General features: G+C 60.8%; 91 protein-coding genes and 1 pseudogene (2 of these 92 cut by a window edge). 56 read left to right on the plus strand and 36 right to left on the minus strand.

Annotated elements, in window-relative coordinates:
• The 3 genes from IPJ76_11485 to IPJ76_11495 form a co-directional block, all read left to right on the plus strand.
• Nucleotides 1-3174: the final stretch of a gliding motility-associated C-terminal domain-containing protein gene (locus tag IPJ76_11485; GenBank protein ID QQR85236.1), read on the plus strand. Its footprint begins 8121 nt before the window's first position; only the last 3174 of its 11295 coding nucleotides appear in the window; its start codon lies off the left edge, out of view; it ends in the stop codon at nt 3172-3174.
• A 10-nt stretch (nt 3175-3184) separates the two neighbouring features.
• Nucleotides 3185-4105 (plus strand): hypothetical protein, encoded by a 921-nt coding sequence (locus IPJ76_11490; protein ID QQR85237.1) that lies wholly within the window; start codon nt 3185-3187, stop codon nt 4103-4105.
• 96 nt (nt 4106-4201) lie between these two features.
• Nucleotides 4202-4915, plus strand: a complete 714-nt coding sequence (locus IPJ76_11495; GenBank protein ID QQR85238.1) for a polyprenol monophosphomannose synthase — start codon at nt 4202-4204, stop codon at nt 4913-4915.
• Between the two features lie 43 nt (nt 4916-4958).
• Here IPJ76_11495 and IPJ76_11500 read toward each other — a convergent pair whose 3' ends face one another.
• From IPJ76_11500 to IPJ76_11510, 3 genes are read right to left on the minus strand one after another with little or no spacing between them, the layout of a single operon-like run.
• The gene (locus tag IPJ76_11500) at nt 4959-5966 is read right to left on the minus strand and encodes a hypothetical protein (protein QQR85239.1); all 1008 of its coding nucleotides are present in this window, start codon (nt 5964-5966) and stop codon (nt 4959-4961) included.
• 59 nt (nt 5967-6025) lie between these two features.
• The gene (locus tag IPJ76_11505; GenBank protein QQR85240.1) at nt 6026-7294 is read right to left on the minus strand and encodes a 3-deoxy-D-manno-octulosonic acid transferase; all 1269 of its coding nucleotides are present in this window, start codon (nt 7292-7294) and stop codon (nt 6026-6028) included.
• Between the two features lie 8 nt (nt 7295-7302).
• Entirely contained in the window at nt 7303-8016 is a 714-nt protein-coding gene (locus IPJ76_11510; GenBank protein QQR85241.1) for a hypothetical protein, read from the minus strand.
• 202 nt (nt 8017-8218) lie between these two features.
• Here IPJ76_11510 and IPJ76_11515 point away from each other — a divergent pair, with 202 nt between their 5' ends.
• The 3 genes from IPJ76_11515 to IPJ76_11525 are packed head-to-tail and all read left to right on the plus strand — an operon-like array spanning nt 8219 to nt 11688.
• Nucleotides 8219-9349: a DegT/DnrJ/EryC1/StrS family aminotransferase gene (locus tag IPJ76_11515; protein ID QQR85242.1), complete on the plus strand. Its 1131-nt coding sequence runs from the start codon at nt 8219-8221 to the stop codon at nt 9347-9349.
• Nucleotides 9350-9385: 36 nt separating this feature from the next.
• Entirely contained in the window at nt 9386-10699 is a 1314-nt protein-coding gene (locus IPJ76_11520; GenBank protein QQR85243.1) for a UDP-glucose/GDP-mannose dehydrogenase family protein, read from the plus strand.
• Complete coding sequence (locus IPJ76_11525) at nt 10696-11688, plus strand: SDR family oxidoreductase (protein QQR85244.1); 993 nt, start codon at nt 10696-10698, stop codon at nt 11686-11688. Before IPJ76_11520 ends, IPJ76_11525 begins: the two co-directional genes overlap by 4 nt.
• 3 nt (nt 11689-11691) lie before the next feature.
• Here the strand turns inward: IPJ76_11525 and IPJ76_11530 are convergent, their stop codons facing one another.
• Together IPJ76_11530 and IPJ76_11535 are read right to left on the minus strand one after the other, a co-directional pair.
• A complete protein-coding gene (locus tag IPJ76_11530; GenBank protein ID QQR85245.1) occupies nt 11692-12030 on the minus strand; it encodes a DUF5615 family PIN-like protein in 339 nt (112 codons plus the stop codon).
• On the minus strand, nt 12031-12261 hold the full coding sequence (locus IPJ76_11535; protein QQR85246.1) for a DUF433 domain-containing protein: 231 nt from the start codon (nt 12259-12261) through the stop codon (nt 12031-12033).
• A 74-nt stretch (nt 12262-12335) separates the two neighbouring features.
• On the opposite strand from IPJ76_11535, the gene IPJ76_11540 reads away from it, so the two are divergent.
• The gene (locus IPJ76_11540) at nt 12336-13253 is read left to right on the plus strand and encodes an ABC transporter substrate-binding protein (protein QQR85247.1); all 918 of its coding nucleotides are present in this window, start codon (nt 12336-12338) and stop codon (nt 13251-13253) included.
• Here the strand turns inward: IPJ76_11540 and IPJ76_11545 are convergent.
• Nucleotides 13220-13864: a hypothetical protein gene (locus tag IPJ76_11545; protein ID QQR85248.1), complete on the minus strand. Its 645-nt coding sequence runs from the start codon at nt 13862-13864 to the stop codon at nt 13220-13222. The two genes, IPJ76_11540 and IPJ76_11545, sit on opposite strands and share 34 nt — an antisense overlap.
• Before the next feature lie 169 nt (nt 13865-14033).
• Between IPJ76_11545 and IPJ76_11550 the strand changes: the two genes are divergently transcribed.
• The 10 genes from IPJ76_11550 (at nt 14034) to murI (ending at nt 28103) form a co-directional block, all read left to right on the plus strand.
• Nucleotides 14034-14882 (plus strand): hypothetical protein, encoded by an 849-nt coding sequence (locus IPJ76_11550; protein QQR85249.1) that lies wholly within the window; start codon nt 14034-14036, stop codon nt 14880-14882.
• 244 nt (nt 14883-15126) lie between these two features.
• A complete protein-coding gene (locus IPJ76_11555) occupies nt 15127-19107 on the plus strand; it encodes a T9SS type A sorting domain-containing protein (GenBank protein QQR85250.1) in 3981 nt (1326 codons plus the stop codon).
• Nucleotides 19104-20621, plus strand: a complete 1518-nt coding sequence (locus IPJ76_11560) for a T9SS type A sorting domain-containing protein (protein QQR85251.1) — start codon at nt 19104-19106, stop codon at nt 20619-20621. Before IPJ76_11555 ends, IPJ76_11560 begins: the two co-directional genes overlap by 4 nt.
• Nucleotides 20622-20689: 68 nt before the next feature.
• On the plus strand, nt 20690-21154 hold the full coding sequence (locus IPJ76_11565) for a T9SS type A sorting domain-containing protein (GenBank protein ID QQR85252.1): 465 nt from the start codon (nt 20690-20692) through the stop codon (nt 21152-21154).
• Complete coding sequence (locus IPJ76_11570) at nt 21154-22659, plus strand: T9SS type A sorting domain-containing protein (protein QQR85253.1); 1506 nt, start codon at nt 21154-21156, stop codon at nt 22657-22659. The genes IPJ76_11565 and IPJ76_11570 overlap by 1 nt, the downstream gene beginning before the upstream one ends.
• 104 nt (nt 22660-22763) lie before the next feature.
• The gene (locus IPJ76_11575) at nt 22764-23510 is read left to right on the plus strand and encodes an isoprenyl transferase (protein ID QQR88449.1); all 747 of its coding nucleotides are present in this window, start codon (nt 22764-22766) and stop codon (nt 23508-23510) included.
• Nucleotides 23507-26038: an outer membrane protein assembly factor BamA gene (gene bamA, locus IPJ76_11580; GenBank protein ID QQR85254.1), complete on the plus strand. Its 2532-nt coding sequence runs from the start codon at nt 23507-23509 to the stop codon at nt 26036-26038. The genes IPJ76_11575 and bamA overlap by 4 nt, the downstream gene beginning before the upstream one ends.
• Before the next feature lie 30 nt (nt 26039-26068).
• Nucleotides 26069-26731 (plus strand): OmpH family outer membrane protein, encoded by a 663-nt coding sequence (locus IPJ76_11585; protein QQR85255.1) that lies wholly within the window; start codon nt 26069-26071, stop codon nt 26729-26731.
• 46 nt (nt 26732-26777) lie between these two features.
• On the plus strand, nt 26778-27278 hold the full coding sequence (locus tag IPJ76_11590; protein QQR85256.1) for an OmpH family outer membrane protein: 501 nt from the start codon (nt 26778-26780) through the stop codon (nt 27276-27278).
• 3 nt (nt 27279-27281) lie between these two features.
• Nucleotides 27282-28103 carry a glutamate racemase gene (gene murI, locus IPJ76_11595; protein ID QQR85257.1) on the plus strand — a complete coding sequence of 274 codons (822 nt, stop codon included), beginning with the start codon at nt 27282-27284 and terminating at the stop codon, nt 28101-28103.
• A 15-nt stretch (nt 28104-28118) separates the two neighbouring features.
• Here murI and IPJ76_11600 read toward each other — a convergent pair whose 3' ends face one another.
• The 4 genes from IPJ76_11600 to IPJ76_11615 form a co-directional block, all read right to left on the minus strand.
• Complete coding sequence (locus IPJ76_11600) at nt 28119-28634, minus strand: gamma carbonic anhydrase family protein (GenBank protein QQR85258.1); 516 nt, start codon at nt 28632-28634, stop codon at nt 28119-28121.
• A 1-nt stretch (nt 28635) separates the two neighbouring features.
• The gene (locus IPJ76_11605) at nt 28636-28986 is read right to left on the minus strand and encodes a heavy-metal-associated domain-containing protein (GenBank protein ID QQR85259.1); all 351 of its coding nucleotides are present in this window, start codon (nt 28984-28986) and stop codon (nt 28636-28638) included.
• A 14-nt stretch (nt 28987-29000) separates the two neighbouring features.
• Nucleotides 29001-31229 (minus strand): TonB-dependent receptor, encoded by a 2229-nt coding sequence (locus IPJ76_11610; GenBank protein QQR85260.1) that lies wholly within the window; start codon nt 31227-31229, stop codon nt 29001-29003.
• A gap of 75 nt (nt 31230-31304) precedes the next feature.
• On the minus strand, nt 31305-31703 hold the full coding sequence (locus IPJ76_11615; protein QQR85261.1) for a hypothetical protein: 399 nt from the start codon (nt 31701-31703) through the stop codon (nt 31305-31307).
• Between the two features lie 99 nt (nt 31704-31802).
• Here IPJ76_11615 and IPJ76_11620 point away from each other — a divergent pair, with 99 nt between their 5' ends.
• From IPJ76_11620 to IPJ76_11645, 6 genes are all read left to right on the plus strand, one after another.
• Nucleotides 31803-32414: a NifU family protein gene (locus tag IPJ76_11620; protein QQR85262.1), complete on the plus strand. Its 612-nt coding sequence runs from the start codon at nt 31803-31805 to the stop codon at nt 32412-32414.
• 116 nt (nt 32415-32530) lie between these two features.
• Entirely contained in the window at nt 32531-33337 is an 807-nt protein-coding gene (locus tag IPJ76_11625) for a carboxypeptidase regulatory-like domain-containing protein (GenBank protein ID QQR85263.1), read from the plus strand.
• Nucleotides 33338-33922 (plus strand): sigma-70 family RNA polymerase sigma factor, encoded by a 585-nt coding sequence (locus tag IPJ76_11630; GenBank protein ID QQR85264.1) that lies wholly within the window; start codon nt 33338-33340, stop codon nt 33920-33922.
• Nucleotides 33922-34983, plus strand: coding sequence for a hypothetical protein (locus IPJ76_11635; protein ID QQR85265.1), 1062 nt, complete (start codon nt 33922-33924; stop codon nt 34981-34983). The genes IPJ76_11630 and IPJ76_11635 overlap by 1 nt, the downstream gene beginning before the upstream one ends.
• A gap of 45 nt (nt 34984-35028) precedes the next feature.
• Complete coding sequence (locus IPJ76_11640) at nt 35029-35790, plus strand: alpha/beta hydrolase (protein ID QQR85266.1); 762 nt, start codon at nt 35029-35031, stop codon at nt 35788-35790.
• 100 nt (nt 35791-35890) lie between these two features.
• Complete coding sequence (locus IPJ76_11645; GenBank protein ID QQR85267.1) at nt 35891-36529, plus strand: YihA family ribosome biogenesis GTP-binding protein; 639 nt, start codon at nt 35891-35893, stop codon at nt 36527-36529.
• Nucleotides 36530-36547: 18 nt separating this feature from the next.
• On the opposite strand, the gene IPJ76_11650 is transcribed toward IPJ76_11645, so the two are convergent.
• The 3 genes from IPJ76_11650 to IPJ76_11660 all read right to left on the minus strand — a co-directional run bounded on the left by IPJ76_11650 (nt 36548) and on the right by IPJ76_11660 (nt 39148).
• Nucleotides 36548-37714 carry a hypothetical protein gene (locus tag IPJ76_11650; protein QQR85268.1) on the minus strand — a complete coding sequence of 389 codons (1167 nt, stop codon included), beginning with the start codon at nt 37712-37714 and terminating at the stop codon, nt 36548-36550.
• Between the two features lie 26 nt (nt 37715-37740).
• Nucleotides 37741-38076 carry a gliding motility protein GldC gene (gene gldC, locus IPJ76_11655; protein ID QQR85269.1) on the minus strand — a complete coding sequence of 112 codons (336 nt, stop codon included), beginning with the start codon at nt 38074-38076 and terminating at the stop codon, nt 37741-37743.
• Between the two features lie 100 nt (nt 38077-38176).
• Nucleotides 38177-39148: a hypothetical protein gene (locus IPJ76_11660; protein QQR85270.1), complete on the minus strand. Its 972-nt coding sequence runs from the start codon at nt 39146-39148 to the stop codon at nt 38177-38179.
• A gap of 67 nt (nt 39149-39215) precedes the next feature.
• Here IPJ76_11660 and IPJ76_11665 point away from each other — a divergent pair, with 67 nt between their 5' ends.
• The 8 genes and pseudogenes from IPJ76_11665 to IPJ76_11700 all read left to right on the plus strand — a co-directional run bounded on the left by IPJ76_11665 (nt 39216) and on the right by IPJ76_11700 (nt 49187).
• Nucleotides 39216-39923 (plus strand): PorT family protein, encoded by a 708-nt coding sequence (locus IPJ76_11665; GenBank protein ID QQR85271.1) that lies wholly within the window; start codon nt 39216-39218, stop codon nt 39921-39923.
• Between the two features lie 65 nt (nt 39924-39988).
• Entirely contained in the window at nt 39989-40786 is a 798-nt protein-coding gene (nadE, locus tag IPJ76_11670; protein QQR85272.1) for an NAD(+) synthase, read from the plus strand.
• A gap of 24 nt (nt 40787-40810) precedes the next feature.
• Entirely contained in the window at nt 40811-42691 is a 1881-nt protein-coding gene (locus tag IPJ76_11675) for a metallophosphoesterase (GenBank protein QQR85273.1), read from the plus strand.
• A gap of 61 nt (nt 42692-42752) precedes the next feature.
• Nucleotides 42753-43325 (plus strand): sigma-70 family RNA polymerase sigma factor, encoded by a 573-nt coding sequence (locus IPJ76_11680; GenBank protein QQR85274.1) that lies wholly within the window; start codon nt 42753-42755, stop codon nt 43323-43325.
• A gap of 3 nt (nt 43326-43328) precedes the next feature.
• Nucleotides 43329-44300 carry a TonB family protein gene (locus IPJ76_11685; protein ID QQR85275.1) on the plus strand — a complete coding sequence of 324 codons (972 nt, stop codon included), beginning with the start codon at nt 43329-43331 and terminating at the stop codon, nt 44298-44300.
• Nucleotides 44301-44466: 166 nt separating this feature from the next.
• A pseudogene (locus IPJ76_11690) lies at nt 44467-45929 on the plus strand (ATP-binding protein).
• 230 nt (nt 45930-46159) lie between these two features.
• Nucleotides 46160-46753 carry a sigma-70 family RNA polymerase sigma factor gene (locus IPJ76_11695; GenBank protein ID QQR85276.1) on the plus strand — a complete coding sequence of 198 codons (594 nt, stop codon included), beginning with the start codon at nt 46160-46162 and terminating at the stop codon, nt 46751-46753.
• Complete coding sequence (locus IPJ76_11700; GenBank protein ID QQR85277.1) at nt 46746-49187, plus strand: TonB family protein; 2442 nt, start codon at nt 46746-46748, stop codon at nt 49185-49187. The genes IPJ76_11695 and IPJ76_11700 overlap by 8 nt, the downstream gene beginning before the upstream one ends.
• Nucleotides 49188-49190: 3 nt before the next feature.
• Here IPJ76_11700 and IPJ76_11705 read toward each other — a convergent pair whose 3' ends face one another.
• The 7 genes from IPJ76_11705 to IPJ76_11735 form a co-directional block, all read right to left on the minus strand.
• Nucleotides 49191-50225, minus strand: coding sequence for a 2-oxoacid:ferredoxin oxidoreductase subunit beta (locus IPJ76_11705; GenBank protein ID QQR85278.1), 1035 nt, complete (start codon nt 50223-50225; stop codon nt 49191-49193).
• Nucleotides 50222-52093: a 2-oxoacid:acceptor oxidoreductase subunit alpha gene (locus tag IPJ76_11710; GenBank protein ID QQR85279.1), complete on the minus strand. Its 1872-nt coding sequence runs from the start codon at nt 52091-52093 to the stop codon at nt 50222-50224. The genes IPJ76_11705 and IPJ76_11710 overlap by 4 nt, the downstream gene beginning before the upstream one ends.
• 57 nt (nt 52094-52150) lie before the next feature.
• Nucleotides 52151-52609 (minus strand): DUF3368 domain-containing protein, encoded by a 459-nt coding sequence (locus IPJ76_11715; protein QQR85280.1) that lies wholly within the window; start codon nt 52607-52609, stop codon nt 52151-52153.
• Nucleotides 52602-52829: a UPF0175 family protein gene (locus tag IPJ76_11720; protein ID QQR85281.1), complete on the minus strand. Its 228-nt coding sequence runs from the start codon at nt 52827-52829 to the stop codon at nt 52602-52604. The genes IPJ76_11715 and IPJ76_11720 overlap by 8 nt, the downstream gene beginning before the upstream one ends.
• 21 nt (nt 52830-52850) lie before the next feature.
• Entirely contained in the window at nt 52851-53141 is a 291-nt protein-coding gene (locus tag IPJ76_11725; protein ID QQR85282.1) for a NifU family protein, read from the minus strand.
• Nucleotides 53138-54241, minus strand: a complete 1104-nt coding sequence (locus IPJ76_11730; protein ID QQR85283.1) for an Mrp/NBP35 family ATP-binding protein — start codon at nt 54239-54241, stop codon at nt 53138-53140. The genes IPJ76_11725 and IPJ76_11730 overlap by 4 nt, the downstream gene beginning before the upstream one ends.
• Nucleotides 54242-55015: 774 nt before the next feature.
• The gene (locus tag IPJ76_11735) at nt 55016-55381 is read right to left on the minus strand and encodes an MGMT family protein (protein QQR85284.1); all 366 of its coding nucleotides are present in this window, start codon (nt 55379-55381) and stop codon (nt 55016-55018) included.
• A 401-nt stretch (nt 55382-55782) separates the two neighbouring features.
• Here IPJ76_11735 and mraZ point away from each other — a divergent pair, with 401 nt between their 5' ends.
• The 19 genes from mraZ (at nt 55783) to IPJ76_11830 (ending at nt 79925) form a co-directional block, all read left to right on the plus strand.
• Nucleotides 55783-56247, plus strand: coding sequence for a division/cell wall cluster transcriptional repressor MraZ (mraZ, locus tag IPJ76_11740; protein QQR85285.1), 465 nt, complete (start codon nt 55783-55785; stop codon nt 56245-56247).
• Nucleotides 56237-57169, plus strand: coding sequence for a 16S rRNA (cytosine(1402)-N(4))-methyltransferase RsmH (rsmH, locus tag IPJ76_11745; GenBank protein QQR85286.1), 933 nt, complete (start codon nt 56237-56239; stop codon nt 57167-57169). The genes mraZ and rsmH overlap by 11 nt, the downstream gene beginning before the upstream one ends.
• Nucleotides 57166-57576 carry a hypothetical protein gene (locus IPJ76_11750; GenBank protein ID QQR85287.1) on the plus strand — a complete coding sequence of 137 codons (411 nt, stop codon included), beginning with the start codon at nt 57166-57168 and terminating at the stop codon, nt 57574-57576. The genes rsmH and IPJ76_11750 overlap by 4 nt, the downstream gene beginning before the upstream one ends.
• A complete protein-coding gene (locus IPJ76_11755) occupies nt 57573-59693 on the plus strand; it encodes a transpeptidase family protein (GenBank protein QQR85288.1) in 2121 nt (706 codons plus the stop codon). Before IPJ76_11750 ends, IPJ76_11755 begins: the two co-directional genes overlap by 4 nt.
• Nucleotides 59693-61156: a UDP-N-acetylmuramoyl-L-alanyl-D-glutamate--2,6-diaminopimelate ligase gene (locus IPJ76_11760; protein ID QQR85289.1), complete on the plus strand. Its 1464-nt coding sequence runs from the start codon at nt 59693-59695 to the stop codon at nt 61154-61156. The genes IPJ76_11755 and IPJ76_11760 overlap by 1 nt, the downstream gene beginning before the upstream one ends.
• Nucleotides 61156-62406: a phospho-N-acetylmuramoyl-pentapeptide-transferase gene (locus IPJ76_11765; protein QQR85290.1), complete on the plus strand. Its 1251-nt coding sequence runs from the start codon at nt 61156-61158 to the stop codon at nt 62404-62406. The genes IPJ76_11760 and IPJ76_11765 overlap by 1 nt, the downstream gene beginning before the upstream one ends.
• Nucleotides 62406-63740, plus strand: coding sequence for a UDP-N-acetylmuramoyl-L-alanine--D-glutamate ligase (gene murD, locus IPJ76_11770; GenBank protein ID QQR85291.1), 1335 nt, complete (start codon nt 62406-62408; stop codon nt 63738-63740). Before IPJ76_11765 ends, murD begins: the two co-directional genes overlap by 1 nt.
• A 2-nt stretch (nt 63741-63742) precedes the next feature.
• Nucleotides 63743-64264 (plus strand): hypothetical protein, encoded by a 522-nt coding sequence (locus IPJ76_11775; GenBank protein ID QQR85292.1) that lies wholly within the window; start codon nt 63743-63745, stop codon nt 64262-64264.
• A 184-nt stretch (nt 64265-64448) separates the two neighbouring features.
• Nucleotides 64449-65657 carry an FtsW/RodA/SpoVE family cell cycle protein gene (locus IPJ76_11780; protein ID QQR85293.1) on the plus strand — a complete coding sequence of 403 codons (1209 nt, stop codon included), beginning with the start codon at nt 64449-64451 and terminating at the stop codon, nt 65655-65657.
• A 4-nt stretch (nt 65658-65661) separates the two neighbouring features.
• Nucleotides 65662-66756, plus strand: coding sequence for an undecaprenyldiphospho-muramoylpentapeptide beta-N-acetylglucosaminyltransferase (gene murG, locus IPJ76_11785; GenBank protein ID QQR88450.1), 1095 nt, complete (start codon nt 65662-65664; stop codon nt 66754-66756).
• Nucleotides 66756-68129: a UDP-N-acetylmuramate--L-alanine ligase gene (locus IPJ76_11790; GenBank protein ID QQR85294.1), complete on the plus strand. Its 1374-nt coding sequence runs from the start codon at nt 66756-66758 to the stop codon at nt 68127-68129. The genes murG and IPJ76_11790 overlap by 1 nt, the downstream gene beginning before the upstream one ends.
• On the plus strand, nt 68126-68953 hold the full coding sequence (locus IPJ76_11795; GenBank protein ID QQR85295.1) for a hypothetical protein: 828 nt from the start codon (nt 68126-68128) through the stop codon (nt 68951-68953). Before IPJ76_11790 ends, IPJ76_11795 begins: the two co-directional genes overlap by 4 nt.
• Before the next feature lie 5 nt (nt 68954-68958).
• Complete coding sequence (ftsA, locus tag IPJ76_11800) at nt 68959-70251, plus strand: cell division protein FtsA (protein ID QQR85296.1); 1293 nt, start codon at nt 68959-68961, stop codon at nt 70249-70251.
• Nucleotides 70252-70350: 99 nt separating this feature from the next.
• Entirely contained in the window at nt 70351-72072 is a 1722-nt protein-coding gene (ftsZ, locus tag IPJ76_11805) for a cell division protein FtsZ (GenBank protein ID QQR85297.1), read from the plus strand.
• Between the two features lie 89 nt (nt 72073-72161).
• On the plus strand, nt 72162-72617 hold the full coding sequence (locus IPJ76_11810; protein ID QQR88451.1) for a GatB/YqeY domain-containing protein: 456 nt from the start codon (nt 72162-72164) through the stop codon (nt 72615-72617).
• A gap of 208 nt (nt 72618-72825) precedes the next feature.
• A complete protein-coding gene (locus IPJ76_11815; protein ID QQR85298.1) occupies nt 72826-75387 on the plus strand; it encodes a hypothetical protein in 2562 nt (853 codons plus the stop codon).
• A 47-nt stretch (nt 75388-75434) separates the two neighbouring features.
• A complete protein-coding gene (locus tag IPJ76_11820; protein ID QQR85299.1) occupies nt 75435-76811 on the plus strand; it encodes a hypothetical protein in 1377 nt (458 codons plus the stop codon).
• Between the two features lie 19 nt (nt 76812-76830).
• The gene (locus IPJ76_11825) at nt 76831-77415 is read left to right on the plus strand and encodes a Crp/Fnr family transcriptional regulator (GenBank protein QQR85300.1); all 585 of its coding nucleotides are present in this window, start codon (nt 76831-76833) and stop codon (nt 77413-77415) included.
• A 104-nt stretch (nt 77416-77519) separates the two neighbouring features.
• Nucleotides 77520-79925 (plus strand): TonB-dependent receptor, encoded by a 2406-nt coding sequence (locus IPJ76_11830; GenBank protein QQR85301.1) that lies wholly within the window; start codon nt 77520-77522, stop codon nt 79923-79925.
• 2 nt (nt 79926-79927) lie between these two features.
• On the opposite strand, the gene IPJ76_11835 is transcribed toward IPJ76_11830, so the two are convergent.
• The 8 genes from IPJ76_11835 to IPJ76_11870 all read right to left on the minus strand — a co-directional run bounded on the left by IPJ76_11835 (nt 79928) and on the right by IPJ76_11870 (nt 97940).
• Nucleotides 79928-80626, minus strand: a complete 699-nt coding sequence (locus IPJ76_11835; GenBank protein ID QQR85302.1) for a response regulator transcription factor — start codon at nt 80624-80626, stop codon at nt 79928-79930.
• Nucleotides 80623-81948, minus strand: a complete 1326-nt coding sequence (locus tag IPJ76_11840) for a HAMP domain-containing histidine kinase (protein QQR85303.1) — start codon at nt 81946-81948, stop codon at nt 80623-80625. Before IPJ76_11840 ends, IPJ76_11835 begins: the two co-directional genes overlap by 4 nt.
• Nucleotides 81949-82022: 74 nt before the next feature.
• The gene (locus IPJ76_11845; GenBank protein ID QQR85304.1) at nt 82023-84518 is read right to left on the minus strand and encodes an outer membrane beta-barrel protein; all 2496 of its coding nucleotides are present in this window, start codon (nt 84516-84518) and stop codon (nt 82023-82025) included.
• Between the two features lie 154 nt (nt 84519-84672).
• Nucleotides 84673-85131: an RNA-binding protein gene (locus IPJ76_11850; GenBank protein QQR85305.1), complete on the minus strand. Its 459-nt coding sequence runs from the start codon at nt 85129-85131 to the stop codon at nt 84673-84675.
• A gap of 212 nt (nt 85132-85343) precedes the next feature.
• On the minus strand, nt 85344-89216 hold the full coding sequence (locus IPJ76_11855) for a T9SS type A sorting domain-containing protein (GenBank protein QQR85306.1): 3873 nt from the start codon (nt 89214-89216) through the stop codon (nt 85344-85346).
• A 160-nt stretch (nt 89217-89376) separates the two neighbouring features.
• Complete coding sequence (locus tag IPJ76_11860) at nt 89377-90018, minus strand: response regulator transcription factor (GenBank protein QQR85307.1); 642 nt, start codon at nt 90016-90018, stop codon at nt 89377-89379.
• A gap of 38 nt (nt 90019-90056) precedes the next feature.
• Nucleotides 90057-93116: a hypothetical protein gene (locus tag IPJ76_11865; GenBank protein QQR85308.1), complete on the minus strand. Its 3060-nt coding sequence runs from the start codon at nt 93114-93116 to the stop codon at nt 90057-90059.
• A gap of 108 nt (nt 93117-93224) precedes the next feature.
• On the minus strand, nt 93225-97940 hold the full coding sequence (locus IPJ76_11870) for a T9SS type A sorting domain-containing protein (protein ID QQR85309.1): 4716 nt from the start codon (nt 97938-97940) through the stop codon (nt 93225-93227).
• A 257-nt stretch (nt 97941-98197) separates the two neighbouring features.
• Here IPJ76_11870 and IPJ76_11875 point away from each other — a divergent pair, with 257 nt between their 5' ends.
• From IPJ76_11875 to IPJ76_11885, 3 genes are read left to right on the plus strand one after another with little or no spacing between them, the layout of a single operon-like run.
• Nucleotides 98198-98797 (plus strand): sigma-70 family RNA polymerase sigma factor, encoded by a 600-nt coding sequence (locus IPJ76_11875; GenBank protein QQR85310.1) that lies wholly within the window; start codon nt 98198-98200, stop codon nt 98795-98797.
• Entirely contained in the window at nt 98794-99522 is a 729-nt protein-coding gene (locus tag IPJ76_11880) for a hypothetical protein (protein ID QQR85311.1), read from the plus strand. Before IPJ76_11875 ends, IPJ76_11880 begins: the two co-directional genes overlap by 4 nt.
• Nucleotides 99523-99524: 2 nt before the next feature.
• Nucleotides 99525-102743 carry a CHAT domain-containing protein gene (locus IPJ76_11885; GenBank protein ID QQR85312.1) on the plus strand — a complete coding sequence of 1073 codons (3219 nt, stop codon included), beginning with the start codon at nt 99525-99527 and terminating at the stop codon, nt 102741-102743.
• A 3-nt stretch (nt 102744-102746) separates the two neighbouring features.
• On the opposite strand, the gene IPJ76_11890 is transcribed toward IPJ76_11885, so the two are convergent.
• The 3 genes from IPJ76_11890 to IPJ76_11900 form a co-directional block, all read right to left on the minus strand.
• Nucleotides 102747-104390 carry a DUF4139 domain-containing protein gene (locus IPJ76_11890; protein ID QQR85313.1) on the minus strand — a complete coding sequence of 548 codons (1644 nt, stop codon included), beginning with the start codon at nt 104388-104390 and terminating at the stop codon, nt 102747-102749.
• 82 nt (nt 104391-104472) lie between these two features.
• Nucleotides 104473-106362: a gliding motility-associated C-terminal domain-containing protein gene (locus tag IPJ76_11895; protein ID QQR85314.1), complete on the minus strand. Its 1890-nt coding sequence runs from the start codon at nt 106360-106362 to the stop codon at nt 104473-104475.
• Between the two features lie 54 nt (nt 106363-106416).
• Complete coding sequence (locus IPJ76_11900; protein ID QQR85315.1) at nt 106417-108489, minus strand: CotH kinase family protein; 2073 nt, start codon at nt 108487-108489, stop codon at nt 106417-106419.
• A 67-nt stretch (nt 108490-108556) separates the two neighbouring features.
• Here IPJ76_11900 and IPJ76_11905 point away from each other — a divergent pair, with 67 nt between their 5' ends.
• The gene (locus IPJ76_11905) at nt 108557-108940 is read left to right on the plus strand and encodes a rhodanese-like domain-containing protein (GenBank protein QQR85316.1); all 384 of its coding nucleotides are present in this window, start codon (nt 108557-108559) and stop codon (nt 108938-108940) included.
• On the opposite strand, the gene IPJ76_11910 is transcribed toward IPJ76_11905, so the two are convergent.
• The 5 genes from IPJ76_11910 to IPJ76_11930 all read right to left on the minus strand — a co-directional run bounded on the left by IPJ76_11910 (nt 108941) and on the right by IPJ76_11930 (nt 113397).
• Nucleotides 108941-109240: a DUF3817 domain-containing protein gene (locus IPJ76_11910; protein QQR85317.1), complete on the minus strand. Its 300-nt coding sequence runs from the start codon at nt 109238-109240 to the stop codon at nt 108941-108943.
• Nucleotides 109241-109505: 265 nt separating this feature from the next.
• Nucleotides 109506-110984 carry a hypothetical protein gene (locus tag IPJ76_11915; protein ID QQR85318.1) on the minus strand — a complete coding sequence of 493 codons (1479 nt, stop codon included), beginning with the start codon at nt 110982-110984 and terminating at the stop codon, nt 109506-109508.
• Nucleotides 110981-111496, minus strand: a complete 516-nt coding sequence (locus IPJ76_11920) for a trypsin-like peptidase domain-containing protein (GenBank protein QQR85319.1) — start codon at nt 111494-111496, stop codon at nt 110981-110983. Before IPJ76_11920 ends, IPJ76_11915 begins: the two co-directional genes overlap by 4 nt.
• Nucleotides 111497-111621: 125 nt before the next feature.
• On the minus strand, nt 111622-112782 hold the full coding sequence (locus IPJ76_11925) for a hypothetical protein (GenBank protein QQR85320.1): 1161 nt from the start codon (nt 112780-112782) through the stop codon (nt 111622-111624).
• A gap of 9 nt (nt 112783-112791) precedes the next feature.
• Nucleotides 112792-113397, minus strand: coding sequence for a hypothetical protein (locus IPJ76_11930; protein ID QQR85321.1), 606 nt, complete (start codon nt 113395-113397; stop codon nt 112792-112794).
• A gap of 707 nt (nt 113398-114104) precedes the next feature.
• On the opposite strand from IPJ76_11930, the gene IPJ76_11935 reads away from it, so the two are divergent.
• Both IPJ76_11935 and IPJ76_11940 read left to right on the plus strand, forming a co-directional pair.
• Entirely contained in the window at nt 114105-114767 is a 663-nt protein-coding gene (locus IPJ76_11935) for a response regulator transcription factor (protein ID QQR85322.1), read from the plus strand.
• Nucleotides 114768-115141: 374 nt separating this feature from the next.
• Nucleotides 115142-115343, plus strand: the 5' portion of a protein-coding gene (locus IPJ76_11940) for an IS4 family transposase (protein ID QQR85323.1). It continues 1115 nt past the right edge of the window; the window shows 202 of its 1317 coding nt (coding positions 1-202); its start codon is at nt 115142-115144; its stop codon lies off the right edge, out of view.

Here is a 115343-nt window from a genome sequence, read left to right on the forward strand (position 1 = left end):
GCTGGAACAGATGGCGCATGGACCTTGTGCGAAGACATGGCACCAACGTCGCTCTTCGCAGCGCTCGGCGGCGGCCCTGATGCCGGGGGAACATGGACCGATCCCAACGGCAATGCGCACGGTCCAACGGTCGACCCGACCGTTGACCCCAGCGGTGTTTACACCTACACCATCGCTGGTGTACCCCCCTGCCCAGGTGATGTGAGTACAGTGACCGTCACCATCAACCCATCGCCGGATGCGGGTCTGGATGGAGCGTTGACGGTGTGCGATCAGGGAGCATCACAATTGCTCTTCCCCGCGCTCGGTGGAAGTCCGGATGCCGGTGGCACATGGACCGACCCGAACGGCAACGCACACAGCGGCAGCATCGACCCGAGCATTGATCCGGCAGGCAACTACACCTACACGGTGAACGGCATCGTGCCATGCGGCAGTGCTAGTGCGATCGTGGCCGTAACGATCACGGGATCGCCGAACGCGGGCATCATGGGTGTGCTCACCGTTTGTGAGAACGCTGCGATCACCGATCTTTTCTTGTCGCTAGGTGGCACTCCTGATGCGGGTGGTGCATGGACCGATCCCAATGGGAACATGCACAGCGGGCAGTTCGATCCGGCAAATGATCCGCAGGGCGGTTACATCTACACCATTTCCGCTGTTCCACCCTGTCTCGGCGCATCCGCTGGTGTGAATGTCTCTGTTGAGGCGCTTCCGGACGCAGGGACCGACGCAAGCAACACGTTCTGCGAGAGTTGGGGCGCTGTCAACTTGTTCAACGAACTGGGCGGCGCGCCCACCGGCGGCGGTACTTGGGCCGACCCCAATGGCGACCCGTTCGTTGGCCTTTTCAACACCGGATCATCGTTGGTGGGTGCCTATACCTACACGGTCGTGGGCGTTGTTTGCCCAGGCGATCAATCGACCGTGACGATCAACGTGGTGCCCGATCCCGACGCCGGAGTGAACAACATGATCACGGTGTGCGCCACCGCTCCCGGGTTCACGATGCTCGATTCGTTGCTGGGCACCCCCGACAATACGGGCACATGGTTCGATGCGAACAGCGTAGCGGTGGCGCCGATGTTCGATCCTGCCTTCGACCCAGCAGGTGTTTATACCTACGTAGTTCCGGCACCTGCGACCTGTCCTGGTGCACCACCAACATCAACGCTCACCGTCGCTGTGGATCCCGTACCCGATGCCGGCCTCGATGCAGCCATCACCGTGTGCACCGGCGATGCGCCTTTCGCCCTCCTTGCACAGTTGGGCGGAAGCCCCGATGCCGGTGGAACGTGGACCGATCCCAACGGCGTTGCGTTCGGTCCAGTTTTCGACCCTGGAACGGATGCGCCAGGCAATTACACGTACACGGTCGGTGGCGGTGCATGTCCCCCGGACCAGAGCGTGGTCGCTATCACCGTGAACCCCGGTCCGGATGCGGGCCTCGACAACGCCATCGCCCTTTGCAGCAACGGCGCGCCCATCCAACTTACCGGCGCGCTGCTCGGAACGCCGGACCTCAACGGTTCATGGACCGATCCCAACGGTGTTGCGTTCGGTGGAACGTTCGACCCCAGTGCTTCGCAACCGGGCGTGTACGCCTACACCGTGCCCGGCAACGCGGGCTGCCCCGATGATGTCGCTGAACTGACCATGGCCGTGAGCCCGGAAGCCGATGCGGGCACCAACGGTGTTGCGCAATTGTGCAGCAACGACGCGCCGGTGGACCTCTTCACCTTGCTAGTTGGTACACCGGATGCAGGTGGGGCATGGGTTGATCCCAACGGCATTGCCACCACCGCGGTCATGGACCCGAGCAATGCACTGAGCGGAGCCTACACGTACACGGTGACAGGCCTTCCGCCGTGCGCCAACGCCACCGCGAGCGTCTCTGTTACCATCACACCTGCGCCCGATGCGGGTGCTGATGCGATTGCGACCTACTGCAACACCTCGCCGCCAGTTCAGCTCTTCGGGTTGCTGGGTGGTGCACCGCAAACAGGGGGCGCCTGGACCGATCCGAACGGGAACCCGAGCGGTGGTGCTTTCGATCCAGCGAATGATACGCCCGGCGCCTATACCTATCGTGTGGTCGGACAGGGCAATTGTGTCGATGACGCATCAGTGGTGACGGTGAACGTGAGCATCGCCGCCGATGCTGGAAGCGACGGCAGCATCACCGTGTGCAGCAACGATGCCGCCTTCACGCTCTTCCCGCTGCTCGGTGGAAGTCCGGATGCAGGCGGCACTTGGACGGACCCGAACGGGACAGCGATGAACGGTACCGTGGATCCCTTCACTGCTGTCGGTGGCGACTACACCTATACCGTGAATTCACCAGTGCCGTGTGCGGCGCAGAGCGCGGTGGTGACCGTCACCATCATCCCCAACAACGCACCTGGGATCACCATCGACATCGGGAATGGATGCGCGCCTGTGCTGGCCAGCATCACCAGCAGCTATACCGGGCCGGGCACGTGCGTGTGGGACCTCGGCAACGGCACCAGCGTCAACGAATGCGAGCCTGATTCCATCGAATACCTAGCGGGCACCTACGACCTTTCCGTGACGATCGATCCCGGGAACGGGTGCAACGGCACCTTCACGTACACGGATGCAGTGGTGGTGGTTGATCCGCCCACCGCATCCTTCTACGCACTGCCCGATACGCAGGTGAGCATTGCCAACACCGAGGTCTTCTTCGCCAATACCAGCTCCGGCGCCAACGCATGGCTGTGGCAGTTCGACAGTCTGGACGAAAGCACCACGGAGAACCCACTGTACGTGTTCCCCAACGAAGAGCCCGGCGAGTACGAGGTCTGTCTGGTCGCATACGCATCAGCAACATGCGCCGACACAGCCTGCCATACCATCATCGTTGTGGGCAGCGGCGTGTGGGTGCCGAACAGCTTCACACCCGATGGTGACGGCCACAACGACTTCTTTTTCCCGGTCCTGGGAAACCCATCACCGGAAGAATACCGCTTCGCGATCTTTGATCGTTGGGGCCAGCCGCTCTTCGACACCACCGACCCTGCGCAAGGCTGGGACGGCAGTTTCGTTGATGGCCAGCAGACACCGCTCGGTGTCTACATCTGGAAACTCTGGATGCGCGAACCCTTCACCAGTGATAGGGTGGAGCGCACTGGGCATGTGACGTTGGTGAGGTGATGGGCTTCCCATGGACCTGACGCGGTTCATAACAACAGTGGCTCTTGTCGGCGGGGTACTTGTCGCGCATTCGCAACCCTGCAGTGCTGGCGACCTGAAGAAGTTGGAGCGTCGGATGGACAAGAGCGATGTGGCATGTGGCGCGCATATAGCGTACGCCATAGCGCAGTGCTACAGGGACGTGAACGATTCGCTCTGGAAGCACTGGTTGGGCGAGGCCATTCGTCTGCGCAAGGCTTGTATGCAGTGCTTGAACATGGCCGACCGCATTGATCAGATCAGCAGCATCGCGAAGTGGTACCTGGAATTGGGGGACGAGACGAACTCCGAACTATGGGCGGAGAAGTGGACCAAGGTGGAATGCGAAAGCAACGAGCCGCATTACCATTTGGCCAAAGTGTACCTCCATCAAAACAAGCGGAAGGAAGCCCTTGCGGGATTCCGGGTTGCCCAGAAGAAGGGCGGAAAGCAGGAAGACTTGTCCAGGCACATCGCTCACCTCGATTCGTTGTTCAACTACCCCGTTACCGTACGGCTCCTACAAGATGTTGAGTTGACCGGGCGAGTGGTGGATCTCGACTCCACGCAGCATTCCATCCAGCGTTGCAGATCTGAGCACGGTTGGGATTTCATCTGCACCATCGATGGGCGGCCCTTCTTCGGCATGGACACTGGGAATGAGCCTCCGCGGAACGAGTTCGTATTCCTCTACCTGACCCTTGCTGGCCAGCGCATCGACCTCGACGTGTCCGGCATGTTCAACCCGTGTTGGGATGGCGTTATCGATCAGGGTATGTTCGATTGGCAATTTATCGAGAGCGGCTATCTGCTCCGTGGTTACTTCAGCGACGGTGCCGGTTCCTACATCGCGGAGTGGACCATTATCGGTGGGTCGTCCATGCGTACGCGGATCGAGCGGTTCAGTCCATAACACGGAACAATGGGTGTGTGAACTCATGTGAACCGGACGCACTTACAAGCAGCGCGCCCCGGCCCCCCTCTATCTTCGGCCGCCTTCCCGCAGCCCGTGCCCGAACGCCTCGTCATCATCCCCACCTACGATGAGAAAGAGAACATCGAGGACGTGCTCACGCGCGTTTTCGGGCTGCAACCGGAGTTCCAGGTGCTGGTGGTGGACGACGGAAGTCCGGACGGTACTGCGGACATCGTGAAAGACCTTATGGCCCGCTGGCCTGGGCGCCTGCACCTGATGGAGCGCAAGGGCAAGCTCGGGTTGGGCACCGCCTACATCGCAGGTTTCAAGTGGGCACTGGAGCGCAACTATGCGTTCATCTTCGAGATGGACGCGGATATGAGCCACAACCCCGACGACCTAATCCGACTGTACAACGCTTGCGCTCAGGAGGGCGTGGGTATGAGCGTTGGCAGTCGTTATGTGCGCGGCGGCAGCGTGCGCGACTGGGCGTGGCACCGCGTGGCCATCAGCTGGTGCGCGTCGCTGTACGTGCGTACGGTTTTGTGGCTGGGCGTCATGGACACCACCGCCGGTTTCGTTTGCTACCGGCACGGCACCTTGGCCCAGCTCGATCTCGATGCCATCAAGTTCATCGGCTACGCGTTCCAGATCGAGATGAAGTACCGCGTGAAGCGCAAGGGACTGCGTATCGTGGAGGTGCCCATCACTTTCGTGGATCGTGTTAAGGGCCGCAGCAAGATGAGCCTCAACATCTTCAACGAAGCCTTCATCGGCGTGCTGAAGATGCGTGCGACGGTGAAGTAGGGAGGGTGCTCGAACGAGGCCCAGGCGGTTCCCGGTCCATGGATTACCGGACCAGGGCGACGCTCTGGGTCCTGGTCGAGGGTCCATTGGCCAAGACCACAGTGTAAGCGCCACCGGGCAGTGCGCTCAGGTCAAGGGTGCCTTGCGGCCGCACCAGTTCGTTCACCACTACACGGCCAGCGGCATCCATTACACTGCACACGGCAGGGCCGGATGCGAGCAGGCCAAAATGCCCCGGAGTGCTGATGGGAACAAGTGCAAGCTGCTCCGGTGCAGGCGGCACATCCGCCGAGGTCGTGCCGTTCAAACAGAACTTCATATCGCGTTGAACACGGCCCACCAAGGTGCCGTTCCTGTATTCGTTCACGTTGATCAGGATGACATAGGCGCCGATGATGAACGGGTCCTGGAACTGGAACAGTCCGGAGCTCAGGTCCACCCAGCTCGTGTCGCCGGGCGGGCTCAGTTCATGGGGCATGTCGTAGCCGAGCATCACGTTGCAGAAGTTCCCTGACGGGGTCCCCAATGTGATGGCCAAGCTGTCACCATCGGCGTCAACAGGCGTGGTCTCATGGATCAGTGTGTTGCCGTTGAAGTACACATAGGTCTGCGGTGAGGTGAGCCGCACGGAACTATTGTAAGTGAAGGGGCTGCTGGCGTTGATGATGCCACGGACGCAGATGCTCTGGTTGGTGGGGAAGGGGATGTTGATCACGTCGGCGCTCCGCACGGAAAGCTCAATGCCGATGGGGTATTGCCCTGCAGCGGCATAGGTGTGCTGCCCGGTATAGATCAAGCGGTAAGAACAACAGAACGACGGTAGCGTGTCGATCTGTGCAAGCGTCATCGGCGCAGTGTTGCCATCGCCCATTTCCAGGTTGTAGGTCGAGGGATTGATCGTACTACTGGCGTAGATGTGCAGCTCGAGGTTGTACATCAAGGCAGTCATATGGTCATGGTAGATCTCGGCGCCGCACAAATGGGAGGCTGATGCGGACGCACTGAAAAGGGACGATGTGGCCAGCGCGGCAACGACAGGAAGAGTGCGCATGGAGGGTTGGTGTTGGGGCCCACGGTTGACGTTCCTGCGCATCCAAGCGTTGCACAGGCTTACAAACGATCGCCGATGGTCGCGGCGATGGTGCGCGTGGCGCCGGCCTTTTCTTGCACGTAGTTGCGTGCCGCTTGCGAGGCGTTTGCGAGTGCTGCCGCATCGCCGAAGAGCGTTTCGAGCGGCGCCGCCAAAGTGCCCGCGTCGCGTACCTCGTGCGCTGCGCCTGCCGCTATCAAGCCTGCTGCTTCCGTGAACTTCACGTGCTTCGGCCCGAAGAGCACCGGCTTGCCCCACGCGGCGGCCTCGAGCACGCTGTGGATCCCATCGCCGAAGCCGCCGCCGACGTACGCCACATCGGCGTACTTGTACAACCGGGCGAGCAGTCCCATGCGGTCCACCAGCAACGTGCCCTGTGCTTCGTGGCCCAAGGTGGCAGCAATGTTCTCCGGCGAGGATCCTTCAAGCTCGCTCCAACGCACCAGCGGTTTCGGGAAGCGCGCCTCGATGCGTTGCAGTTGTTCGGGCTTCAATTCGTGCGGCACCACCATCAGTTTGTACTGGCTGGCGCTCGGCTCTTTGCCGAGTGCTTCCAGCAACAGATCCTCATCGGCAGGCCATGTGCTTCCGCAGACCAGCACGCGGTGTGAGCCCCGGAATGCCGCAGCGATGGGCAGTGCTTCATCCGATTCCACGATGCGCAGCACGCGGTCGGGCCTTGTGTCGCCAACGGTCTCAGCGTTCGTGATGCCGATCTCAGCGAGCAAGCGGCGCGAGGCCTCGTCCTGGGTGAAGATGCGGGTGTAGCATCGGAGCATGCTGCGCCATGCAGCGCCGTACCAGCGGAAGAACAGCTGTCCGGGGCGGAACAAGGCGCTGATCAGGAACACCGGTGTGCCCGCCGCCTTCAATGCGTGCAGGTGGTGGTACCAGAATTCGTACTTCACGAACACCGTCACGCGTGGATGCACCAACTCCACCAACCGCGATGCATTGGCAGCGCTGTCCGGTGGCAGGTATTCGACGTGCGTGGCGAGCGGGTGCTCTTTTCGCGCTTCATAGCCGCTGGGCGAGAAGAACGTAATGAGCACCGGCAGTCCGGGCTGCTTGCGCTTCAGTTCCTCCACTACTGGGAGTCCTTGCTCGAACTCGCCTACGCTGGCGCAGTGCATCCACACGCATCCCTGCAGCACATCCGCCTTTGACTGTAGCCGCTGCCAAGTGCCGCGCCGCCCTTCCACCCACGCCTTGGCCTTCGGGTTGAACGGTGCCGCCGCCCGGATGCCCCAATGGTAGAGGCCCGTGGCGATGGTGTACAGCAACGGCATGGGCCGGCCTAGTAGATGTAGAAATCGTCCGCCATCCGCTTGAAGATGGGCAGCGTCCAGCCCGCACGGATCCCGTAGAGCATGTCCTTGCGCGTGCCGGTTTCCGTGGTGCGCGTGTCGAAGTTGAAGGCCCGCAACGGCTCGGTGAACCCCAAGATCGTCTCGAACGTGATCTGGAAGTTGATGAGCCGCTTGTTGCCGATGTGCTGGTAGCCTGCCGCGAGCGATACGTATGGTCCGGCCGCCAAGCGGTCATAGCCTTCCAGGTAGTCATACTCCAGCTGAGGTACCACGTGGTTCTGGGTTTCGATGCGGATCTTATGGCGCAGGTAGCCGCCGCCGAACTTCAGCAGCAGCCCGCTGTTGGGATTGGGCCCGGCCACCGGGATGATCTTCCCGAGGATGCCGCCCACATGGTAGCCGCGTTCATACACCAGCACGCTCGCCTCCTTGCCATCGGCATCACGGATGATCCCTTCGCTGTCGATGACGTTGCGCAACAGACCGTACTCCTCGACGTTACTTCCGAAGATGAACCCGCCTTGGGCGCCGATGAGATAGTTGCTCTTGAACTTCACGTAGGCCTCCAGACCGATGTTGCTGTTGGCACCGAACCGCAGGTCCATGTCGCCCCCCGGCATCTGGTAGGCGTAGGATGCGGTGATGGGGACCATCACCACGGACGTATCCCTGTGGCTCTTCTGCCCGTAGCAGGGGGCCATTGCTCCGAGAAGCAGGAGGAGGAGATATGCGCGAAGCTGAAACAAAACGGGGCGAAAGTAGCCGCGAAGGTCGCTGTGGAAGTCCCGTTGATAACGCGGGGAACACCGCTGCCCGTTGGGCCAAGTCCATGTTGGGGCGGGGATATCTTCGCCCGCTTGTAAGCTGAAGACAAGCCTACGGAACATGGAAACGACCGCGCGCATGAAGCCCATCCAGATGGTGGACCTGCAAGGGCAGTACGAGAAGATCAAAGGCGAGGTGGATGCCGCGTTGATGGACGTGATCAAGAGCACCGTCTTCATCAACGGACCCGAGGTGAAGGAGTTCGAAAAGGAACTGGCGGCGTACTTGGGCGCGAAGAGCGTCATCGCCTGCGCCAACGGCACGGACGCCCTGCAAATTGCCATGATGGCCCTGGGCCTGCAGCCCGGGGACGAGATCATCACGTGCTCGTTCACCTTCGTGGCCACGGTGGAGGTCGTAGCGCTGCTCGGCATCACACCGGTGTTCGCCGATGTGCTGCCCGGGACCTACAACATCGACCCGGCCGACATCCGTCGGAAGATCACACCGAAGACGAAGGCCATCGTGCCGGTGCACCTGTTCGGCCAGACCGCCGACATGGAAGCCATCATGGACATCGCCAAAGAGCACAACCTGTTCGTCATCGAGGACAATTGCCAGGCCATCGGCAGCGACTATGCCTTCAGCAACGGCCGCAAGCAGAAGAGCGGTACCATCGGCCACATCGGCACCACCAGCTTCTTCCCCAGCAAGAACCTGGGCTGTTACGGCGACGGCGGCGCGCTCTTCACCAACGATGAGGAATTGGCGAAGAAGATCCGCCGCGTGTGCAACCACGGCAGCGATGTGCGCTACTACCACGAGGTGATCGGCGTGAACAGCCGCCTCGACTCCATGCAGGCCGCGGTCCTGCGGATCAAGCTGCGGCAGTTGGACCAGTACGCCGCAGCGCGCAACAAGGCCGCAGCGCATTATGACGGTGCATTCAAAGGCATGGAGCACATCACCACACCGGCGCGCAGCAACAGCAGCTCGCACGTGTTCCACCAGTACACCATGCGCATCGGTGGCGGTCACCGCGATGCGCTGAAGAAGCACCTGGAGGCGAACGGCGTGCCCGCCATGATCTATTACCCCGTGCCCTGCCATTTGCAGAACGCGTACAAAAGCGTCCGCTTCCCGCAAGGCTCGCTGCCGGTGACCGAACAGCTCACCCATGAGGTGCTGAGCCTGCCCATGAGCACGGAGCTCGACGAACAACAACTTGCGCACATCACCACCACGGTGAAAAGCTATTTCAACCAGTAAGACGGGCGCAACCAGCGCTACAACCACCAAGAGCAGATGAACATTGCAGTCGTAGGAACAGGCTATGTAGGACTTGTCACGGGCACGTGCTTCGCCGAAACGGGCAACCACGTGATCTGCGTGGACATCGACAAGGAAAAGGTGCAGAAGATGAAGGACGGCAAGGTGCCGATCTACGAACCGCACCTTGACGTGCTCTTCGAGCGCAACATCCGCCAGGGCCGCCTGCACTTCACCACCGACCTGAAGACGGCGGTGGACAAGGCGCAGATCATCTTCCTCGCTCTGCCCACGCCGCCCGGCGAGGACGGCAGCGCCGACCTGAAGTACGTGTTGGGCGTGGCCGATGATCTGGGCAAGATCATGACCGACTACAAAGTGCTCGTTGACAAGAGCACCGTGCCCGTGGGCACCGCCGAGAAAGTGCACGCCGCCGTGGCCAAGCATGCCACGGTGCCTTTCGATGTGGTGAGCAACCCCGAGTTCCTGCGCGAAGGATTCGCGGTGGATGACTTCCTGAAGCCCGACCGTGTGGTGGTAGGCACCAGCAGCGACCGTGCAAAGAAGCTGATGGAAGACCTCTACAAACCCTTCGTGCGCCAGGGTAACCCCATCATCTTCATGGACGAGCGCAGCGCCGAACTGACCAAGTACGCCGCCAATGCTTTCCTCGCCACCAAGATCACCTTCATGAACGAGATCGCGAACTTCTGCGAGGCCGTTGGGGCCGACGTGGACAAGGTGCGCATCGGCATGGGCACGGACAGCCGCATCGGCAAGCGTTTCCTCTTCCCGGGTATCGGCTACGGGGGCAGCTGCTTCCCCAAGGACGTGCAGGCACTGGCCAAAAGCGGTGCCGATGCGGGTTACGACTTCCGCATCATCAACAGTGTGATGGACGTGAACGAATGGCAGAAGACCGCGCTCATGCCCAAGATCAAGAAACACTTCCGTGGTTCGTTGAAGGGCAAACGCTTCGCGTTGTGGGGCCTCGCGTTCAAGCCGGACACTGACGACATCCGGGAGGCACCGGCGTTGTACATGATCGACGCGCTGCTGGCCGAAGGCGCCACCGTGAACGCCTTCGACCCCGAGGCCATGGGCAATGTGAAGCGCTTGAAAGGCGATTCCATCGATTTCGCTACCGACGAATACGATGCGCTCAAGGGCGCCGATGCGCTGATCATCGCCACGGAGTGGAGCGCCTTCCGCAACCCGGACTTCGCACGCATGGCCGAATTGCTGAAGAACAAAGTGGTGTTCGACGGCCGCAACCTCTTCGAACTGGACCAGATGAAGGCCCAGGGCTTCACCTACGTTAGCATCGGCCGCACAGCCATCACCGCATGAGCAAAGAACGCGTCCTCATTACCGGCGCTGCCGGTTTCCTCGGTTCACACTTGTGCGACCGCTTCATGGCCGAAGGCTACGAGGTGGTGGCCATGGACAACCTCATCACGGGCCGCCTGAAGAACATCGAGCACCTCTTCGGCAAAAAGGGCTTCGAGTTCTACCACCACGACGTAAGCAAATACGTCCACGTGCCCGGCGAGTTGAAGTACATCCTGCATTTCGCTTCACCGGCTTCGCCCATCGACTACCTGAAGATCCCCATTCAGACCCTGAAAGTGAGCTCGCTCGGCACACACAACCTGCTGGGACTGGCCAAGGCGAAGGGCGCGCGCATCCTGGTGGCCAGCACCAGCGAGGTATACGGCGATCCGCAGGTGCACCCGCAGACGGAGGATTACTGGGGCCACGTGAACACCGTGGGCCCGCGCGGCGTGTACGACGAAGCCAAACGTTTCCAAGAGGCCATCACCATGGCCTATCACACGTACCACGGCTTGGAGACGCGCATGGTGCGCATCTTCAACACCTATGGTCCACGGATGCGATTGAACGACGGCCGGGTGTTGCCCGCCTTCATCGGCCAAGCACTGCGCGGCGAAGACCTCACCGTGTTCGGGAAGGGGAACCAGACGCGCAGCTTCTGTTACGTGGACGACCTCATTGAAGGCATCTTCCGTCTACTGATGAGCGACTACGCCGGCCCGGTGAACATCGGCAACCCGGCGGAGATCACCATCGGCCAGTTCGCCGAGGAGATCATCAAGCTCACGGGCACCAGCCAGAAGGTGATCTACAAGCCTTTGCCACAGGATGACCCGATGCAACGCCAACCGGACATCACGCTGGCCAAAAAGCTCCTGGGCTGGGAGCCGAAAGTCTCGCGTGCCGAAGGCCTGAAGATCACCTACGAGTACTTCAAGAGCCTTACCCCGGAAGAACTCCACGAGAAGGACCACAACACCTTCGAGGGGTACGTAAGGAAGTGAGGGCTAGCCGATCCTCAGCACGCTCACGGAGCGCATTTCCTGATCGTGGAGGAAGTGCTTGATGCTCGCCTCGTGCTTTCGCAGCAGGTGGGCCAATTCAAGAGTGCCCGTGTTTCCCGTGCAGAGCAGGACGACCTTCGGAGGCGGGCCTTTGAGCGCGGCGAGGTCCTCGAAGTCCCGGTCGAATGTGACAATGCAAGAGCCTGTTGTTTCGGCGAACTTCCAGATGGATCGGTCCGGAGCGCCTTTCAACTTCCTGTCGCTCACATGGGCGCAACCCGGAAAGGAAGTCCGGAGCAACTTCACGATCCGGAACGAGATGTTCTGGTCGAAGAGCAGCATTCAGGCTAGCGACCGGATATACCGCTCCCTGCGAGCGGCGTAATGCAGGCAAGCAAGAATGTCCTCCTCGTGCAGCTCGGGAAAGTCCTTGATAATGGCCTTGTGGGACATCCCTGAGGCAAGCCAACTCAACACATCTTCCACGGCAATGCGGGTCCCTCGCACGCACGGGCGGCCGAACCGCACACGTGCGTCCATGGATATGCGCGGAGCGGAGCGGCTGTTCTTCATCGTGGAGCGAATGTAGGCCATCGCATAGGTCAATGGGACTTCCTTTGCGCGCTGCACCCTGAAGCTTCGCCTCCTTGGACGACCAACCTGAAAAGCCTCTTCTCCCGCTCCGCATCGCCGGGGTTCCCGAGCCCTACAATACGCCGTGGCGGCTGGGCATTGACAGGCGTGCGTTCCTGCGCGCCGGCATCGATCTGCAATGGACCGACGTTGGTGAAGGCACCGGCCGCATGTGCCGCATGCTGGCCGCGGGCGAAACGGATCTCGCGGTGCTCGTGACGGAGGGTGCCGTCCGCGACATCGCCAACGGGGGAGAGGAGCGCATCATCGGCGCATGGGTGGAAAGCCCGCTCACGTGGGGCGTTCACGTTCCCGGCAACAGCTCCGTCCGGACGGTCGATGACCTGCGCGACGCGCCGTACTTGGTGAGCCGTATGAACAGCGGAAGCCATGTGATGGGCATGTTGCATGCACAACGCCTTGGCCGCGCAACTACGTCTGCCGACTTCGAAGTGGTGAACGACCTGAGCGGTGCCTTGGCCCGCATGGCCGACGATCGTCCTTGTGCGTTCCTGTGGGACACGTTCGTGACAGCCAAGCATGTGACCAGTGGAACCATGCGGGTGGTGGACGAGTACCGCCCGGAGTGGCCCGCGTTCGTGGTGGTGGCGCGGCCTGAAGTAGTGGAACAGCATCCGAAGACCATCGCCACGGTGATGAAGATCGCACGCGACCAAGCGAGCGGTTTCGCCATCGGCAAGAACGCCGCGCAGGTGTTGGCCGATCGATATGGTGCCGATCCTTTGCACGCAGCCATGTGGTTGCAGCACACGAAGTGGTCGCACGATGGGGCGTTGCCGGAAAGTGCGGTTGCAACTGTGGCCAAAGCGCTGCACGGGGTTGCGCTGGTGCCGGGCACCGTGGATGAAGCGGTTGCGCGGGTGATGGCCAGCGTGGCCTATCCCGTTGCCCCCAAACGGGCCTCGCGCTGATCCTGTACGGCTACGAAGAGCTCGGCGCCCTTGTCGGGCTTCACCAAGAGTGCGCCCATGCGTGGTGGTCCGAACAGGAACTCCTCGCCACGGTCGGTGGGTTGCAGCGCATAGACCATGCTTTCACCATCGAGCAAACGGTATTCGCAGAAGCGGGAGGCAATGAGCTCGTTGACATCCACTTGGTACGAACGCCAGAACGCCGCCAACGTGCTGTAGCCTGCGTTCACCAGGTCCTCCATGGCCTTGCGGTGCTTCAGGCCGGGGTCGTAAACAGGATGGTCCGTCCAATCGCGCGTTCCATCGAAGGTCATACGGTCCCAGCCCGGCACTTCCTGCATCAGCAAGGCATAGAGGTCAACCACATGTGCTGATCGTACCATGATCAACTGCCTGCGGTGGTCATAGGTCAAATACACTCCACCGGCGGCCGTTGGCGCACATCCTTGGTAGCGCTCGAAGGGGTGCGGCTCGTGGGTCTTCTCCAGCAGCCCCAGGTCGATCAGGGGCAGCACATCGTACGACCCGAAGAAGTCGCTCAGCTCCACCAACCCCTGCTTGCGGCCGTGCTCAATGGCCGCCCACCGCTCCTCGAACGCCCCTTTCGACATGGTGCGAAATTGGGACCGCCCGATCCGCTTGGAACCGCCATTTGACGCGGGTTTTACAACGTTCGTGTTGATCGACGGGCTAACATGGGAGTGTTGATCGGCTGTGGATATCACAGCCCATCTTTGCCCCCGGATACCTTTCCGCCGACCACCCACGTTGAAGCCCCGCATGCGTCCCGGCCGCCTCTTTGCCATCCTATCCCTGCTGTTCTCCTCCCTGGCTACCAAGGCGCAGGTGAGCGAGCTGGGCATCACGGGAGGGCTCACCTACTACATCGGCGACCTGAACACCCGGCATTACTACAACGCCAAGCCGGGTTTCGGGCTGGTTTACCGGTACAACTTCAACGAGCGCTATGCCTTCCGGCTGCAAGGGCTGTACAGCCGGTTGGAGGCCTTCGATAGCGACAGCCCGGACCCCAACGCGCAATACCGGGGCTTGAGCTTCACCACCAGCCTCATCGAGGTGGCCGGCCTGTTGGAGATCAACTTCTTCCCTTACCGGGCAGGAAAGGAGAAGAAGAGCTGGACCCCGTTCATCTTCCTGGGCGCCGCCTACTTCCGGGTGAACCCGCAAGCGGACCTTAACGGCGTGCGCTTCGACCTGGCCCCATTGGGTACCGAAGGACAGGGCACCAGTGCCGGGACCAATGAGCCCTATGCCTTGGACAATCTGGCCTATCCTTTCGGGACGGGCCTGAAGTTCAACCTGAAGCGGGTGGATATCCAACTGGAGTGGGGGCTGCGGAAGACCAAGACCGACTACATCGACGACGTGAGCGGTCTGTATGTGGACAATGCCGTGCTGGAGTTCGAGAACGGTGACCTCAGCGCGGCACTGGCCGACAGAACAGGGGCCGATCGCACCAATGGGGACCCCAACGCCGGGCGGGCCCGCGGCGACGGCAAGACCACCGACTGGTACCAGTACACCGGCCTCAGCATCACCATCCTCCTCGGCCCCAAGTTCACCGAGTGCGACGAGCTCTACAAGAGCATGCGGGAGAGGAGGCGGTAGTGTTGTTGCTCTTCTGCCATTTTTCTTCTTACCGGTTAACCCCGGTTGAAAACTCGCTTTGGCATTGGCTGGCCAAGTGAGCACCTTGGCAGCACCAACACGAAACAACCGAAGGCCATGAGAACAGACTTGGACAAGGTGCGCCGCGCTACGGCAGCGGCAGGAAAACGAACCCGTTTTGAACAGGTGTTGATAATGGGGGGGGGGATTTTTGATCGGACTGCTATCGTCAAGTCGTGAAGCCATGGCCCAAGATGCCATTGTTGCGAACGGACCGCAGCAAATGTTGATCGGACAAGCTTTGGGTTCGGTTCCGTTAAGCGCCTTCCAAGTCCATCCAGGCAATGATCCACGGCTCTATCATGGCGAGGCACCGGTTCATTCCCAGAACGCGCTTTATGATGACGAGGGTGACCTGTTGTTCTTCGTGATCGATGGGAAGGTTTTCGATGCCGAAGGCTATCTGATCGCGGACAACAGTTTGGCGGCCAACTGCCAAGAGTGCTTGTTCACAGGCATCGGGCAAGTAGCCGTAACGCTGATCCCAGGCTCGTGTACGCGGTACTACCTCGTTGCCGGATACGATGTTCCCGGTGCGGATTTCCATGCTCTGGGTTATTCGATCCTTGATCTGGAGGAACCCAGCGCCCATTGGCCCGGCAGAAATGGTCGTGTTTTGGACCAGGACTACGTGTGGAACGACCCATTGCTTGATGCTCAGCTAGGGGACCAATATTCCAACATGCCTTCATGGCAAGCCAATGGGAATGCCGTTGCAGGCTTCGTCAGCGTGTGCATGATCAATCTCGATGAAGAGAACGGACTGAGCTTCGGATACGAATGGGGCTTGCAGCTGGCATTGTACGACACGGATGATCTGGTGAATGAAGACAAGTTGCTTTTTGTGATCGACGAGGTCGGGCTGTGTTACTACACGATCACATCCACGGGTATCGTGAAAACGGATTGCTTCACTGAAGGAGAACCGATCAATAGCTCCACTTCCGAGTTCGGCTACGACCCGCGCCGACCCTACGGTGGCACATGTGTGTTCGGCAAGAACCCCAACACGGGCGATGTCTATTTCGCCATGACCAAGGCTGGCCGGTACACTGGCAACACAGGGCCTTCCGTCTTCTTGTTCAAGGTTTACTTCAACGGCACCATTGAGTGGTTGCAGGACATCACAACCATCAACGCCAACAACGTGGTCACCAACGTGACGGGTCTTGTCTTCAGTCCTTCAGGACAGCACCTGTACGTACTCCAGCATCCCGGACCGACGCTTTGCAGCATCAACTTGTCGAACTATGCGGTCACTGACCTGACCAGCGCACTTAGCATCACGGATCCGCAGGAGCTGTCCCATGGAACCTTGGCCATCGATAAGGCACCTTCGGGCAATGCACCTGCGTTGTATGTCCTGAGCGCTGGTCGTGCAGCATGCAAGCTATCGCCCGACCTACCAGCACTGGCCGGCTCATGGGTTGACCCCCTTCCTGTGACGGGCGTCCTTGGGCCGCGCCCCGAATACATCTATGCCTCCAACAACTTTCCGAGCCTGTTGCCGGATATGCACAACTATGCCGAGCAGCAGGTCTTGGCGCTGTCGCCGCAAGGCGCTTGCTGCGAGTATTCCGAGAGCCTCGACGCTGAACCTGGCCACACCTTCCCCAACTCGTTCGGCACTACTGTAGTGTGGCAGCCCGGTGGCAACTTCTTCGGAGGGTCGAACAATGTCACCTTCACGCAGGATGTCATCGTAGAGACCGGTTGCCGGTTGACCGTGAACAACATGGTGGTGCGCTTTGCGCCGAATGCGCGGCTCATCGTTAGGCGTGGTGGCTATGCGAAGTTCGACAACTGCCTGCTCACCAGTTTGCCATGCGCCAATCTCCGTTGGCCCGGTGTGCGTGTGGAGGGCACACCCGGTGTGGATCAACTGCCCGTGATCGGTGGCGACCAAGGCTTCGCGTTCTTCACCAACAACACCATTGTGGACCGTGCCGAAGTGGGCGCTTGGTGTGCCCGCGAGCTGAACGGCCAAGCAGTTGGCGGGTTCTATGGCGGCATTGTGCGGGCCTCTAGCACCACGTTCCGGAACTGCCGCTATGGTGCTCGTGTCGAGAACTACACCTTCACTCCCAACCAGATGTCGTGGTTCTACAACACCTCATTCACGGTGGACCAGAATTGGCCCGATGCGCCCATCCTACCGATTGCTCAGGCATGGATCAGCAACACGCGTGGTGTGGCCTTCACCAACTGCCGCTTCGGGAATGATGGTGCGTACCCTGCCGAAGATGCCGGTGTTGGTCTGGTCGCTTTCAGTGCCCTGGTGTTCGTGAACGGCGATGCCAACCCGGCCAACACCTACTTCCGCAACTGGCGCATTGGCATGCTGGGCGGCTCGAACATCCTTACCAGCACCTTGGTGGACGAAATGCACTTCGAGGGGAACCTCTATGGCTTGGTCGATTTCAACTGCCGCTTCGCGCAGTACACCAACAACACGTTCGATGTGCCATCCGCGACCGGCTTCTCAACACCACCGACGGGCATGTTCCTCTGGCAAAGTCAGTTATACACGGTGGAGCGCAACAGCTTCACGGGTGGGGCATGGGACCAGAATTCTGGTATCTACTTCTTGGGCTACGCGCCGAACTTGAACCAAGCCAACTGGACCTACTTGGAGAACAAGATCTATGACAACGACTTTGAGGGTCTTGAGTTCGGCAACCTGGTGCGCTACATCCACCGTGGCGATGCACCGGCCGAAGAGCAATGGGGCTTGGCGGTGTACTGCGGAGACTACACAAACTGTCAAATCGATGTTGCGCTCAACGCTCAGAGCATCATCCGCCCCAACCAAGGGTTCCCCAACCAGCAACTGAGCGGCAATCGGTTCCTGGACCCGGCGGATTGCATCAACACCTTTGATTGGTATTTGGATGCGGCTTGGAACGTTATCCCCGGCTGGTCACCCAACATGACCACCACGGTGTTCCGGAACCAGGATCCAGTGAGCGATGTGTTGTGTGACGGATGGGGTGGCTTTGCCGATGTGCCCGTGAATGGTAGTGGGCCGCATAGCGATGCCGTGACCTGCGGTGGCGGCGCGCTGGACGATGTGATCCAGGTGACCGAGTACGGACAGCGGTACCACACCGCAAATGGTTTGCTTGTGAGCGCCCAAGCTGCACTGGACGGTGCCCTGGACAGCGGCAGCGAGCACGATCTGCTGAACGCCTTGCATGCCGAACCAGCATGGAGCAGCAGCGCCCTGCGCGACCTGCTCTTGGGCAGCAGCCCATTGAGCGACGAGGTGCTGATGGAGTCCATGCGTCGCGAACCCGCCTTGGACAACTGGCACCTTACGCAGGTAATGGTGGCCAATGTGCCGCTGAACGAAGGCGTCTACAAAACCTTGCTGTACGGAGAATACCTCTCGCCCTTCTTCATGGGTATTGTGGCCGATGCGCAGGCAGGATCAGGCACCAGCTTCAAGCAAGTGTTAGAGAGCGAGATCGTACTGCGCCGTAGCGAAAAGGCCATGGCAATGGCCCGCTATGGCTGGTACTTGAGTGCCGATACCAACAGCTTCGATGGGGTGGATACCCTGCGCGTACTCCTGTTTGGAGACAATGACCCTCTGCACACCCAATTGCGCACCGAGTTGGCCATGTCCGCACAGAACTGGAGCGCTGGTTTGGCCGAATTGGACGGACCTGGCCTTAACCTCAACGGCCGCAGCGGCTACCGCAAGTTGCTGCTCGCATTGCAAGCGCACGGTGGCGATCCCGCACTTTTCACGCCCGCCGAAGTGAGCGAACTTACCTCGGTGATGGAAGCGGGCGAAGCAGGTGCTGCACTGGTTGCGCGTGCGCTGTGGGAGGCGGGCGCGAGCACGTATGTGCCACCAGTGGAGATCCCTGAGCATTTCCGCTCGATGGAACAACCGCATGCAACCGGCACATCAGGTGCGGCGCGCCCTGCCTTGGCAGCCTATCCGAACCCCGCGAACAACGCGGCCTACGTGGTTTGGCCTGTAGCCTTTGCTGGGAATTGGATGGTGGTGCTCGATGTGGCTGGACGTGAAGTACAGCGGCAGCAGTTGCTAGGTGCCGGGGTGCTGGATCTCGATGCCAGCGCCTTGCCACCTGGTCTTTACCAGTTGGCTGTTCAGGGTACGCCACTCAGTACATCCCTAAGCATCCAGCGATGAAACCCACATGCCTGCTCCAACTGGCCGCAGCGGCCGGTTGGAGCCTGGCTGCCGGGAGTTTGTGCGGCCAGACGTTCAATGTGGTATTGGCAAACCAGCTCGGAGACTACTACGCGGAAGGACACGCTGTGAAATGCCTGCCTGACGGATACTTGGTGTTCGGAAACCAGCAGGAGCAACTCACATTGGATCATGATATCATGATCACGAAATTCGACTTGGCCGGCAACATGGTTTGGCAAATGAACCACAGTGAGCCGGGCGACCAACGGCTGCCCCAAACCACAGCGGCCGTTGCTGCACCGAACGGTACAGGATACTTGGTGGCAGTCAATACCTATTCGGGCAATGCAACTGGTGATACAGTAAGACTGGTCAAATACAACACACAAGGCGATACGCTGTGGACAAGTCTTGTGTGGGCTGATTCATTTGCCTACGGGAGGTCGGTTTTCACTGATGGCGTTCACATCTGTGTCACGGGAAGGTTCATAGACGGCTTCCCACAACCGAACCCGGACCGTTCGTTCATTGTGCGTCTCGATACGAGTGGTGTGGTCTTGGATCGCTATCGGATCCAGAAGATCGTCGTGTATGCTGGCAACGTTGGATTGGACGATGCTTTTTACGCGATTGGCATGGGTCAGCTACCGTCTTTGTCCCCGGTCAGCGACTACCTGATGAAGTTCGACAGCACGGGGGTGGATCAATGGGCCTACATGTTCCCAGGGCCTTTTGCGCCTTGGTTCACGGTATTGCCCTTGAGCAATGGCACCGTGCTGTGCTTGGGCCGTTGGGACGATGCCCTGGGCCCTGCACCAAACGGATCATATATGCTGGCCGTGGATACGGGTGGCACGTTTGCTTGGGACTACCGTGGCGAACCGGGCCATTGGGACAGCGAGGAAACCATGTTCACCGATGCGTTCCAGGACAGTGACACCACCTTCATCGCCTGCGCATCGGTGCAGCGCAACTTTTGGGTGAAAGCCTTGATCTACCGCTTCTCCCTGGATGGCGATTCACTGTGGCGTCGGGAGTACTCGCATTTCAATAGCGGTATGGTACATGCGCCGGAGGTACCATGGGACATTGAGCCAGCTTTGGATGGTGGTATTGTCCTGACAGGCGAGGTTAAGGAGTCGGCCAACTTGGCTACGCGGTATCTCTGGCTTCTAAAGCTCGACAGCCTGGGCTGCTTGGTGCCCGGCTGCCAATACGTGGGGTTGCAGGAGCAGTTGATCGGCTTGGAGGGAGCGTTGCAGGTGGCGCCCAACCCCAGCGCTGGGCGCTTCAACTTGCAACTGGAGATGCCCGCAGCGGTTGAAGTACAAGGCGATCTGTTGTTGCAGGTGTTCGATCCGCGTGGGCGCTTGGTGGTGCGCCGGGTGTTGGGCAGGCAGTTGGAGCAAACCGTTGCGCTGGACTTGTCCGGCGAGCCACCGGGTGTGTACAACGCGCACATTACTGATGAGAAGAGGATGTTGACGGGGGTTAGGTTGGTGGTGGAATGAACGTGCGCGATATGTAACCAACTCACACGACTGTGCCGCAACACGAGGGCCAACTCACACCGAGCAACATGCTTCTAAACGCAGGAGGGGACATCGAAACGCTTACCCCAGCGCACAGGGCTGATTTACTGGCACTTGCAACGAACGCTGAACAGTTCGGTGCTGCTGATGCTTGGGCTTGGCGCTTGTTCCTTGGTGAAACGGACAGTTTGCCATGGAAGGAACTTCCGGAGGCCATGCGCTATCCGAATGCGCCAAAGCCGGACAGGCCGCGATTCTCGCTGGACGCTCTGCTCAACGCCGTTCCGAATCCTGCCTCCGACCGCGTGGTGCTTGCTTACCCGGCTGGCTTCGAGCAGGGTGTGATAGAGGTATGGGCTGCCGATGGTCGGCTCGTGGACCGCAAGCCCTTGCTGGGTTCTCCAGCTGGGGTTGAAGTAGATGTGCGCACGCTGCCGGTTGGACTGTATATGGCTAGCTTGACCATGGATGGGCTGCGTGTGGCGGAAACCAAGTTCTCGGTGGTGCGCTGATGCGTTCGGTCGCGTTGCTTGTCGCGCTCTTGGGCGGGGGTCTTTTGGCCTCCGCCCAAGGCACCTTCCAAGTGTACTTGGACAGTGTGGGGTATGGCTACGCAGGTCAAGGAGTTGGTGTGCAGGAGGTGGATGACGGGTACTTGGTCTTTGCACAACAAGTTGCATCTGATGGCACGTTCCGCACGCACACTGTGATCCATAAGGTTGATTTGGATGGCCAATGGTTGTGGGAGAACGATCCACAGTACGGCATTGACCAGCACTACAACTTTGGGATTATAGATCCGCTGCCCGAGTTAAGTGCTGACACCACGGTGGCCGCGGTGACGGGTTTCGGATACTCATACAGCGACACAGTCAGTCTATATTGGTTGAACCTGGCAGGTGATACCCTTCGAACCAAGCGACTGTATCATCTGCAACAATCGGACTCTGGTTACTGCGGTGTGCGGGCGAGCGTCCGTCTTGGTCAGGGTGGGTTTGTCTTGGCAGGTTTCGAGTCACGGAGCGCCATCGATACCAGTGTGAGCCAAGTACTGTTGCTCAGAACCACCAATCTTGGCGATACATTATGGTCCAAAGTTTTTGGCCAACTTGGTCGGGAGGAGGATGTCTTTGCTATCGCTGAGTACTTGAACGAAGGGTTCCTTCTTGCCGGGTACAGCCTGAACGCAACTGGTACCGATCGGTGCATGCTGATCCGTACCGACAGCTTGGGCAACCAGATCTGGCGGCGGCAGTTCGGCAACAGGGGCTACTTCGCAGGGTCCGTAGTGGCTACCCAAGATGGCAACATCGTTACAGCAAGTGATTATGCGGATACAGGCGGCGGTCCTAGCTACGCCAATCTGATCAAGTGGAGCCCTGGGGGTGTACCCATTTGGGACAAGAAATTCCGCTACGGCTCTGATGCTGCAATGATGGATCTTGATGAACTACCGGATGGATCGTTGATAGGCACAGGTCGATGGGGCGGCGCAGCCTTCGTGCGGAAATTCACCAGTGATGGGGATAGCATTTGGGACCGGCAGGTCTTCTTCATGGGCGGCTTCCATGACCTCCCGGATATTGAACCCACAAGTGATGGAGGGTTCATTGCGGTGGGCTCGGGCTCGCAGTATTTCGTTGGTGCGCCCCACCCCGCCATGAATACGATCATAGTTGTGAAGATGGACAGCTTCGGCTGCGTGGTGCCGGGTTGCCAACTAACGGGCTTGATCGAAATCATGCTCGGCTTGCAAGACGCCCTGCACGCTTACCCCAACCCCAGCAGCGGGCTCTTCACTCTTGCCTTGGCCCTGCCGCAAGAGCTGGAAACCACCGGCGCCTTGCGCTTGCGGGTGTTCGATGCGCTGGGCCGCACGGTGGTGGATAGGAGCTTGGGCAACGCCTACGAGCAGAGCATACCCCTCGACCTGTCCGGGAAACCACCGGGTGTGTACAACGCGCACATCACGGATGAGCGGCGGATGCTCACTGGTGTGACGTTGGTGAAGGAGTGAAATGGAAGCCGGAGCCAAGGCTAGTCGCACCCCTTCACGATCTTTCCCAACGCCATCCGGGGCGGAATGCGACCTTCGCGGCCGTGACGAAAAACGGCCAATCCCTGGAGGCCCTCAAGGCCAGCATCGACCCCCAACGGGTGCCGGGCCATGTGGCCGTGATCATGGACGGCAATGGCCGTTGGGCCAAGGAGAAAGGGGAGGAGCGCATCTTCGGGCACAGCAACGGGGTGCGCAGCGTGCGCGAGACGCTGACCGGGTGCACCGAGCTGGGCGTGAAGTACCTGACGCTCTATGCCTTCAGTACCGAGAACTGGAACCGCCCACAGGAGGAGGTGAACGCCTTGATGGACCTGTTGGTGCGCACCCTGGCCAGCGAAATGGAGGAACTGATGGCGAACGGGGTCCGCATCAATGCCATCGGCGACCTGGATAGCCTGCCGACCGGTTGCCGGGAGACACTTTTCCAGGCCATGCGCACCTCGCAGGGCAATACGCGCATCACGCTCACGTTGGCGCTCAGCTACAGCAGCCGCTGGGAGATGGTGCGCATGGTGCAACACATTGCCAACGAGGTGAAGGACGGCCGTTTGGCCCCCGAAGCCATTGACGAATCCGTGGTGGAACGCCATCTGGCCACGCGCGGCTTGCCCGATCCAGAACTGCTCATCCGCACCAGCGGCGAGCAACGCATCAGCAACTTCTTGTTGTGGCAGATCGCTTATGCTGAGCTCTACTTCAGCCCGGTGATGTGGCCCGATTTCGACAAGGCGGCACTCTACACGGCCGTCCTCAATTACCAGCAACGCGAGCGCCGTTTCGGGCTCATCAGCGAACAGGTGAACCCATGAGCCGTTTTCCGGGAGCAGCGCGTCTGCTTAAGTGCTTCACTGCTATTCTGCTTGCCTGCTTCACCGCTTACGGGCAGCAAGCGACGGGTCCTGTGATGGATCCCAATTTCGCCCGGGAATACGAGATCGGCGGCATTACGGTGAGCGGTGCGGTGCACACCGATGCCAACGCGGCCAAGCTGTTCAGCAACCTGCAAGTGGGGCAGAAGTTGTCTGTACCCGGCCCGAAGATCGCCGACGCCATTGAGCGTCTTTGGAAGCAGCGCCTCTACACCGACGTGCGCATCGAAGCAGCGGAGATCCGTGGCAGCGTCATCTTCCTGAACATCATTGTGAAGGAGAACCCCAGAATGAGCCGCTTCAAGTTCAATGGGGTTACGCGCAACGAGGCGGAGAAACTGCGCGACGAGATGCAGCTGCAAGGCGGCCAGCAACTGACACCCACGTTGGTCAACAGCGTGCAGCAAATGGTGAAGGCCCACTACGTCGATAAGGGATTCCTCTTTGCCAAGGTGGGCACGCGGCGATACCCGGATTCGTTGATGACCAACGGTGAGATGCTGTTCATAGACGTGGACAAAGGCAAGCGCATCCGCATCAAGGATGTCGACTTCACCGGCAACACCAACATCAAGGACCGCCGCCTGCGCCGCGCCATGAAGGAGACCAAGCGCAAACGCTGGTGGAACATCTTCGGATCGAGCAAGTACAACAAGACGGAGTACGCAGGCGACAAGGAGAAGGTCATTGACCTCTACAACAGCAAGGGCTTCCGCAATGCGGCCATCGTGCGCGACACGATGTACCAGGTGAGCAAGCGGCGCATCCGCATCGAGATCGATCTGGACGAGGACAACCGTTTCTATTTCCGCGATATCCGGTTCACGGGCAACACGAAGTACAAGACCGATACGCTGCAACAGATCCTGGGGATCAAGCGCGGCGACATCTACAACAAGGCACTGCTGGAGAGCAAGCTTTACATGAGCCAGGCGGGCAACGACATCAGTTCGCTGTACATGGACCGTGGCTACCTGAGCTTCTACCCGGAGGCCATCGAAACCGTATCGGAGAGCGATAGCATCGACCTGGAAGTCCGCATCCGCGAGGGCAAGCAGTACCGTATACGCAACGTCATCATCAAGGGCAACACGAAGACCTACGACCACGTCATCCGCCGGGAACTGCGCACCAAGCCCGGTGACCTGTTCGACCGCAGCGACGTGCTCCGCAGCCAACGCGAACTGGCCAACCTCAACTTCTTCGACCCGGAGAAGCTGGGCGTTAACCCGATGCCCGATCAGCGCACCGGTCTTGTTGACCTGGAGTACACCGTGGAAGAGAAGCCCAGCGACCGTTTGGAGCTCAGCGGTGGTTATGGGGCCAGCCGACTGGTGCTCTCTTTGGGCCTGTCGTTCACCAACTTCAGCATGCGCAACCTGTTCAAGAAGAACGCTTGGACACCGCTGCCCGCCGGCGATGGCCAAACGCTGAACCTGCGCGCGCAGACCACCGGCCGTTACTTCCAGAGCTACAGCATCAGTTTCGTGGAGCCATGGCTCGGCGGCCGCAAGCCGAACGCCTTGAGTGTCTCGGGCTATTACAACATCCAAACGAACGGTCTCACCAACGACGACCCATCGCAGCAGAAACTGGAGATCATCGGCGGCACCCTCGGCTTGGGCAAGCGCCTCACGTTCCCGGACGACTACTTCATCCTGCGGCACACGATCAGCTACCAGCGCTACATGCTGGACAACTACTTCAACCTGTTCAGCTTCACCAACGGCACCAGCAACGTGCTGGCCTATCAGTTGAGCCTGAACCGCAACTCGGTGGACAATCCCTTCTTCGCGCGCCAGGGCAGCAACATCCTGCTCAGTGTGAAGGCCACAGCGCCGTACAGCCTGTTCATGGGCAACCGCGACCTGACCACGCTCACCGACCAGGAGCGCTACGAGTGGCCCGAGTTCCACAAGTGGAAATTCACCACGCAGTGGTTCACGCGCCTTACCCGCCAGAAGAAGGGCCATGACCTCGTGCTGATGACCCGCGCGGGCTTCGGTTTCCTGGGTCGCTACAACAAGAACATGGGCGATTCGCCCTTCGAGCGCTTCTACCTCGGTGGCAGCGGCCTGAGCGGATTCTCATTGGACGGCCGTGAGATCATCGCCTTGCGCGGTTACGACGACAACGCCATCACTGAGCGCAGCGCAAGCGGTCGTGTGGTCGGTTCGCAGTTCATCACCAAATACACCACCGAACTGCGGTTCCCGATATCGCTCAACCCCAGCGCCACCATTTACATGCTGGCCTTTGCCGAAGCAGGCAACACATGGGGCAACTTCGACCGTTTCGATCCGTTCAGCCTGTACAAAAGCGCGGGCTTCGGTCTTCGTCTGAACCTTCCCATGTTCGGTCCCATGGGCCTCGATTACGGCTGGCGCCTCGATGACGTGCCGTCCGTGCCCAGCATGGCCAAGAGCCAGTTCCACTTCTCCATCGGCATCGACCTGGGCGAGCTCTGAGCCGCCCGCTTACATTCGACACCCTTCACCATGAAGCGCTTCCTCTTCCTGACCATCGCAGCACTGATGATCGCTGCGCCGATGGTATCGTTGGCCCAGACCAAGATCGCCTTCGTGGACACCAAGTACATCCTGGAGCGCATGCCGGAGTACGAGACCGCGCAGAAAGAACTCGACCGCCTGAGCGCTCAGTGGCAGGCCGAAGTGGAGGAACGCCACGCCATGATCAAGCGTATGCGTGATGCCTACAACGCGGAGGCCATCCTGCTCACCGAGGAGATGAAGAAGAGCCGCATGGAGGACATCGAGAAACGCGAGCGTGAAGCACGCGATCTCCAGAAGAAGCGCTTCGGTGTGGGTGGTGACATCTTCAAGAAGCGGCAGGAGCTCATCCAGCCCATCCAGGACCAGATCTACCAGGCGGTGAAGGAGATTGCCGGAACCCAGTACGCCGCTGTTTTCGAGCTCGGTGGCGCCAGTGGCATCCTGTTTGCCAGCCAGAAGTGGGACAAGACCGGCGCCGTGATGCGCAAGCTTGGCCTGAAGGACGACAAGGACACCGACAGTGGAAATACCCGTGGCAACGATGAGGAGGAGGGTGGCGGCGGCGGCAGCGACGATGCCCCGAAGGAGGAGGCACCGCGCGGCGGCGGGAACGATGGCGGTGGAAACACGATCAGCAAACCCCGATAACAAGCAAGGACCACTTACCCTTGGTCCCCTCAACCCTGAACAGAAGATGAAGAAGTTCCTTACCGCAGCAGCCCTTGTGATGATCACCGCCATGCCCGGCATGGCCCAAGGCAAGCTCGGCCATATCGACATGAAGACGCTGATGCTGGCCCTGCCAGAACGGGCTCAGGCTGAGGCCAAGATGCAGGAGGTAGCGCAAAGCCTCGATGCCCGCATCAAGGCCATGGGCGCTGAGTATGACGCTCGGCGCAACGAACTGCAGGCCAAGCAGAACATGACCGAAACGGAAAAGAGCATGGCCATCGATGAACTGCAGGGCATGGAGCAGCGCATCGTTGCCGCGCAGGAAAAGGCCCAGGAAGACCTGGCCAAACTGCAGGATGAACTGCTGAAGCCCATGGTTGACCGTGCCAACGGAGCGGTGAAAGCCGTGGCCGAGGAAGGCAAGTACACCTACATCTTCGACAGCAGTGTGGGCATCGTCCTGTACTTCGACGGCGGGGACGACGTGATGGCGAAGGTGAAGGCCAAGCTCGGCATCCAATAAGGCATGAGCACGGGCGACACCCGTCCGATCGGCATTTTCGATAGCGGCATCGGCGGCCTCACCGTCGCCAAAGCCATACGGCAGGCGCTCCCCGCGGAGCGCCTGCTCTATTTCGGCGATAACGCGCATATCCCGTACGGCGATAAGACCAACGCCGAGATCCTGCGCCTGAGCCGGGGCATTACCCACGCTCTGTTGGAGCGAGGCAGCAAGCTCATCGTCATCGCGTGCAACACGGCCAGTGCTGCCGCCCTGAAGCCATTGCGCGAAGAGCTCCCGCAAGTGGTTTTCGTGGGCATGGAGCCTGCCGTGAAACCTGCAGTCGAGCATACCCGCACCGGCGTGGTCGGCGTCATCGCCACCGTGGCCACCGTGCAGGGCGAAGTGTTCGCCAGCATCGTGGAACGGTTCGCACAGGACGTGAAGGTCATCAAGCAGGCCTGCCCGGGACTGGTCCGGCAGATCGAAGCCGGTGAGCTGTACACGCCGGAAACAGAAGCCATGCTGCGGGGATGGTTGGATCCGATGGCGGAACAAGGCATCGATGCCTTGGTCCTCGGATGCACGCACTACCCGTTCGTACGGCCGCTCATCGAGCGCATCGTTGGTCCGGCAGTGCGCGTCATCGACCCCGCGCCCGCCATCGCACGCCGCGTGGAGCACGTGTTGCGTGAAGCAGGGGCGCTTGCCACGTCAGGCCACGGTCGGTTGGAGTGCCACACGAGCGGCGATCCCGTGCTCTTCCGATCCTTGATGGAAACCTTGGATGTGGAATGCGACGCGCTTGATGCGGCGTTCTGGGTGGAAGATCAGCTCGTTCTCTGAACGTCCGCCCGGTGTCTACGACCTGTACCAGCTGGCGTACTTCAGGTAGTTCCCCGCGATCCGCTCGATCTCGTTCTTGCTGAGGTCCTCGCCGACGGCCCGCACGCGCTTGCCGGGAACGCCGGTCACCAGGCTGCCGGGTTCTATCACGGTGCCTTGCAGCACCACGGCGCCTGCCGCCACAACGCTTCCCTCGCCGATCACAGCATGGTCCATCACGATGGCTCCCATGCCGATGAGCACCTTGTCGTGGATGGTGCAGCCGTGGACGATGGCGCTATGCCCGATGCTCACGTCGTTGCCGATGGTGAGCGCCGCACGCTGATAAGTGCAATGCAGCATGGCCAGGTCCTGGATGTTGGTGCGGTGGCCGATGCGGATGGCGTTCACATCGCCGCGGATCACGGCGTTGTACCACACGCTGCACTGGTCGCCCATCACCACGTCGCCGATCACCACGGCTGTTTCCGCTAGGAAGACATCGTTCCCAAATTGCGGTGTCGTGCCGTTCAACGCGCGTACCAAGGCCATCTCAGTTGCCGGTCTTGGGTTTTCCGCAGCCTTCCTTCTGGCAGCAGGCCGGCAATTTTTTGAACGCGGCCTCATCGCCCGGCACATCGTCGGCGGAGTATCCAAGCTTGCTGATCGCTACGCGGATCTTCTCCGGGCTCGTCTTGGTCTCGTCGTATTGAACGTGCACCATGGAGTCGTCAAGGTGCACATCCACCTTCTTCACGCCCTTTTCGTAGATGAGCTCCGTTTCGATGGTCTTCTCGCAAATGTCACAGATGGTGCTCGTCTTGATGTCGAGGCTGGCGATGTTCTTCTGCGCGCTGGCGCCCAAAGCGAGCAGTAGCGCTAGGGAGGTCAACAGGGTTTTCATGGTGAGGTTGCCGTTCACTCGGCAGTGTTGTTTTTCTTTTTGTTGATGGCGTAACGGAAGCCACCGTAGAACATGCGTCCGTTGGTGGGTCCCCAAATGATGCTGGCGTCAAAGTCCGGGCCATAGGGGTTGGCCGGGTCGATGATCTGCTGGTGTTGCATGTAGTCGGTGAGGTTCTCCGCCCCGAAGTAAAGCTCCACAGGGCCGAACACGCGGCTGACTTGGGCGTGCAGTACGAAGTAGTCCGGCGCACGCACTTCGAAGTGGTGCGCTTCCACGTTTCCGGACAAGTCGGGGATGCGGCTGCTGCCGAACCAGTTGAGCGTGATGTCAGCACGCCACTTCTCGTTCGGACTGGTGAAGGCCAGGTCGGCCATGGCCCGGTGCTCAGGAACGAACGGCCGCTGGAGCAGGCGTCCGCTGTACGTGGTGCGCGCATCATACCAGCGGTAGGCCAGTTTCAGTTGCAACGGTCGGATGAGTTCGATCTGCACATCGGCCTGCACGGTGTTGGCGTAGGACGGTCCATCGAGGTTGTAGATGCGCAGCTCATGTGCGCTGGCGTCCATGTCGGTCACCACTTGGTGCGTGAACTCCGTTCGGTACGCATCCACGTTGAAAGCCCACTTGCGTTGCAGCCATTTGAACTTGTGTGTGAAGGCTATGCCGAAGTTCCACGAGCGCTCCGCATCGAGGTCTTCAGGGACGATCACATCCCTTGAACTGGCCAGGGCACCGGCATTCTCCACGAACGGGTTCGCACTTCTCAACGCATGCCCGCCCGATGCGCGTAGTGCAGTCAACGGACCGAGGTCGTACTTAAGGTGAAGCCGCGGCGAGAGGAAGTTGCCGTACCGGTCGTTCATGTCGAAGCGCAGGCCGCTGACTGCTGTGAAGGCGCCGCGCTTCAGGGTGTGCTCCGCGAACGCGCCGGGAATGCGCTCGGTACGCCCGAACGTGCTGTCGCGGTATTGCTCGGCGAAATCCGCGTAGTTGAAGGAGAGCCCGGCCTTCAGCTGGTCGTTGCCATCGCGCAGCAACTGCTGGTAGATCGCGCTCAATGAGCCGCTGTGTTCCTTGCCTTGGTGGCTGCGGATCCCGTAGGTCGCATCCGAGGTGTGCTGCCTGAAGTTACCGATGAAACCCATGCTGCGTGTGGCATCGTTGCGGAAGACGAAGCCGCCCTTTGCGAACAGGTCCACCATCTCGTTCAGGATGTTCACCCCGTAGCGCGGAATCGCCGGGCCCACGTCAGCATCGCGCTGCACTTCGCCCCCAATACGTTCGTCGTTAACATATCGTAGACCGATGTGCGCATCGCTGCCATTGCCCTCGTACTGCACACGGTCCAGGATGTTGATGCGGCGGTTCAGCGGATTGTCCAGGAACCCGTCCTTGTTCTGGTCCAGTTGCGTGCCGTTGAAGTTGCCGTGAACCATCAGCAGGTTGTGCCACGCGCTGTCGATGCGTTGTGCACTGTGCACGTTCGCTTCAAAGCGTCCCTGGCTGTTGCCGTACATGTACACGAAGAGCGGCTCGGCTGCACGGGGCTGGAGCAGGCCCAGGTCGATCTGTCCCGTCATACTGCTGAAGCCGTTCACCACGGGGCCTGTGCCCTTGCTCACGTTGATCCCATGGATCCACGGACCGGGCAACAGGGTGAGGCCGTACGTGCTGCTCAGGCCGCGCAGGAACGGGATGTTCTCCACGCTGATCAGCGCGTACTTCCCATCGAGCCCGAGCATTTTGATGGCCTTCGTTCCGCTCACGGCATCGGCGTAGTTCACGTCAACCGTGGCATTGGTCTCGAAGCTCTCGCTCAGGTCGCAGCATGCCGCCCGCTTCAATTCCTTCTGAGTGATGCGCTCGCTGTTGATCGGGTCGCGCGTGTTGAGCAGCACGCCTTGTTGGCGTTCCACAATGCGGGCGCCGCCGAGCTCCTTCACGGGCTGAAGGGTGAAGCTCAGAGGGCCGACCGGTGCTGCGCCAAGCCGGAGCGTATCGTTCGCGTAACCATCGGCCATTACCACGAGCTGGGCCGGCCAAACCGGTGCGGACGTTATGGTGAAGGCGCCCTTGTCGTTGGTGCTTGTGGACAGGACACTGCCGTCCCACTTCACTGTGGCGAACGGAACGGGGACGGTGCCATCGCGCTGTTGGCCCAGTACAACGCCGGTGATGTCCTGAGCTCGTGCGAGCAGCGGGATCAAGAGGATGAGGATGGAAAACGTTCTTGGTTGCATGACTTCTTCCGGAATGAATGGAGGGAAAACGGCAGCGTGACCGCGATCCTGCACGGCACGCACGGAAGAAGTCCCTTACAAGCGGAAGATGCTCAGGCGGCTGAGCCGCTCGGGTGCGCGCAACGGTGGCGCGCGGTCGGCGGCGGCGATGGTCGCCACGGCACCAACAAAGAGGTTCGCGGGTTCGACGAACTCCGCCACCAAAGGTTGGTCGACCACCAGCTTGAAGCCTTGCGCCACCACATGGTCGTTGAGGTCGGCGGTGGCCTCACTGTGCACACAGCACGCCGCCCGCAACTGCGGCTGGTCGGAGGCCTGCTCGTTGTCGCAGCAATCCTCCACATGCCCCACCTCCACGGCACTACGCCCGCTCATGAGGCAGGTGGTGCGGCACACCGTCGGCGCCAACGCAGCCGCCAGCAGCACAAAGGCAGCCAATAGGGCGGAGAGGCGAACGGAACGGTGGTGGGCCATGCTGGTGCGAAAGTAGAGCGCCCGCAGAACGCCCGCTGCCCTGGATGGGTTCGGCCTTGGAAGCCTTCGGGTTTTTTGGCAGCCTACCTTCGCCCCGCCATGGAAACCGCCACCCGCAAGCCCTACACGGTGTACGCCGAAAGCACGCCGAACCCGGCCACGCTCCGCTACGTCACCAACCTGCCGCTGCTCCCAGAGGGCCGCATGCTGGAGTTCACGAGCCCCCAGGAAGCGGAAGGCATTTCGCCCCTGGCCGAGAAGATCTTCAACTTGCCCTTCGTCACTGGGGTGTTCCTCGGGAGCAACTTCATCACGGTTACCAAGAACAACAGCGTGGATTGGGACCTGGTGCAACTCGAACTGCGCGAGTACATCCAGGACTACCTGCGTGAAGATGGCCGCGTGCTGAACACCGATATCAGCGCCACGGACATGCAGAAGGCCGAGCAGCGCGCCGTGAGCCATGCCGAACCGATCGGTGAGGATGATGCGCGTATCATCAATGTGCTCGATGAATACGTGAAGCCCAATGTCGAGAACGACGGCGGCCATATCGCCTTCCGCTCGTTCAAGGATGGCGTGGTCACCGTGCAATTGCAGGGCTCGTGCAGTGGCTGCCCCAGCAGCATGGTCACGCTGAAGGGCGGCATCGAGAACCTGCTGCGCCAGATGGTGCCAGGGGTAAGGGAGGTGGTGGCTGAGGAGGTGTGAAGCCATTGTTCCATGTGACCATATGACCATGTGCGGGGGTATTGATGGGCACATGGAACAATGGTCACATGTGCATTCGTAGGACCTTCCGCATCCTATGGTCAAACAACACGATCATGGGAACCAGACTCCTATCGGTGGCCTTCGCGCTGAGCGCCTTGGCTGCCCAAGCCCAAACCATGGGCGAGATCCGCGGGCGGGTAACCGACCAGGACAAACAAGCGGTGCCGTTCGCGGCGGTGCTAGTGCAATTGCCCGGTGGCGATATGCACACTGAGGCGGACGATGATGGCCGCTTCGTGCTGAAGCCGATACCTACCGGAATGTATCAAGTGAAGGCAGTTGCACCGGGCAAGGAGGAAACAACCGTTCAAGCCGTTCCTGTGCATCCGGACAGATTCACGAAACTGGATCTAATGCTCGAGCCCATTGTAAAGGTGATTCCTGGAGCAACGGTGCGCCCGAAGCAAAAGCCTGACTATGTCTTCCGCCGCCCGCTAATTGATATCGACGACCCGTCCAGGCAAACCCTGCTTGCTGCCGAATTCGCCAAAGACCCCAACATCAAGACGCCAGCGAAGTTCATCGGGTCGAGCTTTGCCGGAGTGCAGAAGCAAGCCAACGGCGACGGTCTCTACTTCCGGGGAAGTCGAACCGAGAACATGGTAACGTTCCTCGATGGGGTGAAGGTGAGCGGATCGGTGCCCCGTGTGCCGAGCAGCGGCATCAGCAGCATTACCGTTTACACAGGCGGTCTGCCAGCCAAGTACGGCGATGTCACCGGCGGCGTAGTAGTGATCGAGACCAAGACCTACCAGGAGCTGTGGGCGCAGCAACGCGCTGCCGAATACCGGGCGATGGTGGAAGCACAACAAGCCCTGGAAGAGCAAGCCGCCCCAACTTTGGAGCAGCCCCTCAACTGAATGTTCCTCCGGCGGAAACAGAACGAACGAAGCACCGATGACGAATTGGTGAAGGCAGTGAAAGCAGGCCGGACGGAGGCGTTGGGCGTACTGTGGGACCGGTACGCCCATCTGCTGTTCGGTGTTGGTATGAAGTACCTGAAGAACACCGACACCGCCAAGGACGCCGTGATGACCGTCTTCGCCGAGCTTCCTCGTCTCCTGGTGCAACATGAAGTGCGCAGTGTTTCCGCATGGCTCCGCACCGTGATGCGCAACCACTGCCTCATGCAGCTCCGCAGCGCCGATCGCACAACCCTGTTGAACGGAGCGGATGCAAGTGAGGTCGCGTTCGATGAAGCCGACGAGTTGCTGGCCGCTCATCTGGAGAGCGAAGCTGCGCTGGCAAGGATGGAGAATGCCATCAATGAACTGAAGGAGGATCAGCGCGCTTGCATCACCCTTTTCTACCTGGACAAGCTCAGTTATGCCGAGGTAGGCGAACGATTGAACATGGCGTTCGACACCGTGCGCAGCAACATCCAGAACGGACGCCGCAACCTGCGCCTGATCCTGGAGCGCGGCACAACCCAATACCAACGTTGATGATGGAACACCTGGACCGCCGAACGTTGGAGCACTATGCCAAGGGGCAGGTGCTCGGTGCAGATGCCCATCGTGTGGAAGTGCACCTGGAGCGCTGCTCGTTGTGCCGTGAAGCCATTGACGGATTGAAGGGCTCTTCCCAACCGCTGCCGGACCTGAAGAACCCGTATGCGCAAAAGGGAAGCATTTGGTTGAAAGGTTCGCTGGTGATCGCCGGATGTGCTCTTCTGTTGTTCGTTACTTGGCTGTTGAACAGCACGGACGATGAACTCCTGGCAGTGAGCAGACCCGAGGTTTCGAGCACTCCGACCGGGCATGTCGAGGTAGAGACCTCACTGGTAGGGCCGGAAGAACTGCCCACCGTGCAGGAGATCAGCCGGGCGGTGCCCATCGCAATGGCGGAACAGATCGGCCATGAAGCAGTTCAGGCGAAGCCCCCCATCAAGACTGAAGAAGTGGTGGTGGCCCGGGATACGGTGTTCGTTCAGCGTGTCGAGGTGCTGGATATTGCTGCAGATCGCTTGGATGATCCACCCAGAGAGGTGCTTGAGCGTCGGCGTGACTCTCGCCAACTGGTCTTCCTGCATGACCTCAAGTTGGTGCACCCGGACGAACTCTACGGTGATGATCCCCCTGCCATCAGCGACCTCGGTGTTTCAGCCCGATATGCCGATAAGGCGGCGCAGGATGCAGCCGAGCCCGAGACAAGTCCGGTCCAATACCTCGACCACTTCGATGGTGCGATGGCCGCCTTCGCCCGCAACGATCATAAAGCCGCGCTCACCGACCTGCGCATTGTGCTGGCCCAATACCCCAACGATGTGAACGCGCTGTTCTATGCAGGGCTATCGTGCTACAACCTTGGGTTGTTCCGCAAGGCGCAGCGCTACTTCGAGCGTGCCGCGGAACATGAGGTCACGACCTTCGATGAAGAGGCTCGCTGGTACTACGCCTTATGTGTGGAACGCACCGAAGGCCGGGAGGCGGCGCGCCAACATTTCGGCAATGTGGTCATGGGCAAGGGCTTCTATGCCGCCCAAGCGTTGGAACGGATGAAGTGATCCTGCGGGTCGGGCCGGGCGGTTACATTCGTCGCACCCCTTGCCATGCAACATCACCTGAAACAGGAAGGCGAGTTCAGCTACATCGAGCACGGTGAAGGCGAGCCCGTGATCTTCCTGCACGGCCTCTTCGGCGCGCTGAGCAATTTCGAGACGACCATCGGGCACTTCGGCAAACGCTTCAAGGTGCTGGTGCCCATGCTGCCGCTCTACACCATGCCCATGCTCACCACCAACGTGGAGAACCTGGCGCGGTTCCTCCGCCGGTTCATCGAGCACAAACGCTTCGGGCAGGTGAACTTGTTGGGCAACTCACTGGGCGGACATGTCGCGCTGGTTTACACGCACAAGTACCAGGGTTCGGTGAAGTCGCTCGTGCTCACGGGCAGCAGCGGGTTGTACGAGAACGCGTTCGGCGGCAGCTTCCCGCGCCGTGAGGACAAGGAATACCTGCGCAAGAAGATCGCGCTCACCTTCCACGATCCGCAGCACGCCACCGACGCGTTGGTGGAGGAGTGCTACGAGACCGTCAACGACAAGGGGAAACTGATCCGCATCCTGGCACTGGCCAAGAGCGCCATCCGCCACAACATGGCCAAGGCCCTGCCTGAGCTGAAACTACCCGTGTGCCTCGTGTGGGGCAAGCAGGACACCATCACGCCGCCCGAGGTGGCCCAGGAGTTCCATCAGTTGCTGCCGAACAGCGAGCTCTTCTGGATCGACGAGTGCGGTCATGCCGCCATGATGGAGCAGCCCGAGCGGTTCAATGCGATCGTGGAACCGTGGTTGGTGAAGACCATTGGATGAAAGAGAGTATTGAGTTGTTAGTGGTGAGTGGCGAGTGCTGGCATGTCCTGCTCATGCCAGCACTCGCCACTCACCACTAACAACTAGCCACTTCCTCCACATGCAGAATTTCCGCGCAGAACATCTTGGCAGCGGCCGCAAAGCGGAGCACTGGCCCAAACCGTCATTGCCGGAATACGCCTTCATCGGCCGTAGCAACGTGGGCAAGAGTTCCTTGGTGAACATGCTCGTGGGCATCAACAAGTTGGCGCGGGTGAGCAACACACCGGGCCGCACGCGCAATGTGGAGCATTTCAAGGTGGAGCCCGCCACTTCGCGCGCCGCCGAGAAGGGACTTGGAATGGCATGGATGCTCGCCGACCTGCCGGGCTACGGATTTGCCAAGGTGAGCCGCGACGAGCGCGCAGCCTGGAAGACGATGATCGACACGTACTTGCTGGAGCGCGAGAACCTTCAATGCGTGTTCGTGCTGGTGGATGTGCGCTTGGAGCCGCAGAAGAACGATCTGGAGATGATCCAATGGCTTGGGGAGCACCAGGTGCCGTTCGTCATCGCGTTCACCAAGAGCGACAAGCTCAGCCAACCGCAGGTGGTAAGCAACGTGGCGCTCTTCAAACGCGTGCTGAAGAAGACCTGGCAGACGCTGCCCACCTTGTTCATCACTTCCTCCGAGACCCGCAAGGGACGGGAGGAACTGCTTGAGTACATCGCGAACATCAATGCAGGTTGGCGTGGTTGAGCCGGGTGCCCATGCCACCTAGATCGGATCGCGCAGGATGTCGCCCAGGCTTCGGCCGTTGAGCATCCGGAAGAGCTGCTCGGGCAGCGAAACGGGTGAGCTGTGGAGCAGGTTGAAGAATGCCACGCCTGCAATGAGGAGCATGAAATGGCGTTGCGGCAAGTCGCGACGGATGATCAGTACGCCAGCGAGGAGGTAGGGTAACAAATAGGCGGTGCTCCGCTCAGTGTCGAACACGGAAATGGCCACGCCCGTTACCAAACCGGAACCCAAGACCAACAACCCAAGGGACGACCACGAACGCTGGCGCCACAACAGCACGCAGGCAAGGCCCGTGGTCAGCAGGAATCCCTCGGCACCGTGCAGCAACGCATAAGGGAACAATGGCCACCTGTCCAATAGATAGGACCAGGGAACAGGCTCTGAGCGCAACCCGAAGATGGAGCCCAAGGACCATCGGATGGCGATGTACACGATCGCCGTGGTGATCAGGAGAGCCAGCTTTCCAGTGGTCGGGCGTTCATCGGGCCGCCAGAGCAGCAACAAACCGGGCGACGCAACGATAGTGCGTTCGTCAGTGAAGAAGGCGAGCAACAGCAACAGCATTCGTGAAATGGCCCCGTTCGCTGCTGCCGCTGCAAGCAGGAGGTCCAAGGCCAGCGTGTCGAAGAAGCCCCATTGGTCATCGTAGAAGGAGTGCCCACCTGCCACCAAGCAGAACGGAAGGGCGACGGCGAGGGCCTGCACACCTGAACGGGCGTCTCGCCTGAGCAGCGCGAACAACAGTGCACAGACCGCGAACTGCATGGCGAGTTGCAAGACCAGGGCCCCAGCGATACTGTCCGTTCCCAGCGCATGGCACAGCGCGGCCGGAACGAACCGGAAACCGAGCTTGCTGGCATGGTGCGTAGGCGGGTAGTGCGGTGTATGGTCGGTGAACGGCTGCTCGACCTGCTCCAGGAACGGCGGCCAGTTCACCCCAGGCCCATTGGTGCCCAGTACGATGTCGTAGTACGGGAAGCTCCAGAACAGGCACACGGCCGTCAGCAGCAGTCCCGCGCGCCATGGATCCTTGCTCCACCATAGCACTGTCCGATGCTTGGTCCAGCGGATGCAACGGTCGGAGACGCCATCCAAGAGGCGGCCGGTCCAATGATCAGGGAGCGGCGCTCGGTGTGCGGCCATGGCATCTTCGGCCCGGTGGCCGTTGTTCAGGACGCTGAGGGACCTGTACCCAGCATGTGCTGTGCGAAGTACTGGCCGAATTCGCGCATCTGTGCGGCCATCTTGCCCTCGCCGGTGGCGCGCTCGAACGTGTCGGCCATCGTCATGATGTTCTGGTGGAAGAAGGCCTTCATCTCATCGGTGGTCATCTCCTTCGTCCACAGATCGATGCGCAGCGTGTTCTGCTCCTTGCTGTCCCAGAGGCTGATGAGCGTGCTCTTGCACTCGCTCTTCGTGTTCGCATCATCGGCTTCCCACTCGATGCGTTCCGGGACCTTGTTCTCGTCGAGGGTGATGGTGAAGCGGATCTGGGAGGAGCTCATCAAGTGTCAAGGATCAAGGACCAAGTAGCAAGTGTCAAGGATGGGTCGTGCGCCGTTGGATCTTGTCACTTGGTACTTGATCCATGGCACTTGGACAGGGTCAACGGGGTTTGTATTCGTTCAGTACGGCCTTCTCGTCGTTGAGGGCGAAGAGCTGGGCAAAGGTGACGTCGGGATGTTCGTCCATGTACGCCTTCACCATGCGGTAGCCGATCCACTCGCCGATATGGCCGGGGCTTTGGCGGGGGAAGCCGTTGGTGAAGGGCGCGTCGTTCATGATGCGGCTGATGGCCTGCTCCTCTTTGCTGAACAGTTGTTCCTCGGTGACGATCTTCTGCCACATGCTGTACTCGCTCTCCTCGCACCACTTCAGTTGCTCAGGGGTGAAGGCGAAGCGCAACGAGGCGTCCGTGGCCGGCATCACTTCCTCCAGCAACACCATCACTTTGCCCACCTCCACCAGGTTGGTGAGCAGGTCCTCGCCGCGCACATCGCGCAGCCAGTGCACCATCAGCCAGCCCTTCACGGCTCCGGGAGCGAGCATTTCCGGTCTGATCCGTTCCTTCACGTATTGAGGAAAGCTGATGGGGTCGAGGAAGGAGATGACCCGCTGTTCCGGTCCGATGAACCACTCCGCGCCGATGCCGAGGTCGCGGTCGGTAGGGTAGAGGCCGTAGTTGAAGCCGCTGTTGAATACGATGATGCGCGGGGTGAGGCTGTCCGGTGCGATGGCCTTCAACCGACCGAAGGCTTCCGTAAGGTCCGCCAGTTGGCCTGACAGGTCACCGAGCGAGCTGTCCACCGCAGCTTGGGCCTGCTGCCAGTCGGGGTCGGTCACGAAGGCGTTCAGCGCCAATGGCAGTCGAGCGTCGTTGCTGGGGGCTGCTTGCAGAATGTCCTCCACGTAGAGCTGCCAGAAATCGCCCAGTTGCTCCTGCAAGCGAGCGCAGGTGCTGGCCATGCTGTCAGGCGGTGTACGGAACAATTCTTGGTCGAGGCGCACCACCTCCAGTTCAATGGGCACGGGCTGCACTGCGGGGTGACTTCCCCCGTTGCAGGCCGTCAACAACACGCTGAAAACAACCCCTGAGAGCGCCGTTGCACGCCCACGGCCGCCGCTACATTCGCACCGCATTACCATGAACGCCAAAACTATGAGAAAGGCCTCCGCCGCTCTTGTGATCGCACTGGCGATCGCCACCTCCGCCACCGCGCAGAACGCCGGGCGCTCGCTGCGCCTGGGCCTGAGCTTCGCTCCGAACCTGGGTTGGCTAGCGCCCACGGGCAAGAAGATCGAAGCGAACGGCAGCCACCTTGGGTTCCGTTTCGGTCTCGTCACGGACATCATGATCGGGGAGAACGCCAACTATGCCTTCAGCACGGGATTGTTCCTGAACAATGTCGGTGGTGATTACAAGCGGGAGTTTGATGCCGCCCCTTCCGATACACTCACAGTGATCGCCACCGAACAGACTACGTTGAAGTTGCAGTATGTTGAGTTGCCGTTGACCATCAAATTGAAGACGAACGAGATCGGCTACATGACTTATTTCGGTCAGGTCGGTTTTGACACCGGCTTCCGTGTCGGTGCCAAGCGTGATACCGAGATCGCCAGCGGAGTGGCTGGTTATAGCAAGACAGAGGACAACGAGGACGCGAAGGACGATGCCGCTGAGCTCCGGGTGGCGCTGAGCATCGGGGCCGGGTTCGAGTACAACTTCAGTGGCAACACCTCTGCGCTTGTTGGTCTGCGTTACAGCAATGGCTTCACCAACGCGCTCGACAACGACGATCTGGGCCAGGCCAAACTGCATTACGCTGAACTGACCCTTGGCGTGCTGTTCTGACCCGAAGATGAATGAACGGAAGCCCTGTCCTGACCTGTCAGGACGGGGCTTCAACTTGAAAAGGCATGAAGACGGAGAAGGTCATTGAACACATCGTCGGCTGGTTGAAGGACTACTGCACCAGCAACCGGCAGCAGGGTTTCGTGGTGGGTGTGAGCGGTGGCATCGATAGCGCGGTGACGAGCGCGCTGTGCGCCCGCACGGGCCTGCCGGTGCTATGCGTTGAAATGCCCATCCATCAAGCTGCTTCGCAGGTGGCACGCGCGCAGGAGCACATCGCTGCCCTGCGGGGATCGCACGCGAACGTCTCCATGGAAGTCGTGCAGCTGACCGCGGTGTTTGATGGCATGGTGGCGGTCCTTCCCAAGCACGCTGATCGGGAGACCATGGACCTTGCGCTTGCCAATGCGCGTGCACGGTTGCGCATGACCACCCTGTACTATTTCGCGGGCTTGCACGGGTATCTGGTTGCTGGCACAGGCAACAAGGTGGAGGACTTCGGAGTGGGTTTCTTCACGAAGTACGGCGATGGCGGCGTGGATCTTTCGCCCATCGCCGATCTCACCAAAACCGAGGTGTACGGCATCGCGCGGCAGCTTGGTGCGGTGGAGAGCATCATGAAGGCCAAGCCGACCGACGGTCTATGGGGCGATGACCGCAGCGATGAAGACCAGATCGGCGCGAGCTACCCGGAACTCGAATGGGCCATGGACCTGCGCGAGCGCGGCGTGGATGTCGGGACGCTCGACTTGTCGGATCGCCAGCGGAAGGTGCTCGCCATTTTCGACCGGCGCAAGGCCGCGAACCGGCACAAGATGGAGCCCATCCCGGTGTGCGTCATTCCTTCTGAGCTGAAGCAGTAGCGCGGTTGCGGCTACCTTGTCCGCATGGAGAAGACGGTCGGAGAACAAAGCCAGCAGCGCGCCGCTCTTCCTGTCATCAAACGATTGCTGAGCAAGCGCGGCGACACTGCCTTGCACGCGGCCTCCGCGCGAAGCCCGCAGCGCATGCCCATGGTGGGTTGGTTCGATCCGAAGCAGCTGGCCACCACCGGCATCAAGACGCTCTTCTCGTTCATCGTGGGCGAACGAAGCGACCGACGGCTGATGCTCGCATTGGCGGCCACCAATAAGGAGCCGCACGATCACACGTATTTCTTCAGGGACGGGAAGGATGGCTTGGAGCCGGACAGATCGCGTGAGCGGGAGGAACTCTGGCTCGACTTCATCTGCGACACGGGTGACGGCTGGAACCCCACCTACACCATCGCGTACGCTGCGGCACAACCGCAGTTGCAGGTGCGTGACACCGAAGGCAAGGAACTCACGCTGCCGCGCGGAGATGTGCTCGTGTTCGGCGGCGATGAAGTGTACCCCACGCCCAGTCGCGAGGAGTACCAGCGCCGGTTGGTGATGCCCTTCACGAAGGCCTTCGGCGATCCCGCTCTGGCGGGACGGGCTGTGCAGCCGGAAGATCAACCCGTGGTGTACGCCATTCCCGGCAACCACGATTGGTACGACGGTCTCAACGCCTTCTCGCGCCTCTTCTGTTCCGATGTCGGCGGCCGCGGTTTCGCCGGCTGGCGCACACAACAGCAACGCAGCTACTTCGCGCTGAAGCTGCCCGGCAACTGGTGGCTCTGCGGCAGCGACGGGCAGTTGCAGAGCGACATCGACACGGGGCAGATCGAGTACTTCAAGGCCGTGGCGGAGAAGATGCAGAAGGGCGACAAGGTGGTTCTCTGCCTCTCGTTGCCCGTGTGGACCTACGCGCACAAGTACCGCAGCATGGGCCGGGTGTTCGACGAAACGGACCTGCTCTACTTGCGCGACCAGGTCTTCGCCCCGCGTGGCGTGGAGGTGAAGGTGTACATGACCGGCGACCTGCACCACTACCGCAGGCACCAGGAGATCATCGATCCCCGGATCGGCAGCCCGGTGCAGAAGATCACGGCGGGCGGTGGTGGCGCCTTCCTGCATCCCACGCACGAGGAAGACCTTTCGCTCATCACGGAGGCCAGTGTCGATCCCGATGTGCCACCGCGGTCGTTCCGCCTGAAGAGGAGCTACCCGGATGAAAAGCGCTCATCGCGTCTCGCGTGGAGCAACTTGCTCTTTCTCTTCAAGAACCCGAAGGCCGGCATTCTTCCGGCGATCATCTACCTGATGACGGCGTGGCTCATCGGTTCAACGGCAGCGGAACCGCCGCGCGGCGATCCATGGAAAGCTCTTCGCATGACGGTGGATCTTTTCGGCACGCAGCCGTCGCTCGCTTTGTGGATGCTCGGTTCATTGGCGCTCTTCCTCGCGTTCACGGATACGCACTCCAAGTTCTATCGAGTTGTCGCGGGCACGGTGCATTGCGCGGTGCACTGGTTGGCGCTTTTCTACATCGGTTGGGGGGCGTTCGATCTCAGCGTGGAACTGTTCGGTGGTGGTGCACTGGGCGCATTGTCCACGGGGCTATTGGTCTTCTCGGGTGGCTGGATCGCTGGCTGCATCATCCTCGGGCTCTACTTGCTCGTTTCCATCAATGTGTTCGGTCGCCACAGTGAGGAGGCCTTCAGCGCGCTACGGATACAGGACTTCAAACACTTCCTGCGCTTGCGGTTCGGCAAGGACGGCTCGTTGACCATCTACCCCATCAAGGTGGAGCGCGTGCCAAGGAACTGGCGGGACCGGACGGACGCGGACGCGTCGCCCAGTTGGGTGCAACCGGCGGATCCGCTGGTGGCCGAACTCATCGAACCGCCCATCGTGCTCCGCTGACCGGTCGAGGCACTGCCAGGTCACCTTTCCGCGTTCCTGCCATTCAAGAGGCCAACAGGACATGAGCGACGCCGATATCCTCTCGCTGATCAGACAAGGCCGTGACCACCAGGCCTTCGTGAAGCTGTACGCCCACCTGCCCATGGTGGAGCGCATGATCCGCCAGAACAGCGGCACCAAGGCCGACGCCAAGGACGTGTTCCAGGACGCGCTCATCATCTTCCACCGCAAGGCCAAGACCGAGGATTTCCAGCTCACCAGCGCCATCAGCACCTTTCTCTACAGCGTGTGCCGCAACCTCTGGCGCGATGAACTACGCCGCCGCGATAAGACGCTCACGAATTGGGAGGTGCGAGAGGCGGCCGATGATCCCGCCGACATCAGCGCCTTGTTGGCGCAGGAAAGCGGCTTCAAGCTGGCCGAACAAGCGCTCACTTCACTTGGCGACAAATGCCTGGAGGTGCTGCGGCGGTTCTACATCGCCAAGGAATCGCTGATCGATATCGCCAAGGCGCTTGGTTTCGCGGGCGAAGGAGCAGCCAAGACGCGCAAGTACAAATGCTTGGAGGAGGCGCGCAAACGCTATCGCCGAATGACCGCATCGGCCCATGCTGCGGAACCGCAACACGCTTGATGCATGAGGGACGAACTACACCTGCTCGAACTGGCCGATCGATACTTGGACGGCGACATGCCGCCCGACGAGCGCGCCGCCTTCGAACTGCGCATGGCGGCCTCGCCCGAGCTGCAAAGCGTGGTGCACGACCAGCGCGACCTGCGCGAAGGACTCGCGCGCGTGCCTGTTCGGGCCGCAGCAGCTAAGGCATACAGCACGTACCGCTTCATGCAGTGGATGCCGGCCATCAGCCTCAGCACCGTGGTGATCATCGGCGCGGGTGCGGCCTTGTGGTGGATGACCAATCGGGCTGAGGTGCCTCACACGACCATTGAAGAAACCGTCGTCGCTGTTCCAGCGGACAGTGTTGCTCACGCGGAACACCCGAAGGTAGCTCTGTTGCCGAACAGCCTGGACAGTATCCGCTCCGTTATCCACACCGATACCATCTACGACACGCTCTACGTGGCCACACTGAACGGCAAGCGTGTAAGCTGGGACGAGGTGCCGAAGAACGCGCGCGTGGTGGAGGTGAGGCAGGAGGCTGCACCATGGGCTTCGTCGGTTGATTCGGTAGACCCGAAGTATAGACAGAACGAAGGTCGTACGCTGACCAAGGCGGAAATCGCTGCGCTGTTGGACAGCACGACACTGCTTGGCCAGGGAACCCCCGCAAAGGAGGCCACCTACACCGAACCCATGTTCAAAGGGGGATGGGATGCCATGCACAGCTACTTGCAGAAGAATCTTCGCCCGGTGAAGAACAGCGATGCGAGCGGCGTGGTGGAAGTCGATTTCCTGGTGGACGAACAGGGGCGCATCAGTGATGTGCAAGTGAAGAAGAGCCTGAGCGATGCCCATGACAAGGAAGCCGTGCGCGTGATCCAAGGCATGCCCAAGTGGCTGCCGTGCCGCACCAACGACAAGCCAGCGCGCTGTCGCATGGTGGTGCCACTGCGGTTCGGTGGGGTGGTGAAGGAGAGGGGAAAGTGATCGCGTGATTTTCTGTGCGTGCTCCGACTTGAAGTTGAGGGCATTGTCGGCCCAACTCGCGGCCATGCCTGAGTACACATTGTTTGTTGGGGCAAAAACGTATGAGTATGCATGATTAACGACCAAAGTAAACGTTAATCAGTCACGCAGCGTTACATTTGGCCACATGGCCACTCTGCAAAGTCCCAATTCAACGCAGATCCAATCGCGGATCCGTGTAGAGAACCCTTGGTGGCAGACCATTGCCGTGGACCCATACTACCAGAAGATGGGGCACCGCGCCTTCTTCGAGCCGTTCCATCGGTTGGTAAAGTCGAAGACACGGCGCGCGGTGGTGTTAATGGGGCCAAGGCGTGTTGGCAAGACGGTAATGCTTCATCAATGCGTGAAGACGTTGATCGCCGAAGGTGTTCCGGCGAAGAAGATCTGCTTGGTTTCGGTGGACCAACCGGTGTACAGCCGCCATCGGCTCGATGACCTTTTCACGCTGTGCCGCCAAGCGCTCAAGGACAAGGACCCGGCGGGCTTCCTGTGTTCTTCGACGAGGTGCAATACCTCAACGATTGGGAGCGCGACCTGAAAGTGTTGGTGGACACGTATCCGCGCACGCGCTTCATCGCGAGCGGAAGCGCGGCGGCGGCGTTGAAAAAGAAGAGCGAAGAGAGCGGAGCGGGGCGCCTCACCGATTTCGTGCTGCCACCGCTCACGTTCCACGAGTACTTGTTGCTCACCAACAAGCACGACCTGATCGTGAAGACCACACGCGCATGGGGTGATGAGGAAGGCGAGTTCCATGACACTATCGACATCGATGCGCTGAACGAGCAGTTCGTGCGCTACGTGAACTACGGCGGCTACCCCGAAGCCGTGCTCAATGAGGAGATCATGCGCGAGCCGGGCCGCTTCATCCGCAGCGACATCATCGACAAGGTGCTGCTGCGCGACCTGCCCAGCATCTACGGCATCGGCGATGTGCAGGAACTGAACCGCTTCTTCAGCGTGGTGGCCTTCAACACAGGGCAGGAGTTCGCGTACGCGGCGCTCTCGCAACGCAGCGGGGTGGATGCGGTCACCATCCGGAAGTTCCTCGAGTATTTGGAAGCGGCCTTCCTCATTAAGCGCCTGCGCCGGATCGACATGAAGGCGAAGCACTACGAGCGCGAACACGGATTCAAAGCCTATCTCACCAATCCGAGTTTACGCACTGCCATGTTCGGACCCTTGACTTCGGATGATCCAGCCTTCGGCGCACTGGCCGAAACGGCAGTACACGCGCAAGACCTCACCCGGCAGCAACAGCTCTACTATGCGAATTGGAAGGTCGGTCGCAGCCACGGCGAAGTGGACATGGTGCGACTCAACGAGAAGTTGAAGCCTGTAAGGCTTTGCGAGGTGAAATGGAGCGACCGGATCGTCGACCATCCGCTGGAGTTGAAGAGCTTGATGGGCTTTGCCGAAGCCAACAAGCTGGATTGGGGGGTCGTTACTACGCGCACCATCTTGGATACCCGAACGGTGGATGGATTCCAGCTCCGCTTCGTCCCCACCGCGCTCTACAGCTATCACCGGAGCCTCCGCGCCATCCGGTCGGTGACCGAATCGACATTGACCACAGCGAAGCAGATTTAGTGGATGACCTTATGCCTAATCTGCTTTCGTGGTGTATCTACCTGATACACAGTAGATGGTTGGTGCATTTTAATGTACCCGCTAAAGGGTATGCGACCCTTGGGGGTAAACCTGAACACGATGGTACGCATCCGTCGTCCAGTTATGCTCGCCGTTGGACCGTTTCTGGGGCACCGGCTTCCAGCCGGTGATCTACAAGACCAGGGGTCACCTTTCGTTCTTTCGTGCACATGAGGGCAAAGACCCTGGTTATGTCCGATACCGAATTGTTGAACGCCCTCCGCGACGGACGTGCGGAACAGGCCTTTACCCAACTCTACCGGCACCTGCCCGATGTGATGAGCATGGTGCGCACCCACGGCGGTAGCCGCAGCGATGCGCGTGACCTGTTCCAAGATGCCTTGGTCATCCTCCACGAGAAGGCCCAGGACACCGGCTTCATCTTCTCCGGTTCCTTGGGCGCATACGTCTATGGCATCTGCCGCAACCTATGGCTGGCCGAGATCCGCCTGAAGGGCAAGGCCCGCAAGTATGAGGAAGCGCTCCTTGCCCAGCCCAACAACCAGCAACCATCAACCACCCATCCACAGGACGAACTTCTGATGCAACTCGCCGAGCGGGCTTTCGCAGCACTGGGCGACAAGTGCCGCGATCTGCTCACGCGTTTCTACTTGCGGAATGAACCGTTGGCCGCCATCGCGCAGGCGTTCGGCTATGCCGGTGAAGGCGCGGCCAAAACGCGCAAATACAAGTGCCTCGAACAGGCCAGGGAGAAGTACCGCACCCTGTTGTCCAACAACCCCAACCTCCACAGCCATGCGTGACCAACTGCACCTGATGGAACTGGTGGACAACTACTTGGACGGCGCCATGAGCAACCAAGACCGATCGGCTTTCGAGGAACGCATGCGCAACAACGAGGAACTGCGCGCATTGGTGGAGGACCAGCAACGCTTGCGCCGCGCCGCGCGCCGATCGCCAGCGCGCGCCGCCGTCAAAAAGGCGTACGGTAACTACCGATGGGGCAAGTGGGCGCCGGGACTTGGTGCCAGTGCCATCGTCATCATTGCGGCCACGGCTTCGTTGTTCTTGTGGAAGTCCCAGCAGGGCAATACAGCCAGTGATGAATCGCTGATCACGAACGAAGAGCACCGGCTGCTCACTGATACAACCGGCACGCGGTTGGAGCCTCTGGTTTTCACCATCGATCCAACCAAGGACACGACACTGGTAACACCGAGCGGCATTGTTCTCGACGTTCCGCGTGGTGCCTTCACGGATAGCGCCGGCAAGCCGCTCACAAGTCTTGTGCGTGTGACCCTGCTGGAAGCGCTCGATCCGTTGGACATCATGAAGGCAGGCCTCAGTACCATGAGCGGCGATACGTTGTTGGAGACCGGCGGTATGTTCTACTTCGATGCTCAGGCCAACGGTAGCGCGGTGAAGATCGATCCGGGGAAACCGCTCACCGCGATGGTTCCTGCGGGCGATAGGCAAGATGATATGCATCTCTACCAAGGCGTGAAACGTGCCGATGGCGTCATCGACTGGCGCAACCCACGCCCCCTGACGAAGTCATTGATCCCGGTGGACATCACCACGCTCAACTTCTATCCGCCGGGCTACGAAGGGAAGCTCGTACAGTTGGGATTGGATGTTACGGATAAGACTTTCAAGGACAGTTTGTACTGGTCGTTCAGTCACGGATCGGGGAACGAGCGTCCCACGATTAAGGAATCATATGCCTATCCCTTCACAGGTAAACTATGGGATTCGCTTAAGTCGATGGGACTTGACGTACGATTTCACAGTGACAGTGTGAGGATCAATACCGCTGAAGGCCTGAATCCCGCGAAGGTGAAAGTCATCTGGACCGACCGCTTCAACAACACCAACATCGCCACGCGGGAGTTCGAGGAGCGCATGCGAGCGATCCACCGCACGTGCAGCAGTGAGGCGTTGGAGTTGTACGTGAGCGGGTTGGGCAAAGACATGGCTGAGGTGGATGCGGCGGTTGGAAGCATGGGCTATCCTGAATTCGATCACTTCGCCGAGCGCAACGATGGCCGAGTACAGCTACCTGCCCATGCCGCAGACCGGCTTCGAACCTTCTACGAGAACCAGAGCCGGGCCGAGTCAGCGGCCATCCGGAAGACACAGGAGAAGTTCTGGCGTGAACAGCGGAAGGCGGATAGGAAGAGCGCTGCCAAGCAAGCCGACCACGCAATGGCCGAAAGCGTTCGCGAAGGCCAGTTGTTCGAGCGGGAGTTCGAGGCGAACCTCGATACGGTGTACAAGCAGCTCGGCTATCAACGCGTGCGCTTGCCCCGTGCTGCCTGGGTGGTGCCCGTGGTTGCCACAGGCTGGTGGAACGTGGACAAGGCCGTGCTGGCGGCAACGACCAACCGAGCAAGCTTGAGCTACACGGACCACAAGACAGGTAAGACAGCAACGCTCACCTACACACCGCTCGCTGTGGAGGTCACGGATCGCGCCAGTTTTGATGAACTGTTCGTTTACCTCCTTCCCAGGCAGCTGAACAGCTATCAACGGATGAAGGAAGATGGAGGGATCTTCTCGGAGCGGCTCAACAGCATCTTCGCCTACGACCTGTTCTGCCTCGGCATGAAAGGCAAGCAGCAGTTCGCGTTCATCACCAGCATTAATGGTCATGCCGAAGTGATGGCCTCGCTTCAGCCCGTGGATGAGAAAGCCTTGCGCCAAATGCTCAAGACCAAAGGCCGGGTCGAGGACCAATTGCTGGATGAGGCGCGGTACTTGGACTGGTTGGTCGTGGACAAGCAACGGCGCCAAGCGAACATTGCGCGGGAGGAGTTGAGGAATGCACTGTTACCGGTGGTATTCCCATGTGCTGATTCTGACGCATCCAAAGAAGCACCGCGATCGACCAAGGTCACAGTCGATTCGGGCCCGGTCGTTTATTGGTCAGGATCGACATTGGACGAACGCGCCGAATTTCCCGGAGGCCTAAATGCACTGCAGCGCTTTCTAACAACGTCAGTTGTCTATCCGCCAGATGCTCGCGCACAAGGAGTGGGAGGCAGGGTGCTCGTAGGCTTTCGCATTGACCGATCCGGAAAGGTCGTGGATATCAAAATCGAGCGTAGTGTAAACGAGCAACTGGACGCGGAGGCAATGCGTGTTGTAGGGCTCATGCCAAAGTGGAAGCCGGCTGCTGTCAACGGACAACCGGTTGACATCGCAATGAGTTTGCCGATCGTGTTCGAAGCTCTATGACGATCACCCGATCGTCCACGTGTGCTCACCCTTGAGCAACGCGTCCAGATCCCCAGCCCCCTTGCGCTCCTTCGCCTGCGCGACTTGCGCCGTGAGTTTGGCTTCGTGCGTGGGGCGTTCGTTCACGTAGAACACGCCGAACGGGCGCGGCATGGCGCCTTCCAAACGTGGGTCGTCGAAGAGGCGCACAAGGATGCTCGCCTTGTACGGGTCGCGTTCGTCGTGGATCCATAGCTCGTCGAGGCTGGTGCCGCCGGCGTAGGTGTCCACGATAACGGGTGTCATGCCGTTCAGTTTGATGCCGCGCGTGCCGTTGGCGAAGACCAGTGGTTTGCCATGCTCCACGAAGATGGTGTGCAGCGGTTTCGTAGCCTTCTCCGTGAAGGTCTCGAAGGCGCCATCGTTGAAGACGTTGCAGTTCTGGTAGATCTCCACGAGCGAAGTGCCGCGGTGCGCATCTGCACGGGCGAGGATCTCGCGCATATGCTTGGGGTCGCGGTCCATGCTGCGGGCGATGAAGGTGCCATCGGCGCCCTTCACCAACGCGAGCGGGTTGAACGGATGGTCCGTGCTGCCCATGGGCGTGCTGCGCGTCACGGCTCCTTCCGGACTGGTCGGGGAATACTGGCCCTTGGTAAGCCCGTAGATCTCGTTGTTGAAGAGCAGCACGTTCACGTCCACGTTGCGGCGCAGCAAGTGGATGATGTGGTTGCCACCAATGCTCAGCGCGTCGCCATCGCCGGTGATCATCCATACGCTCAGGTCGGGACGCACACTGCGCAAGCCGCTCACCAGCGCGGGAGCACGACCGTGGATACTGTGCAGGCCGTAGGTGTCCATGTAGTAAGGGAAGCGCGAGCTGCACCCGATGCCACTGATGAACACCACCTCTTCCTTCTTCTTGCCGCTCTGCTCCAACAGCGTTTGCACCTGTTTCAGGATGCTGTAGTCGCCGCAGCCCGGGCACCAGCGCACTTCCTGGTCGCTGCTGAAATCAATTTTCAGCGGAGCTGTTGTTGTCCCGTTCGTCGTGCTCATGGCTTCATGAGGTTTAGAACGCCCGCACGTATCTCCTCGCTCGTGAACGGCATGCCTTGGATCTTGTTCAGGCCTTGTGCGTCAACGAGGAACTCGCCCCGGAGCATCTGCCGCAGTTGGCCGCTGTTCATCTCCGGCACGAGCACCTTCTTGTACTTCTTCAGCAACGGTCCCAAGCCCTTGTTGAAGGGGAACATGTGGCGGATGTGCACATGCGCAACGCTGTGGCCTTCCTGCTGCAATTGCAGCGCAGCCGTGCGGATCGCACCATACGTGCTGCCCCAACCCACGATCAACAACTCACCTTCCGCAGGCCCACTGTCCAGCCTTATCGGCTTGTAGCGGTCGGCAATGCGCGCGACTTTCTCCGCACGCAGCCGTACCATCTTCTCGTGGTTGGCAGGGTCGTAACTGATGTTGCCGGTCTTGTCCTGCTTCTCGATGCCACCGATGCGGTGCTGCAATCCGGCCTGACCTGGCAGCGCCCAGGGGCGAACACCGCGTTCGTCACGCAGGTAGGGGAGGAACCCTTCTGAAGAACTTTCCTCGCGTGCGGGAATGAACGGAGGCTTGATCTCCGGCAGGCTCTTCGCCTCCGGGAAACGCCACGGCTCCGACCCGTTGGCGATGTAGCCATCGGTGAGCAGGATCACGGGCGTCATGTGCTCCAGCGCGATCTGTACGGCTTCGAACGCCATGTCGAAACAATCGATCGGTGTGCTGGCCGCGAGGACGGGGATCGGCGCTTCGCCGTTGCGGCCGTGTACGGCCTGCCACAGGTCGGCCTGTTCGGTCTTCGTGGGAAGCCCCGTGCTGGGACCACCGCGCTGCACGTTCACGATCACCAGCGGGATCTCCAGCATGAAGGCCAAGCCCATCGCTTCGGTCTTCAGGGCGATGCCCGGGCCGCTGCTGGCCGTGATGCCGAGTGCACCACCGTAGCTCGCTCCGATGGCACTGCTGATGGCCGCGATCTCGTCCTCCGCCTGGAAGGTGATCACACCGAAGTTCTTGTGACGGCTGAGCTCGTGCAGGATATCGCTCGCCGGGGTGATCGGATAGCTGCCGTAGAAAATGTCCAACTTGGCCTTCTGCGCCGCGGCGATGAGCCCGAGCGCGGTGCCTTGGTTGCCGGTGATGCTGCGGTACGTGCCCTTCGGCATCGGTGCAGGCTTCACTTCGAAACGAGTGGTGAAGGTCTCGCTGGTCTCGCCGTAGTTGTAGCCGGCGATGAGCGCCTTCATGTTCGCATCGAGCACCTCGGGCTTCTTGCTGAACTTCTTCTGCAGGAAACCTACCGTGAGCGCGTTGTCACGGCTGTACATCCAGTTGATGAAGCCGAGCACGAACATGTTCTTGCAGCGGTCCTTCTCCTTCATGCCGAGGGTAGTGCCCTCGAGCGCGGTGCGTGTCAGCTTGGTCACGTCAACGCTGTGCAGCGTGTAGCCGGCGAGCGATCCGTCGGTGAGCGGGTCCTGTTCTTCAACGATGCCGGCAAGTCGCAGGTTCTTCTTGTCGAAGCCGTCGGTGTTGGCGATGATGGTGCCGCCCTTTTTCAGCTTGCTGAGGTTGGCCTTCAGCGCTGCGGCGTTCATCACCACCAGCACGTCGCACTGGTCGCCGGGCGTGAAGATCTCCACGCTGCCGAAGTGCAGCTGATAGCCGCTGACACCGGCGAGCGTGCCCTGTGGTGCACGTATCTCCGCCGGGAAATTCGGGAAGGTGCTGACGTCGTTGCCGAACAGCGCGTTGGTGTCGGTGAACTGGCTGCCGGTGAGCTGTATGCCGTCGCCGCTGTCGCCGGCGAAGAGGATCACCACCTGTTGGCGGGCCTCAACGGGCTTGGGCTTGGAAAGGGTCGTGGACATTGAAAGTTGGCGCGAAGGTAGAGGGCTGCCCAACGAGCGGGAGAGTCCGCGAGGCGATCATTGCTCACCAGCTTCCTTGAGCAATGCCCGCTCGATATCATGTGAAGTGCGGAACCCGGCAGACCGGAGGTTCTCCAGCCAGGGTCTGATGGATCCGATGTGCCCTTGGAGCTTGGCTTTCACGATCACACCTAAAGTGCCGGTGACCGACAAACCGAGCGCCATCGCGACCAGACGCCCTTTACGGTCGTCAATGATGATAATGCACTGTGGGGTTTCCAGTGCGAGTGCTATGGCACTGGCTTCGCCTTTGTCCACTTGCAGGGAAAGCGCACGCATACGGAGTTCATCGTCCGGGTCGGCAATGGTCACCCAGTCCGGTAGAGATCGGCCGAACTCGGCGGCCACCACTGATGTGGTCGTTACGGAACCATAAACTTGCTGGAGAAGGCCAAGGCCATCTATCCGGCTCAAGGCAATGAAGCAACTGGTATCGGCGATGACGATATCAGGCATTCTTTACATCACGCTGGATCTCGGATGCCGGATAATTGAAGAATGCGACGCCGTACTTGCCCAGCAACTCGGAAAAGGTCGGTTTGGTCAAACCGACCAGGTCAGCGGCTTGGCCAAGTGAGAGCTTGCCACTTTCGTAGAGCTTAGCCGCCAGGAACAGGATGACCTCCCTTTCATCGAGGTCAACAGTGTCCGGCATCCGTAAGGTGAGCGTACGCATGGAACGAAGATAGAGCTAAGCTCAGGCTAGCGCCTCCGCACCGCCCTGCTTCACCGGCAAGTTCACCGCCTCAACGCTCCTGACCTCCGGCGCCACGCGCTTGATGGCTTCCTCTACACCGGCCTTCATGGTCATGGGGCTCATGGCGCAGCCGCTGCAGGCCCCGTGCAGCTTCACGCGGGCAACACCTTCGGCGGTGATCTCTTCCAATGAGATATCGCCCCCGTCAGCCTCGAGGAAGGGGCGCAGGTCGTCCAGTGCTTTCTGTGCACGCACCGACACCGAATCCCGCTGCTCCCTGGTAAGCCTCATGATGTGGCCGAAACTACGGGCTTGGCCTGTGCGCCGGTCGGCTGGGCCGTGTTGCGCACGGTGCTGGCCACCGCATCGATCAACGCGGTGAACGCTTCGGCGGCGGGAGTCGCGCCTTGCAGCACGGCCGGACGGCCCACGTCGGCGGCTTCGCGGATGCTCTGCACCAGCGGCACCTCGGCGATGAAAGGCACCTTCAACTCGTCGGCGAGTGCGCGCGCACCGCCTTGCCCGAAGATGAAGTACTTGTTGTTCGGCAACTCTGCTGGAGTGAACCACGCCATGTTCTCCACGATGCCGAGCACAGGTACGTTCACACTGGGCAGTTGGAAGAAGCCCACGCCCTTGCGCGCATCGGCCACGGCCACGGGTTGCGGCGTGCTGACGATGATGGCACCGGTGAGCGGGATGGCCTGCACCAAGGACAGGTGGATATCACCCGTGCCGGGCGGCAGGTCCACGAGCATCACGTCCAGTTCGCCCCAGTCGGCGTCCTTGAACAGTTGCTCCAACGCCTTGCTGGCCATGGGGCCCCGCCATGCGATGGCTTGCGCGGGATCGGCGAAGAAGCCGATGCTGAGCAGTTTCACGCCGTAGCTCTCCACGGGCACGATCCAGTTCTTTTCACCTTCCTTCTTCACGCTCGGCTTCTCGTGCAGCACATCGAACATCAGCGGCATGCTGGGACCGTAGATGTCGGCATCCACCAGGCCCACCTTCAAGCCCTGTTGCGCAAGGCCAGCGGCCAGATTGGCCGTAATGGTGCTCTTGCCCACGCCGCCTTTTCCGCTTGCGATGGCGATGATGTGCTTCACCTTGGGCAGCACCTTGCGCACCCCGGCGCGCTCGCCGCTCAGCGGGTTCACGGTCACCACCACGTTCACATCGTTCCCGAGTTCCTTCTTCAGCTGGAAGGTGACGGCCTCCTCCATGCGCTTGCGGCTGTGCATGGCCGGGTTGCTCACCTCAACTGTAACGTGGACGGTGTTCTCATCGACCACGACCTCGCGGACCAGGTCCAGCTCCAGGATGTCTTTCTTGAGATCGGGCTCAATGATGCGCGCGAGGGCGGTCTGTATGGCTGCTTCGGTGATGGGCATGGTTCGGAAAGGAGTGCGAAATTAGGCGCATGGCTCTTGGACTCAGGTTGTGGAGGCCGCGTCTTCTTCCTTTGATATTCGGTTCCGTGGTCTTCGCTGCACGAAGTGAGGCTCAATCCACGATGCCATGTGTAGCAGTTGATAGCTCAGCGTATGCCACGACGCGTTTTGCTGACTCGTCGGTGTGGTTTCGCAACGAGCATCGTGCTTTCGTGGAGGTCTACGGCTACTATGCTCTCACAGAGTCTGATTATCGGACAAGGAGCAAGACCCGCCCCCAGGGCTGCTTCCGTCGTGTGCCGTTGTACGATGGGTGCGAGCTACTTCAAAGCGAGGTTGACTGGCCGTTGCGCGCGAAACTCACTTTGAGTGAGGCGGATAGCCTTGTGCATCTTCTGAACGACACAAGCTCCTACTGGCCAGATGGTGAAAGTGCATGCATGTTTCTTCCAAGGCATCATTTCGTTTTTCACAATGGCGCAGGCGAGATCGTCGGCCACATTGCCTTGTGCTTTCAGTGCTTTGAGCTCGGCGCATCTCCGCGGTTGGCCATTGATGTTCCCGGCGCATTGCGGAAACCGGCGTTGCGATGGTTGGAGTCGCTATGCGAACGGCATGGTCTCTTTCCCCCGAATGTCCGCGATGCTTCATGGCTGTACTTCGATTACATGCGTTAAGACAGCTCGGGACGGCGTGACCGCTTCACTTTCTCAATGACCTTGGTGCGAAGCTCGGATGTGCTCATGTGAAGAGGTTGAACAAATGTAGTGGCGCTCACAACCCCAGTTCCTCCATCGGGTCCCAGAACTTCTTCGCGAAGTCCACCACCTGGTCGTTCTTCACCTTCACGCCTTCCTTCTTCAGCAGGTTCTCCATGCGCGTGGGCGTGGCGAAGTGATGCTTGCCGGTGAGGAGGCCGCTGCTGTTCACTACGCGGTGGGCCGGCACGGGCGGCTTGGTCACGTGGCTATTGTTCATGCAGTAGCCCACGATGCGTGCTGAGCGCGCCGCGCCGAGGTACTTGGCAATAGCACCATAGCTGGTCACGCGGCCACGCGGGATCTGCCGCACCACGTCCATCACGTCTTGGAAGAAGTCGCGCTCCTGCACCGCGCCGTCGCGCACCTGTCGTTTGGCCATGCGGTGAAGATCGGAGTTGTCTGCGCTAGCGGGGCTCACGCGCTGGATCGCTTCGCCCTCGGAAGGGCTCGCGATGACGCCGTGCGATCCAGCTATGCGTATGGCTGCGGGACGCTGTCGGCGCGTTCGTCATCGCGAGCGAGTCCCCGAGCGAAGCGATCCAGTTGGGCAGTTGGAAGCCCCTTGACCGGTCCTGTGGAGCTGGAACCCTGTTGTTAGGATCTCCCACGATCTCCCACTGTCGATTTCCTAGCAAATCCGCACTCTGTATGAACATGTCACAACTTTTGTGCACCTTCGCCGTTGAAGATTTATCAACAAAAGCACAAGAACAGGGGAGATTGTGGGAAAAGGTGGGTGACCGAGCCTACTTTCGCCGCCATTCCTGACGTGCATGCGCTATGCTGAACCTGTTGGGGGAGTACCCAAGCACCCTGGACGCCAAGAGCCGCGCGCTCTTGCCTGCCGCGCTGAAAAAGCAGCTCGGTGGGGAGGTGGCCAAGGGCTTCGTGGTGAACCGCGACGTGTTCAGCCAGTGCCTTGTGCTCTATCCGATGCAGGAGTGGGACCGGACCAGCGCAGATGTGCGCCGGCTGAACCGCTTCGACCCGGACAACGTGGAGTTCATCCGGCGCTTCCTCAACGGGGCAACGCCGGTGGAGCTCGACGCCAACGGGCGTTTGCTGATCCCCAAAACGCTGATGGACTATGCCAAGCTGGGCAAGGACATCGTGTTCACGGGCATGGGCGATCGCATCGAACTGTGGGACGAGGAGCTGCACAAGCGCGCGCTCGGCGGGAAAGTGGACTTCAAGTCACTGGCTTCGAAAGTGATGGGCGGTAACCCTAAAGCCAATGACGCATGAGTACCACGACCCCGTTCTTTTACAAGCCTGTGTCGAAGGACTGAACATCAACCCCGGTGGCGTCTATGTGGACGTCACGTTCGGCGGCGGTGGTCATAGTCGTGCCATCCTCGGGAAGCTCGGCCCGTTCGGGCAACTGATCGCGTTCGACCGCGATGCGGATGCCTGGGGCAATGCGGCCTCCCTCGTTCCCTCCGGTGGAGGGAAGGGTGATAAGCGGTTCACGCTGGTACGGTCAGACTTCCGTTGGATCAAGAACCACCTGCGTTTCCTGCACGCCTTGCCCGTCGATGGCCTGCTGGCCGATCTCGGTGTGAGCAGCCACCAGTTCGATGCCGCCGAGCGTGGTTTCAGCTTCCGTTTCGATGGTCCGCTGGACATGCGGATGGACCGCCGCGCGAAGCGATCGGCAGCCGAGCTGATCGCGAGCACTGACGAGAACGAGCTGGCGCGCATCCTGCGCACTTACGGCGAAGTGGACGATGCGAAGCGGGTGGCCCGCGCCATCCTCGCTGAGCAACGCAAAGGAGCGCTGCGCACCACGCGCGAACTGGTCGGTGCTCTGCAGCCGTTCACCCGCGGTTTCGGCAAGGAGAAGATCCTGCCGCAGGTGTTCCAAGCGTTGCGCATCGCGGTGAACGATGAGCTGGGATCGCTGGAGCACCTGCTCGCGCAAGCTGCGGAAGTCATCAAACCCGGCGGGCGCCTCTGCATCATCAGCTACCACTCGCTGGAGGACCGCATGGTGAAGAACTGGATGCGCAGCGGCAGCGCGGACGGCGAGCAGGACAAGGATGTGTTCGGCAACGTGAAGCGCCCCTTCACCCCTTCGACAGGCAAAGCGATACAACCAACGGAAGAGGAGATCAACAGGAACCCACGGGCCCGCAGTGCCCGATTGAGAACAGCCACACGCACGTGAACAGTCTGCGCAAGGAACAGGAGGAACAGAAGCCGGAGCCGAAACCCAAGGCCAAGGCGAAGACCGGCGTGCCGAAAGCGATCGTCGGCATCCTCAACGGCTCCTTCCTCACGCGCGAGCATGTGCTGGGCAACATGCCCTTCATCCTGTGGTGCGCCGGGCTGATGCTCGCCTACATCGCTTACGGTTACTACACCGAGCGCACCGTGCGCGATCTGCAGCGCACCGATGCGGAAGTGAAGGAACTGAAGAGCGAGTACCACAGCGAACGCTGGGCGCTGGAGCTGGAAGAACAACAGAGCAACCTGGCCACGGAAGTGGAGCCGCTCGGCCTGCACGAGAGCGTTGTGCGCCCCGGGCAGTTGCAGGTGGATGAGGACGAACTGGAATCGGCACAAGAGGAATGAACACGGAGACCAAAGCCATGAAGTTGCGCATGTGGGCGGTGTACGCCGGCCTCGTGCTCTTCGCGCTCGGCATCGTGTGGCGCCTCTTCACCATACAGGTCATTGAAGGCGAGAAGTGGAAGCAGCGTGCGGAGGTGGTGACCACCAAGCTGCGCACCATTCAGCCTGATCGCGGCAACATCTATAGTGCTGACGGGACGCTGCTCGCCACCACGCTGCCCATGTACGACCTGCACATGGACCTGCGCGCCGAGGGACTTACCGATGAGCTCTTCCGTACGCACATCGACTCGTTGTGCATCGCGTTGGCCAACTACTTCCAGGACAAGAGCGCGCAGGACTACAAGCGCGAGCTGATCGATGCGCGTGCCCGCGGGAAGCGTTACCACGAGATCAAGCACAACGTCACGTTCCGCCAGCAGAAGGACGTGAAGCAGTTCCCGCTTTTCCGGCTCGGCAAGAACACCAGCGGCTACATCGCCGCCAAGCGCATGGAGCGCAAGTACCGCGTGAACGGTGCTGCCAAGCGCACCATTGGCGGGCGGCAGAAGGACGGCGTGACGTGGTACGGCATTGAAGGCGGCTACGAGAAGTGGCTGAAGGGCGTTGAAGGCAAGCGCTTGGAACGCCGCCTCACCGGCGATGTGTGGATGCCCGTGGACGATGGCGAAGGAGTGGACCCGGCGCCCGGCAGCGATGTCTACACCACGCTGGACATGAACCTGCAGGACGTGGCCGACGCCGCGCTCCGCAAACAACTGCTCACCACCAAGGCCGACCATGGTTGCGTGATCGTGATGGAGACCGCGACAGGTCGCATCCGCGCCATCAGCAACCTCACCCGCACCGGCGACAGCACCTGCGCCGAGACCGTGCGCAACTGGGCCGTGTGGGAAGCCGTGGATCCGGGCAGCACCATCAAGCTGGCCAGTCTGGTGGTGGCCATGGAGGACGGTCTGCTCACGCCCGAGGACACGGTGCATACGCACAAGGGCGTGCGCTACTGGCACCGCAAGCGCATGGAGGACAGTCACCCGAACTACGACATCCTCACCATCCGCCGCGCGTTCGAGTTGAGCAGCAACGTGGGCATTGCCGGTGCCATCTGGAGCCGCTACAAGAACGACCCGCAGAAGTTCGTGGACGGCCTCAAGCGCCTTCGTCTGGACCAGCCCACGGGCATCAGCGTACCCGGCGAAGCGAACCCCACCATCCTGCATCCCGGCCACAAGGAGTGGAGCGGCATTTCGCTGCCGTGGATGGCACACGGCTACTCACTGAGCATCACGCCGCTGCAGATGCTCACCTTCTACAATGCCATCGCCAACAACGGGCGCATGATGCAGCCGCAGTTGGTGGAGAAGATCGTCACCGGTCGCAAGGAAAAGCCGGTGGATCCGGTAGTGCTCAACGAGAAGATCTGCAGCGATGCCACGCTGCGTCACGCACGCAGCTTGCTGGAAGGCGTGGTGGACACCGGCACGGCCACCAACCTGAAGAAGAGCCATCTCCGCATCGCGGGCAAGACGGGCACGGCCCAGATCTTCGATGCACAGGACGGTTACAAGGGCGGTGCCACCAAGTTCCACCGTGCATCGTTCATCGGCTACTTCCCCGCGGAAGCACCGGTGTACACCTGCCTGGTGATGGTGAGCAAGCCGCGGAGCGGCATCTACACCGGCAACTGGGTGGCAGGTCCCATCTTCAGGAGCATCGCCGACAAGGTGTACGCCAACCGGCTGGAGCTGGAGCATGCACCGCAACAACAACTGGCGCAAGCCAAGCCGCGCACACCGATCACGATCGGTGGCCACAGCGGTGACCTGCACACGGCGCTGACCGGTCTCGGCATCGCGCACACCATGCCCGGTGAAGCCGATTGGGTGCGCACCGAAGCGGCCGATAGCACTGTGGTGGTGAACGCGTTGAACGTGCCGCAGCGCAGCCTCGGTGTGGTGCCCAACGTGGTGGGCCTCGGCCTGCGCGATGCGCTCTTCATCCTGGAGAACCACGGCCTGCGCGTGAACGTGCAGGGCACCGGCATGGTCACGCAGCAATCGCTGAAGGCCAACACGCGCTTCGCTCCGGGCAACTCCATCACCATCAAGCTCTCGTGATGAAGCTGCTGAAAGAGATCCTCTACCGCGTGCGCATCGAGCAGGTCGTCGGCAGTACCAACGCCGCCATCGAGCTGGTGACGTTCGATAGCCGTGCGGTGAAGCCGCTCACATTGTTCGTGGCGGTGAAGGGCACGAAGAGCGATGGCCACGCCTTCATCGCGAAAGCCATCGAACAGGGCGCTACCGCGATCCTCTGCGAAACGCTTCCGGAGCAACTGGACGAGGACGTCTGCTACGTGCGCGTACCGGACTGCCAGCAGGCCATGGCCATCGTGGCGGCCAACTTCTTCGAGCAGCCCAGCACCAAGCTGAAGCTCGTGGGCATCACCGGCACCAACGGCAAGACGAGCACCGCCATGATGCTCTATCGGCTGTACCGCGCGCTCGGGTTCAAGTGCGGCTTGTTGAGCACGGTTGAGATCCGCATTGGCAATAAGGTGATCCCCAGCACGCACACCACGCCCGACGCGGTGCGCATAAACGAACTGCTGGCCGAGATGGTGGCCGAGCGGTGCACGCACTGCTTCATGGAAGTCAGCAGCCACAGCGTGGTGCAGCACCGTGTCACGGGTCTGCGCTTCGCCGTTGGCGTGTTCAGCAACATCACCCACGACCACCTCGACTACCACGGAACCTTCGCCGAGTACATCAAGGCCAAGAAGGGCTTCTTCGATCAACTGCCTGAGGAGGCGGTGGCGCTGGTGAACGCCGACGACGCCAACAGCGCCGTGATGGTGCAGAACGCGCGCGCGCAGAAACGCAGCTACGCCATCCAGAACATGGCGGACCACAAGGCCCGCATCATCGAGAACCAGCTGAGCGGTCTGCACCTGAGCCTCGATGGGCACGATGTGTACACGAGATTGGTCGGCGCCTTCAACGCGAGCAACCTGTTGGCGGTGTACTGCACGGCCATCGCGCTGGGCGAGGCCCCGCTGCAAGTGCTCACCGCCCTCAGTGACCTGGAGCCGCCGCGCGGTCGCTTCCAACTGGTGCGTGGCGCGAAGGGTGTGATGGGCATCGTGGACTACGCGCATACGCCCGATGCGCTGAAGAACGTGCTCACCACCATCCAGGATGTATGCACCGGCGATGAAAGGGTCTACACCGTGGTGGGTTGCGGCGGTGATCGCGATCGCACCAAGCGCCCGGTGATGGCGCGCATTGCCGCGGAGTACAGCCAAGTTGTTGTGCTCACCAGCGACAACCCGCGCAGCGAGGACCCCAGCGCCATCATCGAAGAGATGAAGGCCGGCCTGAGCACCGCTGATCGCACGCGTTGCTTCAGCGTGGTGGACCGACGCGAGGCCATTGCCATGGCGTGCAACCTCGCCAAGCCCGGCGATGTGGTGCTGCTGGCTGGCAAGGGCCACGAGACCTATCAGGAGATCGCCGGTGTGAAGCATGACTTCGACGACGTGGCCGTACTGAAGCAAACCCTTGAACTGCTCCACAAGTAATGCTGTACTACCTCATCAAGTGGCTCGATCCGTACGGCAGCATCCCGGGCAGCGGGCTGTTCAACTACATCAGCTTCCGCGCGGCGCTTGCGGTGATCACCTCGTTGATCATCAGCCTCTGGTTCGGCAAGGGCATCATCAAGCTGTTGCGCCGCAAGCAGGTCGGGGAAACCGTGCGCGAGCTCGGTCTCGAAGGCCAGAACGCGAAGCAAGGCACGCCCACGATGGGCGGCCTCATCATCCTCTGCGCGATCCTCATCCCAACGTTGCTTTTCGCGCGCATCACCAACGTGTACATCGTGCTGATGCTCATCGCCACGGTGTGGCTCGGCGCCATCGGGTTCCTGGACGACTACATCAAGGTCTTCAAGAAGGACAAGCGCGGTCTCGCCGGTAAGTTCAAGGTGGTGGGGCAGGTGGGCCTCGGGTTGATCGTGGGTCTCACGGTCTTCTACCATCCTGTCATCCGCACGCGTGTGGAAGTCACGCCGGAAGTCGCCGAGCGGGTGCAACAAGGCACCGTGCGCACTTGGCAGGACGATCAAGGCGGTACGCACTACATGCTCGACCGGAAGATGCCCAACACCACGATCCCGTTCGTGAAAGGGAACGAGTTCAACTACAGCAGCGTGGTGGTGGCGCTCGGCCTCGACCGGTCGTGGACGTGGTTGCTGTACACGCTGGTGGTCATATTCATCATCACCGCCGTCAGCAACGGCGCCAACATCACCGATGGATTGGACGGTCTGGCCACTGGCGTCAGTGCCGTGCAGGTGATGACGCTCGGCCTGCTCGCGTACGTGAGCGGCAACGTCATCTTCAGCGAGTACCTGGACATCATGTACATCCCCGACAGCGGGGAACTCACCGTGTACGTGGCCGCCATGGTGGGCGCGTGCATCGGCTTCCTGTGGTACAACGCCTACCCGGCGCAGGTCTTCATGGGCGACACGGGCAGCCTGGCGCTCGGCGGCATCATCGCCACGCTGGCCATCCTGGTGCGCAAGGAACTCATGATCCCGATCCTCTGCGGGGTGTTCCTCATCGAGAACCTCAGCGTGGTGATGCAGGTCTCGTACTTCAAGTACACGAAGAAGAAATACGGTGAAGGGCGGCGCATCCTGAAGATGTCACCGCTGCACCACCACTACCAGAAGCTCGGTTTCCACGAGAGCAAGATCGTGAGCCGCTTCTGGATCGTCGGCGTGATGCTCGCCGTGCTCACCATCGTAACACTGAAGATGCGCTGATGGCAAGGCTCGCGATCATCGGTGCACAGGAGAGCGGCGTGGGCGCTGCGGTGCTGGCGAAGAAGCTGGGCATCGACGTGTTCGTGAGCGATGCCGGGCGCATCAAGGACGCGTACCGCGAGAAGCTCACGGCCATGGGCATCGCCTTCGAGGAATGCGGCCACACCAAGGACCGCGTGCTGGGTGCCGATGAGATCGTGAAGAGCCCTGGCGTGCCGGACACCGCTCCGTTGGTGGCTGAGGCCGTTGCCAATGGCATGAGCGTGATCAGCGAGATCGAGTTTGCATCGCGCTACACGACTTCGCCGATCGTCGGCATTACGGGCAGCAATGGCAAGACGACCACCACGTTGCTCACAGGTCACATCCTGAAGAAGGCTGGGCTCGACGTGGCCGTGGGCGGGAATGTTGGCACCTCGTTCGCCGGACTGGTCGCGGAGCGCGATCGGCCGTTCTACGTGCTCGAGCTGAGCAGCTTCCAACTGGACGGCATCCGGAAGTTCCGGCCGCACATCGCCATCCTGCTCAACATCACACCGGACCATCTGGACCGATACCAGTACCGGATGGAGAACTACGTGGCGAGCAAGTTCCGCATCGCCCTCAACCAGACGGAACAGGACCACTTCATCCACTGCGCCGACGATCCCGAGACCATTAACGGCCTCGCGCTGCACGCGGTACGCGCCCGCAAGTGGCCCTTCAGCATCAAACAGTCCCTGCCGCAAGGCGGTTTCCTGCACAACGACAACATCACCGTCCTCACCGACCAAAACCAGTTCAGCATGAACATCCACCAACTCGCGCTCCAAGGCAAACACAACATCTACAACTCGCTGGCGGCCTCCATCGCATCGCGTGTGCTGGAGATCAGCAACGACGTGCTGCGCGACAGCCTCAGCGATTTCCAGAACGTGGAGCACCGCCTGGAGCGTGCCGGTACCGTGAACGGCGTGGACTTCATCAACGACAGCAAAGCCACCAACGTGAACAGTGTGTGGTACGCTTTGGAGTGCATGGACAAACCCGTGGTGTGGATCGCAGGCGGCCAGGACAAGGGCAACAACTACGCGGAGATCATGGACCTGGTGAAGTCCAAGGTGAAGGCCATCGTTTGCATGGGCGTGGACAATGAGAAGCTGCACAAAGCCTTCGCTGGCCTCGGTCTTCCAATAGTGGATACCAAGAGCGCGGAAGAGGCGGTGCAGCGCAGCTACGAACTGGCCGATCCCGGCGACGTGGTGCTGCTGAGCCCGGCGTGCGCATCGTTCGACCTCTTCGCCAACTACGAGGAGCGTGGCCGCAAGTTCAAGAACGCCGTCAAAAGCCTCTGACCATGGGCAACAACACCAACCGCCGGACTGTCGCGAAGCGCGCGCTGAACGTTGTGCAACGTTTGGTGAACGCACGCGAGCATGCACTGCGCGAAGCCGTGAGCGGCCCGCACAGCATGGAGTACGTGGGCGCGGTGAAGGGAGTGGAGTTCATCAACGACAGCCGCAGCACCTTCCTCGATGCGTCGCTGCGGTCGTTGGGTGAAGTGGGCAAGCGCACGGTGTGGATCGCGGGTACCATCGGAACGGAAGCAACGAGCGAACTGATCGGTGAACTGCTGTCGGGGCAAGTCTCCTGTATCGTGTTTTTCGGTGCAGGCGCCGAGCCGGTGGTGGAAGGATTGCCCGACGCTGTGGACCAGGTGTTCTTCGTGCAAGAGCTGCGCACGGCCGTGTTCCTGGCGCGGGAGCTAGCGGCCAGCGGCGATGCTGTCCTATTCAGCCCCGGGTGCCCGAGCGGTGATGGGTTCGCCAACTACGAGGAACGCGGATACGAGTTCAAACGAGCCGTCAACGACCTGTGAGGACAATGACAACCGCTTCATCATCCCGAGGAGGCTTTGCGACTGCAATGACCAGTGCATCGTCATCCGGAGGAGGCTCTGCGACGAGGGATCCCGCGAAATGCCCGGGATCATGGCGGGGATCCTCGTCGCGGAGCCTCCTCGGAACGACAGGGGGATTTGTGTTTGATCAAGACCCACTAGCGTGAAAACTTACCTGCAACAGCTGCGCGGCGATCGCACCATTTGGATGGTGGCCATCTTCCTTGGCCTCATCAGTTTGTTGGCGGTGTACAGCAGTATTGCGAGCGTGGCCGCCATCAATGGCGTGAGCCCCGGCTATTACTTCTTCAAGCATTTGCTGATGCTGGCCACGGGTGGCGTCATCATGTACTTCGCGAGCCAGCTGCGCCATACGGTGTACTCACGTTTGAGCCTGTTGGCGTTCTGGCCTGTGGCGGGCCTGCTGGTGCTCACGCTCGTCTTCGGTAGCAACATCAACGATGCGAGCCGTTGGCTGCGCATCCCCGGCATCGGCCTCACCTTGCAGACCAGCGACCTGGCCAAAGTGGTGCTGGTGGTGTACTTGGCGCGGATGCTGAGCAAGCACGCGGATGAGCTTATGACCTTCCGGGGTGTGCTTTTGAGATTGATGCTGCCGATCGGCGTGGTGTGCGCGCTCATTCTCCCCGCCAACTTCAGCACCGCAGCGCTCACCTTCCTCGTTTGCCTGGTGATGATGTTCCTCGGTCGCGTTCAGATGAAGTGGATCGGCGCCATGGTCGGTTTGGCGCTGGGCGGTGTGGTGCTGCTGATCGGTGCCAACGAAGCGTTCGACCTCGGTGTGTTGCCGCGCGTGGAGACCTGGCAGAAGCGCATCGAGAACTTCAAAGACGCCGACAGCGACGGCAACTACCAAGTGGAGCATGCCGCCATCGCCATCGCCAATGGAGGCTTCCTCCCGCACAATGGTCCCGGCGGCGGCGATGGTCGCAACCACGTGCCCCACACCGAGAGCGACATGATCTATCCGGCCATCATCGAGCAGTACGGAAGCATCTTCGGTGGGGTAGGCTTGATGCTCTTGTACCTCATCCTCATGCGCCGCAGCATCAAGGTGGCCGCGAAGTGCGAGAAGCCGTTCGGTGCGTTGGTCGCAGTGGGCATCAGCTTCAACCTGGTGCTGCAAGCCATGGTGAACATGGGCGTTGCCGTTGGGTTGCTGCCCACGACCGGTCAGCCGCTGCCGCTCATCAGCATGGGCGGCACCAGCACCTGGTTCACCTGCCTGGCCATCGGCATCGTGCTCAGTGTGAGCCGTTCCATCGAAGCGCCACCTGCGGAAGGTGAAGCGCCGAAGAAGCGTTCCACCCCATCACCCGAAGGCCATGCCGGAGAGCCCGCGCTCGCTTAATGTGATGATCAGCGGGGGAGGGACCGGTGGTCACATCTTTCCCGCCATCGCCATTGCCAACGCCATCAAGGAGCGAGAGGCCGGCACGCAGTTCCTCTTCGTCGGGGCGGAGGGCAAAATGGAAATGGAGAAAGTCCCTGCGGCCGGTTACCGCATCGAAGGCTTGCCCATCCGCGGTTTCCAACGCCACGCGTTGTGGAAGAACATCGGACTGCCGTGGCGCTTGCTGCGCAGCATGTGGAAGGCCCGCCGTCTGGTGCGCGAGTTCAAGCCGCATGTTGCTGTTGGAGTTGGCGGTTACGCGAGCGGGCCCACGTTGGCAGCTGCGCAGCGCATGGGTGTTCCCACGTTGATCCAGGAGCAGAACAGCCATGCCGGTGCCACCAACCGCATGCTGGCCAAACGCGTGGAGCGCGTGTGTGTTGCCTACGAAGGCATGGAGAAGTACTTCCCGAAGGAGAAGATCCTCCTCACGGGCAATCCGGTGCGGCAGGATGTTGTGCGTTTGACGGGCAAACGCCCTCGGGGCTTCGAGGACTTCAACCTGGTGGAAGGCAAGCCGGTGCTGTTCGTCACCGGTGGAAGTCTGGGCGCACGCGGCATCAACAAGGGCATCGAAGCGGCGTTGCCCATGCTGAAAGAGCAGGGTATACAAGTGATCTGGCAGACGGGCACCACGTACTTCAAACAAGCTGAAGCGGCTGCCGCGCGTTTGAACTATACCGACTGCAAGGTGATGGAATTCGTGGCGCGCATGGACCTGGCGTATGCCGTCGCCGATCTGGTGGTGGCCCGCGCGGGTGCCATCAGTGTGAGTGAATTGTGCCTGGTGCAGTTGCCGGCCATCCTGGTGCCGTTGCCCACGGCGGCCGAAGACCACCAAACGAAGAACGCACGCGCGCTCACCGATCGCCACGCTGCTGTGCTGGTCGGCGACGACCGCACGGAACAAGAGCTCGGTGCACGCATTGTTGAACTGATGAACGACGCACCCGCACGCGAGCGGCTGAGCCAGGCCATGGCCGCGCTCGGTATGAGCAACGCGGCGGAAGCGATCGCCGCTGAAACCATCCGTCTAGCACGAAGCCGCTTCAACTGATGAGCGCCACCAACGCACATACCCTCTTCTTCATCGGCATCGGTGGCATCGGCATGAGCGGCCTGGCGCGCTATTTCCGTCGGCGTGGCGCGTTGGTCGCAGGCTACGATCGCACACCGAGCGAGATCACCGGCCAGTTGCAGGGCGAAGGCATCCACCTGATGTTCTCCGAGGATCCGCGCCTGATCCCGGAGGAGTTCCAACGGATCGATGCCAACGAGGTGCTGGTGGTGCGCACGCCCGCCGTGCCAGTGACCAGTCCGCTGCTGAAGTACTGGGAGGAACGTGGCGCACGCATCGTGAAACGCGCCGAGCTGTTGGGGCTCATCACGCGCGACAGGCCCACGATCGCTGTGGCGGGCACGCACGGCAAGACCACCGTGAGCACCATGGTGGCCCATCTGCTTCGCGAAGGCGGCGTGAAGTGCAACGCGTTCCTGGGCGGAGTGAGCGTCAACTACCGCAGCAACATCCTGCTCGATGACAATGCGGTGGTGAACGTTGTGGAGGCGGACGAATACGACCGCAGTTTCCTGCAACTGCGCCCCACCGATGCCATCATCACGGCGATGGATCCCGATCACTTGGACATCTACGGCACCGCCGATGCGATGTACGATGCTTACGCGCAGTTCGCGGCGTTGTGCACGGGCACGGTGCTGGCCAAGCGCGGCATCAGCGGCCATCTGCGCAAGGCCGATGTGAAGGAGTACACCCTGAACGACCCGGCCTTTGCCTACGCGACCAATGTGCGGGTGCAGGACGGTGCCTATCGCTTCGACCTGCACGCACAAGGCCATCACTTGGTGGACCTGACACTAGGCATGCCCGGTCGACACAACGTGGAGAACGCTGTTGCCGCCAGCACCTTGGCCCTGCAACATGAGGTCAGCCCCGAGAAATTGCGGCACGGCCTCGCGACTTTCCGCGGGGTGGAACGCCGTTTCGATGTGCGGTTCAAAGGTGCCGAGAGCGTGTACGTGGACGACTATGCGCACCACCCGCAAGAGCTGGAAGCCGCCATCCGCAGCGCACGGGAACTCTATGCCGGCCGCACGGTGACGGGCATTTTCCAACCGCATCTGTTCACGCGCACACGCGACTTTGCTGAAGGGTTCGCCCAAGCGCTCGCCTTGTTGGACGAGCTGATCCTGCTGGAGATCTACCCCGCCAGAGAAGAGCCCATCCCCGGCATTAACAGTGCATGGTTGCTCGAACAGGTGCCGATGGCGAAAAAGACGTTGGTCCCGAAAGAACATTTGCTCGGAGAACTGGAGAACCGCCGCATCGATGTGCTGCTGACCCTAGGGGCCGGTGACATCGACCGCAGCGTACCGGCCATCGTGAACCTGTTGAACCAGCGCGAACAATGAACAAGCGCCTCGAAGCATTGCGGAAGTGGATGCGCCCTGCGGCGTACATCCTCGGCGCATGCGTGCTGCTGGGCGTGCTGGGTTTCGTCGAGGCCACCAACGGCAGCACGGTGTGCACCGAATTGGTCATCGACGTGGACGGCCGTGCCGACATGCACTTCATTGACGCTGATGCCGTACGCGAAAAGGTGAACGCCGATGCGCCGGTCACTGGCATGCCGCTGGAGGAGATCCCCGTGAACGCCATCGAGAACAGCTTGCGCGAAGTGCCTTTCGTTGCAACGGCCGATGCCTACCACACACTGGACGGCAAGCTGCACGTGCGCGTTCGGCAGCGCGAACCGATCGTGCGCGTGATCGATGCCAATGGCCGCAGCTTCTACATCGATGCCGGGGGCTGGACCATGCCGGTGAGCCCCAACTGGACCGCCCGGGTGCCCGTTGCCGTGGGCAGCGTACTGGAACCCGTGACTTCCGAAGGGGTGCGCAACGTGCTCGTGAACGACAGTACCGCCGCCGGATCGCGTGCGTTGCTCGTGTACAACGTGGCCATGACGCTCCGGCAAGCGCCGTTCTGGAACGCCATGATCGACCAGATCACCGTGGCGCCCGACGGCCGCATGGAGCTGATCCCGCGCGTGGGCCCGCGCCGCGTGATGATCGGATTTGGCGAACGGCTGCCCGCACGACTGACCAAACTGAAGGCCTTCTACGACCAGGAACTGGCCAACAGTGACTGGCGCCGCTATGACCGCATCGACCTGCGCTTCTCTGACCAGGTGATCGCCTCCCAACGAAATCCAACACCCATCCCGACCAACTGACGCACATGGAAAGCAGCAGCAACGACATCGTCGCCGGCCTCGACATCGGCACCACCAAGATCGCCTGCATCGTGGGGCGCAAGAACGAGCAAGGCAAGATCGAGATCCTCGGCAAGGGCCAGAGCCGGAGCGATGGTGTGACACGTGGTGTGGTGGCCAACATCCAGAAGACCGTGGAGAGCATCGTGCAGGCCGTGCGCGCCGCCGAGGACAGTTACGGCATCAACATCAAGACGGTGCATGTGGGCATTGCGGGCCAGCACATCCGCTCCTTGCAGCACCGCGGCATTCTCACGCGCGCCACGCTCGACGATGAGATCCAGCAGAAGGACATTGACCGCCTCATCGACGATATGCACAAGTTGGTGATGCCACCGGGCGAGGAGATCATCCATGTGCTGCCGCAGGAATACATCGTGGACAATGAGCAGGGCATCAAGGATCCGATCGGTATGAGCGGCATCCGCATGGAAGCCAACTTCCACATCATCACCGGGCAGATCACGGCCGCGCGCAACATCAACAAGTGCGTGCACCGCGCTGGCTTGGAAGTGACCGGTCTAGTGCTGGAGCCCCTGGCCAGCGCCGATGCGGTGCTGAGCGCCGAGGAGAAGGAGGCGGGCGTTGTGCTGGTGGACATCGGTGGTGGCACCACCGACATCGCCATCTTCTACGACGGCATCATCCGCCACACCGCCGTTATTCCCTTCGGTGGCAATGTGGTCACGGACGACATCCGCCAAGGCTGCAGCATCATGCGCGACCAAGCCGAGCAGCTGAAGACCAAGTTCGGCAGTGCGCTGGCCGCCGAGAACCGCGACAACGAAGTGGTGTGCATCCCGGGCCTGCGCGGCCGCGAGCCCAAGGAGATCAGCTTGCGCATGCTCGCCGAAGTGGTGCAGAGCCGCATGGAGGAGATCCTGCAGCAAGTGCACTACGAGATCAAGAACAGTGGGCTCGAGAACCAGTTGGTGGCGGGCATCGTCCTCACCGGCGGTGGTGCGCAGCTCAAGCACCTGAAGCAGCTCACCGAGTACGTTACCGGGCTGCCTGCGCGCATCGGTTATCCCAACGAGCACCTGGCCAAGAGCGCTGTGGAGGATGTGACCAGTCCGCTGTATGCCACCGGCGTGGGGCTGGTGATGAAGGGCTTCGAACACTTGGAACGCCGCAAGCCCGAGGAGAAAGCCGCACAGGCACCCGTGAAGGTGAAGGACCACAGCAGTCGCACCGCGGGCAACTTCTTCACCCGCGTGCTCGAAGGCGCCAAAGGCATCCTCGACGACGATCACGAGTGAACACTGCACCGTTGACACTTCCACCGCACACCGCCACGATCAACCAAGCCAACACCGGACTTTCGTAAGGCGCCCGGAGCGCCCTCAACACCCTCAGCCATGAAATTCGAACTCCCGAAGGAACTGTCGTCGATCATCAAAGTGATCGGCGTGGGCGGCGGCGGTAGCAACGCCGTCAATCACATGTTCGCCCAAGGCATCAAGGGCGTTGACTTCATCGTTTGCAACACCGACAAACAGGCACTGGACATCAGCCCTGTGCCCGTGAAGCTGCAACTGGGCATCGCGCTCACCGAAGGTCTCGGTGCGGGTTCCATCCCCGAGCGCGGCACGCTTTCGGCGCAGGAGAACGTGGAGGAGATCCGCCAACTGCTCGGCAACCGCACCAAGATGGTGTTCATCACCGCAGGCATGGGCGGCGGCACGGGCACGGGCGCAGGTCCGGTGATCGCACGCATCGCCCGCGAGATGGGCATCCTCACCGTCGGCATCGTCACCATGCCGTTCAGTTGGGAAGGCCGCAAGCGCAAGCAGCAGGCCACCGCCGGGATCGAGGAACTCCGCCAGGCCGTGGACACGCTTCTCGTGATCAACAACGAGAAACTGCGCGAGCTCTTCGGCAACCTCAACGTGAGCGAGGCCTTCACGCACGCGGACAACGTGCTCACCACCGCAGCACGCGGCATCGCGGAGATCATAACCGTCACCGGCAAGGTCAACACCGACTTCGAGGATGTGAAGACCGTGATGAGCAACAGCGGAGTCGCCATCATGGGCAGCGCCGAGTGCAGTGGTGAGGACCGCGCCTTGCGCGCTGCGCAGGACGCCCTTGCATCGCCCTTGCTCAACGACAACGACATCAGCGGCGCCAAGTACGTGCTGCTCAACATCACCTACGGCGACAAGGAGGTGCTGATGGACGAGATCACGGGCATCACCGACCATATCCAGGATGCGGCCGGCAGCACCGCCGATGTGATCTGGGGCTACTGCCAAGACACGGCGCTGGGCGACAAAGTGCGTGTGACGGTGATCGCCACCGGCTTCCGAGTGCAACCCGATGCCGCCACCTTGGAACCCGCCAAGCCCGAGCGCAAGGTGGTGCCCTTGACCGCTGACGTGCCCACCATGATCACGCAGCCCATCGTGAACCCGGTGGCGGTGAACCTGCCCAAGGCCGAAGCACCTGCCGCCAAGGCTGAGCCCGCTTCGAACGAGCCCTACCTCAAGACCGTAGAACCGACGCGTCCGGTTGAAGCGGTGCGCCCGGTTGAACCTGCTCGCTCGGTTGAGCCCGTGCGTGCCAGCGTGCCCGAGCCCGCAATGCCGCCGAAAGTCGAGGCACCGCTCACCCAAAGCAGCATCGAATTCGAGGTGACCAACACCGTGTCACGCACGCCTGTGGTGCCCAGCACGCCGCCACCTGCACCGGTTACCGTGGTGCCCATGACACCAGCTCCGCCGCCAGCCACGGAGAAGATCGTGCACACCCTCGACCCCGAGCCGCGTCCTGCCGCGGTGGCACCGACCACGCCCGAGCAGCGCACCGATCGTTTCGCACCCGCCGAGCACCAGATGCGCGTGGAGGACCGCATTGCCAAGATGCGCGAGCTGACGCTGAAGCTGCGCAGCCCGAACGGCTTGGCCGATCTGGAGCGTGAACCCGCCTACAAGCGCAAGAACCTCACGCTCACCGACGGTCCGCGCAGCACCGACAGCAACGTGAGCCGCTACACGCTGAGCCAGGAGACCGATGAGAACGGCGAGCAGCGCACGGAGATCAAGCGCAACAACCCTTTCCTGCACGACAACGTGGACTGAAGACATGGGTCAATGTGACCATGTGTCCATGTGCTCATTGGGCGGACGCGAATGGTCACATGGACCCATGGACACATGAGCACATGAACATGAGCCTGGAGGAACGGATCAATGCCGACATCAAATCGGCGATGCTGGCCAAGGAAAAGGACAAGCTCAACGCGTTGCGCGCCATCAAGAGCGCCATCCTGTTGGAGCTGACCAAGGAGGGCGGTGCGAACGGTGTGAGCGAAGAGGCCGGATTGAAGATCCTCGGCAAACTGCACAAGCAGCGCGCGGAAGCAAGTGCGATCTTCAAACAGCAAGGGCGTGAAGACCTGGCCGCTGAGGAAGATGTTCAAGCGAAGGTCATCGAGGCGTACCTGCCAGCCCGCATGAGCGAGGCCGAGGTGCGCGCTGAAGTCACGAAGCTCATCAGCGAACTGGGAGTAAGCGGCATGGCCGCCATGGGCCGCGTGATGGGCGAAGCGAACAAACGATTGGCGGGCAAGGCCGATGGCAGTGCCATAGCGGCCATTGTCAAACAGGTGCTCTCGGACGCCTGAGGACGTTGGGCCCCGACTTCGGTCGGGGGTTGGGTGCGGACGGCGGCGCGAGCCGCCGTTCGCGTCGGGTGCAGTATCAGTCGGCCGGTTATCGGCTGCCCAAGTGCATCAGTTCGCTGACGTGTCGAAATCTGATATGCCGCTGCAACGACCATGTTTTATTGGAGAGAAGTGCTGGCTACATTCGACCTACCAACACCATGCTCCCATGAAACCGTTCACAACCCTTTTTGCCTCGCTAGTGGTAGTTGCCTGCTCGGCTCAGGACACCATTCCAGACTTCTACGGTGAACCGTTGAACGAGAACGTCGGCTACTGGAAGAACGATGGGCAAGTGATCGGAACGAACGGCGATCCGGTTGCGGACGTGGTGTATTACAGCGAAGGAGGGTTCCCACGATTGTTCATGCAGCGGAAGTCTACCATGACCTTTGCGATCGCCAAGACCGATACCACAACGAGCACGGTGGATACGCTCTATCGGATCGATATGCGGCCGATCGGCGAACGATTCCAGCAAGTGGATCCCTTGGTGTACGCGATCAAGTCCTACCATCAGAACTTCTATCTGGCACACTGCGGCAGTACCGGTGTAGAGAACGTGAAGGGCTATTATTACGTTGTTTACAAGGACATCTACCCTGGTATCGATCTCCGCATATACAGTGGCAGTATGGGCCATAAGATGGCCTTCATCTGCCACCCGCACAGCGACCCCTCGGAACTGCTCCTTGAGTTCGAGGGACAGGATAGTTTGGGGGTGGACGTGGACGGAGCGCTCAGGATGTACTTCCACCAGAACAAGTTCGTCCGGTTGGACGAAGCCGTTGCATATCAAGTGGACACGAACGAGAACGTGGTGCCGTTGAACTGGACCGCACAGTACATCAATATGGGCGGCACCGCTACGGTGGACTTCGCATTTGATACCTACGACCCCGATCTGCCATTGGTGCTGCAGATCGGACCGCCGGCATGGATGGGTGGCGGACCATACGACGTGGACGGCCTTTGTTGGAGCACATACGTGGGCGGCGACGCCGATGAGGAGATCTTTGAAAGCACCCAAGATGCTGACGACCGGTATTACGTGACCGGCAACACCAACTCATCGTTCCTCACTTTCCCCAACTTCCCGGGGACGGAATACTCCACCACCGGTAAGGTGGCCTTCCTCATCCAGTTCGATGATGTTGACATGATCGATTGGAAGGACTTTTTCGGCGGCGATGTGTTGGCCGATGAGACTTACGGAACGGGTGTGGCGGACCGCGGGACGGGTGAGATTTACCTGGCTGGGCACACGACATCGACCACTATCCAGCATCTCGATGATGGTACGGCTTATTACGATGGTACCGCAAGTAGTTCAACCCCCAAAGGTTTTCTTGGCCGCTTCAACAAGATTGACGGTGAACGGGCGTGGTCCACGTACTTCGGCGATGAGAACTTAGTGATCACCGGCATGGTAGGCACCGACAATGTGGCCAGCCCTCGGCTCTATGTCACCGGGTATTGCCAAGATGGATTGCCAGCGTTGGATGTGACTCCTCCAGCGGGCAGCACGTTCTGGAACTACGATGCCGGCAACGACGGTTTCATCTGCGCCTTCAACGGCAACGACGAACACTATTGGCGCACTTACCTGCCGGGCAGCGGCGATGATCGCGGGGTGCAACTGGCGCGCGAGAAGTACAAGATGTACGTCCTGGGCAGTACTACCAGCAATGATATGAACATCAGTTCCCTAGGTGGCAGCGCATACGAGGAAGGCCACTTCGGCGGGGTGGATTGTTTTCTGTACGAGTTCAACATCTATGGTGCCTGGCAGTGGGGCACGTACATCGGTACAACCGGTAGCGACCGGCCGGGCACGAACGCCATTTCCATCGACCCGGTAACCGACGATGTGGTCATTGCCGGGAACACCGATGGCACCTTCACCGTGGTGAACGGCCCGGGGTGGTACCAGGATGCTGTACCCCCAAGCGGATGCACATCAGGGTTCCTGGCCCGGTTCAACCACCCCGACCGCGCGCTCGCCTGGCATACGTACCTGCACGGCAATGACCCCTTCAGCTACGTGTACGTGAACACCGTGTGCTTCGATGCGATCGGGAATTTGAACATCGGGGCTACCCCACGCTGGGGCGATGGGTTCCCGATCGTGCCGCTCACGGGCATGTACCAACAACCCGTGATGAACCAGAACTACTCCGGTGGTGCTTATGAAATGTGCGACATGTACGTAATGAGCCTCACGCCGGACCACTACCTCAGCTACGCCATGTACGTGGGCGGGCGCGCCAGCGACTCGCAGCACGAAATGATGTACACGATGCTCTCGCGCGATCTGACCGGAGACCTCTACACTGCAGGCTTCACCACCCACGATCTCTTCGACTTCCTCTTTCCGCTGGACAACGGTAGTGGCCTCTGCTACTTCGAGGCACTGACACAGGGTAGTGTCTTCGAGACTTTCATCACCCGGTTCTGCGCCAGTCCGCTTACTGGGTTGCAGGAACCCACAACATCGTTGGAGGCACCCGGGGTTTGGTTCGATGGCCAAGGCCAGTTGATCATTGGGCTTGAACTTGAAGAGCGTACACTGTTCATCGTTCACGACGCCATAGGTCGGGTTGTTCGGAGCGGAACATTGAGAACAATGGACAGTGATCATCACGCGATCCCGTTCGCGGATGCCGCTGCTGGTTCGTATGTCTTGCGCTTGGAGAATGGTATTGCGGTGAAGTTCGTAAAGGGCTTCTGATCGCTGAGAACCAAAGGATGCTTACGCTACGGACTTTTGGCTTTGCGATGCCCCTGGCTACGGCCCTGGTCGCGCTGGGTCCGGCGCTGTCGGCGCAGAACGCGTGGAGCCCCATGCAGCCGCCGTTCAACTACGTGGGCTATATGTACAACATCAACGCCGATACGATCGGGGATGCGTTGTACTTCCATGCGGTTGTATCAGTGGTCGGCAACACCTTCCCAGACCATGCTGTGGCTGTATACAAGAACGGTCAATGGGATACGCTAGGCCTCTTCGCCAACCAAACAACTGACGTGATCCGCTGGCACGATACCCTCCTGATAGCCGGCGGTGGGGCGTCGGTCAATGGGATACCGATCAGTGGTGTTGCTGCCTACGTGAACGGGACTTGGTCCGGCTATGGATTGTTCCAAGGTTACAATTGGCAGGCCGCAGATCCCTACCGTTTTCGCATCATCGAAGGGGATTTGTATGCCATTGGTGGTTTTACCTATGCCGATGGCCACCTGTGCAATGGCATCGCCAAGCGAGAAGGAAATGAGTGGGTGAACGTGGGCTTCATGGACGTAGGCGATCCGCCCAACATGCAGGACCTGGTCGAATACAACGGCGAGTTGATCGTGTGCGGTGTGTTCAACATTATCGGAGAGGGCACTTCGATCGCGCGATTTGATGGAAGTGAATGGCACACGCTAGGTCCTGGTATCATTGGCAGCTTCGGTGGCGCTGGTCGTTCCATGGCAGTGTACCAGGGCGAGCTGTACCTCAGCGGGGCCATCGATGGCGCTGTGAACCCCGGCCATGGGATCATGCGGTGGGATGGCACGCAGTTCCTGCCGGTGGGCACTGGTTTCCAGGATATCGACGGGCTGCAGAACTACCTGATCGGTGCCTTGGACATGAAGGTGCGCGATGGTTTGCTGTGGGCGAGTGGCACCTTCAGCTACGCGGGCAACCAGGCCACGCCGGGCATAGCCATTTGGGATGGCACCAGTTGGTGCGCCCTGCCCCCCGGACCCACCCCGGAGGTGAATGCGTTCGAGTTCTTCCACGATACGCTCTTCATGGGCAACCACGATGTCTTGTACGGCCAGCAGGACGTGCCGGCAGTGCGCTTCAATGGCAACCTGGCCGAGGCGGCCACATGCGCTTGGAGCGTGGGGGTGCAGGAGGAGGCTGTACAACTCGACCAGTCTCTTGGCGCTCGGTTCGGGGGCGACGGCCGTTTGTACTTGTCTGGACTGCCTGACGGAGCTGTTACGGTCCGGGTCATGAATATGCTCGGCCAATTGGTTCATTCAGCAGGGATTAATACGGGGCCCGATCAGCAGATCGTACTTGAAGTGCCAACCTCCCCAGGCCAAGTGTTACTGGTAGCAGTAGATGGGCATGGGGCAGTGCGCACAGTGCGCCTGGAGTGACCTCAGGTAGTTTTGCATCGTGCCCACCATCCTCACCCAACTCCGCCACTACAGCGATCAGCTCGTGGAACTGCCCGAGCAGGAGTGGGAGAGTTTCGCGGGTGCCATGCGACCCGCCACGTTCGGCAAGGGCGAGCACCTGTTGCGCATTGGCGATGTGTGCGATCATGTGACGTTCCTCGGCACAGGCTTGGTGCGCGCCTACCGCATCCATGAAGGCGAAGACCTGACCGAGCAGTTTTTCTTCGAAGGCAACTACGCCACGGAGTACGAGAGCTTCCTCACGCGCGCGCCAAGCACGGTGGGCATCGTGGCAATGGAGCCGGTGGAGTGCGTGCGGGTGACGCATGCGGCGTTGCAGCAGGTGTATGCTATGGGCACCAACGCCGAGCGCATGGGCCGGCTCATTGCCGAGTCCATCTTCATCGGAAGTGCCCGCCGCAACCGCAGCCTGCTCTTCGAGACGCCGGAGCAGCGCTACCTCAACCTCATGAAGGAACGGCCCAAGGTCATGGCCCGCGTGCCGCAGAAGTACATCGCCAGCTACTTGGGGTTGCAGCCCGAAAGCCTGAGCCGGATACGGGCAAGGTTGGCCAAGAGGTAGTGCATCCACCCCGGCTGCCGTTCATCACGGGCTGCGCTTTCTTAACTCAAGTCATCGTTGCCCATGAAGGCCGCAGGGAACATTTGTCCCGCCAACCCACAGCCATGATCTCGCGCCTGTTCCTTCCACTGTTCCTGCTGCTGTCCACCGTCTCATCGGCGCAAACCGCCACGCAGTCCATCCGCGGCCGTGTGCTGGATGCTGAAAGCGGCAGTCCGGTCGAGTTCGCCAGCGTAATGGTGAAGGACGCCGCGCCCGTCATCCAGGCCGAAAGCGATGCGGAAGGCCGCTTCACGCTGCGGAACGTGCCCGTGGGGCGCCAGGTGCTGGTGGTGGCCGCGATGGGGTACAAGCCAATCAGCACCACACCGCTCATGGTGGTGAGCGCCAAAGAGCTGGTGCTGGACCTGGAAATGGAACCCGATGTAAAAGTGCTGAGCGAAGCCAAAGTGACGGGCGGCAACGCGGCCAAGGACCAGTTGAACAACGAGATGGCCACCCTGAGCGCGCGCACCTTCGATGCGGCCATGGCCGAGCGCTTCGCCGGAAGTCGTGCCGACCCCGCGCGCATGGCCACCAACTTCGCGGGTGTCAGCGGTGCGAACGACGGCCGCAACGACATCATCATCCGCGGCAACTCGCCGAGCGGTCTGCTCTGGAGACTTGAAGGCGTCGACATCCCCAGCCCGAACCACTTCAACAGCTTCGGCAGCACGGGCGGACCGGTGGGCATGCTCAACAACAACACGCTCGCCAAGAGCGATTTCATGACGAGCGCGTTCCCAGCCACTTACGGCAACGCCATCAGCGGCGCGTTCGACCTCAGCATGCGCAACGGCAACGACCAGGAGCACGAGTTCCTGGCACAGATCGGCTTCAACGGCTTCGAACTCGGCGCGGAAGGCCCCATCGACAGCGCCAGCCACAGCAGCTATTTGCTCAACTACCGCTACAGCACGTTGCAAGCGTTCCAAGCGGTGGGGCTGGAGTTCGGCACGGGCAGCGCCGTGCCCAAGTACCAGGACATCAGCTTCAAGGTGAACGTGCCCATGAAGAACGGCAACCGGATGACCGTGTTCGGTCTGGGCGGCCTCAGCAGCGTGGACCTGCTCGGCAGTGACACCGACTTCACCGAGCGCAACGAGAACGACCTCTTCGGCAGCGATACGCAGGACATCGTGAACAACAACGCCACAGGCATCGTGGGTGCCTCATGGACGAAATGGTACACGCCGAGCACCAGCACCAAGCTGGTGGTGGCGGCCACCTACCAGAGCGAGCGCACCGATGTGGATTCGCTCACCTGGAGCGATGGCGAACCGGCCACCATCACCTTGCTCGACAGCGATCCCGTTTGGAAGAGCAACAACGAACAGCGCACCTACCTGGCACACCTGTCCATGCGCAGCAAAGTGAACGCGCGCAACAGCATCACGGCGGGCTTGGTGGCCAACTACTACGACGTGTCCTTCCAGCAGGAGCTCTTCCGGTTGGACACCGCGCGGAACGGCGCATGGGACGTGATGCAGACCGGGAAGGGGACCCACTTGCTTGCACAGGCCTATGCCAACTGGAAGCACCACTTCACCGAACGCTTGGTGATGAACCTCGGGCTCCACGGCCAGTACCACGACCTTTCCGGGGCCACCGCTTTCGAGCCGCGTTTGGGACTATCGTACAAGGCCGGGGAACGCTCCACCATCTCAGCGGCTTACGGCCTCCACTCGCAATTGCAGCCTTTGCCGGTGTACTTCAACACCCGGCCTGACGGTTCGCGCACCAGCAACGAGGACCTGGGCTTCACGCGCAGCCACCACGGCGTGCTCGCGTACGATCGGACCATCGGTGATGCTTGGCGGGTGAAGGTGGAGACGTACTACCAGTCGCTCTTCAACGTAGCGGTGGAGCGAGACAGCAGTGCGTTCACCATGCTCAACACCGGCGCTGACTTCGGTTCACCCACCGAGGATGATCTTGTGAATGATGGTACCGGCCGCAACTACGGTGCGGAAGTCACGGTGGAGCGCACGTTCAGCAAGGGGCTCTATGGCTTGGTGACCGCAAGTGTGTTCCGGAGCCAGGCCAAGGCCAGTGACGGCATTTGGCGCAGCACCACGTTCGATGCGGGCTACGTCTTCAATGCGCTTGCCGGCAAGGAGTGGCGCGTCGGCAAACGCGGCAATACCATCTCGCTTGACCTGAAGGCGACCTACGCTGGTGGCCGCCGCTACACGCCCATCGACATCGAGGCTTCCGAGCTCGCCTTCCGCGAAGTGCGCGACGAAAGCCGGACGAACGAGCTGCAGTACGACGCCTACTTCCGCGCCGACGTGAAGCTCTTCTACCGCATGCAGCGCAAACGCGTCACCCACGAGATGGGCATCGACCTGCAGAACGTGAGCGGCCAGCGCAACATCTACGCGCGCTACTTCGACGATCGCACCCAGAAGGTGGTTACGGAGTACCAGCTCGGTTTCTTCCCGATCCCGATGTACAGGTTGTTGTTCTGAGCCTACTCCACCACCAGCTTGAAGCCCACGCCGTGCACGTTGTTGATGGCCACGCGCGGGTCTTCGCGCAGGTACTTGCGCAGGCGGCTGATGAACACATCGAGGCTACGGCCCAGGAAGTAGGTGTCGTCGCCCCACACCATGTTGAGGACCAGCTCGCGCGGCAGCACCTGGTCCTGGTGCATGCACAACAGCCGTAGCACTTCCGCCTCGCGCTTGGTGAGCTTGCGTTCGCCGGTGGGATGGGTTAGGGTGAGATTGCGGAAGTCGAACGCGTAGGCACCGATGATGAACTGGTCGCGCTCGCGTTTACTGGTGCCACGGCCTTGTGTGCGGCGCAGGATGGCTTCAATGCGCAAGGCAAGCTCTTCGTGGCTGAACGGCTTGGTCACGTAATCGTCGCCACCGGCCTTGAAGCCCGCGATACGGTCGTCCGTCTGGCTCTTGGCCGTCAGGAACACGATGGGGATCTGCTCATCGGTGGTGCGGATGTCCTCGGCCAAGCTGAAGCCGTCCTTCTGCGGCAGCATCACATCGAGGATGCACAGGTCGTAGGCGTGCTCGTTGAAGTACTTGAGCCCTTCCTTGCCGTCGCGGCACAGGTGCACGGTGTAGCCCTTGCGCTTCAGGGTGTCGTGGATGACGAAACCCAGGTTGGGGTCGTCTTCCACCAGCAGGATGTTCGCTTTGATGTTGCTCATGTGCGTGGGAGTTCGATGGTGAATGTGCTGCCCATGCTCGGGGCGCTGTCCACCTTGATGGTGCCGCCGTGGGCACGTACGATCTGGTTGGAATAGTGCAGGCCCAGTCCGAAGCCTTTCACGTTGTGGCGGTTACCGGTGGGCACGCGGTAGAACCGGTCGAAGATGTGCTTCATGTGCTCGCGCCGCATGCCGATGCCGTTGTCCTTCACTGAGATGCGCAATGCCACCCGATCGTTCGACGTGGCCACCTTCACCAGTGGTTGCTCGCCGCCGTATTTGATGGCGTTGTCGATGAGGTTGAAGAGAACGTTGTGCAGGTGCACCGGGTCACCGTCAACAACAGGGGCGGTTGCTGTCAGGTCGAGGTCGAGCTGGCCGTTGCGTTCGCGGAGCTGCAGTGTGAAGCCCTCGGCCACATGGCGGATGACCTTGTGCATGTCAACGCCCTCTTTCCGGAGTTGCAGTTCGCCGCGCTCGAGCGTGCTCAACTGCAGCACGCGCTCCACCTGGGTGCGCAAGCGTTCGTTCTCGGTGCGGATGATGCGGGCGTATTCGCGCAGCCGGTCGGGTTCGTTCACGATGCCGGGATCGCCGAGCACTTCGCTGCTGAGGGCGATGGTACTGATGGGCGTCTTCAGCTCATGGGTCATGTTGCCGATGAAGTCGTTCTTCATCTCGCCGAGCTTCTTCTGTCGCAGGATCGTCCAAACGCTGTAGGCCAGGAACGAGAAGACGATGAGCGTTACGATGGTGGGGAAGATCCACGTGTAGGCGCTGGCGTGGTCCGCCGGAGGTGGGGGCAAGGCGCGCCGCGGGAAGAGCACGCCGAAGTAGTGGCCGTCCTTGTCGAGCTTCTGCAGTTCGGTGTGTGCCACGGTGTCGGTGAGGATGCTGTCGTGCAGGCTCACGTAGTTGCCGTAGACGATCTGGTCCGTGAAGCAGTCGTAGATGCCGTACTCGAAGTCCTCCACGATGTTGCGCCGTTTGAACTCCTGCTTCAGCAGCTCTTCCAGCAGGTACGGATGGATGGTGTCGTTCATGGTAACGGCGAAGTAGTTCGGCCGTTCCTGCTTCACTGCGTCGAAGAGGTTGCTCGGGTCCTTGTTGATCGAAAGGATGCGCTTGGTAACATCCGTGAGCGCGATGGTGACGCGGTCGTTGAACTGCTTGGCTTCGGCCACCCGCTGTTCCTGCTGCAGTTGCACCTGTTCGGCTTTCACGCTCAGCAACTGGTCCAACCATACCACTTGCGTGAGCACGATGCCGATCACGCTCAGCACCGCGAGGATGACAATGGTTCCGATGGACTTCCTGCGCATGGGACGGTGCCGCAAAGTACCCTCGGCGTGTTGGAGGTTGACCGCCTTAACGATCCGCTAACGACCGCGACAGGTCAGAAATCGCCGCCTTCGCCGCCACTGCTGCCCGGCTCGGCGCGTTGTTGTTTGCTGCGGCGGAAGACGCTCACATCCTGCTGCCCGAACCGCCAGGTGATCCCGAAGCGGAGGAAGCGCTGCTCGCGGCGGCGCCAGCTTTCCTGCGTCAGGTCGGGGGTCTCGTAACGGGTGCCCCAACGCCGAGTGAAGAACACATCGTTCAGCGCCAACGACAAGCTCCACTTCTTGCCGAAGTCCTTGCTCACCGATGCATCCACGCCCCACTGCGACAATTGCACGCCTTGGGCGATGGGCCGTTCGCCTTCGTACTCGCCGTTGATCTGCACGGCCCATTGCGAGGGCAAGCGTTGGTTGAGCCCGGCTTTGCCGTTGAAGGTCCAGCCGCTGTTGTAGAAACTGCCGTCCTTCAGGCCCACCTCGATCCATTGCGCGGTTCCGCTCAGCGTGAGCTGCATGCCCTTCATCGGCTCGTACTTCAGCGTGTTCTCCCAGCCGTAGCTCCAACTGTCGTCGCCGTTCTGGAAGGAGCTGATGAGGATGCTGCTGTCGCTCGGCGAAGTGTACACGTAGCTGGTGATGATGTTGCTGGTGTGCTTGGTGAACACGCTGGTGAGCCAGCTGTTGCGCTCGCCGAAAGGGAGCAAGTGGTTCAACTCGCCGATCTCCACCAGTTCCGGGCCCAGGGCCGGATTACCGATCCGGTAACTACGGCTGTCGCCGAACATGATGAAGGGCATCACCTGCCAGTGATTGGGCCGGTTGATCTTCCGGCTGAGGTTGATCTGGAACTCGCGGCCGTTGTCCCACTTGCGGCTGGCGTAGATGGCCGGGAAGAGCGCGTTGAGGATATTATCGGTGCCGTCGGGGTAGCGGATGGAAACGGACGGACTGCCATTGCGCGTGGCTTCGAACCAGGTTTGCTCCACGCGCAGTCCGGTCTGCAACGTCCAGTGCGCGCTCAGCCTTCGTTGGTAGTTGAAGTAGATGGCATTGATGATATCCGTGACACGTTGCGTGCTGCTCAGCAGCGTGTCGGGTATCTCAGCCCCGGTCGAATTGTCGCGGAAGAGCACGTCCAGGTAGTTGTCTTCCTGCTTCATGCTGCTCTTCAAACCGTACTCGATGCGCACACTGTCGTTGATGGGGTTCTGTGCATCGAACTGCCAGCGCCATTCCTGCCCGTCCGTTCCCCCCAGGTTGTGTTGGAGCACGGGATTTCCGTTGATGAGGTTCCCGCTTGCGTCGAAGCTCGACCGGTCGAAGTAGCTGTCGCTGGCACGGTCGCTCAGGTTCCAGTTCAGGTCGGTGGTCCACTCTTTCCCCGGCTTCGGGCTCTTGCGGCGGAAGGCCACGTTGGCGCTCACGTTGTACCCGCCGTTCTCCTGATCGTTCACCTGGGCCCCGCTGCTGGTGGTGGCGCCCAGACCGTCGGTATTGATGAAGGCCTGTTCATCGATGGTGTTGAACCCGCGCTGGTGGAAGCCGCCGCCCACGGTGAGCGTGTTGCGGTTGGTGAGCGCTTGGTCGATGCTCAGTCGGCCGCCCAGCATCTTCCGCAGGCTCTCGCTCTCGCCGGTCTGTTCAAAACCGGCAACGGGTTCGCCGTTCACGCGGTCTTCGCGGCTGCTCTCCTGGCCCGTTCGGTTGTTGTTCAGGTTCCCGTTGAACGAAGCGTTGATCGTGGTGCCACCATCCTTCACTTGGATGTTGCCGCCACCACCGACGCGGCCGTTGGAGCCTACGTTGGCCTGCAGCTGGCCGCTGTAGCCGGGCTTGGTGCTTTTCTTCATCACCACATTGATGATGCCGCCCGTGGTGTTCGCATCGAAGGCCACGCCCGGGTTCGTGATCACTTCCACCCGGTCGATGTCCTCTGCCGGTATCTGCTCCAACTGCAACAGCGATGGCCGCCCGTCCACGAGGACCTGCGGCGACCCGCTCCGCATCGTCACATTGCCGTCCACATCCACGCCGAGACCGGGGATGTTCTTCATCACATCGGTGGCGTTGCCTCCGCGGGCGGCGATGTCCTTTTCAACGTTGTAGATGCGCCGATCGACCTGAAGCTGCATGCGGGCTTTCTCGCCGACCACCCTGGCCTCGTCCAGCACTTTGGCGTCGGGCTCGATCCGCAGGTTGCCCATGTCGTGCTCGGGCCGCTCGCGCGTCAGGGCCACTTCCTTTTCCATGGTGGTGTAGCCGATGTAGGTCACGATCACCTTGTACCGTCCGGGCCGCAGACCTTCGATCGCAAAATCACCGTTCGCACGGGCCATATCACCCCCCACGATACTGTCCTTGGGCATTGCTCGCAGCGCTACTGTCGCGAATTCGGCACCACCGCTCGTGGCTCCGTCGATGATGCGCCCGATGATCTTGCCGTTGGCGGGGGCATTCGCAGGCCGTTGGGCATTTGCGGGCGCCCCGATAGCCAGCAGTGCAGGAAGGAAGGCCGCTAACAGGAAAGGGCGGGAGAGGCGCGAAAGGAGCATCGGGCGCGAAGCTACCGGGATGTGTGCCGGGCAGCGGTCTTCTGACCGGGCTTTCGGGTGATCGGGCCAGTGGTTAACGCCATTTCACAACCCCCGAAAGAAGAAAGCCCCTCCGTCGGATGACGGAAGGGCTTCACTGTTGTTGTTGCCAGGGTCACTCGTCGTAACCACCGCTGCGGTCGTAACCGCCGCCACCGCCACGACCACCACGGTCGTAACCGCCACGGTCTCCACCGCGATCGCGGTCACCGTAGCCACCGCCACCACGGCGATCACCGCCGCCGCCGCCGTAGCCACCACGACCACCGCCACCGCCGTAACCACCGCCACCGCGGCGCTCGCCACCCCCGCCGAAACCGCCACCGCCTTCGGTGCGCGGGCGCGCCTCGTTCACTACCAGATCACGTCCACTTACGTTGAATCCGTTCAGTGCCGCAATGGCCGCACGACCTTGGTCGTCGTTCGCCATCTCCACAAAACCGAAGCCACGGCTACGGTTCGTTGCCTTGTCCAAGATGATCTTAGCCGACGTCACTTCGCCGTGCTGACCGAACAGTTCCTGGAGGTCTTGGTCCTTCACGCTGTAAGGAATGTTCGCTACGTAAATGTTCATGAAACTGACAGTTTGAGACGCCCCCGTGGTTGTTTGTTTTTGTGGGAGCGGCGGCCAATGTAGAGAAATATCGGTCGGGCAAACACTGTAGTAGGTGCCCCGGCCGTATGCCGGCCTGAACAGGGGCAAGCAACACCGGCGGCCTTGTACCTCTCTGAACTGGGAAGGCCGCCCTTTCCGAGGCGGCCTTCCCAGGTTCAATTCTTGGCGACCTACTGGCGCACGAGGCGTTCGGTAAAGGTCTGGCCATCCACCACCACGTGCACGAAGTAGAGGCCGGCCTCCATTCCGTTGCCCAGGGTCATGGCGTGGTTCAACGCGCCAGCAGCCACGTTCAGCTGCTCGCTGGCGATGCGCTTGCCCATGGCATCGAAGATCTCCACTTGTGCCGTGGCGGCCTCTTCGCTCAGGCCTTCGATCTTCAGGTTGAGCACTTCGTCGCGGTTCGGATTGGGGTACAGGCTCAGGTGGGCACCGTCCGTATCGAAGCTGGACAGGTCGCGGAAGTTGCCGCCGGGGTTGTTCACCATGATGCGGCACACTTTGCCGAAGGGCAGGTAGTTGCCGTTCACGAGCGGTCGCACGCACACGTTGAGCGGGAGGCCGAAGGGAGCAGGGTTGGTCTGCAGGTTGCTCAATCGGCAATCCGTTGCCGGACGCAGTATGCGACGGCTGTAGGAGCCGTGCGGATCGAAGAACCAGAACTGGTAGCCGCTGGCGCCTGCCACACCTTGGCAGTAGATGAAGCTGCTGGGCACCAGATCGGTGCGGTCGCACCAGTTGGGCTTCACGAAGGTGGGTCCCAAAGGCACGCAGAAGTCGCCACCGGAGATGGTCACGGAGCTCTCAGGACCGAAATCGCCGCTGGCATCGATGATGCGTCGGCCAAGGTCATCGGTGAGCACGTAACCACCAGCTGCGATACCATCGCCCATGGCGTCGCTCACCACCAGGTTGTAGCAGGCGGCGGGCAGGCAGATGTTGGTGGAAACGATGGCGCCCGGAGTTCCGTCGGAGTAGGGACCGCCGGAAGCGACCACGGTGCTGGTGAGCGCGTCGGTGATCTCCCAGGTGGTCTGGCTGCCGAAGGCGTCCAGCGCGATGCTCATCACCAGGTCCTCGGTGCAGTTCACGTTCACCCCTGCGCAGAGGCAGTTGGTGCCGATCACATCGCCCGTGGTGTTGGCGTCAAGATCATTGCATGCGGTGCCGGGCTCTGGCCCGCCGGGGCAGAGATCGTCCGCATCGCAAGTGCCGTCGTTGTCGGCATCAGCGAAGGTGCCAGCGCAGAGGCAGTTGGTGCCGATCACATCGCCCGTTGTGCAGACATCGAGATCATCGCACGCCGTGCCGGGCTCGGGTCCGCCGGGGCAGAGGTCGTCAGCATCGCAGGTGCCATCGTTGTCGGCATCGGCGAAGGTGCCTGCGCACTGGCAGTTGGTATCGTAAACGTCGTTGGTCGTGCAATCATCGTTGTCATCGCATGCGGTGCCGGGTTGGGCAGGTCCACCGGGCACGCCCTCGCAGTCGTTGCCGAGCAAGGTGCCGGCACAGAGGCAGTTGGTCACCACATCGTTGATGGTGTTCGGGTTGCCGTCATCGCAGGGGTTACCGTTCACCAGGTTGGCCAACAGTGGGCAAGCATCGTTGCAATCCGGCGTGCCGTCGCTGTCGCTATCCGTATCCGCAACACCGCAACCGCAAGCACCGGGTGCGACTTTGTTCGGATCGTTCGGGCAGCCGTCGTTGCAATCAGCCGTGCCGTCGCTGTCGGTGTCCACATCGCTCACGCCGCATCCGCAGATGCCGGGCGCGATCTTATTGGGGTCGCTCGGGCAACCGTCGGTGAGATCGCAGGTCCCATCGTTGTCGGTATCAGGCGAAGGCGTGAAGACGCAGCCGGAAACCGGGTTGCACGTGTCGATGGTGCATGGATCATTGTCGTTGCATGTCACCGCGGTTCCCGCGCATGCACATCCACCGGTGATCACGTCGTTCGTGGTGCACGCACTGCCGTCATCGCACGGAGTGCCTGGCTCAGGACCACCGGGGCACAGATCGAAGTAGTTGCAGGTGCCATCGTTGTCGACGTCGTTGCAGTTCAGTCGATAGCTGAGGCCACAACCGCTGATGCTCTGGAGGCGCAGGTAGTACGTACCGGCGCCCAGGCCGGTGAACGACACGGAAGAGGAGACCGGCGTGTGCGCAGCCCCTGCCGTGTGGTCCGAATACGTGATCAGATTCCCGTTCGCATCATACAGGTGCACGCGCAACCCTCCGCCTGCCGCGTTCTCCGATTCGAGGTTGAAGGCGATGTTCCCCGCGCCGGGCAGTACCACGCGGTAATCATCGATGTTCTCGCCGTAGTGGTTGAAATTGATGTGACCGCTCACGCTCGAAGAATCCGGGTTGAGCACGAGGGCTTGCGCAAAGCTGCCGTTGGGCTCGGCATCGTTACCGAACACGGCAGGTGCCAACTCGTATTTCATCCGATAGCTGATGCCGCAGCCGTTCGTGCTGATCAACTGCAGATAGTAGTTGCCCTGGCCCGCGCAGTCATACTGCACAACGGTCGTCACGGGAGCGTTGCTTCCGCCCACCACGGTATCCCAGTATGTGATGAGGTTGCCGTTGCCGTCGTACAGATGCACGCGGATGTTGCCGTTCGCCACCGGCACGCGCTCGGCGATCATCGTTATGTTGATGGCGCCGTCAGCGGGCGTCTGGATGAAATACCAGTCACTGTTGTCGCCGTAGTTGATGAAGTTGATGTGTCCGTCGGTGAAGGTGTTGTGGGCGAGCGCCCCGTTCGCGAAGGCTTGGCTGGCGCTGTTGTTCGGCTCCACATCGGTACCGTACACTGCTGGCAGTGTTTCGTACTTCAGCCTGTAACTGATGCCGCAGCCATTGATGCCGACCACCTGCAGGTAGTAATTGCCCTGGCCTGCGCAGTCGTATTCCACAACGGTCGTCACGGGCGCATTGCTTCCGCCCGCAACGGGGTCCCAGTAGGTGATGAGGTTGCCACTGCCGTCGTACAGATGCACACGGATGTTACCGTTCGCGACCGGCACGCGTTCGGCGATCGCCGTCAGGCGAATGGTGCCTTCGGCCGGTGTCTGGATGAAGTACCAGTCGCTGTTGTCGCCGTAGTGGCTGAAGTTGATGTGCCCTTCCGTGAAGGTGTTGTGGGCGAGCGCACCGTTGGAGAAGGCCTGGGCCGTGCTGTTGTTCGGCTCAACATCATTGGCATAGACCGCACCGGCGGTCTGGTACTTCAATTCGTAGCTGTGACCGCAGCCGCCGATGCTCGCTACACGCAGGTAGTAATTGCCCTGGCCCAGGCAATCGTGGGTGTATGTGGTGGTGTCATCATCGTGGCTCGCCCCGGAGCTGCCGTCGTAGTAGGTGATCAGGTTGCCGCTGCCATCGTAGAGATGCGTCCGCACGGCGCCCCCTCCTTCGCTCTCAGCGATGGTGGTGAAGGTCGCGGAACCTTCGGCTGGGGTAGTGATGAAGTACCAATCATCGTTGTCGCCGGTGTAGCTGAAGTTCACATGGCCCTGGGCGAAGGTGTTGTGGGCGAGCGCGCCGTTCGTGAAGGCCTGTCCAGCGTTGTCGTTGTCCTCCGTGTCATCGCTGAAGACGGCCGCCGCCAGGGTGACCGTGAACGCGTAGGTGTAACAATCGCTTGAGAGGCGCGCCACTTGGAAGTAGTAGGTTCCCTTGCCAACGCATGCGAGCACGGAGGTCTGGTCAACGGGTGAACCGGCCGCACCGTGATCGAAATAGGTGATCAGGTTGCCGTTCGCATCGTGGATGTGCACGCGTAGCGAACCGCTGCCGCCGAATGCTGTCGTGCTGGTGCTCAGGCTGAGGGTGCCATCCTGCGTGGTAGTGAGCGCGAACCAATCGTTGCTGGTGCCGCTGCCGCAAGGCGCGCCGCCGATATCGCCGGTACGCGCGGTGCCCAGGGCAAGGGCGTTGGCCTGGCCGCTGTTGTCGTTGGGCTCGGTCTCCGCTTGCGCCATCAGCAAAGCCGGGCACAGCAGCGATACCAGCAAGGAGGAAATGATCCGTCTCATCGGTTGTGGGTTTTGGATGGCCAAAGCGACGGCAACGCACGTCACGTTTCAATCCCGAATTCTCGTTAGGGGTGTGAACAGGATGCATCGAGCGGTGATCCGCCAGTGCCTCGGTCGGGTAGCACCGGCTGATCCCTGGCCGGTACCCGTCACCGGATCCTCAAACCAGTCTCTTGCTCACGGCTTTGCTCACCGCTTCGGCGTTGCTGTGCACGTGCAGCTTCTCGTAGATCTTCCGCATGTGGCTGTCCACAGTATGATAGCTGATGCCCAGTTCGTCGGCGATCATCTTGTAGCTGCGTCCCTTCACCAGGAGCGTGAGCACCTCCTTCTCGCGATCGCTAAGCCCGTAGTGCTCCGCACTGGTGGCCGTTTCGTTCGCCCTGAAGCGCGACAGCACCTTCATGGCGATGGCCGGGGTCATGGGCGCGCCACCAGCATGAACGGCACGGATGGCTTTGGTGATCTCCTCTACTGGCGCTGTCTTCAGGATGTAACCGCTCGCCCCGGCGCAAATGGCATCGAAGACTTTGTCGTCATCGTCGAAGACCGTTTGCATGAGGATCTGCGCTCCCGGATGCCGTGCTTTGATGGCGCGTACGCCATCGATGCCGTTCATGCCCGGCATCTGGATGTCCATCACGATCACGTCTGGTCGTGCAGCATCAATGTCGCGCATGAGCTGCGACAGGTCGGGGTGGACGGCCACGCACACCATGTCGGCCTGGGCGTCCACCAACAGGCGGAACATGTCGCGCAGGTCCTTGTTGTCGTCGAACGCTATGACTCGGATGGGGTTCATGGGCCGGTCCACGAAATAACAGGGTGCCGAACGATGGGTTAGTCCCGAATTCTCGTGACGTCAACTTCCACACCGATGAGCACGCCCATGCCCGGTGCGCTGGTCAAGGTGAAACGCCCGCCCAGGCTGGCTGCACGGCGCGCCATGCTGCCCAGCCCATGCCCGTCAGGGTGCAACGCCGGGTCGAAGCCCCTGCCATCGTCCTTCACGCTCAGGTTCAGCGTGCCGTTCCGTTGGTGCAACGATACCTGGACCGTGTTGGCGCCACTGTATTTACTGGCGTTGTGCACGGCTTCCTTGTACAACAGTACCAGTTCCTTGCGCGCGTTCATTGGCAGTTTCAGGTCTTCAACCCCTCCGCTCACGTTGAAGGACACATCAATGCCCTTGCTCTCCAGCAGTTCGTTGGCGATACGCCGCATTCGTTTCACCAGTGCCTCGCCCTCGTCGTTCTTCGGGTCGATGGCCCATACGATGTCGCTGATGCTGCGCAGGCTCTCGCTGCTGGTTTCGCCGATGCGCGCCAGCAGTTTGTGCAGCTGCTCGTTCTCCACGGGGGAAAGGGAACTGGCGAGCTGGCTGCCGATGGTGATGCTGCTGAGCGATGAACCCACCTCATCGTGCAGGTCGCTGGCAATGCGGTTGCGGACGGCCTGCAACTTCAATGCTTGCGCGATCCGATTGCGCGACCACGCGTACATGCCCGCGCCCGAAAGCAGCACGATCAACGCGTAGAACCACCACGTGAGCCAGAAGGGTGCCGGCACGGCAACAGTGAGCAGCACTTGCTCCGGACCGGTGCGCCCGAAAGCATCCCTGACTTTCACCAGCAACCGGTGCGCGCCAACGGGCACACCAGCGTAGCGGATGCGTTCGTCGATCGGTATGGTGCGCCATTCTTCCTCAACGCCGTCCAGCCGGTACTCGAGCAGCAGCGCTTGCGGATGCCCAAGGGCCATGGCGCTTACGCCGATGTCGACCACGCTGGACCGGTAGCTCAGTTCCACATGGGCGTCTTCCACCCGCAACGCTTTGCCGGCAGCGGTTGCCCCTGCGAAGAACGCCGTGGGGAGCACCGGGAGATCGTCGAACACACTTGGCGGGAAGGTGATCAAGCTGTTGTCAGCGCACAGGGCGATCCGCCCATCGTTGAGCGTGGTGATCGCATTGCCGAGTTTGCGGAAGCGTTGTCCATCGTTCACCGGCACATGGAGGAAGCTGTGATCGGTGGTGTCGAACCGTAACAGGCCATCGCCGGTGGTGACCCAGAAACGGCCTGCACGATCCATTGTCATGGCATAGAGGTCTTGCGGCATGTGCGCTGGCGGCGCGAAGCGTTCCACGTTGTCCACGCGCGCCCGAACCAGGGCCCCGGCCCGGCTCACCGCCCATATGGTATTGCCAAGCGCCATCACACTGCGCACGTCCTCGCCGGTCACGACAACGTTCTGCGGGCCACCCGGTCCGGCACCTCCATCGCTCCAGTCATGGATGCCTTCGGATGCATGCCAGTTGCACAAGCCGTTGGCCGTTCCATACCAATAGCGGCCTTCTGCATCACGCGCCATACTGCTCACCAGGCTGTACGAGTTCACTTTTTCGGTGAGCCCGGGCATTGCCCGCCCAAGCACCTTCTGCGTCGCCACGTCCACAACGTGCACACCGAAGCCCATGGTAGCGATCACCATCACCGGCCGTCCGTTCAGGGTGTCGGCTTGAAGACCGCGCACTTGGTACATGGTGCCGGGTGAATACACTTCGTTCACCACATGCGGTTCGAGCGCGGCTCTGACCTTGCCACCTTGTTCGGCCAAGAAGCCGATCCCGTATTCCGTGCCCACGATGGATCTTCCCTGATGGTCTTTTCCCATTACGGTGGGCTGCAGGGCGCGACCACCTCCATCGTAGCTCTGGTGTTCAAGTGCGTCTCCTTCCCGCCGTTGGATGAAGAACCCGTCAGAGGTGAGGATGCGAACGCCGTTCACTCCTTCCGGATACGCCCGGTGGAAGTACACTTCCTGCTCGTCGCCATCCGGGTCGTTGTGGATGTCCTGGACCCCGAAACGCCATACATCGGGCACGTGGAAGTCAAGGCCGTTGGACGTCCCTGCCCATAGTGTTCCCTTCCTGTCGCGCAGCAGACAGCGCACACGATCGCTGCTCAACGATGCGGGGTCGGTCCGGTCGCGCACTATCCGCACGGGCGATCGCGATCCGCGCGGCAGGTGGAGGAGTCCGCTCTGCCGTATGGCGAACAGCGGGCCGTTGTTCCAATCGGTTATGGCGATCACTTCCTCCTGGGTTGGGATGATGCGGCCCTGGACCGGAGGAGCCTTCAAGGACGCAGGCAGGTCGTTCCAAGCGATCACGTCCGCTCCGTTCTGCCATCCACCACAAATGATGGAATCGCCGATGAGCATTGCGCATGTGAGCGTTTGCGAACCTGGGCGTTGCACATGTGGATAGTGTGTTATCGACCCCGTGCGGCGATCGACGATGAAACTCAAGTAATAGTTCAACAACCCGATCCATAGGTGCTGGTCGTTCAGCAGTGTGATCGCGTGGCACCAACCCCGTGTGTTCGACGGTGCAGGTGAGGCGCGCGCAGGTGCGATTGTTGCGCTGTCGGTCCAATAGGTGAAGCGGAAGGTCCGCTTGTCGAGGAACATCAGTGTCACTTCACGCGACCCGATGAGCAACGTTGTATCGTCCAGATCATAGAGTGCGGTCAGCTTGTCGCTGGCCATGGAACTACCGAGCGCGTCGTCGCGGTCGAAACGACGCACTGCATTGCCACTGCCTACGCGGATCAGGCCCTTGTCCTTGGTGGCCGCCCACACGGTGCCTTGCCGGTCTTCGATCACGGCAGCGATGCTCGCCTCGGTTCCGGCCACTTGAAGCACCGTGCTTCCATCGTACTTGTTCAAGCCGTTCTCCGTGCCGATCCAGATGTACCCCGCGCGATCCTCGAACACGCAGGTGATGGCGTTGTCGCTCAGCCCATCGTCGGTGGTGAGGTGCTGGAAGCGGAGCGCTTGCCCCTGCATAGGGTGCGGGTTCAGAAGGAACAACGAAAGGATCACGATCCCGGCGCGCATGGTCCCAAAGTAGAGGTTGGGCCGCTGAACGTGCGAAGGTCAGCGGGGCAGTGAACGAAGAAGGGCCGCCTCTTTCGAGACGGCCCTTCCGAGCGGGAGAGCAGGGGCTTAGTGCACCACCAGTCGTTGGGTGAACACCTCGGTTCCGGTGCGTACCTGCACCAAATAGAGGCCTTCGCCGAGCGAGCTGCCGAATTCGAGCACATGGTTGAGGGTTCCATCGGCCAGCGGCACGCGCGCTGTGATGACGGACTTGCCGGTTGCATCGTGCACGGTGATGTCCGCAGCTTCGATGTCGGTGCCCAACCCTTCGATGCGGATGAACACCAGATCATCCTTCACTGGATTGGGGTAGAGGCTGAGGTGTGGTCCATCGGTGCTGAAGGTCGACAGGTCGCGGAAGTTGCCGCCGGGGTTGTTCACCATGATGCGGCACACTTTGCCGAAGGGCAGGTAATTGCCGTTCACGAGCGGTCGCACGCACACGTTGAGCGGGAGGCCGAAGGGAGCCGGGTTGGTCTGCAGGTTGCTCAATCGGCAATCCGTTGCCGGACGCAGTATGCGACGGCTGTACGAGCCGTGCGGATCGAAGAACCAGAACTGGTAACCGCTGGCACCGGCCACGCCTTGGCAGTAGATGAAGCTGCTGGGCACCAGATCGGTACGATCGCACCAGTTGGGCTTCACGAAGGTGGGTCCCAAGGGCACGCAGAAGTCGCCGCCGGAGATGGTCACGGAGCTCTCAGGACCGAAATCGCCGCTGGCATCGATGATGCGTCGGCCAAGGTCATCGGTGAGCACGTAACCACCAGCTGCGATACCATCGCCCATGGCGTCGCTCACCACCAGGTTGTAGCAAGCGGCAGGCAGGCAGATGTTGGTGGAGACGATGGCTCCCGGGGTACCGTCGGAGTAGGGACCACCGGAAGCGACCACGGTGCTGGTGAGCGCGTCGGTGATCTCCCAGGTGGTCTGGCTGCCGAAGGCGTCCAGCGCGATGCTCATCACCAGGTCCTCGGTGCAGTTCACGTTCACCCCTGCGCAGAGGCAGTTGGTGCCGATCACATCGCCCGTGGTGTTGGGATCAAGGTCATCGCACACGGTGCCGGGCTCGGGCCCGCCGGGGCAGAGATCGTCCGCATCGCAAGTGCCATCGTTGTCCGCGTCAGCGAAGGTGCCAGCGCAGAGGCAGTTGGTGCCGATCACATCGCCCGTTGTGCAGGCGTCGAGATCGTCGCACGCCGTGCCGGGCTCGGGTCCGCCGGGGCAGAGGTCGTCAGCATCGCAGGTGCCATCGTTGTCGGCATCGGCGAAGGTGCCAGCGCAGAGGCAGTTCGCATCGTACACGTCGCCGGTAGTGCAATCGTCATTGTCGTTGCACGCTGTTCCGGGCACGGCGGGTCCACCGGGCACGCCCTCGCAGTCGTTGCCGAGCAAGGTGCCAGCACAGAGGCAGTTGGTGCCGATGACATCGTTGATGGTGTTGGCGTTGAGGTCGTCGCACGTAGTGCCGGGCTCGGGCCCGCCGGGGCAGAGATCGTCCGCATCGCAAGTGCCATCGTTGTCCGCATCGGCGAAGGTGCCGGCACAGAGGCAGTTGGTGCCGATCACGTCACCCGTTGTGCAGGCGTCGAGATCATCACACACGGTGCCGGGCTCGGGTCCGCCGGGGCAGAGGTCGTTGGCGTCGCAGGTGCCATCGGCATCGGCGTCAGCGAACGTTCCTGCGCAGATGCAGTTGGCGTCGTAGACATCACCGGTGGTGCAATCGTCGTTGTCGTTGCAGGCGGTGCCGGGCACGGCAGGGCCTCCGGGTACACCTTCACAATCGTTGCCGAGCAGGGTGCCGGCGCAGATGCAGTTGCTCACCACATCGTTGATGGTGTTCGGGTTGCCATCATCGCATGGATCACCGTTCACCAGGTTCGCCAGGTTCGGGCATGCGTCGTTGCAATCAGCGGTGCCGTCGCTGTCGGTGTCCGTATCAGCTACGCCGCAACCACAAGCACCGGGCGCGATCTTGTTCGGATCAGCAGGGCAGCCATCGTTGCAATCGGCGGTGAGGTCACCATCGGTGTCCACATCGCTAACACCGCAACCGCAGATGCCGGGTGCGATCTTGTTAGGATCATTCGGGCAACCGTCGTTGCAATCGGCTGTAAGGTCACCATCGGTATCCGTATCGGCCACACCGCAACCGCACTCGCCCGGTGCGATCTTGTTCGGGTCGTTCGGGCAACCGTCGTTGGCATCGCAGGTCAAGTCGCCATCGGCATCCTGGAAGGTGTTCGTTACGTTGCCGTTCAGGCACTCGTCCAGTGTGCAAACATCACCATCATCGATCACCACTTGCGAGCAGGAGCAACCGTTGCTGTTCACGCCCTCGCCGTTGGGTGTGCCCGCGCAGAGGTCGCCGGAATTGCACACGCCATCGTTGTCATCGTCGTAGCAGTCTAGGCGGTAGCTCACACCGCATACCGTGGGACTTTCTACTTCAACGTAGTAGGTGCCAGCCGCTACGGAACCTGCAGTTGCAACGCTGCTCGAGGCTCCCACGCCACCGCCGCCCACCGCTGCCGTTGCATTGGTGACAAGTACGGTGGAGCTTGAATTGCGGATGCGCAAGGTCATGACCCCTGTAGCCCCGGCGTTCTCTGCACGCACATTCACGGTGAGCACGCCACCGGGATGGTTCACCTCGAACCAATCGCTGGAGTTGTCATACTCGAAGCTCGCGCGTCCGAAGGCTGGTGCGGCGTTCAGGTCGATGGGGATCGCCGCACCTGCGTTTTGGTTGGGCTCAGCGTCATCTGCGTAGAGCGGTGCGGCAACTGTGTAATTGAAACGGTACGAAACACCGCAGACGTTGGGGTCGCGCAAGTCCAGGTAGTACACGGCTTCGGTGCCGGTGCAGTTGCGGGTGAAGGTTGTGGTGGCGGGCGATCCGTTGGCATCCACGTTCGCGGTCCAGGTCTCCAGCACGGTGCTTGAGCTGTTCCGGAAAAGGACGTTCATGGTGCCTGCCGTAGGGCCAGCGTTCTCAGCCAACACGGTGACAGTGATCACCCCATCGTTGGGTGCTTGCAGCCGGTACCAATCGCTGGCGTTGTCGTAATCGAAGGTCACACGCCCTTCGTAGTTCGTACCTGCGTTGGCGACGATCGCTGGGCCCGCGGATTCGTTCGGCTCTGCATCGTCATTGAACACAGGAGCCGCAACCGTATAATTGAACCGGTAGGAGGCACCGCAGATGGTGGGGTCGCGCAGGTCCAAGTAGTACACGGCTTCGGTGCCCGTGCAGTTGCGGGTGAAGGTTGTGGTGGCGGGTGATCCGTTGGCACCCACGTTCGCGGTCCAGGTCTCAAGCACGGTGCTTGAGCTGTTCCGGAATAGGACGTTCATGGTGCCTGCCGTAGGGCCAGCGTTCTCGGCCAACACGGTCACGGTGATCACCCCATCATTGGGTGCTTGCAGCCGGTACCAATCGCTGGCGTTGTCGTACTCGAAGGTCACGCGCCCGTCGTAGTCCGCTCCTGCATTGGCGATGATCGCTGGGCCTGCAGATTGGTTCGGCTCTAGGTCATCCGCATAGAGCGGCGCTGCCACGGTGTAGTTGAAGCGGTAAGAAACACCGCAATCGTCCGGGGTATCCAAGGATAGATAGTACACCTCCTCAGTGCCTGAGCAAGTGTGCGTGAAGGTGTTGGACACCGGCACTCCGCTGGCGCCGATCACGGCTGTCCAAGTCTCGATAACGGAAGAAGCGTTGTCGCGGAGATACACGGTCATCTCGCTAGGCAAGGCCCCCGCATGCTCAGCAAGCACGGTCACTGTCATCAAGCCGTCGTTGGGTGCTTGCAGTCGGAACCAGTCGATCGTATTGTCGTACTCGAAGCTTAGTCGGCCATCGTAGTTGGTGCCTGCATCGGCAATGATCGCAGGGCCTGCGCTCTGGTTCGGTTCGGCGTCATCGCCGTAGAACGGCGCAGCCACCGTGTAGCTGATGCGGTACGAAGCGCCGCATACGGAGGGGCCATCGAAGGTGAGGAAGTAGTGCACTTCTGCACCCGTGCAGTTGCGTGTGAACGTATTGGTCATCGGAGTGCCCGAAGCGCCCACGTTCACCGTCCATGTCTGCAGGACTGTGGAAGAACTGTTACGCAGGCGCAAGTTCATCGTGCCCGGTGCAGCATCGGCGTGCTCAGCCAGTACGGTTACCGTTATCACACCGTCGTTCGGTGCGAGGATGCGGTGCCAGTCGTCGGCATCACCATATTGGAAGTTGATCTGTCCATCGCGAGGCACGCCGGCATCCAGCGTGTCCAAGGTTTGGCCAGCGTTGCCGTTCGGCTCGCTATCGTTGGCGTAGTCCGGTGCAAGCCGATCGTACGTGAGCGAATAGTTCGTGCAAACCGAGGGGCTCGGGTTGGCGATGCTGATGTAGTAAACGCCTATGCCTGAGCAGAGGTGTGTGAAAGTTTCATCCACAGCCACTCCATTTGCGCCTGCCGTAGCCGCGAAAGTGGCGATCACCGTTTGGGAGCTGTTGCGCAGCTGCACGCTCACCGGCACATCAGATCCGCCGGTGTTGCTCATGCTGGTCTGAAGCCGCAGCACCCCTTGTGCGGTGGAGGTGATGGAATACCAATCGACGCTCACGTCCGTGGGTGCGCAAGCGCCACTACTGCCGACCATGGCCGTGTTGTAGGACAGTGCGTTGGCGGTACCGGCGGAGTTGTTCGGCTCGGTCTCGGTTTGCGCCCACGTACACAAGGGCACCACGAGGGCCATTGTACAAGCGAGCAGTTTGTTGAGGGTTCTCATGGGTTCAAGGGTGTTGGTTTTTAGGAATGGGAAAGGGTTTTGGATGTTGATCTCTTGGAGTTCGGAGGAACCGATCCATGCACACATCGGGATGGGTGGGGCGATGTGAACGATCCGCTTCAACATTTTTCCGGAGGTGGTTTTCTTCTTCACCCACCGTTCACATTGGCCGCCTTACTCCGATATAGCGGTCGGAGGGGAGTTGTCCACTGCCCTCCGGTCTACCATGCACGCCCAAACCCTTTCGCCGTATTATCGTGGTCCGCAGCCCGCTCACGGTGGAAGTCTCAGCCACGGAAATCGCCTCACAGCCCACTTGGGTGGCGGGTCTTCACCGCAACGACCCGGCGACGCTTCGCGCGCTTTACGCCAAGCACTTCCCTGCCATCAAACAGTACGTGGTGCAGAACAGCGGCACCAGCAGCGATGCGCAGGACATGTTCCAAGAGGCCATGACAGTGCTATGGATGAGCGTGAAGGAGGGGCGACTGGTCCCGGCAGACGATCCCGGTGGCTTTCTCTATCGCGTGGCAAAGAACAAATGGCTGGACGTGGTCCGGTCAGCAGCGCACAAGCACATGAAAGTGGTGCATGACGACCGCGCGCTTGATCAGCGTACCGATGCACCGGACGACATCGAGGAACGCATTGTGCGCTTGCGTGGCGTGTACGACAAACTCGATGACAAGTGCCGTGCGGTGCTCGATCGATTCTACTTCGAGCGGAAGGACCTCGCCACCATCGCCGGTGAAATGGGGGTGGAGGAGGAGAGCATACGCACCATCAAATACCGCTGCATGATGAAGCTGCGTGCATTCCGCAGGGCCATCAGCGGCGAAGAGAGCGAAGCGATATGAACAACAGCGCACTGGATAGACCCACGTTCGAGGCCATCGAGGCGTACGTGCTGGATCGCATGAGCGCAGAGGAGCGCGGGGTGTTCGAACAACGCATGGCTACCGATGCGGGGCTGCGCGCGGAAGTGGAACTGGAACAGGAGAACATCCGCGCAGTGGAACTGGGCGGTGTTGAACGCATGCTGAAGTCGATCGCGACGGAAGAAGTAACACGCGACAAGAACATCGCGAAGGGCGCTTGGAAGCAGTACCTGAAATATGCTGCTGTCGTTGCTATCATCCTTTCCGGGTCGCTTTGGTTGTTGCGACCATCGGCGAACGAACGGCTCTTCGCTGAACACTTCGCCGCCGATCCCGGATTGCCCGTGACCATGAGCGCCACCCATGATCATGCCTTCCAAGATGCGATGGTTTCCTATAAGGAAGGCAAGTATTCCGAGGCGCGCAACAAGTGGGGGCCATTGCTACAAGCCGAACCCATCAACGATACGTTGCGCTATTACGTCGCGAGTGCTTCACTTGCGGATGGCGACGCCGCCGCCGCGGTGCCGCTGTTCGAGGGTCTTGCGGAAGAGCCGATTTCCGCGTTCAGCGACAAGTCGCGGTGGTTCCTCTTCCTGGCCTACGTGAAGACGGGTGAAGTTGCGAAGGCGAAAGCAATGTCGTTCGATGGTGATCCCGCGTACGCCGAACGCGTGCGCGCCATCAAAGCCGAACTGCACTAGCGATGCGTATCGCGTTGTCGTTGACCGGGCTGTTCGTTGCGATCGCGGCGATCGGGCAAGGTTCCGGCCTGTTGGCCGAACGACACCAGCGCATCAGCGCGCTGCACAAAGCGGAGGACCATCGGGGGACGGTCAAGGAGATCGAGCTTCAACTGAAGGAAGCCATCGGCACCCCTTGGCAGGATTCGATCTACCGGTACACCTACACATTGGGACGCGCCGTGTGGAAGTCGGAGAGTGCGGATGCGGGTGTGGCTGCTGCTGAGCGCGTGTTGGCCCTGGTGAAGGGCATGGACAAGAACGTGTTGCACCGGTTGGATGCCATGGACGACCTATCGCGTCTGCTCAATGACATGGGTCGCGTGTTGGACTGTGTGCGCGTGGATTCCACCACGCTGGCCATCGCTGACGCGCATGCATCGGTACCGCTGCTCCGCAGGGGTGAGGCACGCCAGGCCATCGCATACGACCTGGCCAGTTTGGGCGATCATGCCAACGCACTGAAGTATTACCTCGATGCACGATCCATCTACAAGCGGATCGGATCGGTGCCAGCGTTGAACATGAGCGAAGCATATAACGGCGCAGGTTCTTCGTGTTGGCACCTGGGACGGACGCGTGAGGCTGAGAGCTACTACCAGCAGGCATTGGCCTATCTGGACTCGTGCAACGACAAGCGGAAGCCCTTCCGCAAAGCCGGCATCCTGGGCAACATGGGTATTCTATGGCAGGATGCCGGAGACCTAGCGCGCAGCAAGGCGCATTACACGGCCAGCATCAGCGTGTGCGGGGCTGTGGCGGACACGGCTACGGATGTGGTTATGCGGACCGACGCGATCATGGCACGCACCCGGGGCTATGTCAACCTCGCCACCGTGTATTTCTCCCTGGGCGAGAATGACCGAACGCGCCAATTGTTGGAACTCGCTCTGAAAGACCGCCAGGAATTGCTGGAACCTGATGACCCTCGATTGCTAGGTGTGTACTACCGATTGGCGCAACTGGAAATGGAGGATGGCCGATCCAAGCAAGCCGAAGTGCATATGCGCCGGTACGCGGAAGCCTGCGAGAAGTATTACGGAGTGCGCAGTGAGGACCATTTACGGGCCCTTGCGCAGTTGGCGGAAGTGAATGTGGAACTCGGAGCGGATGCAGTGGCCGACTCGCTCTTCGATCGAAGTGTCGCGCTGCACAAGGCAATGGATGAAAGCGGAACCGATCCCGAACTGGCCATCGCCCTACGCCAGCGCGCAGCCTTCCGCCTGGATCAGCACCGGACGAACGAGGCGATCGCCGACCTGCAGGAAGCGCGATCCATCAGCGTGCGCGTTCATGGTGAGGCACATTACAGATCGGCGATGTACGACCTGCTGCTGGCCGAAGCATACCTCGATGCCGATGATCCGCGCGGCGCACATCGGTTCGCCACGCGAGCGTTGGCCACCGTGCAAGTTCGCGCTGACGCTGTCAACCTTTCACCGGTCCCACAGGCCTTCGCTCAGCCACACTTGTTGCCGGATGCGATCTATTACAAGGTGCTCGCTGAACGCACCATGGACAGCACGGTATCAAGCGGGCAGCAGGTGGAGCAGATGGACCTCGCCGTTATGGCCATGGCACGCAACAAGGCCTCGTACGACGATGAAGCCTCAAAACTGGGCTTCATCGGACAGCAGAATGCCGTGTTCGATCTTGCTGTGGATGTGGCGTACGATGATTGGCGCGAGCATGGCACCACGGCCAGATTGGATCATTTCCTCAACATAACCGAGGCCGATCGCTCCATTCTGTTGAAGAGCCGATTGAACGACTTCAGCGGCATCCGTTTCGCCGGTGTGCCCGATTCCATCATCACGCGCGAAGGCCAATTGATCGCCGCATTGGATATCGAGCCGGAAGAGCGTGCCGCTACCAAGGATCTGGACAAACGCGAAAAGGAGCTCGCCGATTTCCTCACACGCTTGAGCAAGGAGTATCCCGACTATTTCAACCTGCGCTATGGTGAACCGCACGTGAGCGTTGCCGACCTGCGCAAGCAATTGGTTTCACCGGAACAGAGCCTGTTGGCCTACGCCATCACTGCTGAGCACGTGTACATGCTGGTGGTGCGCGCGGATACGGCCGCGTTGGTGCAAGCACCGAATAAGGGCTTGGCCGAAGTGGTGAAGGCGCTGAACGCTGCAGTGACCTCGCGCGATGCTGCCGCTTACACCAGCACCGCTCATCAGCTTCATCAAGTCGCGTTCGCGCCGGTGGCCCACTTGCTCACCACCCAGCGCCTGCTCATCATCCCTGATGGCGCATTGCACACGGTGAACTTCGAAGCCCTGCTCGATGCGCCATGCACCGCGACAGACTTCCGTAACCATCTGCTTCTTCAGCGATATGCCATCGCCTACTTGCTCAGTGCGACCACGGCCGTGCAATTCGCCGACCTCACGCACGAACGCACGAAGGGCGTACTTGCCATTGCACCGGGCTTCACCGATGATCTGAAACAGGACTACTTGTCTCGCGTGCAGGACTCCACGTTGGTGGACCGCCAGTTCCTCGGTCTTGTGCGGCAGCCGTTCGCGATGAGCACCGCGGAAGGACTTGGAGGAAGTCTATCGGCGCGGGTGATGGTGGGCGGCGATGCCAGCGAGAAGGGATTCCGCTCTGCGGCGAATGAATATGGCATCCTCCATTTGGGAACGCACGCGGAGATGAACGCTGCTTCGCCCATGTATTCGCGACTGGTCCTGAGCAAGGATGGCCAGGGCGCCGATGCTGACGCGGATGGCTACCTGCACGCCTACGAGATCTACGAGCTGGACCTGCGCGCGCAATTGGCCGTGCTCACGGCATGCGAAACCGGTATCGGTAAGGATGTCGACGGCGAAGGCGTGCGCTCGCTGGGCTACAGTTTCGCCTATGCCGGCTGCCCGAGCTTGGTCATGTCGCTGTGGAGCATCGATGAGAAGGTGAGCTCCGAGATCATCACGCGGTTCTACAAGTACCTCGCCGATGGCATGCCCAAGCATGAAGCGTTGAGGCAGGCGAAGCTCGACCACCTGACCACCGCCAGCGACGAACTCGCACTGCCTTACTACTGGGCGGGCATGGTGCTGGTGGGCGATGTTTCCCCCGTGGAAGTCGGCGTTACCCGTTGGTGGTGGCTGTTCGGTGCAGGTGCCTTCATCCTTGGTGCGGTTGTGCTCTGGCGCCTGCGCCGACGTTGAGCGCTACTCCAGCACCACCGGCAGGTCCTTCGGGTGCTTCACGGTGTAGGCGAAGCCGAGCTTCTTGGTGGCCTTGGGCTCCACGCTGATGTTCCAGGTGAGCTGGCCGGTCTGCTCGTTCACCACCGCATCGCTGCTCTCGATGAGCTTCACTTCGATCTCGCTCTGAGGGCTCAGCGGGTGCTGGTCTCGCACTTCAACGTCGATGGCCGTGGCCTTGGTGTTGCGCACGCTGATGTCGAAGCCGACCGTGTTGGTGCGCTTGCCGCCGATGACGGCCTTGTCGTTGGTGCTCTTGCGGCGCACGCGCTCCACCACCACACCCTTGTCGCGGCCCAGCGAAACGTCCAGCGTGTCGGTGGTGGCCTGCACGTTCAGGTAGCTCTGGCCCACGTACGTGCCTTCGAAGAACACATTGGCGTTGCCGGGCAGCAGGTTCAGGTCTTCCCAGCCGGTGGTGCGCGCATAGAGGAAGGCGTCCTTGTCCAACTTGGGTGTCACATAGTGCTTGAAGGTGGCGGGCACGCTGTGCGTCTTCACGCTCACGGTGTGGGCCAAGCCGTCGGCCGGAACGCTGAAGGGTGCATCGATGGCGAACTCGATGGTGGTGGTGTTGTACACGACGGTGTTGGCGACTTCTGAAAGGGCATTCAGGTCCTCGCGGAACTCACCTTCCATGGTCGTTGTTGCGCCCGACCAGCCATTCGCCACCGGTGCTGGTGCCTTCAGATCATCCGCCGTGGCTTTGTACTTCCTGCCACGTGAGATGGTCTCCAGTACGTATGGTTGCTGGAGCACCCACGGCTGCAGCGCCAGCATGTTGCCGCCCAGCGTCGGGTTGCCGCTGCTGAGGGCCAAGTCCACCTTGGTCCAGTCCTCGCCGGTGCTGTTGATCACCTGTGCCTTCATCAGCAGCTCGATGGGCGCGCTGGTGCTTTTCGCGCGCAGGTCGTAAGCGGGTGTCCAACCGGCGTCGCGCACGAAGTAGCTCACGGTGAACGTGGCGGGGACTTCCGTGGTGTTCTCCACTTCCACCACGATCTCGCTGGTGGGGCGCGGGGCTTCACCCTGGTATTGCGCGAGCTGCGCCCGCAGCTTGTCCGCTTCCTCGCCGATGGCGCGCTTCTTTTCCTCCTGCGCCAACCACCCGAGCTTCATGGCCTTCATGCGCTCACGCACGTAATCGTTCACGGCTTGTAGTTGCGCCGCGGTGAGGCCGTTCTGCTGGCCGCCCACGCCGCTGTTCTTCAGCAGCAGTTGCTCCTCGTTCACCCACACCTGCTGCACGCCGTTCTCCACCGCCCAGTCGTGCTCCAATTGCTTGATCTTCGTTTGCAGGTCTTCGATCTCCTTCTTCTTCGGGCTTTCGGTGAGGTAGTTCACGCGGTGGTTCACGCTCAGGATGTTGAAGCCGCCCTTGGCATTCACCTGGATGCTCATCGGGTCGAGCTGTTCGCTGAGGCCGGTGAAGACCAGTGTGCTGTTACCGGCCTTCACCGTGGCCGATGCCGAGCGCGTGATCTGCGCACCGCTCAGGAACACTTTGGCGGCGCTCACCTTGCTGGTGACGGGCTGCTCGGCGGCAAGCAGGTGGAATGGTACGATGAACGTGAGCAGGTAGGCGGCTGTGCGCGTGCGGAACAACATGGCTTGGGAGCGTTGGTGGAGCAAAGAAAGCGGCACCGTTGTGGTGCCATCATCGCCCAGTACACGAATGATGCCGGAAGGTTCAACGCAGCACGGTCACATGCCCGCGCGCCTGGCGGCTCTCGCTGCTGAAGCGGGGCCGGAAGTTGAGCTGCCAGATGTACACGCCATCGGGCACGGCGGCTGCTCCGTCCCACTCCCACGCGCTGCTCTGTGCGTTGCTGGTGAAGATGCGCTCGCCCCAGCGGTTGAAGATCATGAGCTCCCACGCGTCGGCCGGGCAGGGCATTTGCGGCGCGAACCGGTCGTTGATGCCATCGCCGTCCGGGGTGATGGTGTTCGGCGCGAAGAGCGGGCAGGCGCATTCCACGTCATCGAAGGTCAAGGCCAACGTATCGCTGCTGGTGCACGGACCGAGCGTCACCCAAACAATGAAGGTGTCCGGACGCATGGCCAGGATGGTGGCCGATGTTTCGCCGGTGTTCCAGAGGTAGGTGGCGCCAGGCACTTCGGCCGAGACTTCCACACGGTAGCCCGGGCACAGCAAGCTGTCGTTGCCGATGTCGACTAGCGCTGGCAGGCCCACGGTGAGTTGCGTGGTGTCGCTGGCGGTGCAGCCTTGTGCGGTCACGTTCACCCAATATGTGCCTGCAACATCCACCACCAGGAACGATGCTGCGCTGCCATCGCTCCAGAGGTAGGTGGCACCGGGTGCTGTGGCATCCAGCACCACCAGCTCGCCTTCGCAGACGGCGGTGTCCGCAGGAAGGCTGACCAATGGCGGTGCAATGCTGCCGATGGTGATGGAGTCGCGTGCGATGCAGGTGCCATTGTCGGCCTCCACCCAAACAAGGGTGCCCGCATTGGTGAGGAGCGTTGCACCGGTGGTGCCATTGCTCCAGAGGAAGGTGCTGCCGGGTTCGTTCGGATCCAACAGCAGTTGATCGTACGAGCAGATGCTCGTGTCGTTGCCGAGGGTGGGCATGGGTGGTGCAACGAAGGTGATGTCCACGGTGTCGGTGAAGAGGCAGGTGCCGTTGTCCGCAGTGGCCCAATAGGTTCCCGTGGTTGAAACGGCGAGCGTGGCGTTGGTGCTGCCGTCGCTCCAGAGGTAGGTGCTGTTCGGTGTGGTGGCATGAAGCCCAAGCGTGTCGCCGGTGCAGAGCGTGGAGTCGTTGCCGAGGGCCAGCGGGAGCGAGGTGGCCACAGTGATGTTGATGGTGTCAGTGGCCGAGCATGTGCTGTCCGAGATGGTGACCCAGTACTGGCCCGTGGCGCTCGCGTTCAAGGTGGCGCCGGTGTTGCCATCGCTCCAGAGGTAGTTGACGTTGGGGGTGGTAGCATCGAGCTGCACGTTGGAGCCGGCGCAGATGGTGGTGTCGTTGCCAAGGTCAACCGTCAGGGCGCACACCACGGTGGGTATATCGATGAAGTTCCACGCCTCGAACGGTGCCAGGTTGCGCACCGTGAGGAAGCCCGCGGTGAACGGTGCCGTGAACGTGGCCGTGCGTTGGGTCCATACGTTGTCCACGGGTTGCGTGATGCTGATGCGCGTGCCGAAGGAGGCCGCCACGTCGCTCACGCCGATCTCCAGCGAATCGAGCGGGCGGAACTGGGTGTTGGCCTGTTCCAACCAACTGATGGTGTAAGTGCTGCCCGCGACGAAGGGCGGCGAGACCACGAAGTACACTTCGTCGCCCGGCGAACCGAAGACGGAGTTGGCAAGCGAAATGAAGAACTGCCCGCTCGGTGTGGGTGTGCCGTAGTTGCAACCGTTCTGCTGGATGTCCACCTCGTTGCCACCACCATAGGCCACTACATCGGGCATGAAGGCATTGAAACCTGGGTTGCCCAAGTTGTACTGGCAGGTGGCCGCAGTTGTGTTCTCACAGTCGCCGTTCACGATGGTTTGGGCCAAGGCAGCTTGGGCGGCGAACGCCAACGCGACAAGGGAGAGTGGCCGGAATACCATGGAAGAGGACCGCATCGACAGCTAGACGCATACGGCCTCCAAAGCGTGGCCCGCCTAGTGCTTCACGATGCTCAAGATGCGCACACCGACCGTCCCGGAAACACGCAGGAGGTAGGTGCCCGACGGAAGTCCTGCAGGCGCTAGCCAAACCAGTGCGCGGCTTTCCGGTACCGGATCTTCCGAGGAATGCAGCACCCGGCCCGCAGCGTCCATCAGATCGATCCGTACGCGTTCCCCGTTGGGGAGCCCGAGCAAGGTCAAGCGGTCGGTGAAGGGGTTGGGGAAGGCTGTTGCGCTGGTGGTTACGGGTGTGTTTTCGCCAAAGCCCACATGCACACAATACCCCGTCATCTGCGGCCAGTTCAGATCGAGCCATACGCTGCGCAGCGCGATCCAATCGCGCAGTTCCTGCAACTCACCTTCGTAGTCGGTGGGCAGGGGGCCGGGGTTCGGCCATACATAGGTGCCCAGGATGGGCCACAGCCTGAAGTTGTGCTGTTGTCCTTCATCGAGGTAGGTGCCCATGGAATCCACCCAGGCGATCAGACTGTCAGTGTGCAACGGGCCGGCGCGCAACGCATCCCAACGGCAGCGCAGGCTGTCGGTGAACGCGGGGTCTTCAAGCAGGCGCCACCACCAGAAGGGCACCATCTTGCCACCGGGACAATCATAGTTGATGTTGTAGGCCCAGCCCGTGAAGCTGGCGCCATAGCAGTAGTCCGCGTTGTGCCAAGCAAGGTCGAAGTCCCACAGCGGTCCCATCGTCAGTCGGCCGCCCTTGCTGACCTTGTCCTTGTGCAGGAAGGCGCTCAGGCGGTAGCCGTCCACGTTGCGCGAGAGCTCGTTCACGATGAGGTAGTCGATGAACGAACGCTGGTCGATGAACCGTGCGTAGCCCAGTTGCGGGTCCATGAAGGTGGGCGCATCCAATGCCGTCTCGAAGCTGTCGATGAACGCGCGGATGTAGTTCTCCTGCGCAGGCTCGGGAGCTTCCGGATAGTCGTGGATGAATTCGATGACCTCGTTGCCGGGCGCGTTCGGTGGCGGGAAGGGCGAGTTCCACCAGCTGGCATTGGCGCCTTGGAGCCAATCGATCTTCACGATGTAGCCGCCCGTGAGGCTGTCGCCCGATAGATCGTCGGCATCCAACCGCGCTATGTCCACCCGGTTGTCGTCGCGCTTGATCTTCTCCGTGAACACATACACGCCCATGTACTGTGTGTTCAGGAACAGCTCCACGTGCTGTGTGCGCGGTGCCCAATGACCTTGGGCGCGCCCCACATGGAAGGTGATTGCATTGTTCAACAAGCTCTTGTCCGAATAGTTGGCGCTCAGCACCCAATCGCTTTCGGCGGGCATGCCCAGCACGGCCACACTGGTGTCGTTGTCGTCCGCATCCCACAGCTCCACGCTGTAGCTCTTCTTGGGAAAGAAGGTGGAGCTGTTGCCGCGGATCTCGATGCCCATCCGCCCTTCGTAATCGGTGAAGGGATCGGTGAGCAGGTTGTAGTTGCCCGGGCCGTTGTTGATGATGCCCATGGTGCCCGCGATCTTCGGTTCGTTGGGGATGGGGCCGGTGGTGGTGAGCACCACGATGGGCAGGTTGCTGCCGTTGATGGAGTAGTACCCCGCCGGGTCGTTGCCAAAGGTGATGGACCAGTCCAGCAGGTCCCCCGCATCGGCGAAGGCGTAGGTGTCCAGGATGTACAGTTTCCAAATGCCGTTGGGGTTTTGGCCGTTGTTCACCGCGCCCATCTGCTGCATGGGCAGCCAGTCGCCCGTGTAGGGTTGCGTTCCGGTGAGGATGCTCGCGCTGGCATCGGCGCGGAAGCAGGTGTTGGTGTAGAAGTCCTGATCGCCGCCGTTGCCGCCCACCAACAGGGCCGAGGTGCCGTCCGGTGCGATCAGTGTGATGTCCAGATCAGCGATCCACGCGTGCTCCACATTGATGCACACCTGCTGAAGCCCGAAGGCCAGCGTATCGATGCTGTTGGGCAGGCCGCTCACGTTGAGCTCGAATTCGTACCACGTGCCGTCGTCGGGGATGGCCCCGCCCGTTGCAGTGAACGTTTGAGCTTGGGTGCTGAGCGCCAACGCGGCCGTTGCCAGGGCAAGGGATCGGGTCATGGGCGGCAAAGTACTTGCAAGCCGCAGCGGACGAAAGCCGATCTTCGCCCGTCTTCAAGCCCCTACCATGAAGCTCAAGAACTTCCTCGTCGCCCTCGCCACGCTCTTCGCACCTGCGCTCTTTGCCCAAGGTGGCGGCGAGCAGACCACACCCGCCGAGTTCGGTAAAAGCCCGGACCAGGCGCAGTACACCATCCTGGACGTGCGCACCGACAAGGAGTGGGCGGCAGGGCACTTGCGCAACGCGGTGCACATCGATTGGTACGCCGCGGATTTCGCCGCGCAAGTGGCCAAGTTGCCCAAGGACAAGCCCGTGCTGGTCTATTGCGAAGCGGGCGGCCGCAGCGCCAAGGCCCAGCGCAAGATGACCGAGCTCGGCTTCAAGCGCGTGGTGAACCTCAACGGCGGTTTCAAGACCTGGAAGGCGCAGGGCAACGCCGTGGTGCAGTGATCAGCTGAGGGCAGCCTCTTCCTTCTTCCAATAACGCGCGTCGGCCCAGAAGGTGCCGAAGGGCACCAGCGCGGCCGCGAAGGCGATGCCCACCTGCTTCAGCGACCAGCCCGCGCTCATGCGCATGCGCGCAATGGCCACCATGAAGAGGATGAACAGGATGCCGTGCACCCAGCCGGGGTACTTGACGGCCGTGGGTATGCCCATGCCGTATTTGATGGGCATGGCCACGCAGAACAGCACCACGTTGCTGATGCCTTCCAACAAACCGGTGGTGCGCAGGAAACGAAGAGGGGTCATAGGTGCAAAGGAACGCGGAAGGGCGGTGGGGATGTCACGGGAGTGTGATCCGCGCTAATGCGGGGAGGAGGGGCCATGCGTGCAGAGGTGACACGAATGGTGATGCTCAGTTACAGCAAATTGATCTCTCGCAGCTCTTTCAAAGGGGTGCTGGAATTGTTGTGATAGCTCACCATGGTCAGCACGGTATGATACCAGTGCTCAATAGAAGGCTTGCCTTCTGTTCCCATGTAGGGATGCTGAATCACCGTTGCCTTTGGAAGCCCTATCTGGGTTTCGGAACCCCGCCTTTCAGTTCGAACTCGCTTCTTGCCGACGCCTTCATGTCCGTGTTCCACCAACCACTCAAGCGAAACGCGAATTCAAGAACGACCATGGAGCCGTTCGCTGGCAGGTCTTCCGCAGGTCGATGCGTGGCACCCGAGAGGCCCAGGTTCTCAGCTTTGTAGGCATTGGCCACTTCACCATGGACAGTGCGCACGCCGATCAACAGACGCATAGCAGCGATCTGAACGCCTATGTCGAATTGTGTCACGGGTCGAGTCCAGTTCTCCTTGCTTGACGTGACATAATTCGTAGTGCCGTACGATCGGTTGATCCGCACCGGCCCCTCCATCCCGACTCCACCCAATGCCCCGAAAAAGAAGTCTCCCTTCAGCATGGTGAACCCGAGCAGTACTTCGCCGAACTGCGAATTCGTACGGAGTCGATCATAACCGAATTTCACGGCAATGGTGTCCTCATAGTTCTTTTCTGAATCTTGCAGTGCCCCTTGGAGTTTCAGGTGTGGTTGGAACAAGCCATCGGGAAATAAAAAGAAGGAGATGCCACCGGTAGGCCGCACATGGAACTCGGCATTCTGCCCCAACCCGATAAACGGCGCAATCGTGAATGTTTGCTGTATCATCTGCCGCTCCAATCGCAGCATATAACGGCTTTGGGCAGCGTGGCGCCGCTCAGCCTCTTCTAGCCTTGCTAGTTCGGCGGCCTCGGCCTCGGCAACCAATCTGGCTCTATGCTCGCGTTCCTCACAAGTGTTGCGCAGGGTCTGCGTATCGCGCAGATCGAATTCTATGCACGGGCGGCCTGATGTTCCATTGTTCCCTTCGTTGTTGCCAAGTATCAATTCCCGAACTTGCACAATTGGTATGATCCGGATGCTCAAGCGTTCCTCAGCGGGTGCCCATTTCTCCAAAGTGATGCCGATCAGAGTACCATACTGGTCATAAACCGGAGCGCTGCTTGGCCCCTGTGTTGCCGGATCCGGTTTTGCCTCGTGGTATTCCAATGAACGTCCTGCGAAGGTCAGGACCCGATTCATTTTGGGCTCAAAGACGGGTTCGTGTGGTGGCCGTTCATCCATTGCAACAGCAAGCTGGGTGCCTTCACCAGGCAGGATGGTGCTAAGGCGATGGGAAGCGGCTGCAGCATTGTAGTAGGAGCATCGATACAACCCCAAAATGTAGTTGCCATCGATATTGATAGGTCGAACAAGGCGGGCGGAGATCACCTCCCCATTTGAGGTGCGCACCTTCGTCTCAGCGAGCAAAGGCACGTCAACATCCTCAGCCTTGGTGATGATGCGGACAATGTGCAGGGTCCCATTGTCGGTGCCAACAATGGTGCCGACTTGAGCATCCATGAATTCCACGACGGCTAGTTCCGCCGGGACTTCTTGTCCGAGGCAAACGGAGGCGGAGAAAATGCCCACCAGAACGGCCCAAAGCCACCTCGTCAATTTCATTTCCCGACTGGCATGACGATACTGTTCAAACGGTCCATAACGTAACCTATTGCCAAACACTCAAGTTCTGAACTGCCGCCCAGCAACATGCCCACAATACCTTCTCTGGACAGGATCATGGACCCTGAATCGCCTTGGGCGGTTCCAGGAATGGCAGCCCAGAAATACGGTGTAGAACTGGATCGGTACAGCATGCGGCCATCAAAGCCGGTCGGTAGGGTCTTGTGTTCGCGCCGAGCCGATATGAGCCAAAGTCGCACGTCAAGGGGTGCATCGCGAAAGACCAGCGGCAGGGGCGTATCATGACCTGGCCGTCGCACTTTGACAAACGCGAGGTCCTTTGCGTCAAGATGCAAAACGCGGTATGCAAGCGCTTCTTCTACGCCGTGAAACCGAACCTCGCCCTGTGGCGGCGTCGCCCGTGAATTCGTGTCCTGAACAACATGGCGGGCCGTTGCAATGATCAACGAATCACCCTCCCGTGCCATAACATAACCGCAGCCCACTTCCATTCCCCCACCAAGCGCTGGGCGGTCGATTCGGACACAATTACCCCGATGAGCACGCTCATGTTCTGGCGGGATCTGCGACCGCACCTGCGTTGTGCTCAACACTAAAAGGAAAAGGGCCCTTGTCCTCATGCGCGGCGTTGCCTCAGAGCGAAATAACCACCAATTGAGACAAGCGCGGAAACAAGTATTGAGAGACCGTAGGTGAGCAGGTCGGGTGGAATACGCCCCAACCAAGCTGTCAGAATGCGGCTGCGCTGGTCGAGCTGACCGGGTTTCATGCCGCGCCTACCGGCCAAGATTGCACCAGCTTCACCGGTGTGGGTAACGCGGAGGCCGGCACTATCGATCTTCAAACACAGAAGTGCAACATCGGTGGAGCGAGTGACCAGCGTGTCGTGTTGCGCAAGATGCAGCGGTTCATCGCGGGTGCTTGCCGTGGATAAGCTCGCTTCCAGCACAGAGGACCGTACCGGCTCATCCGGGTCCGTCCTATATGCAGTGATGTATAGAACGGAATCCACTGGCAAGCATGGCAGTTCTAGTTGCAGCCGCGTCATCTGCAAGGTGTGGCGCTGGCCCGAAGCTGCCACTAGTTCAACACCGTGAGGGAAACGCAACAATGTATCCGATTCAACCCCGATTGTTCCCTTTTCCCGGAGGATATGGATACGCAGTTCCTCTCTATGTTCCGCAGGCGGTTCCATCACCAATGCCCAAGCATTGCCGCGGTCCTGCAATCGTACAATAGTACCCGCAGGTATTGAGATATCGCTCAACTGGACCGGACCCTCGTCCAATGCAAGCAGGTCCAATTCACCGCGCAGCGGGAACGGTGTACCCCTCGTGTGCGACCACGAGGTGTCAGCGAAGATCAACTGCGCCTCACGCATCCACGCCCCTTCGTCGTGCTGGATATTTACAGTGGCTGTGGTGCGGAACAGCACTGCGCTGAACCTCCCTGAAACCTGGAACGGAGTGCGCTCTTCACGACGGATCGAGAAGACGACGACAACAACGATCGCAACCGCCAATATGAAGAGCCCCAAACGCATCACATGCTCCTGAAGCAGTTCGCCATGGACCCTATCAAGGCGCAACAGACGATCGTGCGACTGTTGCTGGAAAGCTTCGGCCTGTGCATTCTTGGGTTCGGCCTGGACCGAACGTCCAAGAGCCAAGGTCAAGCGTCGCCGCTCTTCGGCCAGGGCCAGCCGCCTCCACTTTTGCATGCCGAGTGCGCGCCACCACTTGCGGAAACGATAGAACGGCCCGGCTGCAATGCCCATGGTAACAACCTAGCTCTCCGGGAGCACGATCGTGAAGGCCCTATCGAGTTGCGGGCCTCCGTCTATCGCAATGCTCTTGAGTTGGACCAACACCCTTCGCTCTTTTGAACTACTTGATCCAAGAGCCGCTACAGGAATACCCATCATCACTTCGTTGTCCGCCTTCAGTAAGGCCGTCAACGACGTTGAGTACAGGAGCTCTTGCGTTGCCGCGTCGTAGACATCCAGCGCTAGGTCACGAAGAACAATACGTGGAAGGAATTTGACGAACAAGCTATCTGCTGCACCCACAGCACCCTTGCGCAGGTTGGAGCTTACAGTGGCCGGCACGAACACATCGCGCGTGCCTGACTCCAGCAACACGATGCCAAGAAGGTCGTTCCTTACCTTTCCCTCCAACAGCACATCTTTCACCGGAACAAATTTGGTTTGACCGGTTGCCATTTCCATGTCGAGCCGGTAATAGCCACCACTTACTCTTGCCCGACCTATGCAATCCAATCGAAATGGTGCCACCATCACCGGAGCACTTATCGTGATCACCTCTTCGGCCAATGAATAGTAGGAAGGTCTGCCGCGTGTAACGGAAACGACTTCGCCATCAAGGGCTGCCATGTCCAACTTCGTGAAACCCTCACATCGCTTCTCCTTAGCACTGGCCCCACGTGAGCGGTACATCAGTGCCCCACGGTCACCCTCAAAGGATCTGCACTGGCCGCTGGTCTCAAGGATAATTAGACTCTGGAGGGCGACAAAGAAAGGTACTCTCAGGGGTAGCATTCCGCTCGGGATATTGGGTACAATGTAGTGGAGCGCGTCGATCTGATAGCGTGCAGGATTCACGTACTGATCGCATTACAATCCCATGCATGTCCGTGCACGACTGGTCGATACATTCTCATGCGCAAGATGACGTGCATCCAAATAAGCCGTTCGAGCGCCTTGCGCAAGATCACTTTCATGTTCAAGGTCGTGAGGAGGACCAGCATTCGCATGGGCATCCCATTCTCAGCGAAAACTTGTTCAGATCATCTCCGAAGTTGAGGTCGTGTCCGAACTCCGTTTCTGCTTCCATGGTCCAGGGGCTTCCGTATATCCGGCAAAGAGAATGCTCCCCCGCATCTCCTCGCATGTCGCACTCGTCCTGCGGATCGCACTGCGGCTGACGCTCGCCTGTGGCGATCGTCCATCGGTCGTGGGCCTGTGGCCCCAAGTACTGCGCAGGCATGCCTCGTAGGTCTCTCAAACATAGGGATCGTCCTCCGCCCAACTTATCCCTGCCATGCTTTGCTTTGTTAGTACCACCCCCACAACCGATCCGCATGGCGAACACACAGGAAGAAACCCCCGTGGCCATTGTGGATGACCACTACCTGGTGCGCGAGGGCTTTGTGCGCATGGTGGACCGCATGCCGGGCTACCGCGTGGCCTTTACGGCCGATGATGGTGTGGACTACATAGCCAAGTGCAAGGTGCACGGCGCGCCTCCGCTGGTGCTGGTGGACCTGAGCATGCCCATCATGGACGGCTTCCAACTGGTGGCCTGGGTGCGCGAGCACCAGCCCGGCACCCGCGCCCTGGTGCTGAGCCTCTACATAGAGGACGACAAGGTGCGCCGCGCCATGCAGGCCGGTGCCTGTGCCTACATCTCCAAGTGCGGCAAACCCGATGAGATCCGCGAAGCCCTGGACCATGTGCGCCTGTCCGGCTTCCACATGAACGAGCTGGTGCACCAGCGCATGCTGGTGCGCCCCGGCGCCGGCAAGTCGGGCGCACAACCCGAGGTGCCCAAGCTCACCGGCCAGGAGCTGGCCGTGCTGAGCCTGATGGCCGGGCCCGAGGAACTCACCGTGGACCAGATAGCGGAGCGCTTGCACATCAGCCGCTACACCGTGGCCGACCACCGCAAGGAGATCTACCGCAAGCTGGATGTGGGCACCGCTGCCATGGCCGTGCTGAAGGCGCGCGAGCTCGGGTTGATCTGAGCACCGAGTAGTATGGTATAGCCCTCGGGTACGCGCGTGCCGCGCCACGATACGACCGTGCCGCGCCTCGACACGACTGTGCCACGCCGCAATACGACCGTGCCACACCGCAACACGGGTGTGCCACGCCGCGACACGACTGTGCCGTGGCGCCATACGACTGTGCCACGCCGCAATACGACCGTGCCACGCCCCGACACGACTGTGCCGCGCCGCAATACGACTGTGCCACGCTACGACACGACTGTGCCACACCCCCGCACCCGCTCGCGCAATGTCATTAAGTTAAGGAGTGCCTTGTGCTGTGATCAACGCGGTTGAAAAGTCGCGGTGTCGAGGGATCAACGGTGATCGGCGGGGAGGCTCTTTGGCCCATGGCACCAAGAGCGAAGCGCAAGACCAACCGTGGGATCCTCGTAACAGTGAGAAGATGTTTGGCCAGCGACGCATTGAGGGAGACCTTCAGGCGCTCGCCCAAAGACTTCACACGCCAACGCAAGATGCCCTTCAAGAAGGTGGTGCTCTTCATGCTGAGCCTCTCGCGGCGCAGCCTGCAGCTGGAACTCACGGGCTTCG

Source organism: Flavobacteriales bacterium, assembly GCA_016699575.1.
Taxonomy (GTDB): domain Bacteria; phylum Bacteroidota; class Bacteroidia; order Flavobacteriales_F; family PHOS-HE28; genus PHOS-HE28.

Excerpts from the sequence above, each read along its gene's own strand:
- IPJ76_11490 (QQR85237.1), top strand. The coding sequence starts at position 3,185 with ATGGACCTGACGCGGTTCATAACAACAGTGGCTCTTGTCGGCGGGGTA.
- IPJ76_11500 (QQR85239.1), bottom strand. The coding sequence starts at position 5,966 with ATGCGCACTCTTCCTGTCGTTGCCGCGCTGGCCACATCGTCCCTTTTC.
- IPJ76_11505 (QQR85240.1), bottom strand. The coding sequence starts at position 7,294 with ATGCCGTTGCTGTACACCATCGCCACGGGCCTCTACCATTGGGGCATC.
- IPJ76_11510 (QQR85241.1), bottom strand. The coding sequence starts at position 8,016 with ATGGCCCCCTGCTACGGGCAGAAGAGCCACAGGGATACGTCCGTGGTG.
- IPJ76_11515 (QQR85242.1), top strand. The coding sequence starts at position 8,219 with ATGAAGCCCATCCAGATGGTGGACCTGCAAGGGCAGTACGAGAAGATC.
- IPJ76_11520 (QQR85243.1), top strand. The coding sequence starts at position 9,386 with ATGAACATTGCAGTCGTAGGAACAGGCTATGTAGGACTTGTCACGGGC.
- IPJ76_11525 (QQR85244.1), top strand. The coding sequence starts at position 10,696 with ATGAGCAAAGAACGCGTCCTCATTACCGGCGCTGCCGGTTTCCTCGGT.
- IPJ76_11530 (QQR85245.1), bottom strand. The coding sequence starts at position 12,030 with ATGCTGCTCTTCGACCAGAACATCTCGTTCCGGATCGTGAAGTTGCTC.
- IPJ76_11535 (QQR85246.1), bottom strand. The coding sequence starts at position 12,261 with ATGAAGAACAGCCGCTCCGCTCCGCGCATATCCATGGACGCACGTGTG.
- IPJ76_11545 (QQR85248.1), bottom strand. The coding sequence starts at position 13,864 with ATGTCGAAAGGGGCGTTCGAGGAGCGGTGGGCGGCCATTGAGCACGGC.
- IPJ76_11550 (QQR85249.1), top strand. The coding sequence starts at position 14,034 with ATGCGTCCCGGCCGCCTCTTTGCCATCCTATCCCTGCTGTTCTCCTCC.
- IPJ76_11555 (QQR85250.1), top strand. The coding sequence starts at position 15,127 with ATGGCCCAAGATGCCATTGTTGCGAACGGACCGCAGCAAATGTTGATC.
- IPJ76_11560 (QQR85251.1), top strand. The coding sequence starts at position 19,104 with ATGAAACCCACATGCCTGCTCCAACTGGCCGCAGCGGCCGGTTGGAGC.
- IPJ76_11565 (QQR85252.1), top strand. The coding sequence starts at position 20,690 with ATGCTTCTAAACGCAGGAGGGGACATCGAAACGCTTACCCCAGCGCAC.
- IPJ76_11570 (QQR85253.1), top strand. The coding sequence starts at position 21,154 with ATGCGTTCGGTCGCGTTGCTTGTCGCGCTCTTGGGCGGGGGTCTTTTG.
- bamA (QQR85254.1), top strand. The coding sequence starts at position 23,507 with ATGAGCCGTTTTCCGGGAGCAGCGCGTCTGCTTAAGTGCTTCACTGCT.
- IPJ76_11585 (QQR85255.1), top strand. The coding sequence starts at position 26,069 with ATGAAGCGCTTCCTCTTCCTGACCATCGCAGCACTGATGATCGCTGCG.
- IPJ76_11590 (QQR85256.1), top strand. The coding sequence starts at position 26,778 with ATGAAGAAGTTCCTTACCGCAGCAGCCCTTGTGATGATCACCGCCATG.
- murI (QQR85257.1), top strand. The coding sequence starts at position 27,282 with ATGAGCACGGGCGACACCCGTCCGATCGGCATTTTCGATAGCGGCATC.
- IPJ76_11600 (QQR85258.1), bottom strand. The coding sequence starts at position 28,634 with ATGGCCTTGGTACGCGCGTTGAACGGCACGACACCGCAATTTGGGAAC.
- IPJ76_11605 (QQR85259.1), bottom strand. The coding sequence starts at position 28,986 with ATGAAAACCCTGTTGACCTCCCTAGCGCTACTGCTCGCTTTGGGCGCC.
- IPJ76_11610 (QQR85260.1), bottom strand. The coding sequence starts at position 31,229 with ATGCAACCAAGAACGTTTTCCATCCTCATCCTCTTGATCCCGCTGCTC.
- IPJ76_11615 (QQR85261.1), bottom strand. The coding sequence starts at position 31,703 with ATGGCCCACCACCGTTCCGTTCGCCTCTCCGCCCTATTGGCTGCCTTT.
- IPJ76_11620 (QQR85262.1), top strand. The coding sequence starts at position 31,803 with ATGGAAACCGCCACCCGCAAGCCCTACACGGTGTACGCCGAAAGCACG.
- IPJ76_11625 (QQR85263.1), top strand. The coding sequence starts at position 32,531 with ATGGGAACCAGACTCCTATCGGTGGCCTTCGCGCTGAGCGCCTTGGCT.
- IPJ76_11630 (QQR85264.1), top strand. The coding sequence starts at position 33,338 with ATGTTCCTCCGGCGGAAACAGAACGAACGAAGCACCGATGACGAATTG.
- IPJ76_11635 (QQR85265.1), top strand. The coding sequence starts at position 33,922 with ATGATGGAACACCTGGACCGCCGAACGTTGGAGCACTATGCCAAGGGG.
- IPJ76_11640 (QQR85266.1), top strand. The coding sequence starts at position 35,029 with ATGCAACATCACCTGAAACAGGAAGGCGAGTTCAGCTACATCGAGCAC.
- IPJ76_11645 (QQR85267.1), top strand. The coding sequence starts at position 35,891 with ATGCAGAATTTCCGCGCAGAACATCTTGGCAGCGGCCGCAAAGCGGAG.
- IPJ76_11650 (QQR85268.1), bottom strand. The coding sequence starts at position 37,714 with ATGGCCGCACACCGAGCGCCGCTCCCTGATCATTGGACCGGCCGCCTC.
- gldC (QQR85269.1), bottom strand. The coding sequence starts at position 38,076 with ATGAGCTCCTCCCAGATCCGCTTCACCATCACCCTCGACGAGAACAAG.
- IPJ76_11665 (QQR85271.1), top strand. The coding sequence starts at position 39,216 with ATGAACGCCAAAACTATGAGAAAGGCCTCCGCCGCTCTTGTGATCGCA.
- nadE (QQR85272.1), top strand. The coding sequence starts at position 39,989 with ATGAAGACGGAGAAGGTCATTGAACACATCGTCGGCTGGTTGAAGGAC.
- IPJ76_11675 (QQR85273.1), top strand. The coding sequence starts at position 40,811 with ATGGAGAAGACGGTCGGAGAACAAAGCCAGCAGCGCGCCGCTCTTCCT.
- IPJ76_11680 (QQR85274.1), top strand. The coding sequence starts at position 42,753 with ATGAGCGACGCCGATATCCTCTCGCTGATCAGACAAGGCCGTGACCAC.
- IPJ76_11685 (QQR85275.1), top strand. The coding sequence starts at position 43,329 with ATGAGGGACGAACTACACCTGCTCGAACTGGCCGATCGATACTTGGAC.
- IPJ76_11695 (QQR85276.1), top strand. The coding sequence starts at position 46,160 with ATGAGGGCAAAGACCCTGGTTATGTCCGATACCGAATTGTTGAACGCC.
- IPJ76_11700 (QQR85277.1), top strand. The coding sequence starts at position 46,746 with ATGCGTGACCAACTGCACCTGATGGAACTGGTGGACAACTACTTGGAC.
- IPJ76_11705 (QQR85278.1), bottom strand. The coding sequence starts at position 50,225 with ATGAGCACGACGAACGGGACAACAACAGCTCCGCTGAAAATTGATTTC.
- IPJ76_11710 (QQR85279.1), bottom strand. The coding sequence starts at position 52,093 with ATGTCCACGACCCTTTCCAAGCCCAAGCCCGTTGAGGCCCGCCAACAG.
- IPJ76_11715 (QQR85280.1), bottom strand. The coding sequence starts at position 52,609 with ATGCCTGATATCGTCATCGCCGATACCAGTTGCTTCATTGCCTTGAGC.
- IPJ76_11720 (QQR85281.1), bottom strand. The coding sequence starts at position 52,829 with ATGCGTACGCTCACCTTACGGATGCCGGACACTGTTGACCTCGATGAA.
- IPJ76_11725 (QQR85282.1), bottom strand. The coding sequence starts at position 53,141 with ATGAGGCTTACCAGGGAGCAGCGGGATTCGGTGTCGGTGCGTGCACAG.
- IPJ76_11730 (QQR85283.1), bottom strand. The coding sequence starts at position 54,241 with ATGCCCATCACCGAAGCAGCCATACAGACCGCCCTCGCGCGCATCATT.
- IPJ76_11735 (QQR85284.1), bottom strand. The coding sequence starts at position 55,381 with ATGGCCAAACGACAGGTGCGCGACGGCGCGGTGCAGGAGCGCGACTTC.
- mraZ (QQR85285.1), top strand. The coding sequence starts at position 55,783 with ATGCTGAACCTGTTGGGGGAGTACCCAAGCACCCTGGACGCCAAGAGC.
- rsmH (QQR85286.1), top strand. The coding sequence starts at position 56,237 with ATGACGCATGAGTACCACGACCCCGTTCTTTTACAAGCCTGTGTCGAA.
- IPJ76_11755 (QQR85288.1), top strand. The coding sequence starts at position 57,573 with ATGAACACGGAGACCAAAGCCATGAAGTTGCGCATGTGGGCGGTGTAC.
- IPJ76_11760 (QQR85289.1), top strand. The coding sequence starts at position 59,693 with ATGAAGCTGCTGAAAGAGATCCTCTACCGCGTGCGCATCGAGCAGGTC.
- IPJ76_11765 (QQR85290.1), top strand. The coding sequence starts at position 61,156 with ATGCTGTACTACCTCATCAAGTGGCTCGATCCGTACGGCAGCATCCCG.
- murD (QQR85291.1), top strand. The coding sequence starts at position 62,406 with ATGGCAAGGCTCGCGATCATCGGTGCACAGGAGAGCGGCGTGGGCGCT.
- IPJ76_11775 (QQR85292.1), top strand. The coding sequence starts at position 63,743 with ATGGGCAACAACACCAACCGCCGGACTGTCGCGAAGCGCGCGCTGAAC.
- murG (QQR88450.1), top strand. The coding sequence starts at position 65,662 with ATGATCAGCGGGGGAGGGACCGGTGGTCACATCTTTCCCGCCATCGCC.
- IPJ76_11790 (QQR85294.1), top strand. The coding sequence starts at position 66,756 with ATGAGCGCCACCAACGCACATACCCTCTTCTTCATCGGCATCGGTGGC.
- IPJ76_11795 (QQR85295.1), top strand. The coding sequence starts at position 68,126 with ATGAACAAGCGCCTCGAAGCATTGCGGAAGTGGATGCGCCCTGCGGCG.
- ftsA (QQR85296.1), top strand. The coding sequence starts at position 68,959 with ATGGAAAGCAGCAGCAACGACATCGTCGCCGGCCTCGACATCGGCACC.
- ftsZ (QQR85297.1), top strand. The coding sequence starts at position 70,351 with ATGAAATTCGAACTCCCGAAGGAACTGTCGTCGATCATCAAAGTGATC.
- IPJ76_11810 (QQR88451.1), top strand. The coding sequence starts at position 72,162 with ATGAGCCTGGAGGAACGGATCAATGCCGACATCAAATCGGCGATGCTG.
- IPJ76_11815 (QQR85298.1), top strand. The coding sequence starts at position 72,826 with ATGAAACCGTTCACAACCCTTTTTGCCTCGCTAGTGGTAGTTGCCTGC.
- IPJ76_11820 (QQR85299.1), top strand. The coding sequence starts at position 75,435 with ATGCCCCTGGCTACGGCCCTGGTCGCGCTGGGTCCGGCGCTGTCGGCG.
- IPJ76_11830 (QQR85301.1), top strand. The coding sequence starts at position 77,520 with ATGATCTCGCGCCTGTTCCTTCCACTGTTCCTGCTGCTGTCCACCGTC.
- IPJ76_11835 (QQR85302.1), bottom strand. The coding sequence starts at position 80,626 with ATGAGCAACATCAAAGCGAACATCCTGCTGGTGGAAGACGACCCCAAC.
- IPJ76_11840 (QQR85303.1), bottom strand. The coding sequence starts at position 81,948 with ATGCGCAGGAAGTCCATCGGAACCATTGTCATCCTCGCGGTGCTGAGC.
- IPJ76_11845 (QQR85304.1), bottom strand. The coding sequence starts at position 84,518 with ATGCTCCTTTCGCGCCTCTCCCGCCCTTTCCTGTTAGCGGCCTTCCTT.
- IPJ76_11850 (QQR85305.1), bottom strand. The coding sequence starts at position 85,131 with ATGAACATTTACGTAGCGAACATTCCTTACAGCGTGAAGGACCAAGAC.
- IPJ76_11855 (QQR85306.1), bottom strand. The coding sequence starts at position 89,216 with ATGAGACGGATCATTTCCTCCTTGCTGGTATCGCTGCTGTGCCCGGCT.
- IPJ76_11860 (QQR85307.1), bottom strand. The coding sequence starts at position 90,018 with ATGAACCCCATCCGAGTCATAGCGTTCGACGACAACAAGGACCTGCGC.
- IPJ76_11865 (QQR85308.1), bottom strand. The coding sequence starts at position 93,116 with ATGCGCGCCGGGATCGTGATCCTTTCGTTGTTCCTTCTGAACCCGCAC.
- IPJ76_11870 (QQR85309.1), bottom strand. The coding sequence starts at position 97,940 with ATGAGAACCCTCAACAAACTGCTCGCTTGTACAATGGCCCTCGTGGTG.
- IPJ76_11880 (QQR85311.1), top strand. The coding sequence starts at position 98,794 with ATGAACAACAGCGCACTGGATAGACCCACGTTCGAGGCCATCGAGGCG.
- IPJ76_11885 (QQR85312.1), top strand. The coding sequence starts at position 99,525 with ATGCGTATCGCGTTGTCGTTGACCGGGCTGTTCGTTGCGATCGCGGCG.
- IPJ76_11890 (QQR85313.1), bottom strand. The coding sequence starts at position 104,390 with ATGTTGTTCCGCACGCGCACAGCCGCCTACCTGCTCACGTTCATCGTA.
- IPJ76_11895 (QQR85314.1), bottom strand. The coding sequence starts at position 106,362 with ATGGTATTCCGGCCACTCTCCCTTGTCGCGTTGGCGTTCGCCGCCCAA.
- IPJ76_11900 (QQR85315.1), bottom strand. The coding sequence starts at position 108,489 with ATGACCCGATCCCTTGCCCTGGCAACGGCCGCGTTGGCGCTCAGCACC.
- IPJ76_11905 (QQR85316.1), top strand. The coding sequence starts at position 108,557 with ATGAAGCTCAAGAACTTCCTCGTCGCCCTCGCCACGCTCTTCGCACCT.
- IPJ76_11910 (QQR85317.1), bottom strand. The coding sequence starts at position 109,240 with ATGACCCCTCTTCGTTTCCTGCGCACCACCGGTTTGTTGGAAGGCATC.
- IPJ76_11915 (QQR85318.1), bottom strand. The coding sequence starts at position 110,984 with ATGAAATTGACGAGGTGGCTTTGGGCCGTTCTGGTGGGCATTTTCTCC.
- IPJ76_11920 (QQR85319.1), bottom strand. The coding sequence starts at position 111,496 with ATGGAAGTGGGCTGCGGTTATGTTATGGCACGGGAGGGTGATTCGTTG.
- IPJ76_11925 (QQR85320.1), bottom strand. The coding sequence starts at position 112,782 with ATGGGCATTGCAGCCGGGCCGTTCTATCGTTTCCGCAAGTGGTGGCGC.
- IPJ76_11930 (QQR85321.1), bottom strand. The coding sequence starts at position 113,397 with ATGGCAGCCCTTGATGGCGAAGTCGTTTCCGTTACACGCGGCAGACCT.
- IPJ76_11935 (QQR85322.1), top strand. The coding sequence starts at position 114,105 with ATGGCGAACACACAGGAAGAAACCCCCGTGGCCATTGTGGATGACCAC.